Origin of the sequence: Paenibacillus phytohabitans, assembly GCF_013141775.1 — a bacterium.
GTDB lineage: Bacteria > Bacillota > Bacilli > Paenibacillales > Paenibacillaceae > Paenibacillus_AQ > Paenibacillus_AQ phytohabitans.
Genome location: NZ_WHOB01000012.1, coordinates 1 through 115,343, shown reverse-complemented (window position 1 = coordinate 115,343; position 115,343 = coordinate 1). Strand labels below are relative to the sequence as shown.

At 53.6% G+C, this 115,343-nt stretch carries 63 protein-coding genes (1 of these 63 running past the window's edge); 10 read left to right on the top strand and 53 right to left on the bottom strand.

Annotated features, from left to right (window positions below):
- The 4 genes from GC101_RS00995 to GC101_RS00980 all read left to right on the top strand — a co-directional run.
- Window positions 1-968, top strand: the 3' portion of a protein-coding gene (locus GC101_RS00995) for a hypothetical protein (protein ID WP_171715741.1). Its footprint begins 211 nt before the window's first position; the window shows 968 of its 1,179 coding nt (coding positions 212-1,179); its start codon lies beyond the left edge, outside the window; its stop codon occupies window positions 966-968.
- 1,154 nt (window positions 969-2,122) lie between these two features.
- Window positions 2,123-3,475: a M48 family metalloprotease gene (locus GC101_RS00990; protein ID WP_171715740.1), complete on the top strand. Its 1,353-nt coding sequence runs from the start codon at window positions 2,123-2,125 to the stop codon at window positions 3,473-3,475.
- A gap of 84 nt (window positions 3,476-3,559) precedes the next feature.
- On the top strand, window positions 3,560-5,122 hold the full coding sequence (locus GC101_RS00985; RefSeq protein ID WP_171715739.1) for a cysteine desulfurase family protein: 1,563 nt from the start codon (window positions 3,560-3,562) through the stop codon (window positions 5,120-5,122).
- A gap of 1,384 nt (window positions 5,123-6,506) precedes the next feature.
- Window positions 6,507-7,109: a hypothetical protein gene (locus tag GC101_RS00980; RefSeq protein ID WP_171715738.1), complete on the top strand. Its 603-nt coding sequence runs from the start codon at window positions 6,507-6,509 to the stop codon at window positions 7,107-7,109.
- Between the two features lie 204 nt (window positions 7,110-7,313).
- Here GC101_RS00980 and GC101_RS00975 read toward each other — a convergent pair whose 3' ends face one another.
- The 42 genes from GC101_RS00975 to GC101_RS00770 all read right to left on the bottom strand — a co-directional run bounded on the left by GC101_RS00975 (window position 7,314) and on the right by GC101_RS00770 (window position 102,887).
- Window positions 7,314-8,285 carry an aldo/keto reductase gene (locus tag GC101_RS00975; protein WP_171715737.1) on the bottom strand — a complete coding sequence of 324 codons (972 nt, stop codon included), beginning with the start codon at window positions 8,283-8,285 and terminating at the stop codon, window positions 7,314-7,316.
- 16 nt (window positions 8,286-8,301) lie between these two features.
- Complete coding sequence (locus tag GC101_RS00970) at window positions 8,302-8,724, bottom strand: MerR family transcriptional regulator (protein ID WP_042137599.1); 423 nt, start codon at window positions 8,722-8,724, stop codon at window positions 8,302-8,304.
- A gap of 129 nt (window positions 8,725-8,853) precedes the next feature.
- Window positions 8,854-9,417 (bottom strand): GNAT family N-acetyltransferase, encoded by a 564-nt coding sequence (locus GC101_RS00965; protein ID WP_171715736.1) that lies wholly within the window; start codon window positions 9,415-9,417, stop codon window positions 8,854-8,856.
- A 65-nt stretch (window positions 9,418-9,482) separates the two neighbouring features.
- Entirely contained in the window at window positions 9,483-9,935 is a 453-nt protein-coding gene (locus GC101_RS00960; protein WP_171715735.1) for a hypothetical protein, read from the bottom strand.
- Between the two features lie 173 nt (window positions 9,936-10,108).
- Window positions 10,109-12,067 (bottom strand): ABC transporter permease, encoded by a 1,959-nt coding sequence (locus GC101_RS00955; protein ID WP_171715734.1) that lies wholly within the window; start codon window positions 12,065-12,067, stop codon window positions 10,109-10,111.
- Window positions 12,057-12,824: an ABC transporter ATP-binding protein gene (locus GC101_RS00950; protein ID WP_039291976.1), complete on the bottom strand. Its 768-nt coding sequence runs from the start codon at window positions 12,822-12,824 to the stop codon at window positions 12,057-12,059. The genes GC101_RS00955 and GC101_RS00950 overlap by 11 nt, the downstream gene beginning before the upstream one ends.
- Window positions 12,825-12,911: 87 nt before the next feature.
- Entirely contained in the window at window positions 12,912-13,943 is a 1,032-nt protein-coding gene (locus GC101_RS36685; RefSeq protein ID WP_171715733.1) for an ATP-binding protein, read from the bottom strand.
- Window positions 13,940-14,644, bottom strand: coding sequence for a response regulator transcription factor (locus GC101_RS00940; RefSeq protein WP_171715732.1), 705 nt, complete (start codon window positions 14,642-14,644; stop codon window positions 13,940-13,942). The genes GC101_RS36685 and GC101_RS00940 overlap by 4 nt, the downstream gene beginning before the upstream one ends.
- Before the next feature lie 45 nt (window positions 14,645-14,689).
- The gene (locus GC101_RS00935) at window positions 14,690-14,938 is read right to left on the bottom strand and encodes a phosphopantetheine-binding protein (protein ID WP_171715731.1); all 249 of its coding nucleotides are present in this window, start codon (window positions 14,936-14,938) and stop codon (window positions 14,690-14,692) included.
- Window positions 14,935-16,305, bottom strand: coding sequence for an oxygen-independent coproporphyrinogen III oxidase (gene hemN / locus GC101_RS00930; protein WP_171715730.1), 1,371 nt, complete (start codon window positions 16,303-16,305; stop codon window positions 14,935-14,937). Before hemN ends, GC101_RS00935 begins: the two co-directional genes overlap by 4 nt.
- Window positions 16,302-19,232, bottom strand: coding sequence for a non-ribosomal peptide synthetase (locus tag GC101_RS00925; protein ID WP_171715729.1), 2,931 nt, complete (start codon window positions 19,230-19,232; stop codon window positions 16,302-16,304). Before GC101_RS00925 ends, hemN begins: the two co-directional genes overlap by 4 nt.
- 5 nt (window positions 19,233-19,237) lie before the next feature.
- Window positions 19,238-19,501 (bottom strand): acyl carrier protein, encoded by a 264-nt coding sequence (locus GC101_RS00920; RefSeq protein WP_246354117.1) that lies wholly within the window; start codon window positions 19,499-19,501, stop codon window positions 19,238-19,240.
- Between the two features lie 30 nt (window positions 19,502-19,531).
- Complete coding sequence (locus GC101_RS00915) at window positions 19,532-21,139, bottom strand: amino acid adenylation domain-containing protein (RefSeq protein ID WP_171715727.1); 1,608 nt, start codon at window positions 21,137-21,139, stop codon at window positions 19,532-19,534.
- Window positions 21,132-22,286, bottom strand: a complete 1,155-nt coding sequence (locus GC101_RS36680; protein WP_171715726.1) for an acyl-CoA dehydrogenase family protein — start codon at window positions 22,284-22,286, stop codon at window positions 21,132-21,134. The genes GC101_RS00915 and GC101_RS36680 overlap by 8 nt, the downstream gene beginning before the upstream one ends.
- Window positions 22,287-22,360: 74 nt before the next feature.
- Window positions 22,361-23,989, bottom strand: a complete 1,629-nt coding sequence (locus tag GC101_RS00905; RefSeq protein WP_171715725.1) for a class I adenylate-forming enzyme family protein — start codon at window positions 23,987-23,989, stop codon at window positions 22,361-22,363.
- 22 nt (window positions 23,990-24,011) lie between these two features.
- Window positions 24,012-25,046: a hypothetical protein gene (locus GC101_RS00900; protein ID WP_171715724.1), complete on the bottom strand. Its 1,035-nt coding sequence runs from the start codon at window positions 25,044-25,046 to the stop codon at window positions 24,012-24,014.
- Window positions 25,047-25,062: 16 nt separating this feature from the next.
- Window positions 25,063-26,136: a 3-oxoacyl-ACP synthase III family protein gene (locus GC101_RS00895; protein WP_171715723.1), complete on the bottom strand. Its 1,074-nt coding sequence runs from the start codon at window positions 26,134-26,136 to the stop codon at window positions 25,063-25,065.
- A gap of 26 nt (window positions 26,137-26,162) precedes the next feature.
- Window positions 26,163-26,432, bottom strand: coding sequence for an acyl carrier protein (locus tag GC101_RS00890; RefSeq protein ID WP_076243108.1), 270 nt, complete (start codon window positions 26,430-26,432; stop codon window positions 26,163-26,165).
- A gap of 4 nt (window positions 26,433-26,436) precedes the next feature.
- Entirely contained in the window at window positions 26,437-27,459 is a 1,023-nt protein-coding gene (locus GC101_RS00885; protein WP_171715722.1) for an electron transfer flavoprotein subunit alpha/FixB family protein, read from the bottom strand.
- 139 nt (window positions 27,460-27,598) lie between these two features.
- The gene (locus GC101_RS00880; protein ID WP_171715721.1) at window positions 27,599-28,351 is read right to left on the bottom strand and encodes an electron transfer flavoprotein subunit beta/FixA family protein; all 753 of its coding nucleotides are present in this window, start codon (window positions 28,349-28,351) and stop codon (window positions 27,599-27,601) included.
- Window positions 28,352-28,382: 31 nt separating this feature from the next.
- Complete coding sequence (locus GC101_RS00875; RefSeq protein WP_042137623.1) at window positions 28,383-28,895, bottom strand: flavodoxin domain-containing protein; 513 nt, start codon at window positions 28,893-28,895, stop codon at window positions 28,383-28,385.
- A 33-nt stretch (window positions 28,896-28,928) separates the two neighbouring features.
- The gene (locus GC101_RS00870) at window positions 28,929-29,702 is read right to left on the bottom strand and encodes a 4'-phosphopantetheinyl transferase family protein (protein ID WP_171715720.1); all 774 of its coding nucleotides are present in this window, start codon (window positions 29,700-29,702) and stop codon (window positions 28,929-28,931) included.
- Between the two features lie 10 nt (window positions 29,703-29,712).
- On the bottom strand, window positions 29,713-30,495 hold the full coding sequence (locus GC101_RS00865; protein WP_246354114.1) for an enoyl-CoA hydratase-related protein: 783 nt from the start codon (window positions 30,493-30,495) through the stop codon (window positions 29,713-29,715).
- A 12-nt stretch (window positions 30,496-30,507) separates the two neighbouring features.
- On the bottom strand, window positions 30,508-31,740 hold the full coding sequence (locus tag GC101_RS00860) for a hydroxymethylglutaryl-CoA synthase family protein (protein ID WP_171715718.1): 1,233 nt from the start codon (window positions 31,738-31,740) through the stop codon (window positions 30,508-30,510).
- Window positions 31,741-33,045, bottom strand: a complete 1,305-nt coding sequence (locus GC101_RS00855) for a beta-ketoacyl synthase N-terminal-like domain-containing protein (protein WP_171715717.1) — start codon at window positions 33,043-33,045, stop codon at window positions 31,741-31,743.
- On the bottom strand, window positions 33,032-33,271 hold the full coding sequence (locus GC101_RS00850) for an acyl carrier protein (RefSeq protein ID WP_039291935.1): 240 nt from the start codon (window positions 33,269-33,271) through the stop codon (window positions 33,032-33,034). Before GC101_RS00850 ends, GC101_RS00855 begins: the two co-directional genes overlap by 14 nt.
- The gene (fabD, locus tag GC101_RS00845) at window positions 33,268-36,882 is read right to left on the bottom strand and encodes an ACP S-malonyltransferase (protein ID WP_171715716.1); all 3,615 of its coding nucleotides are present in this window, start codon (window positions 36,880-36,882) and stop codon (window positions 33,268-33,270) included. Before fabD ends, GC101_RS00850 begins: the two co-directional genes overlap by 4 nt.
- 26 nt (window positions 36,883-36,908) lie before the next feature.
- Window positions 36,909-37,586: an MBL fold metallo-hydrolase gene (locus GC101_RS00840; RefSeq protein WP_039291928.1), complete on the bottom strand. Its 678-nt coding sequence runs from the start codon at window positions 37,584-37,586 to the stop codon at window positions 36,909-36,911.
- Between the two features lie 141 nt (window positions 37,587-37,727).
- Window positions 37,728-40,286 (bottom strand): alpha/beta fold hydrolase, encoded by a 2,559-nt coding sequence (locus GC101_RS00835; protein ID WP_171715715.1) that lies wholly within the window; start codon window positions 40,284-40,286, stop codon window positions 37,728-37,730.
- Complete coding sequence (locus GC101_RS00830; protein WP_171715714.1) at window positions 40,283-49,288, bottom strand: SDR family NAD(P)-dependent oxidoreductase; 9,006 nt, start codon at window positions 49,286-49,288, stop codon at window positions 40,283-40,285. Before GC101_RS00830 ends, GC101_RS00835 begins: the two co-directional genes overlap by 4 nt.
- A gap of 53 nt (window positions 49,289-49,341) precedes the next feature.
- A complete protein-coding gene (locus tag GC101_RS00825) occupies window positions 49,342-58,584 on the bottom strand; it encodes an SDR family NAD(P)-dependent oxidoreductase (RefSeq protein WP_171715713.1) in 9,243 nt (3,080 codons plus the stop codon).
- Window positions 58,585-62,394 carry a beta-ketoacyl synthase N-terminal-like domain-containing protein gene (locus GC101_RS00820; protein ID WP_171715712.1) on the bottom strand — a complete coding sequence of 1,270 codons (3,810 nt, stop codon included), beginning with the start codon at window positions 62,392-62,394 and terminating at the stop codon, window positions 58,585-58,587.
- Entirely contained in the window at window positions 62,391-74,804 is a 12,414-nt protein-coding gene (locus GC101_RS00815; RefSeq protein WP_171715711.1) for an SDR family NAD(P)-dependent oxidoreductase, read from the bottom strand. Before GC101_RS00815 ends, GC101_RS00820 begins: the two co-directional genes overlap by 4 nt.
- Before the next feature lie 60 nt (window positions 74,805-74,864).
- The gene (locus GC101_RS00810) at window positions 74,865-77,060 is read right to left on the bottom strand and encodes a type I polyketide synthase (RefSeq protein ID WP_171715710.1); all 2,196 of its coding nucleotides are present in this window, start codon (window positions 77,058-77,060) and stop codon (window positions 74,865-74,867) included.
- Window positions 77,053-83,490, bottom strand: coding sequence for an SDR family NAD(P)-dependent oxidoreductase (locus GC101_RS00805; protein WP_171715709.1), 6,438 nt, complete (start codon window positions 83,488-83,490; stop codon window positions 77,053-77,055). The genes GC101_RS00810 and GC101_RS00805 overlap by 8 nt, the downstream gene beginning before the upstream one ends.
- A gap of 34 nt (window positions 83,491-83,524) precedes the next feature.
- A complete protein-coding gene (locus GC101_RS00800; protein ID WP_171715708.1) occupies window positions 83,525-89,836 on the bottom strand; it encodes a beta-ketoacyl synthase N-terminal-like domain-containing protein in 6,312 nt (2,103 codons plus the stop codon).
- The gene (locus GC101_RS00795; protein ID WP_171715707.1) at window positions 89,836-98,295 is read right to left on the bottom strand and encodes an SDR family NAD(P)-dependent oxidoreductase; all 8,460 of its coding nucleotides are present in this window, start codon (window positions 98,293-98,295) and stop codon (window positions 89,836-89,838) included. The genes GC101_RS00800 and GC101_RS00795 overlap by 1 nt, the downstream gene beginning before the upstream one ends.
- Window positions 98,285-98,875: an indolepyruvate oxidoreductase subunit beta gene (locus GC101_RS00790; RefSeq protein WP_042137642.1), complete on the bottom strand. Its 591-nt coding sequence runs from the start codon at window positions 98,873-98,875 to the stop codon at window positions 98,285-98,287. The genes GC101_RS00795 and GC101_RS00790 overlap by 11 nt, the downstream gene beginning before the upstream one ends.
- Window positions 98,876-98,882: 7 nt before the next feature.
- Entirely contained in the window at window positions 98,883-100,631 is a 1,749-nt protein-coding gene (iorA, locus tag GC101_RS00785; RefSeq protein WP_171715706.1) for an indolepyruvate ferredoxin oxidoreductase subunit alpha, read from the bottom strand.
- A 517-nt stretch (window positions 100,632-101,148) separates the two neighbouring features.
- Window positions 101,149-102,129, bottom strand: coding sequence for a patatin-like phospholipase family protein (locus GC101_RS00780; RefSeq protein WP_171715705.1), 981 nt, complete (start codon window positions 102,127-102,129; stop codon window positions 101,149-101,151).
- Window positions 102,130-102,273: 144 nt separating this feature from the next.
- Window positions 102,274-102,465 carry a hypothetical protein gene (locus tag GC101_RS00775; protein ID WP_171715704.1) on the bottom strand — a complete coding sequence of 64 codons (192 nt, stop codon included), beginning with the start codon at window positions 102,463-102,465 and terminating at the stop codon, window positions 102,274-102,276.
- 77 nt (window positions 102,466-102,542) lie between these two features.
- Window positions 102,543-102,887, bottom strand: a complete 345-nt coding sequence (locus tag GC101_RS00770) for a hypothetical protein (RefSeq protein ID WP_039291910.1) — start codon at window positions 102,885-102,887, stop codon at window positions 102,543-102,545.
- 243 nt (window positions 102,888-103,130) lie between these two features.
- On the opposite strand from GC101_RS00770, the gene GC101_RS00765 reads away from it, so the two are divergent.
- On the top strand, window positions 103,131-103,478 hold the full coding sequence (locus tag GC101_RS00765) for a ribosomal protein L7/L12 (RefSeq protein ID WP_042137651.1): 348 nt from the start codon (window positions 103,131-103,133) through the stop codon (window positions 103,476-103,478).
- Between the two features lie 98 nt (window positions 103,479-103,576).
- Here the strand turns inward: GC101_RS00765 and GC101_RS00760 are convergent, their stop codons facing one another.
- The 3 genes from GC101_RS00760 to GC101_RS00750 are packed head-to-tail and all read right to left on the bottom strand — an operon-like array spanning window position 103,577 to window position 105,454.
- Complete coding sequence (locus tag GC101_RS00760) at window positions 103,577-104,215, bottom strand: ABC-2 transporter permease (protein ID WP_171715703.1); 639 nt, start codon at window positions 104,213-104,215, stop codon at window positions 103,577-103,579.
- Window positions 104,208-105,077: an ABC transporter ATP-binding protein gene (locus tag GC101_RS00755; protein ID WP_171715702.1), complete on the bottom strand. Its 870-nt coding sequence runs from the start codon at window positions 105,075-105,077 to the stop codon at window positions 104,208-104,210. Before GC101_RS00755 ends, GC101_RS00760 begins: the two co-directional genes overlap by 8 nt.
- The gene (locus tag GC101_RS00750; RefSeq protein WP_042137658.1) at window positions 105,074-105,454 is read right to left on the bottom strand and encodes a GntR family transcriptional regulator; all 381 of its coding nucleotides are present in this window, start codon (window positions 105,452-105,454) and stop codon (window positions 105,074-105,076) included. The genes GC101_RS00755 and GC101_RS00750 overlap by 4 nt, the downstream gene beginning before the upstream one ends.
- A 221-nt stretch (window positions 105,455-105,675) precedes the next feature.
- Here GC101_RS00750 and GC101_RS00745 point away from each other — a divergent pair, with 221 nt between their 5' ends.
- The gene (locus GC101_RS00745; protein WP_171715701.1) at window positions 105,676-107,160 is read left to right on the top strand and encodes a hypothetical protein; all 1,485 of its coding nucleotides are present in this window, start codon (window positions 105,676-105,678) and stop codon (window positions 107,158-107,160) included.
- Between the two features lie 11 nt (window positions 107,161-107,171).
- Here GC101_RS00745 and GC101_RS00740 read toward each other — a convergent pair whose 3' ends face one another.
- Both GC101_RS00740 and GC101_RS00735 read right to left on the bottom strand, forming a co-directional pair.
- On the bottom strand, window positions 107,172-107,852 hold the full coding sequence (locus GC101_RS00740; RefSeq protein WP_171715700.1) for a M14 family metallopeptidase: 681 nt from the start codon (window positions 107,850-107,852) through the stop codon (window positions 107,172-107,174).
- Between the two features lie 157 nt (window positions 107,853-108,009).
- Complete coding sequence (locus GC101_RS00735) at window positions 108,010-110,556, bottom strand: diguanylate cyclase domain-containing protein (protein WP_171715699.1); 2,547 nt, start codon at window positions 110,554-110,556, stop codon at window positions 108,010-108,012.
- A 276-nt stretch (window positions 110,557-110,832) separates the two neighbouring features.
- Here GC101_RS00735 and GC101_RS00730 point away from each other — a divergent pair, with 276 nt between their 5' ends.
- From GC101_RS00730 to GC101_RS00725, 3 genes are all read left to right on the top strand, one after another.
- Window positions 110,833-111,054: a hypothetical protein gene (locus tag GC101_RS00730; protein ID WP_171715698.1), complete on the top strand. Its 222-nt coding sequence runs from the start codon at window positions 110,833-110,835 to the stop codon at window positions 111,052-111,054.
- 59 nt (window positions 111,055-111,113) lie between these two features.
- Window positions 111,114-111,236 carry a hypothetical protein gene (locus GC101_RS36455; protein WP_281365764.1) on the top strand — a complete coding sequence of 41 codons (123 nt, stop codon included), beginning with the start codon at window positions 111,114-111,116 and terminating at the stop codon, window positions 111,234-111,236.
- 92 nt (window positions 111,237-111,328) lie between these two features.
- Window positions 111,329-111,526, top strand: coding sequence for a hypothetical protein (locus tag GC101_RS00725; RefSeq protein ID WP_171715697.1), 198 nt, complete (start codon window positions 111,329-111,331; stop codon window positions 111,524-111,526).
- Between the two features lie 172 nt (window positions 111,527-111,698).
- Here the strand turns inward: GC101_RS00725 and GC101_RS00720 are convergent, their stop codons facing one another.
- The 3 genes from GC101_RS00720 to GC101_RS00710 form a co-directional block, all read right to left on the bottom strand.
- Entirely contained in the window at window positions 111,699-111,881 is a 183-nt protein-coding gene (locus GC101_RS00720) for a DUF7667 family protein (protein ID WP_171715696.1), read from the bottom strand.
- A 232-nt stretch (window positions 111,882-112,113) separates the two neighbouring features.
- On the bottom strand, window positions 112,114-112,992 hold the full coding sequence (locus GC101_RS00715; protein WP_171715695.1) for a DUF5677 domain-containing protein: 879 nt from the start codon (window positions 112,990-112,992) through the stop codon (window positions 112,114-112,116).
- Between the two features lie 38 nt (window positions 112,993-113,030).
- Window positions 113,031-113,495: an ArpU family phage packaging/lysis transcriptional regulator gene (locus GC101_RS00710; protein WP_171715694.1), complete on the bottom strand. Its 465-nt coding sequence runs from the start codon at window positions 113,493-113,495 to the stop codon at window positions 113,031-113,033.
- Window positions 113,496-113,604: 109 nt separating this feature from the next.
- On the opposite strand from GC101_RS00710, the gene GC101_RS00705 reads away from it, so the two are divergent.
- Window positions 113,605-114,018, top strand: a complete 414-nt coding sequence (locus tag GC101_RS00705) for a hypothetical protein (RefSeq protein WP_171715693.1) — start codon at window positions 113,605-113,607, stop codon at window positions 114,016-114,018.
- Window positions 114,019-114,106: 88 nt separating this feature from the next.
- Here the strand turns inward: GC101_RS00705 and GC101_RS00700 are convergent, their stop codons facing one another.
- The 3 genes from GC101_RS00700 to GC101_RS00690 all read right to left on the bottom strand — a co-directional run.
- Complete coding sequence (locus tag GC101_RS00700) at window positions 114,107-114,406, bottom strand: hypothetical protein (RefSeq protein ID WP_343049544.1); 300 nt, start codon at window positions 114,404-114,406, stop codon at window positions 114,107-114,109.
- 97 nt (window positions 114,407-114,503) lie between these two features.
- A complete protein-coding gene (locus GC101_RS00695; protein WP_171715692.1) occupies window positions 114,504-114,803 on the bottom strand; it encodes a hypothetical protein in 300 nt (99 codons plus the stop codon).
- Between the two features lie 275 nt (window positions 114,804-115,078).
- On the bottom strand, window positions 115,079-115,343 hold a 265-nt coding region (locus GC101_RS00690), incomplete at its 5' end, for an aminopeptidase (RefSeq protein ID WP_216626412.1).

Genomic DNA, 115,343 nt, shown 5'->3' with positions numbered 1-115,343 from the left:
CAAAAGTTTGGTCACCCGATACACTTCGAGCCGTAGATCCCAAAACAGGAAAGGTTAAATGGGTATTCTCGTTTGCAAAGGCAGGATACGGATGGCCAAGTACAGAATATCCTTTTGCTTATGCACCAGACGGTACGGTATACGCCTATTTCTCGTTTCCAGGAGTTCTTTATTCTGTGAGCCCTGCAGGGAAGGAAAATTGGAGTAAGCTCGTAGGACAAGATTTAGGGGCATTTGACGGCAAGTTATATCGCATGAGTGACGGAAATTTAATTATTGCAGGTCAGAAATCGAATAAAATCGGTGCAGAAACGGTACAACTACTATCTTTCGATAAAAATGGTAAGCAGAAAGCAAGTAAGGTGGTATCCGGAAAGTTAACTACTGTGTCGAAGAACCAAATCGCCATAGAGATGTTAACAAAGCAGGGCAATGCTCAAAAAGTTGAAGTGTACAACTCTTCCTTACAGCGCTCATTCCAATACACATTCCCAAAGGGAGCAGGAGTCAACTTTTATACTGCTTTTGCACTCGATGATGGTACTTTTGTGTTTTCAGTACATCAAGCAAACACGTCTAAACTTATAGCTTTATCTCCAAAAGGTTCCGCTATCTGGGGAAGAACAATCGATCAACTTGGGTTTGCTTTCCAAGCTGGGGATGATTATATGGTGTTTAATCCCAAAACCAAAAAATTAAGTTTGTTCAATCAGAAGGGTTTAGTAAAGGATAGAGTACTATCGAATTTTAATATGCCTGAGGGAGACGGTCTGCCAACAGCAAAGAAAACGGTAGAAGGAAACCTATATGTAGATTTGCTTACCACCCAGTATATTTTAGATGTAAAAACTTTGGCCTCTATTCACGAATTTAATCGAATAAAAGGGTCTATATTGGACTACCGTGAGGATAGTGTCTTAGTATACGACTGGAATGAGAATAGGATCTCAAAGCATTTATTGAAATAAGGCTTTGACAAATTGGACATAATTTTTAAGCTGCTTTCAGAATATTTATCTGTTTTTTGTTTTTAAGCCAGGGGTTAATTCAGACATAAAACCCGACGAAAATAGTTCGTCGGATAGCAATAAAGCATTAAGCTAACGGAAAACGTTAGTTCAACAACAATAGCGGCAGTCTATGTTCTTGTCCACCGACATACATGTCCGTAGACAAGAACATAGTCCCATAAGAGCCTGCGCCCAGCGCGGGTTTTCTGTTTTAAGGGACTAAGTTTTTGTCCTTTGCTCAGGACGAGAACTTGGTCCCATTGCCGAAAATGGACAAGAACATGGTACTATTGCCGATTAGATAATCATCTAAATCAAGCCAAGTGTTCAAAGAAAATAAAGTATTAGACTGAAAAAATAAAGTATTAGACTATGAAAATATAGTTGTAGACTGGTGCGACAGCGGCGGCTGGCCGTGAACAGCTGCAGCTCACGTTTTTGGTGTTTCCGGATGAAGCCCGCCTTTGCGTGCGGCGCGCCGACGACGGCACGGCAGCAGCCCCGAGCAGCAGCTGCAACTCATGTTCCGAGTACTTACGGATGAAGCCGGCTTCGCGTGCGGCGCGCCGGCGACGGCACGGCGGCCAGCCCCGAGCAGCTGCAACTCATGTTCCGGGTGCTTACGGATAAAACCCGGCTTCGCGTGCGGCGCGCCGGTAACGGCGGCCAGCCGCGAGTTGTCTAATACTTTATTTTCTGATTTTGTTTCTTAATACATCATAATCGCAGGGCAGTCTAAAACTTATTTTTCTATAGCTGACGATTTTCCCAATACAAAAACCGTGTTAATTCAACATATCGAGTCTAATACTTTATTTTCTTCTAACACCAAGTGCGTAGAAGAGCTGATCAAAGGAGTTAGTGAGCTAGGGTAACCTTTTCAAAATCAAAGGAACTAGAATCTGAGCCATCTTCGCCACTGTTTCTGATGTCAACATTATAAATTCGTATTCACAAATTGCTCAACGTCAGCAAAGGAGAGAACACATCTGCCCGGACCGGGCATAATACGTTGGAGAATTGTTTTGTTTGTTTCATTGTATTTAAAGTATAGAGAAGCTAAAAAAAGCAAATAAATATAAATGTTAAATATAAACAAAGGTGGTATATTGATGGCAGTCAGGGAGTGTGCAGCCGCACATTGCAGCATTGCGGACAGTGAGATTAACGACATTTGTAAATCTGAGGGATGGCCAATTGGACATCCGGTGTTAACTAGAGACGATAAAGGACCATGTACTTGCCAATGCTCTTGCTTTGCCTTGAATACACCTATACTGGTGTCGAAGGATCAATCCAAAGCCGTTCAGGAGATTAAAGTCGGTGATTATGTTTATGTAGCTGGTCTTGACCTTGTCTGGAAACAAAAAAAGGTAGGCTACAGCGGGGGGTCACAGTCAAGCAAAAATACCAGGCAGCCTGGAATCATCTTTATCAGCTACGGTCAGGAACAGTATTTAGTTGTGACTCCGGACAGTCTATTTCTGATGCCCGATCAAACGCTGAAGCGGGCAGATAAATTAACGATCCAAGACCATCTGCTCAACGAAAAAGGACAAAAAGTAGCGATTCATGGCGTGGACAGCGGAGTTTATAGAGGTGGATTCCATCATATTGCTACTGATACTCAGGAGCCGAATGAAAACCTCGACGGACACTTAGTTATTGCGAATGGGATTGTATGTGCCGACTATACCTTACAGATCAAATACCATGGCGATGAACACAAAAAAGAATTTGCTGAAATGCCTACCGTAGGATCCAAGGCTTATAATGACAAATACGGAGTTGTAAAAGACCAGGCCATCAGAAACAAAAATATCGACATTGATTTCACACCATCTTCTGAGATAGCAATACCAAAGCGTCCTGCCGACGCCCTTGCTTTTATATCTGAGGAGGATGCTCAAGCACATTTGGAGTATGGACAGTTTAGAGATCATTTAGACCCTGTATCGCGGTCGTGGATTGATTATCTCTTTACGCAATTCAAGCTCCACTATCCTGATATTAACTTCTCAGTCGACTGGAACAATGATGAAGTTAATGCCTACGCATGGATATCGAACGGAGAACGGCACGTTCAAATATTAGGCGGACTTGTACGGTCAACTACACTGGAACTTGAAGGACTCGCGCTTGTAGTCGCACATGAAATCGGCCACCATTACGGTGGTGAACCAACTTATCCGGGAAGCACTCTTTCCTGTGAAGGACAGGCAGACTTCTATGGGGCCAGAAATGTCATGAGAAAAGTCTGGTTCGGGGAGTTCTATATAAGTGTAACTGAAAAGGCAATCAGTCAACTGGCTGATTTCTTTGGAGTGGCTAGTACAGATATGGACAAACAAGCGGCGTTTATGGGAAAAAACACCAATGGATGTGAACATCCACCAGGAGATTGCCGGATTGAAACCTATAATGCAGCTGTAGATTTAAAGCCTAAACCGGCCTGCGCTGGATAAAAACGGCCTGGTAGAGCAAGCGTCTTATTGAGACGCTTTGCTCATTTTTTGGCAAAAACTTTTTTTGAGGAGGATCTTACTTCAATGCTGACCCATAGAGCGGTTGATTTGAATGATTATAGCACAAGGTTCGTTAAGATATTGCATTTTAAAACTGCTATCAATGAAGATGCTTTTCTCTCCTGCATTCTGGATCCCATCTACAGGCATAACTTGATTCTTTCTAAGAATACTCCTTATTATCTGGACGTATTGTTAAAGAATCCACCTGAGAAATGCAATGACTATCTTGACATGCTCCCAGAGCGATGGAATGAAATCCTTCATGCAGCCCAACAACTATTTACCGAAATGGAACAGCATGAATATCACCTTCAAGAAATGAAGAAATACAAAAAACAGTTTATGCGTTATTTTAATTACGGCAGCAGTACTAGTAAGAAACAGAAGTGTGGTACCTGTCTGGACATTGAACCGGTGGATTTCCGGAAAGTATATTTGGATTACAATGCCACGACTTACCTTAGACCCGAAGTGGCAAGAGTGATGAATAAATACAATAAGAACACGAATTTCGAAAATCCGAGCAGCAATACGGCACAAGGGGATTATTTGAGAGAGCTTATAGCTGAAGCCAAGAGACAAATTGCTGCGGATATTAATGTTAAGGCGGATAATATAATTTTCACAGGTTCCGGTTCAGAATCCAATAATTTAGCTATAAAAGGTATGGCTTTTTGTAGATTACAAGAAAAGGGCCATATTATAACGAGTAAAACAGAACATGCCTCCGTTTTGGAAACGATGCGTTTCCTATCAAGTATCGGATTTAAAATTACATATCTGGATGTTGATAGAGACGGTGCAGTTAGTCCGCAGGCAGTAAAGAAAGCCATAACGGATCGTACATTTATGGTGTGTACCATGGCTGTAAATAATGAAATCGGAACGATTAACCCGATAAGTGAAATAGGTGCCATATGTGCAGAAAACGACATTTGTTTTATGGTCGATGCTGTTCAAGGCTTTGGAAAGATGACATTGAATCCCGAGCAAATGGGAATATCCTTGTTAAGCTTTTCGGGACATAAGATATATGGCCCCAAAGGAATTGGCGGGCTCTTTGTACGAGAAGGATTGCATCTAATTCCGCAAATACATGGAGGCGGACAGGAGTATGGTCTCCGATCAGGCACTGAGAATGTTTCCTCCATACTTGCACTGGCAGCAGCTTCAAAATTAGCCCACAGTCAAATGGAACAAGAAAATAATCGGTTAAAGGAACTCAGCGATTATTTTTTGAGAATGGTAATTAACCTGGAACCAGACGTTATAGTGAATGGGTCATTGAAAAACAGAATCTCAAGTAACCTCAATATTGGCTTCCCTAAGATGGATAGCGGGGCTCTACTGAAGAACTTAAACAAGCTTGGAATCAATGTATCCAGCAGCTCTTCATGCAGTTCAAGAAAGAATGTGACCTCTCATGTGTTAGAGGCAATTGGTGCTGATACTATAAATTACGCACACATCCGGTTCAGTTTCGGATTGGGGACCACGAAGGAAGACTTAGATTATGTACTCCAACAGTTGCAGAATATTCTCACTTGGCTTAGACAAGGTGATGAGAAGGATCAAGTTATTTAGACGTGAACCGGGTTTTGAAAACGGAAAGTGATATTGAGTTTTCGGACAAGCCTGACGACTTATATGTACCGCGGCGATAATCCGGACCAAGTCAAGTGGAACGGCATGCTCCAGCATAGCTAGTTGCTGTAGCTTTGCACATCTTCTTGCTTCCGGAATAAGCCACGCGGAACGGCCCTCGTCGAAGCGACCAGCTGACAGGTGTAATAGGTATGGGATAACCATAGAGGGCGGTGGATCACCTGGGAACCAGCCAGGGACCCTACCGGAAAATTGCTTTTAAATACCAAGAGATTAAGGAAAGCGCGCTGAAGGTATAAACTTTAAAATGTTTTATGAGAATACTGCTAACACTAAAATACCTGAACATCTATGTCCAAATCATAGCTTAAGAAGAAAGAGAGCTATTTCAAAAATGAAATCTTATTTACCGGCACGAATATCCATGGAAAATTATGAATTGATTAATTACGTAAGTTCCTATATTAAGAAACATGATTATTAAAAACAACTCCCCTAAGGAGTTGTTTTTTTGTGGCCAATAGGGGGACCAATCGGCAATGGGACCATGTTCTTGTCCTACAAGGGACTATGTTCTTGTCATCCGACAACAGAAGTACGAATTAGGATATGATACTCGGAGACTGAGCTACATACATATGTACAAAATACGGGTTTTGTGAAGTAGTGCTAAGTAAATAAATAATACCAGCCTAATTCAAGCTGTTTCGATCCGTTTTTGCATCTGATTTGGCTCATTGTACTTATGTACTTTTAATGCTGATTTGATCCTCTTATCTTTACATAGATCGATTAATAAATTGTTTTTGTATTTCCTTTTATCGGCATAACACTTTTCATTTAGTTAGTACCGTCATTCAAATATTGATAATGTTTATGACGCTCTTAATTAGGTTGTGCTTGATGGTCTGTAACTCGACCGCCTGAATCATCCCGTGAATTCTAGGTTATTCATAATAGTCTTAACTATAATTCTGAATCTGAGTATCCTAATTCGGGCTGATTTATTTAACTCTTGTCATATAGTTCTAAGTTAGTCCTGTTGCTAACCACATCTTCAATAAAATTCCCACCCCCGCCCTCATACCAATTAATTAACATATTATGTAATTTATATATCTACACTATTTCAGAATTATTTATAGAATTCATTACTCCACCTACATTACAAGACCTCCCACTCATTGGAGAAAGCGTTGCCGTCTGATTTTCCAGAAAAATATTGTCAAATCCTTAATAATCATGTCATTATAAGTAGGTTCGTATTATAAATAACATTAAAGGGAGTGTGTATTTGAGTCGGTTTAATCTAGTTCTCATCTTTGTTTTATCCATCATGATAGCTTTTCTCCTGGGGATCTATGTGGCCCCTAGCATTGACCCGCGTCTGAGCGGGCAGACTGTGGCAAGCAGTCCCATTGCGGCAGAAGTCCCGCCGAGCCCTACTGAGATCCCCTCTACTGCTGCAGTAGACGTCGCACCTGCACCTTCTCCTTCTCTGGAACCCGTTGTCTTGGAAGATATGCCATCGGACAATGATACGGGTACCATCGGTGATGACTCTGCCGGCTATGACGCTGAGGAGCTACCGGCAGACGTCCCATCTGGAGAAGGCGTTGGAGAGCCCATTGATTTCAAGTACAGCATGAACTCAGCCGATGCTGTTAAGCTTACCTGGGAAGCCTACAATCTAACCGGAAAGACGATCAATTATTACACCGCACATATCAGCACGTATAATCCGGTAGGCGATCCTTCTTATGATCAGCTGAGCGGTGAAAGCAGCTTTCTCGTTAAATACGTGGGGCCGGTTGAGCCTGATGAAACTTTATTTATTTATAGTGACTTTACATACCAGAACACACTGGACCGGATTATCATTGACCAGCTTACTCTTCAATATGATGACGGTACTATAGAAACCTTCGACTATGGTTACGAAACCACCGAAGAACGCAGCTTTTAATCGGAAGACTCAATTGGCGCGCAACGTCAATGGGTTCTATCCGATTTCTGTCAGGCTCGTCCAGAAGTCCAGAAGCCTGAAGCAATTTTGATTCGATCTGTAAAACGAGAAAACGAGCGTTCCTGGCTGCCTACCTCCTAAAACAATATCCAATTGCAAAAGGTCCACGGAGCCCGTGGACCTTTTGCTTTTTCTGATTATCGTCTAGCCGTCGAGCAGCGTCATCTGATCTTTCATATAACGCGTGCCGTGAACGACATTCTTGGGGCTGACCTGATCGATTCGTTCGAGGTCCTCCTTCATGAGAAGGATATCAGCCGCGGCCGCATTTTCCTCCAGGTACTTGATACGCTTCGTACCCGGGATAGGCAGCGCCCCGTTGGCCATCGTCCAGGCAATGGCCAATTGGGATGGTGTACAGTTCTTCTCCATCGCGATTTCTTTAATCTTGTCGACAACCTCAATGTTCTTCCGGAAGTTGTCTCCTTGGAACCGCGGCATCCATCTGCGAAGATCGCCTGCGGCAAGATCCTCGAAAGTGCGAAGCTCTCCGGAGATAAAGCCCCTGCTCAGTGGACTGTAGGCCACATGGGTAATCCCCAGCTCTCTTACGGTAGGGAGTATCTCCTCTTCGATGTCACGGCTCCAGAGCGAATACTCACTCTCTAGCACAGAGATCGGATAGACGGCATGAGCGCGACGAATGGTTGAAGCGGAAGCCTCGGACAGGCCTAGCGCCCGAACTTTGCCTGCCTTGACCAAGTCTGCCATCGCTCCGACCGTCTCCTCTATCGGGATTTGCGGATCGACGCGGTGTTGGTAGTATAGATCAATGTAATCCGTATTCAAACGGCGAAGACTATCCTCCACTACCTTCTTAACGTAATCAGGATGGCCGCTGATGCTCTCGTAATTTGGGGTGTACGAGAACTTGGTGGCGATAATGGCTTGCTCGCGGCGCCCTTGAAGTGCACGGCCGAGCAGCTTTTCGTTATGCCCGTTCCCGTACACGTCCGCGGTATCGAACATCGTGACGCCAATGTCCAAAGCGCGATGGATCGTTTGGATCGACTGTTCATCGTTAGTCTCCCCGTATATGCCTGGAGACATTCCCATAATTCCCAGTCCGATCGAAGAGACGGGGATATTGCTATTGCCCAGAATTCTTTGCTGCATTTGTTAATCCCTCCTTCTATGTTTGTTGTCGCTCTGACTCTTCCATCTTGATTAACAGTTGGCTCTCGGAAGGGATTCTCCCTTTCTCGATGTCTTCGTATATCGACAGTTTGTTATTGACGGCGTCGAGCGCTTCGGCCAATTCGTTCTGGCGGCGAAATAAATCTTCCTTGTAATGGTTCAAGATCGCTTTGCGCTGTGGAATCGTGGAATCACCACCCAGTGCAAGATTCACCATCTCCTTCAGCAACGACAGCTTCATCCCAGTCGCCCGGAAACATGTCATCAACCGGATCCAATCTAGGTGATCTTGTTCGAACAGTCGATTCCCGTTCTTATCTCTCTTAATGTAAGGGAGCAATCCCTCCTTCTCATAAAAACGAATCGTATGAGCCGGGCAACCAAGCCGCTCTGAAGCTTCTTTGATCGTGAATGCCATGGGCCGGATCGCTCCTTATCGGTTATTTTCATACGGAATCGGCTGGTTCTTCCTCATCCTAAACCTTAAAGTACACTTTAAGGCAAGCGTTATTTTGGGAGAATAAACTGCCGATTGGTTGTTAGATTCTTATGTTTCCGGATTTTCCTTCACAGGATTAAGTATCCCGTAATAAACAAGATCCTCATAAGAATTATTCTTGTAAATATGATCTTTCAGCGTCCCTTCATAGCTCATTCCGCACTTTTGCATGATTTTACCTGATGCCGGATTAGATGCGAAATGACGTGCGTATACCCGGTGGTAATTCTTTTCGGTGAAAACAAATTCAATAACTGCCCGGGCTGCTTCGGTTCCATAACCTTGACCCCAATGGGCTTCCCCGATCCAATAAGCGATCTCACCGTTATGATATGGCTGATGGTTGGAAATACCGACTGCTCCATACAATTTGCCTGTGTTCCTATCTGTGATTGCGAATTCATACATCTTGTCCAGGTCAAAGTTCTGCTCATGATTGGCCATCCAGGACACAGCGCATTCTAGTGGATACGGATACGGCAAGGTCAATGTACTCCGGTAGATATTGTAATTGTTACAGTAGTCTCTAACTTCCTCCGCATCCGCTGGTTTGAATAGGCGCAGAAGTAATCTGTCCGTTTCAAGGGTCCGGTCTGTCCGGTTATTGTTCATCTGATTTCTCCTTCTCTCTATGTCATATAATGAACACCTATGTAATTCTTGGATCTTGGAACCCCTCAATCAACATAACTATTCTCAAAAATATCCATAAAGGCGGTCACCAGTTGCGATTGCGCTAATGTATCCGCATCTTCCGTCTCCGTCAGTTGCCATCCGTATGTACCATATTGCTGATAGTTCTCCATAGACAATGGACGCAGCTCAAACTCTTTGCGGATAGCTTCAATACCAGCAGCATAATCAATCTTCATCCGGGCGAACGCCTGTTCCGGGTCTTTAAAAACTGCATAACCTTTGCGATCTGCCCCAACGTGATATGCCGGATCATTTCCCCACTGCGTAATGTCTACAGAACCTTTGATTCCCTGAGCACCAATCACATACTCTCTAACATACGTATTCTTGTTACCGGACGGAGAATGGTTCGAATACACCCACAGTGCGGCCAATATCACGAATGACAGCAACGCCAAACAACCCATAACCTTAGATTTATTCATAGATTTCATGAGGCTCATCCTTTCCTTAGATGGATGCAACAAAAAAGCGGATGCACCAGGACCGGGAAACCAGCCATTGACTGCCGCTTTTGGGAGGAATAAATCAAAAGATCCACATCATTTAAACAGGCCAAGAATCAGAGACGATTCCCAGCCTGCCTTGTTGCCAGCTATACTAAACCTTATGCCGCACGGGTCAGCTTACGGACAACCTCCTGGCTGTACTTGCGCTTGGTGATGAAGTAAAAGCTGAGCTGGAATACGAAATAGATCGCGACCACAATCGTTGTGTTCTTCATGAATTCGCCAATGATGTCGGACCCGCTCATGACGTGGGTGATTAGATAGATGAAGCAGTAGCCGAAGATGCTGCCCAGCAGCAGCGGAACAAAGAAGGTAATGAGCAGCTCTGCCGATACTACCGACCTTATCTCCTTATCACTGATGCCAATCTTATACAGCTTGCGGAAAAAGACAGTGGCGTTCCCGATTTCGGTATATTGCTTGAAATACAGCACCATGCCGCCTGCTACAAAGAACAATACACCGATCAGCGAGGTGACGAACACGAAGAGTGAATAGTTCTTCTTCAGCTCCTTGAAGGCATCCACTTTGGAGGCTACCGCAAACATTTGCCCGCTTCCATCCTTATCCGTAGCATTCAGCGTATCCTTGAGCTTCTGGACAACCCCTTCTGTCCCTTTCCAGGCTGTAAAATCAATTCCGTAGTGGGTACCCATTGCATTCGGGCTTACCTTGGACTCCATATTCTTGTAATCCTCATTGCTCACTACGATCCCGGAGCTTGTCGGATAAGAGCTCGCTGTAGCAAACCAATCCCCGTGATAGGATGATTTCACCTTGTAATTGAAGGTTTGCGTGCCATCCGTGAATTGAATCGCCTCCCCTTCGCCAATGCCATGGGTGCCCGGCTCCCAGGCCGTAACAATATTAAGAACTTCACCGGCGCCAACCGTTACCTTCTCCCCGGTCAGAGAGTTGTACATGTCCTGCGACACAATCGGCTTCGTCTTCAGGACATCGTATTTATCTCCTTCCAGATTCATTTTGAGGTTCAGGAAGCTGGTTTCCTGGATCGACTTCAGCGGCTCGGAGGACTGCTTCAGCACCTGCTCCAATTGTCCGCTCTCCAGCACATGCACGCCGGCTACCGAGATATACTCGATATCATACTTATTTCGTTCCGCGATGCTCTCCGACAGCTGCAGCAGCGAGAATGGCGAAGCAACAAGAAAGATAGTCATCCCGCTGAGAATGCTCAGAATGAACATAATCCGCTTGTTCTGATTGAATTTATGATTGATTTCGGTGATGGACAGGATATGCCGGTAATAGAACTTCTTATTCTTCAGGAAGCTGATCAATGTGTTCCCAAGATGGGAGATGACCATGTAAATCCCGATGAAGCTAAGCAGGATATAGGTAATAATCATAAAAGGATTCGTATTCAGACTTTCGTGATTGGAGATAACCACCAGGAAAATAATCGAGGCTACAACCAGCCCCACACCGACCAGCCCAAGACGGGTGTCACTTTTCTTCGCCTGGTTATCCTGCTTGCGGGAATCCTTCATCAGGTCTGCGATGTCCAGCTTACCAACCTTGACACTTGAAATCAATTGTGAGGCGGCAAAAATCACGGTAAATACAACCGCAGTGACGATGAAGCTTGCCGTACTGAGTGAGTAGGATACCCCTTGCAGATCCAGCAGATCAATCGCCACATTCTGGAACAGCCGTGAAAAGATCGCGCCCGTGATAATCCCGGCAATGAGCGAGGAGACACTGATAATCAGATTCTCCAGCAGGATGATCTTCTGCAGATCGTTCTTGTGCATCCCGAGCGACATAAAGATGGCGAATTCCTTGCTTCTCGACTTGATGAACGAGGAATGTGCATAGTTGATGAAGAACACCGAGAACAGGGTCAGTGCAGCCAGACTCAGCATTAGCACAATCTGGATCACATCCTCTGTCGCCCCTTCCCGGATGCTGTTATTGAACAGCAAGGCGGCATAGAGGAAAAAGATCGTAATCGCAAAGGCGCTGCAAATGAAATAGGAGAAGAAATTCCGCACATTGCGTTTGAAGTTCTTAATCGTGACATCTCTAAAGGTCATTTCGTTCCCCTCCGATGATCGCCAGGCAGTCGAGGATTTGATCAAAAAACTCCTTGCGGACCCCGCTGCTGACAATCTCCATGCTGATGGCACCGTCCTTGATAAAGATGATCTTTTTGCAGAAGCTCGCGGCGAAGGCGTCATGAGTCACCATCAGGATGGTGCTCTCCCGTTCCTGGTTCATCTTCTCGATACATTTCATCACTGCATTGGAGGACTTGGAATCCAGGTTGCCTGTAGGCTCATCGGCGAAAATAATATCTGGATCATTCACAAGCGCCCGGCTGACCGCCACCCGCTGCTGCTGGCCGCCCGATATGTTGTAGGGATACTTGCCGGCGATTTCCTCAATGCCCAGCAGCTTCATAATCTCTTCACTTTTGGCTTCCATTTGCGCTTTGTCCCGCTTGTCAAGGATCATGGGCAGCATGACGTTCTCCTTCAGTGTCAGACTGTCCATCAGATTGAATTCCTGGAAGACAAAGCCGAGATGCTGTCTGCGGAAGAGCGCCATTTCATTCTTATCCAGGGAGGTGATATTCTTGCCCCCGATAAAAACCTCGCCGTAGCTCGGCTTACCGATGCCGCTCAGGATATTCAGCAATGTGGTTTTGCCGCTGCCCGAGGGGCCCATGATGCCGATAAACTCCCCCTTCTCTACGTTAAAGCTGACGGAATCCAGTGCCACTGTGGAATTCTCACCGTTCTGCACACCATAAACCTTCTTAACCTCTTTGACTTCCAGTACTACGCTCACAGTTTCATCTCCCGTTAGTCATATATTTATCCTCAATTACAGCTTATAGCTTCATTGTAGTAGACACTGGATTCCATATCCATCCATTTACCTTACGTTATCTTTCATTTTTGAAAGGTAAGAAATCTGCACCTCTGTGCCTTGATTGACTTCCGAGGTAATCGTGAGGCGGTGGCCCAGCTTCCGGGCTATTTCTGAGCAGACATAGAGGCCGATGCCTGTCGCCTGGTGATGGGTACGTCCGTTTTTTCCGGTGAAAAAGGGCTGGAAGACCCGCTGCAAATCCACCGGCTCAATGCCGATCCCCTCATCCCGGACGGACAATACCACCTTGTCGCCACACTGCTCAATGCGGAAGTGGATGGATTTCGCCGCTTCGCCCGAGTCAGAGTATTTAATTGCATTGGAGATGATCTGATCCAGCATCGCCGTATTCCATTTGCTGTCCGTCATGACCATGATACGCTCGTCCTCACATTCGATCACCGGGTAGACATTATTATAGATATATTGATTCCGCTTGCTGTTAATCAGGCTTCTGAGTGATTCCAGCAGGTTGATAGGCTCCGGATTATAGTCACGGGTGAAATACTCCAGGCGGAAGAACTTCAGCATCTGGTTCAGCATGCTAAGGATTTTATCCTTCTCTTCCTCAATATGCTGCAGGGCCAGGGCATGACCGGTGGGATTCATTTTGTAGTTCTGCAGAATGAGGTCGATGACTGACAAGGGCGTTTTGAGATTATGTATCCACTGCGAGATGAACTTATGGGTGTTGTCGGCCTGGGCTTTGACCTCATAGATCTGGTCCTGATAGCTATGGTGTATCCGGTGAATGAGCTGAATGACGGCTTGCTGCTCGTACGAATAGCCCTTCTCCTCAATCTCGATATTCTCGGATAACCGCTGTATTTCCCGGTGGGTGGAGACGTATTTGATCAAGCGGAAGCACATAAATATGATAAATACATAAAAATAGATGCTAAGCAGGTACATGAGCTGGATATTGCTGCTGATAAAGAAATTGCAGTATACGCTCACCAGGATATGACTTAAAAAATAGACAAGGGTGAACGACAGATGATCACGCATGAAACCCCGAAACAGCTTAATGCTCACTGGCGGGTCCCTCCGATCATAGCCGAATCAAAAATGTAACCCACGCCTCTTTTGACTTTGATTACATCCTGAAAGCCGAGACTGGCCAGCTTGCTTTTGACCCGGGTGACATTAACCGTCAGCGTATTATCCACGACGAAATGCACATCATCCCACAGTTCTCCCAGCAGTTCTTCCCTGGTGACAATGGTATCCTTATTCTCCATCAGCTTCTTCAGCAGCTTGTATTCATTCTTGCTGAGCTCCTCTACGGCTCCCTTGCAGGAAATGCTGAAATTGCGGTCATCCAGATGAATCGGCAACTGCTCTTTCTCCGGCTCCGGCTTACCCGCATATTCCCCGTAATTCCGGCGCATAATCGCCATAATCTTCGCCAGCAGCACTTGAATATTCAGCGGCTTCACGATATAATCGTCCGCCCCCAGCTCCATGCTGAGCACCTGGCTGGATTCCTCATCCCTTGCAGAGATCACAATAATCGGCACCGTAGTTTTCCTTCTGAATACCCGGCAATAGTAGAATCCGTCATAATAAGGCAAATTCAGGTCAAGCAGCACAAGCTGCGGCGCTTCCTGCTCGAAGATCTTCTCCACCTGCAGGAAATCCGCAACCTCCACCACTTCATAGCTGTATTTGCGCAGGATATCGGTCATCAGGGTTCTGATTTTGATATCATCCTCGACGATCATGATCTTGAACAATTGGCTCACCTCTTAGCAGCCCTGGCAGTCCTGAGACAATCGCTGTTATGAAGCCTCCGCCAGCTTGTTATCGATAAACCCGATAATTGTAGCAATGCTCGCGAAGTGTTCATGAATCAGTTCCTCGGGCAGAATAATAAGCTTGAATTCCTGCTCCAATCTGGCAACCAGATCCAGGAGACCCAGGGAGGTCAGCAATCTGGACTCGAAAATATCGGTGTCCAGGTGCAGCTCCCCTGCCGGAATACGGGTCAAACCCGCTACGATCATTGTAACTTGTTCTGTGATTTTCATATACTATTTTCTCCATTCCTGGTGGATTTGTAGTAGGGATCAAAAACATGGGCAATGGCCCGGATAAAGTACGTACCGGTAGGGGTTACTGTAATTCGCGGAGAGTCCACACCCAGCAGCAGGCCATCCTTCTCCATGCCTCTAAGCACGCTTAGCTCCTCCTGAAAGTAAGAGTCGAAATCGATACCAAAGCACTCCTGGAGCATTTGCTTGTCAATAGGGTTACCGCCCAGCAGCTGCTTCAGAATAACATCCTCACGAATGGCATCCTCCCCGGACAAAAGATGGGTCTTCCCGGTCTCAATAGGGAATCTGCCCGAATCAAGCGCGGAGCAATAACGATCCATCGCCGGGACATTCTTATAATAGAGTCTGCCAATCTTACTGACTGCCGACTTGCCCAGACCCAGCAGATGCTGGCTGCTTCTTTCGGAGGAGCCCATGAAATCACGAACCACATGCGTTCCGGGATGCTTCTCCCGCCCGTTGTTGCGGATAAAGGTATCACTGCCCATCTCGGTGTAGTCCGTGGATAAATACTGGCGGGCCAGCTCGAACAGGCGGGACACCATATAATTGTTGGGCAGGCTGAGATGCGGGATTTTGCGCTGCAGCGGGTAGATGGCCGGGTAATGGGCATAGGGAAAAGCCACGATTTTATCGGGGGCAATCCGTACGATCTCCTGCAAGGTACGCTCGAATTCCCCGAGTCCCTGAAAGGGCAGGCCATAGCATAAATCCACATTGACGGTGAAGCCCATGCTCCGGGCAAGTCCGATAATCTCCCGTGTATCCTCAAGATCGCATTCCCGGTGAATCGCATTCAGTACCCGGGCATCAAAGTCCTGAATGCCAAAGCTGATATAGTTAAACCCCAGTGTCTTCAGCAGCCGGAGCTTGCCTTCGGTAACAATCTGCTTGTCCGGGTAAGCCTCCAGCTTTATTCTGGCGTTGTCTTCAAAATCCACGTACCGGGCAATAATTCCGTACAGCCGTTCGATCTGCCGTTCATTCAAATATGCCGGGGTCCCGCCGCCCCAGTGCAGATTACCGGATTTCAGCTTCCGGGAACGGCCGGAGAGCTTGAGTGCCAGCTCCTGCTCCAGCGCATCGATATATTGATCCTTGTCTTCATCCTTGCCGCTCAGCACCCGGTCACAGCAGCAGTAATAGCAGATCGACTTGCAGAACGGAACATGCACATAAACCTGTGCTTCTTCGATTTCCTTAAGCTCCTGAGCTATAGCAGATTCATCCGCAGGCTGGCGCCAGTGGCTGTCCACCGGATAGCTTAAATACATGGGAAGGTTATATTCGTTGTACTTTTGCGATAAATAATGCAGCTGATTCTGAATGGTCTGATTCATTGCCAAGCTCCCTCCTTGCCCCGGCTTGCCGGGCGGTACATCATCTCCATGACTTCCTGCTCCTTGTGTACAATGTCTTCCAGTAAGCGGCCATGTACAGTTCTCCAAGTGTCCGGCAGCGCAATGCCTTTGCTGCACCTGATCAGGTCACTGCGGATGTCCATCCATGCACCGGTAATTTCTCCGAGCCTCGCTGCAGCTGCTTGCCGTTCGGTAAGAAGACGCTCCAGCCGGTACTTTTCAGCCCGCTTAGAATCAATGATGGCGTTCAGGCCAGCGATCTGGCGGTTGACGTGCTGCTCTGTATAACTCCAGTGCTGTGAAGTATAGTGATCTTTGAAGGCGGACAACGCCTGCAGGCTCTGCGTAATGTCGTCCCGCTGAGTGCGGTACAGGCAATTAAGTCTATTAACATCTGGCAGCAGTTCATAGGTGTACGGCTGCTGGAAGCGCGGGAATTCCATCAGGGTGTACGTCTGCGCAGATGACATTAGATGCTGGCGGTACCCCTGATAACTGTTCAGCAGATCCGCTGCTGCCAGGGTCCGTTCCCTGTAGTTCAGCGCATCCTTATGGCTGTGCTCCAGCACTATAAACTGATCCTGCGCCTCACTATAACCGTAGACCAGCAGTGTATGGGCAAGATGTTTCTTCATATAAGCGTCTCTACGGGCCGGTTCATAGAAGCTGTCCACCCATAGAATGAACAGGCTTTGCCGGGCCAGTCCAGCGGTAAGCCTCTCCTTCAGCCCGTTCCCGCCCTGCGGGGACTCATACCGGACCGTAAGGTGCAGCTGCTCCAGAATAGCTTCCGGGGGCGCGGATTCCATGCAGGCCGCAGAGAGGTACGGCTCTGCCTGTGCAGAATCAAGAGTATACACAAACATATCGCTGCTCAGAAACGTGTTGATATTCCGGCCAAAGACATTCACTACAGGAAATAGTGAGTTATATAGGCAGCTTTTGTAATAGAGATCGTTAAACGGCTGCGGCTGTGTGAAGGGCCGGGGTTCCACGGGTTCCGGGAAACTTCTTGCCGGGAGGCTGGAGGCAGCTGCGACTTCCCCGCAGTGAACCTGAACCGGCGGGATACAGGCTGCACTTACCCGCGGAGTAACTCCCGCTTCCACAAGCCCGGCCTGCGCCCTAATGGTAGAGGCGCTCAGCAGCTCTTCGTAAGAAAGGGGGATGCCCCTGCGGGCAAGCTCACTCTGCAGCGTAACCGCCTCAATCGAGCTTCCGCCAATTTCAAAGAAGTCATGGTCCAGTCCGATGGGTTCAAGCTCCAGGACAGCCCCCCATGCCTGGCAAATGGACTGCTGCAACGGAGTGGTGCAGGGAGTGAATTCACTATCCGTAAGCATGTTATGCAGAGAAACCTCAGGCAGCTGCTTTTTGTCCACCTTGCCGTTGGCATTCAGCGGGAAGTGCTCCAGAAGGACGAACACGGACGGGAGCATATAAGCAGGCAGGCGTGCAGCCAGGTACATCTTAAGTGCAGCGCCGGAGACGGCTTGCGCGGCAGTCAGATAGGCACAGAGGTATTTATCCCCTGAACTGTGGCTCCTGGCCATAACGGCAACATCCCGGATGCCCGGATATTCCAGCAGCATCTTCTCCACTTCCTTGGTCTCGATGCGGAAGCCGCGGATCTTGACCTGATCATCGCGGCGGCCGAGGAACTCGATGGTTCCGTCCTCCCGCATCCGGCCCAGGTCGCCTGTCCTGTACATCCGGTCTGCCTCAGATTCGCGGAAGGGGTCCGGCATGAAGGCTTGTGCCGTCTTCACCGGGTCCTTGATGTAGCCGCGCGCTACCCCGATACCGCCGATATACAGCTCACCTGTCTCTCCCGCCGCAACCGGCTGCAGGTCATCGTCAAGAATGTACCAATAATTCTGTTCAACCGGTATCCCGTAGGGAATGCTTGTCCAGTCCTCCCGGACCTCCGTAACCGGATAATAGATGGACCAGACCGCAGCCTCTGTAGCACCGCCGAGAGCGGTCAGCTTCGCCCGGGGGAAGTAACGCGAGTAGTTCCGCGCCAGCTCCAGGGGAACCCAGTCTCCGCTCAGGAAGATGTGCCTCAACTCCAATTGGGCGAAATCAGGGATATACTCCGCCAAGTGCCGGACCAGATAATGCAGCGTGGTCGGAACGGAATTCCAGAAGGTGATCCTCTGCTCCAGCAGCAGCTGTGTTAAGCTGTCCGGATCGGTGATCTGCGGCTCCGGACACAGGACGATAGTGCCTCCGGCGGCCAGCAGGCCGAAGATATCATACACAGATAGATCAAAACACACCGAGGTTACGAACAAGCCTCTATCACGACTGCCCATATCCAGCTCGCGGTTCACCCAGGAGATTAAATTCACGGCGGAACGGTGCTCGATCATTACGCCTTTGGGCGTGCCGGTAGAGCCGGAGGTGTACATGATATAGGCCAAAGCACTGCCGTCAATGGAGAGATCCGGGTTGTCTGACGGATAGCCTGCTGATGAGGAAGCAGCGGTTGCGCCAGCTTCAGCAGACCCCAGGCGGATCTGAACCGGCACATTGAGCGGTTCATCGTCTTCACAGATAGCAGCAGAAGCCCCGGAATGCTGCAGAATATAGTTTTTGCGGCTGGCCGGATAGCCGGGATCCACCGGGACGTAGGCAGCGCCGCTTTTTAACACGGCAAGCAGGGCCATGACCAGATTCATATTGCGCTTCACACTTACGCCTACATGATCATTCGGTCGAACGCCCCGGGCAATCAGCTCATGTGCCAGGCAATTGGCACGCCGGTTCAGCTCCTGGTAGCTTATTGACTCTCCGGCAAAAACGATGGCCGGATGCTCCGGCTGCAGCACTGCCCGGGCTTCGAACCCTTCGTGCAGCGTGGCAGCAGCAGATATGGACAGCTTGGAATGGGAGTCGGCCAAAGCTCTCACCTCCCGGGCAGGCTGCCCTGCGGATGTTCACTGCTCAGCTCAGCGGTCAGCGCAGTCAGCTCGCCCAGCGTCTCACAGCTGAGCAGCTCATCTACATGCTCTTCCAGGTTCACGCCAAGCCTGCTCTCCACCATCGCGATAATCTCCACAATCATCACCGAGGTAATGGCCAGATCATCCTCAACCGACAAGCCGGGATGCAGCTCCTCCTTGTCGAAGTAGCATACGCTGGCGATAATCTCATACAGCTTGTCCTGCATCTGCACAGTCTTCTCTCCCCTCATCTTCCTTCAGAGCCGCTTGCGGAATTCATGCTTCAATTGCTGCCGGTCAACCTTGCCGCTCCCCCCTGTAGGGAAGCTGTCAAAGACATGCACCATATCGGGAATCATATACCGGGGAAGCAGCTTGCCGACAGCCTGCTTCAGCCCAAGGACGGTGAAGCTGCCAGCTTCATGCACAACCACGGCAGCACAGATCAGTGGATGGCCTTCACCATCCTGGATATCCACGACCGCGGCATCCAGAATATTCTCCATGTCATGCAGCACGCGTTCAATCTCCGGCAGCTCAATACGAAAGCCGGAACGCTTAATCAAGGCGTCTTTGCGGCCAATCAGGACGAGCGCTCCGTTTTCATTAACCATAGCCATGTCCCCGGTGCAGTAGAGCTTGTCTCCAAGACCCCAATTCGGCGGTATGCTGCGGAAGCTCTGCTCTGTAAGCAGAGGGTTACGGTAATAGCCCTTCATGACTATTGAGCCTCTTACACAGAGTTCACCCTCTTCACCGGCACCGGCAAGACGTCCGTCAGCGGTTACCACGACAACTCCGGTATTTCCGCAGGGATACCCGATCGGTACGGGAGTGCCGTGTATACCGTCTTGTTCACTCAGCGGATAATAGGTACAGACGTTGGTTTCAATCAGCCCGTACAGATTGTAGAAATCCGCCTCTGGCAGCAACTCCATCACCTGGTGCAGCAGCTTCGGCTGCAGAACCTCTCCCGCAAACAGCACGCCCCTCAGCGAAGGCAGCCCACCTGCTGGCAACCGGCCGTATTGGACCACGGCAGCCCAGAGTGAAGGCACGGAATAGACCCAGCTAATTCCCCCCTGTTCGATGGCCTTGGTAAAACGCGCCGGATGCTGAATGACCTCAGCCGTCAGGAGGACGAGCGTTGCCCCTACGGCAACCGGCACGAAAATATCAAACACCGAAAGATCAAAATGAAAAGGTGCGATGGCCGCGAAGCGTTCATGTCCTTCCGGTTTGAAGTAACCGCAGCACCAGTCAATGAAGGTTCTGGCATTCAGGTGGGTAATCATCACGCCTTTGGGTACTCCTGTGGAGCCTGAAGTATACAGAATATAAGCCAGATCCTCGCTGATCGGCTGTCTTCTGCTCTTGTACAAATGGCGCAGGGGCTGCTCCGGCGCAGCTTGAACGATCATGCCGAAATCTGCGTCGTCCAGTTCGGCGCCCCCCTCCACCAGCAGGATATGAAGTAACCTCAGCCGCTCCAATTGCTCTGGATTCGCACCTTGCAGCAGCTTCAGCAGGTTCGCACCATCAGTAACCAGAAACCGCGTCCCGCTCTGCTCCAGAATGGTCAACATTCTGTGTACAGGAGAGTAGCTCGTGTCCAGCGGAATGTACGCCCCTGCGGTGAACAGTACGCCGAACATGGCGCATACTGCCTGCGGGGACTTGTCCAGACAGATTGCAGCGGTCTCCCCCGGCTCCATGCCGGTATCGATCAGTGCATCTGAGATTTGAATACTGCGCCGAAGCAGCCCGCCATAGCTTAGCTCCCTGCCTTCAAAGCGCAGCGCAGTCTGGTCGGGGCAGCGCTCAGCGCTGCGGAGCAGGTAATGCTGAAGCAGGAAATCACTCATACCCTTCCCCCAGACCTTCCAGCATGATTTTCTTCTGCATCTCACTCGTTCCCGAGTACAGCTTGGAAGCAAGGGAATCCCGCATCTGCTTCTCCGGCGGGCTCTCCTTCACATAGCCGTAAGCTCCCCAGATTTGTACCGCCGCAAGGCTGTTCTGCACCTTGGATTCGGAGGTATGCAGCTTCAGCATGGAGGCGCTGTGCATTCCGCAGCGGCCCTGGTCAAAGTCCTCGCACACCTTATACAGCATCAGCCTGCTTGTTTCCATCCGGATTCTCATCTGGACCAGCTTGTCATAGACACCCTCGAAGGAGCGGATGGCCTGCCCGAATTGCTTCCTCTGGCCCGCATACTGATAGGTCTGTTCATACTGCTGTTCCATGGCTCCGACATGATAAGCACTGACTATAATCCGCTCCCACAGCATCGCCTTGAAAAAAATACCCATCCCCTGCCGTTCCCGTCCCAGCAGCCTGTGCGCCGGAATACGGGTGTGGTTCAGCAGAACCTCACTCATCGGGCTGGTCCGCAGGCCCATCTTCCCGAAGACCTGTCCAATCTCGTATTCCTGCTGCCGAGCTTCCAGAATAAAGGCCGACACATCCAGCATGGGCAGTCCATTCGCATGCTTGCCGTACACCAGCAGGATGTCGGACTCCGGGGCGAGTGTGGCAAAGGTTTTGATGCCGTTCAGGATATAACCTTCCGGTTCCTTCTCGACAGAGGTGGTCATGGCGGAAGAATCAGAGCCCGCCCCAGGTTCCGTAATTACGCTGCTGCCGATGAATCTTCCATCCATGAGCGGTGCCAGATAACCGGCCTGCTGCTCCTTACTGCCGTATACCCATAGCGGCACTTGGGCCGCTGACATTTGAGCGCATACCGAGAAGACCAGGCCTTCATCCTGGCAGCGGCGCGCCAGCGAACGGATCGCCAGCGCCGTGGTCAGCATTCCCTGCTCCGCTCCTCCATACGCTGCCGGAAAGGGAAGCCCGAGCAAGCCGGTACCGGCTAATCTGGACCACTTATCCCTGCGGAAGGTGCCGCTCTCGTCATCCGCATACACTCCGTCATTCAAATACCGCTCACAACATTCCTCCATTAAGCCGCAGATCTGCCGCTGCTCCACGGTATAGCTGAAATCCACAATAAGCGCCCCTCGACCTGTGATTTATTGAAATATAAGAATTTGAAGCCAAAGCCTCACTTTGCGGGGTTATCCTATAGCTCCCCGGCCATGCCTCTGACGATCATGTCATTGAGCAAAAACTGGCTTTCCGCCGGAATACCCTCTACAGCCCATCTTCGGAGGATGTTCTTCTGCACCTTCCCTGATTCCAGTACCGGCAGCTGGGAGACGAGATGTACCCGGTCTGGAACCTTATAGTTCGCGATTTTGCCGCGGCAATAGGCTTTGACCTCACCTTCGGTAAGCAGAACTCCGGGCCTTGGGATCACAAAAGCAGCCAGGGCCTCACCCAGAATCTCGTCCGGCTCCCCGACAACCGATACATCCTCAACCTTGTCCATGTTCAGTACACATTCTTCAATATCTACCGGGTAGACATTGAAGCCGCCGCGGATGACCATATCCTTGATGCGGCCGGCAATGCAAATATTGACGCCGTCCTTGTAATAGCAGGCCAAATCGCCGGTGTACAGCCAGCCTTCCTCGTCAATTACCTCACGCGTCTTGGCTTCGTTGTTGTAGTAGCCCTTCATCAGATAGCCTCTGATTGCCAGCTCCCCGATCTCGCCCTTCGGCAGCTCCTTGCGGTCCCGGTCGACAATCTTGACCTCGAAGCCTTCAATCGGCCTGCCGACGGTGTTCAGCCGGACCTCCGGCGGATCATCCAGCCGGGTCATTGTGACCAGGCCCGTAGCCTCAATAATGCCGTAGGCGTTAATCAGCGTGCAGCGGGTCGTTTCCTCGATGGAGCGGGCTAAATACGGGGTACAGAGGGAACCGGAGACCACGACCTTGCGCAGCTCCCTGAACAGCCCGGGCTTGCAGTAAGGCATGGCCAGGATCAGGCTCCACATCGTCGGCTGGGTGTGAAAGAGGTTGATCCCGTTTTTGGCGACATGGGTCAGAATATCATTCGGATTGAAGTTGGAGATCCATTTCATTGTGATACAGGAGACAAAGTAGACGAGCACGGCATTGAAGCCCTGCGCAGCATAGAGAGGAGCAATCGAGAAGCCGATATCATCGTGTATATCCAGCAGCTGTCCGCCATAGTAGGAGGTGGCCACCAGATTGCGGTGCGTGATCATCACGCCTTTGGGGTGGCCGGTGGTTCCGGAGGTGTAGCCGAGAATCGCAATATCCTCTGGATCAATAGCTTCGAGCTGTCTGTCCTGAAAAGGGACTGTGAGCGGCTTCAGCAGCCTGGCAAAAGACATGCTGCCCGGTGCAGGCTCATCGCCAAGCACGATATAATTGCGGATCGCCGGCAGTTCGGGCCGAAGCCCGGTCAAGAGAATTTCCTCATAGTTAAAAATGCCCAGCCGGTCCTGGTAAATGATCGTCTCCGCATCGGAATTGTCCAGAATCCGCCGGATTTCATCCGGTTCATACCGTGTGCTGACGGGAACAATCCACGCGCCGATTTTGAACAGGGCGAAGTAGACGTACAGATATTCAAGACTGTTGGGCAGCAGTACGGCCACCTTGTCGTTCTTCTTGATCCCGAGGTCCAGCAAATTGCCGGCAATGGTGAGGGAATAGTCATACAGCTGCGCGAAGGTGACAGCCTCCTGCTCGAACACCACCGCAGGCTTGTCCGGGAAATCCCTTTGTAATGTATCCAGCACGCAGTCAATGGTCAAACGTTCATATTGGATCATCGGTGTGCCCTAGTCTCCTTTGTTAGCCCAAATAGGATAAATCAAAGCCTTCGAAATGCTGCGCTGCCTCTTCCTCATTCAGAATGGCGCCGATACAGCCCGGCAGCCTGCGGGGGCGCTGCATGGCCGTCATAATATACTGGATATAATTGAAGTTGTTCGAGAACGAACGGATGCCGATGGCCTGCATGATGATCCCGATGAACGCGCCGGGAGCCAGATTGGTGTTCATCATTTTGTCCGCAAAATCCGGAAACAGCACCGCCTTCAGCTTCTCCACGCATACGAACAGAAACTTCTGCATACGGATGAAGATATAATCCTTGTCCTTCTTGTAGATTTCGTCTGTATGGACCAGCTCCCCGTCCAGGTAGAACTCCGCCAGAATCGGAGATTTCAGCTTCATATAACCTTCCTGGTCGAAGGTAATATGATTGAACACATCGTACAGGACGACCGTATACTTGATGTCCTCCTTACCGCTGAACGCCTGGAGCCCGGTCAAATACAGATTGCCTTCAGCGGCGTAAATATCTACGATATCTTCCTCATAAAATAAAGCGCCGGGTCCAGTGTCCCCATGCTGCTTGTGCATGAAATAAGAACTGTAGATCCCGCTCATAATCTCAAAAATATGAAAACATTTAAACCGGTCAAAACGGAGCCGGGCAGCGAGTTTTTTGTCAAACCACTGACCCTCAAGCTCCTCCTTCAGCTTCTGCTCCAGGTAATCCCTCGAACAGAGTACACCCTTGCCGCCGTTAAAAAGATCATCCACCGCCGCTTCCAGAATCAGTCCGTCCGGGCTGATGGTGAGATGAACCATGAAGGACAGGGAGACATCCTGCTTGCGCATGCGGGTGATATCCCGCTGCCAGCCGATAATATGCAGATTCCCTTCATCATCCGTCTGCAGATTGGTGCCACGCGCCCTGATCATGGGCACGAGCTTGTCCGTGCAGGAATAGTTGCCGTAGGCGACCTTTTTGCGGATGATTGCTGTGTCGAGCGGTTCTCTTACGATCAGCTTGGGAACGGGAAAATTCGTGACCGTCATAGTCTGCCTTCCTCCCTTACCATATGAGGTATGCCGCCGCATAGGTTAAGCCGCAGGCACTGCCCAGCAGCAGGATCGAGTCTCCCTTACACAGCAGCCCCTGCTCCTCGGCGATCGCCAGACCGGCGGGAATATTGGCGCTCCCCATGTTGCCGTTCTCGGGGAAGGTATTAACGGGGAAGACTTTCTCCGTCCTGACCTCCAGCTTGTTCAGCAGTGAGTTGGTGATATTCCGGCCCAGCTGGTGGGAGAAGATGTAATCGATGTTGTCCTTGCGCAGCCCATGCTCGTCCAGGAATTCATAGACAAAACCGGGCATATCGCGGATGACATTGGCGGCAATCCCGCGCCCGTCCGCCCAGCTCATGAAATCCATTCCCTCGAACCTTGGAGCGGGCATATGGATTTTGGGCGATACATAGAGCGACAGCTCCCAATCCGCATGGTTCCTCTGCTCCCCGTAGTACTGGATGGACTTCTCGCCATTGTCAGCACTCAGCAGCATGGCGGCGGCTCCGGCCCCGGCGAACAGCAGATTCATTTTGTAATCGGCTTCTTCAAGACTGCCGACCTTGCCTGCATAGTTGGAAGCCTCCAGCAGCTCCAGCGGATTCTCACTGGTTACAACGAGGATATTGCGGTATTTGCCCGATTGAATATAGAGGCTGGACAGCTCCATGGCTTTTAGGAACCCGTTGCAGGTGTCGTTGATGTCGTAATAATTGCCCCGGGTCATTCCCAGCTCATGCGCCAGGATAATCGCATAAGACGGTTCACGGAAGGGATTACACACACCCACGAACAGCAGCAGGTCAATTTCGCTTGCTGTGATGCCCGCTTTGCCGATCGCTTCCTGCGAGACCTTAACGGCCATCTGCACAGAGCTCTCCTCCCGGTAGTCCGCTGAGCAGGAACGGGTCGTAATTTCCAGAAAATCGAGCTTGCGCTTACTGCCGTACACCAGTTGCTCCAGATCATCCTTCGGCAGATGCTGAAAGTACTTCTCCGCGAACAAATCTACGATCTCCCCGTTGGTCATCCGCCCCTTGGGGATGTAATAGGATAGGGCACGTATAGACAGATTCAACATGGTCATGCTCCTCTGCATCAAGATGATTAATTGCCGGTCTGCGCGTCCAGGACCAAACTTCTATAGTTGTCAAACAGCTCATAGGCTTCGCCCAGTGTCCGGGTCATTACCCGGTCTTCGGGATTGAACATGACCTGGTACTCTCTTTCGAGCCTAAGCATCACATTGACCAAAGATAAGGAATCAACCCCCAGCTCCAGCAGCAGATTGACCTCCGGGGTCAGTCTTGAAGCCTCAATCCCCAAATATTCGGCAAAGATTCCCTGGAACTGTGCAAAGCTTATCCGTTCTTCCATATGCTCACCTGCCTACTGTTATGTTTTGTCTAACCTGATCAATCAGGAGCGGCACCGCCTCGAACAGATCGGCAACAATACCGTGCGCAGCCAGTCCCAGAATAGGGGCTGTCCTGTCCCTGTTGATAGCAATCACGGTGTCCATTCTGCGGATGCCCACAGTATGCTGAACCGCTCCCGAGATGCCGACCGCGATATAGATTCTGCCGCTCACATTCCGGCCTGTTAAGCCAATCTGCCGGGAATAATCCAGCCAGCCCTGGTCAATCACGGGTCTTGTTGCACCCAGCTCTGCACCCAGGCATGCGGCAAGCTCTCGGACCAGCTCCATTCCTTCCTTGCTGCACACGCCCCGTCCTGCGGCGACGATAATACCGGAAGCGGCGGAGCCCGGCGCTTCTCTGCTCTTGATCACCTCAAGGATAGAGGTGCGTAGCACGGATGGAAGCTGGAGCTGCGGATGAATAATCCGTCCGGTCCGGTACGGATCGGGTTCGCAAGGGGACATGGCCCCGGGCCGGACTGTCGCCATTTGCGGTCTGGCCTCCGGGCAGCAGATGGTCGCCATTAACGCCCCTTCCCGGGCTGGCCGGATCTGCAGCAGCACCCGGCTAGGCAGATCAATGTCAAGCTCTGTGCAATCCGCAGTTAAGCCGGTGTTAAGCCTTGCAGCTAATCTAGCGGCGATGGATTTGCTATGTATAGTGGAGGGAAGCAGCAGGATTTCCGGTTTAGCCTCCAATACCAGCTGATGCAGCAGCTCCGTATGAACCTCTTCGCTCAGCGGACTGAGGCCGGGCTGATCGAGCACATAGACGGTGTCCGCGCCATGGCTGATGCAGGAAGCCGCATAGGCTGAGGTACCGCTTCCGATAAGCACGACGGCAATGTCCGTCTGCAGTTTCCGGTTCAGCTCACGGGCTGAGCCCAGCAGCTCATATACAGCCGGGCTAAGCTGTCCTTCCGCGTATTCACCGGCAATCATGAGACCTTCATATTCTCTAGCCCGCAGGCTCTGGTCCGGCATGGAAGCCTCCTTATCTGAATGAAAATAACAAGTGGAAACGGCTTTGCCGTCCTTTTGTAAGGACGGTACTGTTTCAGCGAGAAATAGAAGGATAAGTTATCATGTGAAACATATAAATTCTTATATTTTAGAAAAAGCATCATATACCCGGTGACATATTCTTATCTGTCAAAAGCTGCGCGATCTCCTCAATCTGCTCCCGCAGGCTCTTGCCGCTTACGGTGAAGGGCACCTGCCGGTCTGCGGCAGGACGGGTTGCCTGCACCCGGGTAGGCGATCCCGCAAGCCCGCAGGCTTGCTTGTCCAGGCTCAGGTCCTGGGCGGACAGCCTGGTGATTTCACAGCGGTTAGCCTTCAGAATTCCATTAATGGTAGCCATCCGCGGCTGATTAATGCCTTTATGCACCGTAATCAGGGCCGGGAGCATCAGCTGCACAATTTCAAAACCGGTCTCTGTCATCCGCCTGCAGGTGATGTGCCGCTCTTCCAGGGCGAGGATCTCCAGCACATGCGTGGTGTGCGCAGTGCCCAGCTTCTCCGCCAGGGCGGGACCGACCTGTGCGGTCTCCCCGTCTGTCGAATGGGTGCCGCAGAGAATCAGATCCGGCTTGCCTAACAGCTCAAGCCCACGGGAGAGCACAGTGGCCGTTGCGAGTGTGTCCCCACCCGCGAACAGCCTGTCAGTCAGCAGCACGCCTGCATCCGCACCCAGTGAGATGCAGCTCCGCAAGATTTGCGCTGCGGATTCTGCTCCCATGCTTACGGCGGTTACGCTCCCGCCCTGGCGCTCCCTGATCCGCAGCGCCTCTTCCAGGGCAAAGACATCCGCCGGGTTCATAACAGGCCCCATGTGAGCGGAGGGTACCTGCTTGACACATACAGCGATTTGCAATCCGCTCACTCCTTCCTGGACAAGGGTGTGCTCATGAGGTCTGACGCAGTTCCTGAAGAATCGGCGAAATGTTTTCTTTGCGCACATCGTCGCAGTTTCTGACCATTTCTTCTGCCATTTCCTTGCCCATGAACAGCCGGGTCATTTTCTGTCCGACCTTCATCATGGTTTTATCCTTGTCGGCCAGCTGTTCAAAGTTAAACCGGCCTTCCAGCGGGAAATATTTCAGCCCGGCACGGATTTTTTCGGGAATGCTTTTGTTGTAGTTCTTGATGGAGGCTTCGCTTTGCACAGGCGTTTTGGAGACGGAAAAGAGGATGACCTTCTTATGCTGCAGCTGGTCCCATACCTTCTTGAGATAATCGGCGATGACCAGCTTCTGTACCCGCACATAGGTACCTATAATTACGGTGTCATACTGGCCTGCCTGCTTAATGTCAAACGTGTCGATGTCCGCGAGATCGGCTCCAAGCTCCTCCGCGATCCATTCCGCATACTGCTTCGTACTTCCATAGACGCTTGTGTAAAGGACGAGACTTTTCATAAAGCACCTCCTGAAATGGTTGATACTCTTACGTTATAATGGCAGCATCTCTTGCAGACATTGCAATAACCGGGCTTCCGAGCCGTTAGTCATGGCCTTGGCCGGAAGCACAATGGTAAAAACATATTCACGGCGCAGAACGGATATGGCCTTGAATTGCGGGAAATTCTTGAACTGGCTGATCACTCCCTGCTCACCGCGGGTGCATGCTTTGATTTCGAACAGGTCGGTGGGAACGGTGAAGCCGGTCTGAAGCACTTTGGACATCGCTTCCTTGGCCGTCCAGAGCAGGGTCAGGAAGTGCGTCGGCGCAAGCTCAGGTCCAAGGTCCTTCATCAGGCCCTCTTCCTCCTTGGAGGTAATCCTTCTTAACGCGTCCATCGCCTTCTCATCCACAAGCTCCATGTCAACGCCCAGCAGAAGACGCGGGTCATAATCAACCGCCGCTCCCAGGGTGTCGCAATGGGTAATCGTAATCTTCCGGTCGCTTCCGGCCACCAGCGGCTGGCACAGAATTCCGTGATCAACCTGAATTTCGGACAGATCATCCTGCTCCTCAGCCACAGCCATCTTGGCGGCCAGCTTGCCGAGCAGGTAGCTGTTGCGGCGTCTGGGATATTTGAAGCCGAAGTATTGCTCCTTCTCCGCCGCACTCAGATAATCCAGTGGCCCGTCCTCCGGCGGCAGGGAGACCACACTCAGCTTCAGCCCATAACGATCCTCCGGGCCTTCCAGCTCAAAGCTGATCCTTCTTACCGTGTGGGAGAGGAACTGTTCGTATTGCTTTGCGAAGGTTGTATATAGCATCACTGTGCCCCTATTCTTTTTCCCAGGGAAATCTTTTGTAACGCACATAATTCTGAATGTTCTCTCTGACTTCTGCAGAAGCGGTCAGCTTGTCAATCTCGGCTACGGCGGCATGTTCCATCGTTTCGTTGATAATCCACATTTGCCGGAAATAGCCTTTGATCTCCCTTACTGTCTGCGGCGTGATCCGGCTGATTCTCCGGTATAGCCGCAGAATGCTGGCATCCGGGTCAGCAGTTACTTCATCGGCCAATCTGCACCCTAGCGCTTCTTCCGAGGACAAGGGCAGCGTGGTCAAGGTCATCTTGTATGCCTGCCAATAGCCGGTCCGCCGGATAAGATAAGGACTGACGAGAGCGGGCACGAGGCCCCAGATCGCTTCAGGCAGGGAAAAGGTGGAACGCGGCGAAGCGACCACATAATCACAGGCAGCCATCAGCCCCACACCACCGGCAAGCACCTGCCCGTCTACCTTGGCGATCACCATCTTGGACAGTTCGCCGATCCTTTTCATCGTCTGCAAAAAATCTACGGATGGCGGGGCGGCTGAATCACCGGGTGCGTCGTCCTCCCCGTCCGTAAACGCATGAAAATTCATCCCGGTACAGAAATACCCGCCCGTACCTTCAAGGACAATCACCCGGCAGGCGCTCAGCTCCTCCAGCATCCCTAAGGCATGCTGCAGCTCTGATACCAGGGTGGCAGTGATACTGTTCTTGTGCTCCGGACGGTTCAGCCGGATGCTGTAGAGCCCTTCGTCCAGGTGACTTACGGCAATAGAATGATACTCCATGGCAGTCACTTGTCAGCTCCACGCATATTTGCGGTGAAAGTCATCGACTTCGGTCAGAACCAGATAACCTTTGCCCTTGAAAAAGTGATCATAGACACGGCTGAATGCGGAGAAATCCACCTTCTTGTCCCGGATTCCGAACAGCCACTCGACGTTCTGGTCCAGGATGTCGTCATATTCCTCAAAGCTGAGCTCATAACGGCTGTCCAGCCCCGCCTGAATATTCATCGTACTTAGCTTCCTTACGGATTCCGGCGTAATCACCCCGCTGTAAAATTCGGAAGAGCAGCCTGAGCCGTAGGAGAATAACCCGACTCTGCGGTAATCCGCAATGTCTGCCTGATCAATCAAACTGCATAAACTAAGGTATAAAGCTGCGGAATAGACATTGCCCACCTGCATGCCGTAGGTCAGGGACGGGGCGACTCTTTTGTCAAAGTCCTGCTGGACTACTGCGCCTCTCAGTTTCAGCTCCTCATGGATCAGCTTGCGGTGAGCGCCTTTGACCATGCCGCCGAAGGGCGTATGGAAGGCCAGAAAATCAAAGGTCTCCTGAAAATGGACGCCGTCCACCTTCTCCTTATAATTCTTATAGGCATTCTCCAGGCAGTCCAGATAAGACAGCAGCGACAAATCCGGGTTCCCGGTCTCGATCTCCGGCAGCGGCCGGCAGGTATCCATCACCTCATAGCTGTAATGTCCGGTTGCGCCGAAGTCCAGCTCCAGAATCTCCGGATTGGCACTGATGAGCATGGCCACGGCTCCAACAGCCTGAGTCGGCTCACCGTAGGTGCTTTTGGCTGCTGCTCTCGCTACATCCGTGGCGATGACCAGCGCCTTGGCTCCGGGGGAAGCACCCGAGGCGATGAAGCAGGCAGCCATGTGCAGCCCGGCCGTTCCGCCGTAACAGGCCTGCTTCAGCTCGAACAACCGGCAATGGCGGCTCAGCCCCAGATAGTCATGGATATAGGTACTGAGCGATTTGCCAAAATCCACACCGGACTCGCTGGCTGTAATCACCAGCTCGATCCGGTTCTTGTCCTCCTCGCTTAAGGCATCGATGATCGGCTTCGCCGCATTGACTCCGCCTGTTACAGCATCTTCGCAGGCTACACCCACCGATTTCCGGTCCATCATCAGATTATCGAACCGGCTGAGGTCAAGGCCTCTGCCTTCAAAGATACTGCGGGCTGAGATCACCGCCGGTCCCCCGTAAAAGTTGATACTCTCAATTCCTACTCGCATTCAGCTTGCTCCTTTTCTGATGATAATGCTGGTATTGATTCCTCCGAAGCCGTAGGAATTGCTAAGCCCATAAGTAAATTCCGCCGGTTCCGCCAGGCTGGAAGCGAAATAGTGCTCCCGGCTGATCGGGTCCTCCAGAGAGGGCAGCGGGTGAAGGAAATCCCCCTGCAGCTGGAGGATCGTCGCCACGGCTTCCACCACTCCGGCCGCATACAGGCAATGTCCGGTCAGCGCTTTGGTCGAATTCAACCGGATGTGACTTAGCTGGCCGCCAAACACCCGTGAGATTGATTTCAGCTCCGTCACATCCCCCAGCGGTGTAGAAGTGCCATGCGCATTGATGTAATCAATGACAGAGGGGGCGATTCCGGCAGTGCGGAGCGCCTGCTCCATCGTCCGCACCTGTCCATCTTCGCTCGGATCAGACAGGCTGTGTCCGTCCAGAGCAGCCGCCCCGCCGGCTATAGTCGCCAGTACCTCCACTTGCCGGGCTTGGGCACTGTCCGCCCCCTCCAGGATCAGGCAGGCGGAAGCCTGCCCGAAGATGAAGCCTTCATGCCTGCTGTCGAACGGCCGGCACGCTGCGGCGGGTGCATCATGGAAGCTGCGGCCTCCGTACGCCCCAATATTGAGGAAGCCCTGCAGCTCCAGCGGGGACAGATCGGCCAAAGGTCCGATAACCATACAGACATCGACAATCCCGAGCTGGATTAATTGCGCTGCCCTCAGCACCGCCGCATTGCCGCTGGCTGAGGCGCCGCCAATCGTCGCCCCCTCTCCCTGAATGCCGAACATTTCACTAAGTACCCCAAGCTGATGGGTATCCATGTAATTCAGCGCATATCTGGGATGGAGCAGCTCCAGCTGGTGTCCGCATTCCATCATTGCTGCATAGCTGACCGCCGGAGAAATATTGCTTCCGGCAATGATCAGGCCGATCCGCTCTGCCTCCGGCCTGCTTACATTCAGCTTCGCCTGCTGCCATGCCTCGGCTCCGGCCAGTGCGGAAGCCTTAACCGATTTGCCGGAGATTCTGAACAACCGGCCGGCATTCCGCGATAAATCCCCTTCATAGCGGCGGAAGGATTCCTGCAGCCCTTCCTCGCGCAGCTCAGCGCCGATCAGCGGCTGTCCGTCCGGATAGGTTAATCCCTGAAGATAGCCAATTCCGCTGCGGCCTTCTTTCAGGGATCGCCCGAAGGCTTCTATACCGCTTGCCGCCGCGCTGAGGACCCCCATCCCGGTGACCGTCACCGGGCGGAAATCCTCAAACCGCCAGCCTGTTGCACCGTTATAGATTTTCATGCAGGAAATCTACGACCTCCCCGATATTCTTCAGGCTCCCGAACTGCAGCAGCGGGATTTTAATGTTCAGCTCATCCATGGTGTCGGAAATAATATCAAAGCGGTCAATGGAGTTCGCGCCGAGGTCCTTCATGCTTGCTTCCCTGTGAATCTGCTCTGCTGTCAAATCCGGCAGGATATCGATCATTTTACTCTTCATAATCTCCAGTACCTGGTCTTTGTTCATACAAGAACCTCTCCTTTTATGATCTGGGCAGCCCCGTTCATCATCTTGACAGCAATCTCGCCAGCCCGGCGGTGTCTCCAGGCTTCCAGCGGTGTACCCTTCACCCACTGGTTGAAGGCTCCCATGGCCGGACCGCACATAATGCTGTAATTGACCTTATTGCCGGATTCGCCGGCGATGGCGGAGGCTTTGCCTCTGGCGATATACCATTTGAAGACGGCCGCCAGCTGCTGCTTCGAATCTCCCTGGACAGCAGCCCTCTCCTCCGCAGACATTCCGCGCTTGCATATCTCCAGAACGTCCGTCATCGGCTGGCCGAAATATTTATCTTCGAGCTGAGACTTCGTCTTGCTGTCCAGCTGCGCGATAGAGCCGGTATTACGGTACAGCTCATACAATTTGTTGGCTCTTGCCGAGAAGAACAGCCCCTTCTTGAGCACCTGGGCCTTGCCGCCCAGCTCGAACAGCTCCAGAGAAGGAACATAGGCCATGTCGTAGACATTCACCTGCTCCAGCAGCTCCTTCACCTCCGGGCTTGCCCCGCTCTCCACCGTGCATTGATTAATCGATCCGGTCAAAATAAAGTCCGCGCCCATCAGGAATACACCAGCTGCAGCTTCCGGGGTTCCAATCCCTCCGGCGGCACCGATGTGCATCTCCTGCACCGGAGCGAAGGTACGGGACAATTCCTTCTTCAGACGCAATAGCGTCGGCAACAGGCTGATGAGATTGGCCTGATCGGTCGGACCTGCCGAATCTCCTGCTGCGCAAAGATCATCCGCCACCGGAACAAGCCGGGCCAGCTCTGCCTGCTCTGCCGTGATCTGCCGGTCAGCCAGCAGCTTGTCCACGATACGGGCCGGAGCCGGCAGCATGAACAGTGTAGCGATATCCGGCCGGGATACCTTGGCAATGATCCGGTTGGCGCGGTGCACACTTCCATCCTCAGATCTCGTAAGTCCCAGCAAACGGTACTTTACAAGCGCCGGTGTCAGGGTGAGGTACGAGGAGGCTTCAACCAGCTGAATCTTTTCTCTCAACAGGAGGTCTAACAGTTCCTCCTCCCGGTTCGGATAGATCGGATGATAGGTTACGGCAACTCCAATAGATTTGCTGTCCCCCAGCTCCCGGCGGATATGGCGGATGGCATCTGCAAGCTCTGCCGGCTTCATCCCGCCTGCGCCCAGAAAAGCGAGACAGCCTGTCTTGCCAGCCTGTACAACCAGTTCTGAGGAGGAGATTCCGTCATTCATCCCTCCCAGCAAATACGCATAATCCAGTCCGTAGCGCTGCTTGAATGCCGCGCTTCCGAGCCGGGTTCCGGTGAAGGCAGTCTGTACCAGCGCCTCTTCCTGCGACTGGACAGGCTCCGGCTCCACTGTGAAATCTTCGGCCGGAGCTTCCGCAGCTGCGATCGGTTCAATTTCCTTAGAGACCTCTGGGATTTCTGAGACCTCAACCGCATTTACTGCATTTATCGCATCTACTTCATTTGTGGCATTTGCAGCGTGAACGATTACAGTATTCTCGGAAGCATCCTCCTGTTCCGCGGCTTCAGCCGTGTTCTGTACCTCAACTGCTGCAACAGCTTCAGCTGTGACAGGGGCTTCAAATGCTACAGCGGGCTGAGCCGTGACCTGAGCTTCAACTGCTGCGGTAGGCTCAGCCGCTTCCGCTACTGTATCGGCTTCGGCAGTTGATGCCGATTCGGCAAATAACAGCCGTGCCTCGGCGGCATCATCCACGATCAGCGGCTCCGCTTCCCGTTTGATTTTGCTGACCAAGCCTGCGATGACGTGACCCGGGCCGATCTGGGTCAGCTCCATTTCGGGATGCCTGCCCATGAGGTAACGGACCGATTCGGACCATTTCACGCTGCTGACCATCTGCTCTGTCATATAATGTACGGCATCGCCTACGGAATAAGGCCGCGCCGTCAAGTTGGCGATAACCGGAATAGTGGGCGGAGCGAACTCGAACTGGCTGAGGAACTCCTGAAATTGCAGCGCCGAGCTGCGCATATACCGGGAGTGGAAGGCGCCGCTGACATTCAGCACGACATAAGCGGAAGCTCCATTCTGTTCAAAAATCTCTTTGGCAGCCTGCACATCCTCCATCAGCCCCGAAAGGGCAATCTGCGTAGGCGTATTCAGGTTGGCCACATCCAGCTTATCGAGGCGGTGGTCGGCGAGAATCCGGTGAATGGCTTCCTCGGTCAGGCCGATGACGGCGGCCATACCGCCGCCGGTCGCCGTGTTCATCAGCGCGCCTCTCTTTTGCACAATCTTAAGTCCAGTCTCGAAATCGAACACGCCTGCCGCATACAGCGCACTGTACTCGCCTAAGCTGTGTCCGGCTACGAAATCGGGGGCCTCCCCGGAATCCCGCAGCTCCTTAAGATAGGACAGGACATTAACGACATAGAGCGCGGGCTGTGTATAAGCGGTAGTATCCAGCAGCCTGCTGCTCTTCTTCAGACACAGCTCTTCAATGGAGTAGCCCAGCACCCGGTCGGCAATCGCGGTATATTCGGGGAACTCCTTGAACAACGTGCCTCCCATACCCATGAACTGCGCGCCTTGCCCCGGGAATAAATATGACTTCATCTTCATCTTCATCTTCGGCTCCCACGCCTCCTTCGTAAGGTTCATTTGCCCATACTCGGCCACGATCTCATTGAGCTTCTTCAGCTCGCTGCCCATTGGCGTAATCACAGACCGTACCTGCCGGGCCTGTGGCTGCTCCAGAATGTATTTGCTGAAATTCTCCAGCGTACCCGACGGCCCCAGATCGAGGAACAGCAGCTCCCCGCCGGAGGACAGACTCTCCAGTGCACCGCGGAAATTCATCGGTTTCCTCAGTACATCCCACAAAAAGGACTCTCCCACAGCCTTCACGCTTCCCCCGGCCATAGCCGATACCAGACTGACTCCCCGGGCTGGAGTCTTGTAGTCAATCTTCTGCAAATATGTACGGTAAGGCTCCTCCAGTTCATCGATGGATGCGGAATGAAAGGCATAGTTCACAGGCAGCTTAAGACTGGCGATGTTACGTTCCTTGATAAACTGCTGGATTTCTTTGACATGCTCGCGTTTGCAGGCGATTGTAAAATGCTTCTCAAAGTTCACGGCAATCAGCTCCGAGCGGGTGTTCAGCTCCGCATTTCCGTGATACAGCTGTTCATTGTCCAGAATGGCAATCATCGCACCGGTTTTGCAGGTCTTTTTGAGCAGCTCGACTTGCTTCACGATAAGCTCCAGCGCCTGTTCAGCCGTCAGCACCCCAGCCACCGCCAGCGCCACATATTCCCCCAGGCTAACACCCAGCGTATAGCGGGGAGTCATTCCCTCAGCCTTCAAAGTCTCCGCCAGCGCATACTGAACCATGAAGATCGCGGGATGGGTATACAGGATATCCTCGAATCTGGAACCCTTGCGCTTGGTGTTGAGATATAGCTCTTCTATTACGCTTTTGCCGGTCAGATCATGAAAAACACGGTCCAGCTGTTCCATGGATTGACGAAACACAGGCTGATTCTCGTACAATTCAAGACCCATTTTGTTGTATTGCGAGCCTTGCCCGGAGAACATAAACACCATTTCGCTGTGCATTACGGTACCTCCTGAATTTGAGCAGCTTATTTGAAATCAAAAACTCTGGCATTGTTCTTTCTGTTCCTGTATTTCACAAAATGATTGATGTCATCGATTTGGAAATACAGATTTCTTTTATAGAGGTAGCTCATCTCTTTGCCCGGCGGATCGCCGAAGGAATGTCCCGGGAAAACCCGCACATGTGCCGGAATCAGCCGGATCAGCCGGTGGATGCTGTAATACATATCCTCTGCCGAGCCCCCCTCGCTGTCGCATAAGCCGCAGCCTTCGATAAATACCGTATCCCCGGAGAAAAGGTTGTCTTCACCCCAGTAGCAGACACTTCCCTGCGTATGCCCTGGAGTCACCAGACAAGTAATCTGGGTGTCCCCGATACGTATCCGGTCCATGTCTTCAACGGTTCTGAGCCGGGTGCAGCGGTATCTGTAGTAGTCCGCCTCTGTTCTGGAAATATAGACCGACGGATGATAGAGCATTTCCAGTTTTTTGACCATATTGGTGTGATCGAAATGAGAATGCGTCAGCAGTACAGCCTCCAGGGAAGCGCCCTGCTTCTCCAAAATCTGAATCATCTGCGATACATCCCAGGACGGATCAACAACAAAAGCTTTACGGGAGGTCTTGTCAATTCCGAGATAAGCGTAGTTAGAAAAAGTCATACACTGCGTTTTGATGGTAAACAGATCATACGTTGCTTCCATGTCCGCCTCCTCGAAAATCTGGTTTGTCATATTTCCACAATTTTCTTTATGAATCTACTAAATTATCATCTACGATTTCCTTCAATGTCAATGAATGTTTATGCTGTATAATGTTAAAATTAGTATCATATTTTTGAATTTTTACCTTTTGTGCGCTGCGATAAGAACACAGTCGGCCATAAAGCGCCGTTCATCGTCGCCAGGGAAGACCTGAATGTCCTGGTAACCGGCGTCCACGAATACTTTTTCCCAGGCATACGGGTCAATAATCGGAGATTTATCACGCAAGCTCCGGTCCTCGAACATCCACCAGCCTTCGGCCAGCCCCCAGACCATATCCACCCAGCGCAGGCGTTTGCAGGCCTCGATCAGCATCATCATGCCGCCCGGTACAAGCAGCTGCCGCAGATTGGTCAGCGTTCCGCCGATATCCTTAGTGGCATGGACCACGTTCAGCCCGAGCACAACATCAAAGCTGTGCAGTGCCAGGCCCTGCTCTGCCGGATTTTTGCTGATATCAAAAGTCTTAAAGCGCAGGGAAGTGAATTCGGGATCATCCTTCGCCTTGTTAACAAAATATTCGCCGATATCGGTAAAATAGTAGTTCACATTCGGGAGTTCTGCCAGATCCAGCAGCTGCCGGGTCAAGAGTCCGGTTCCGCCGCCGACCTCAAGAATATTGAGCGGTCCGCCGCCTCCGCCCCTGGAGATCAGCATGGAGAGAATATCATGCACCACCCGGGCATAGACCCGTTCCCTGCCATGCTCCACGGTATCCCGGTTGCTCCGCTCCAGGGCGTCCGAGCTGCCCTTAGGGAACAGCACGCTGACCGGAGGGATCCGTCCGCTGAGCGCATCCTTATAATTGCCGGTGCAATAATCCAGGAACTGGAGCATCCCCCGGAACTCAGGGAAATCGTGCAGACAGGCCTCATACAGCTCCTGCGGCTGCGGAATCTCCGCTTCGGCCTTGATGAATTTGACGCGGCTGTTCAGCAGCTTCACCACGCCGTCTTCCGCCAGCATGTCGATCATGCAGTCCAGCAGCTTGGTATACCCGGGGAGGATCTTCAGCCGCTTCACCCACTCTGTCCGGTCATGAATCGTGCCGGGAGTGGTGTCGAGACCGCACTGCCTGATATAACGGTAGGCATAGCTCATGCACAGCTCATTCAGACGCTCTTCCAGTCCCTCGTAGCCTTCGATTCCCCGTATGTCCAGCTCTGCTCTGCGCGATTGCTCAGCATCCAGAATTTGCGCGTAGCTGTCCCGCAGGCTGAAGGGTTCAGCCTCCGGCAGGAAGATGAACTCTTCCATCGCCCGGTGCAGCTGCTCATGATGCGTCATGAACAGGAAGTGGGCGGCGTCCTCCATTTCAACGCAGCGGGCCCCCGGAATTGCAACTGCCATTTCTTTGGATTGCCGGGTATTGATGATAGTGTCGTTCTTGCCATATACGATCAGTACCGGCACCTGAATGCGGCCGATCAGCTGGATGGTCGAGTAGCTTTTGTGATTGCCGGGCAGATAATATTCCATGTACTTCGTGAAAATCTGCTTGTTGATGCTTTTCCCGTATTCCATCAGCTCCAGAGAATCGTCCCCGCGCGGGACCGCTTCAAGATCCTTCCTCATCGCCGCATCGGCATTCATTTGCGGATTTTCATTGACGATTTCATAGATGGAGCTGACCAGGATCAGGCTGGAAACCCGCTCCGGATACTCCACGCTGAACGTTTGCCCGACGAGCCCCCCCCAGGAAATGCCGACAAAATCCACCGGCCCGTTCACTCCCAGATTGTCCAGCACCTCCGCAATCACCTTGACCCTGTGCTCCAGCGAGTAATTGTCGATATCCTCGCTGAGTCCGCAGCCCGGATTATGGATACTGATGACCCGGCAGCGGCTTGAGAAATAATCGAGCTGATGCAGAATCATCGGCGAAGCCATACCCACACCTCCGACAATGACCAGCGGCTTGCCCTGACCGGAGATTATTACCTCCATCTTCTGACCGGCCGAGGTATTCACCAGTAGCTGGATGTATTTGTGCGGGACACTATCCAGCTCAGCTGTGGACAGCGGAGGATAACCCGTCCCGGGAGCGTTGATGGAGGAGTCAGCAAGCTTGCTCCAGAAGTCGAGGAAAAAGGTATCCGCACTGTTGACCAGCCACAGGGAATCCTGCCGGGCAGGGGTGAACTTTCCAGTCTCAGCGGGGCTTTGAGAAAGCAGGTGACCCGTAGGCTGTACTGCAGGCTCCCCGCTGAAGCTGACCTCTGCACCGGAGGATTGGGTCAGCAGAAACCCGGTTAAGGTGTGGATTGTGCTGTATTCAAAGAAGACATCCAGGGGAAAGCTGAATTCCAGCTTCTCCGTCAGATAGCTGTGAAAGGCTGTGAAGCTGATGGAATCAAACCCAAAGCTTTTCCAGTCGGCATCCGGGTGGATTTTGCCCGCCGGTACCTTAAGCAGTGTGGCTACTCCCTCCACCAGGAGCTTGTTCAATTGCGAGCCCAAATCCTGCCGTTCCGCAGGAGCCGCGTTAAGCGGCTCCTCTTGGATCGGCGGCTGCGGCTGATGCTGTGGCTGGCCTGCAGGACGCTGACTGTTCTCCCTGATGATCTTCAATGCTTCCTCCGGAGACATTTGCTGGTTCTCCACCAGCTTTAACAACTGCATTCTCGAATAGGTGCTCATTCCAAGAGATCCCCCACTAACAGATTTAAGTTCTCGGCGCTTATTTCCCCTTTGTGTACCTTGTTCAGCCACAACAGCAGCTGATCGTCATCCAGAACAACCGGCTCTTCTTCCGTGTGTGCTTCTGCTTCCGGAGCATGAGCCGGGCTTAGGGCAGATTCTTGCGCACTTATGCGGTCCGGTCCGGGCAGCCAGTATCTTTCCTCATCAAAGGCATACTCGGGAAGCGGCGTCTTGCGCAGCGGCTGCGGGTACCAGGCCGTCCAGTCGATGGCAACGCCCTGCACCCATAGCTGGGCAATCTTGTCCAGCTTCTCTCCCAGCAGCAGCTCATTCATGAACAAGCGGCTCTCTTCGCCGTCGAATAGCTTGCTGAGCGCCGAGCGCTGGCTGCTCTGTCCTTCATGTATGCCCGCCTGACCCTGCTGCCCGGACAGGTACATTCCCAGCTTCCCGTGAAGCATGCTCAGGCTGTCGGCCACAATGGCCAGCCGTTCCGTCATTTCAGCGCGTCCGGTCTGCAGACTGTAAGCCAGCTGCTCCAGGGTGAGGCTATCCGGCAGAGCAGTTCCTTCCAGGTGCACTCTACTGCGTCCCGCCGCGTAGTAACTGCTGATCCCCTCGGGATCGTGCTGCAACAGGAACATCACCAGACTATTCAGCGAAGAGAAGCCGTACACGGCGTCCTTGAATTCGAGAGTGAATTTGTCCTTCAGTAATTCCAGCAGCTGCACGTTCTTGACTGCGTCCAGTCCGTATTCCTCGAGCTCCGCCGCAGGATCAATGTCCTCACCGTCAAGAACCATCACCTGTCTGAACAAGGCAATGACATCGCGCCGCAGGCTTGTTTCCAGGCTGTGGGCGTTGTCCTCCGCAGGAAGGGCCGCCTCTCCCGCAAGGCTGCGGGCGACAAAGGCCTGGAGTCTGCGGCTGTTCTCCTTTAGACTGCTTTGACTTTTGGCAGACAGGATAATGATGTGCCGGGAGCGGCTGTTTGCAGGCAGCTCAACCGGCGGATTGCGGTATTCTTCCAGAATAATATGCGCATTGCTTCCGCCTACACCGAAAGCGCTGATGCCCGCCCGGCGCGGAATCTCGCTGCCCCGGCTGCCGGTGAGCGGCTTCCATGTGGCAGTTTGCCCTGCAATGCTAAGACCGCTGCCTTCCAGCTTGATATAGGGATTCAGCTCCTTGAAGTGAATATTGCCCGGAATCTTCCCGTGCTTCATGGACAGCAGCACTTTGCTTACACCCGCTATGCCTGCCGCCGATTCCAGGTGGCCGATTGCTGTTTTGACCGAGCCGATTACGCATTGCGGCAGCTCTGATTCCGGCTTGCCCCACTCTTGATACAGAGCCTTGAATGCCTTTTTCAGTCCCTCTACTTCAATCGGATCGCCCAGGCTGGTGCCTGTTCCGTGCGTCTCAATATAAGTGACCGTGGAAGGGTCTATGCCTGCCCGCTCATGTGCGCGGATAATGACTTCCGCCTGGGATTTGGCATTCGGGGAAGTAATCGAATTCGATTTCCCGCCGTGGTTGACCGCTGTTCCCCGGATCACGCCATGAATATAATCCTTGTCCCTAAGCGCGGCAGACAGCGGCTTCAGCAGCAGAGCCCCAGCCCCTTCACCTCTCACGTATCCGTCGGCGTCCTTGTCGAAGGTCTTGCATTTCCCGTCCTTGCTCAGCATCCCCAGGCTGCTGCCGGCAATGAACAGGTTCGGGCTGGCAATCAGATTGATTCCGCCTGCGACTGCATATGGACAGCCTTCATGCCAGATCGATTCCACCGCCCGGTGGATGGCTACCAGCGAGCTGGAGCAGGCCGTGTCAATCGGCTCGCTCGGTCCGCTCCAGTTGAAGAAATAAGAAATCCGGTTCGTCAGCATCGTGCGGGTCAGCGTGGTGGCAATCTCATCCTTCAGCAGCAGCTCCTGATAATCCCCGTTCGATACCCCGATGAATACCGAGGTCCGGGTTCCCGACAGTTCCTCCGGCTTGTAGCCCGCATTCTCAAGCGTATGCCATACGGTCTGGAGCATATGTCTTTCCTGCGGGTCCATCTTCTCCGCTTCCACCGGCGAAATGCCGAAGAAGAGCGGATCAAAGGTGTCGATGCGCTTAAGGAAGGCACCGTATTTCACATCGGTTCTGCCCGTCTCCCGGCGCGGGTCGCCGTAGCGGTTCTGCCAGCTCCAGCGGTCTTCAGGAATGGTCGTGACCATGTCCTTCTGTGCTTCCAGATTGGACCAGAACTGCTCCAGATTGTCCGCTCCGGGCATCATCCCGCTCATGCCCACGATAGCGATAGGCTCCCTGGTGTCCGGCAGGGCACCGGTGTTCCGCCCTGATCGATCCGCCAGGTCCGGGAACAAGGAGGTATCCGGTTTGCGGTGCAGCAGCCTGAATGCAGTCTCCGGCTGAAGGTAGGGTTGCCGTGCTTCCGCTTGCAGGGCCTGAACCGGGAGGCGTTCGCCGCCTCGTTCCGGCGGTGCAAAATGAAGGTCAATCACCGTCCGGTATTCACCGTATATCGCTTCCGCAATGGCCGCCGGAGTAGACTGCTCGAAGAACAGCGTTGGTGTAATCTCCACTCCTAAGGCCCGGTTGATGGCATTCGACAGCTCAGTAAACGAGATCGAATCAAAGCCAAGCTCACTGAGATCAGAATCCCGGCTGACCTCACTCCGGCTGCTCTTGAGAATATCCGCCATGATGCCGATGAGCGCTTCCTCCAGCTGATGGCTTCGTCCGTTATCCCCAGACGCAGCGGCCGCAGCGGCGAAACTGCCTTCCGGCTGCCGGCTTTGCCGGCTGGCCTGGCGAAATTGGCCGGTGAAGGTACGGATGAGCTTCTCCCTGTCTCCCGATACCGCCATCACCTGGCCCTCCCGGAAGGACAGGCTGTCTTCCAGGGCCCGCAGTCCCTGTTCATCGGACAGCGGGTTCATCCCAAACTTTGACCAGAGCAATTCCCTGGTAGCGCCGTCTACCTGCATGCCGCCATTTTCCCACAAGGACCAGTTCACTGCGGTATCGCTTCTGCCCCGCTTCTCATTCATCAGCGCCACATAATGATCCAAAAAGCTGTTGGCATAGGCATAATCGCTCTGGCCGATATTTCCGACTAAGGCGGTTGAGGAGGAGAAGGGCACGAACAGCAGCTCCGGATTTTCCCGTGACAACGCCCGGTACAGATATACGGTTCCGTATACCTTGGGACTGAGCACATCGGCAATATCCGCCATGTTCTTCTTAACCAGCAGCGAATCCTTGATTACTCCGGCGCAATGAATAACTCCATCCAGCTGGTTAAACAAATTCTTAATCTCCGCTACCGTAAGCTCCACCGCTTTCGCATCGGCCAAATCCATCGAAAGATAGACCGCCTCTGCACCCAGCGACTTCAGCCGCTCAAGCTTGGCCGGGTCACCTTCCGGGCTTCTGCCGCACAGCACCAGGCGCGCCTGGTAATTCTCTGCGAGATGCTCGGCAACCCTATAGCCCAGTCCGCCGAGTCCGCCGACGATCATATAGACACCGCGGGCCTTCAGCCTGCGCGTATGCTCCCGGGGCGGCTGTGCAGGGATTAACTGGCGGGTATATCTGCAGCCCGCTTCATATTTCACCTCATGCTCAGGCTGGCTGCCTGAAAACTCCTGTTCCAGCACATGATTCAACCTGCTGTGATCCTTAATATGGATCAGACTGCCCTGCAATTTGGGACTCTCCAGCACGGCTGAGCGGAAGAACCCGGACAATGCGCTATAGGCGGCCACCGTTTTCTCATCGCGGTATATGCAGAACAAGCGGACCGGGCTTCGGAACCCGAAGGAAGCCAGCCATTTGGACAGATGGAACACGGGATAGACGTCCTGAGCCACACACTCTCTGACCGTCCGGGCGCCTGTGCCGCTAAGCAGATAAACAATCTGCAGCTTCGTATCCTCAGCAATGCCGCAGGCTTCGGCCAGTCTCGTATAACTCTCCGGATCGGCTGGATCAATCTGAAACTGATTAACGGCTAGTGCCTTGTACACTGAGCCAAAGCTCACCCGAATGGCTGTGTCCCCAAGTGTGTTTGTCAGACTCGCCTCCTTCTCCGCCAGAGCGCCGCCCATGAGCAGTAGTCTGGTTCCCGGTGCGGACGGCAGCGCAATTGGCTCTAGGGGACTCTCCACCCAGCCCGGGGCCAAATAGACCAGCTCACCTCCGGGGGAATTCGGCTGCGGCAATGCTGTGGTGACCCCTGCCAGCGGGTTCACCTGAAACGGACGGATGGCAAGCTCCTTCATTCTTGAAACCACTTGTCCTGCTTCTGCCACAAAAGCGATATCGAATTTCAGTCCCTGACCCGGCGAACGCTGAACATAGGCGTAGGCGGGCTGTACTGAAGCATCCAGAATTTCGAGCTGTCCCAGCACGAACGGTACAAACAGCACCTGCCGGTCAATCAGCCCGGTCTGGTAGGCAAAAGCCACCGCAGACTGCAGGCCTCCATCGGTCAGGGTCGGGTGCAGCTGATAAGTGTCCAGTGTAGACAGAAGACTATCCGGAACAGCCAGTCTGGAGACGGCTTCGGACGGATTGCAGTACAAAGCCTGAATCCCCGAGAACCGGCTGCCCAGCTCAGCGCCCAGGCTGCCCAGCAGCTCATAATAGGCACGAGCTTCCTGCTCCCCTCCGCTGCTTCTGCCAATTATGGCGTTGATATCCAGGCTCTCCTGCCGGAAGCCCCCGGAAGAACCCAGCTCCAGCTTGCCCTGGGCATGCTCCACCCGCTGCCCGCCTTGCTCGGAGTAAATCCTGAAGTCAATCCCTTGGGGTCCGGGCTGCACAGCTGTTCTGACCAGTAACGCTTCCTTGTCCACAAGCACCGGACTCGACCAGACCACATTGCGGATTCCGGTTACAGCATGCTTAGGATCGGCCAAGGTTCCGGCTGCCCGGACCATCTCCAGATAGACAACGCCTGGCAGAACATGCCCATGATCCGCCAGATAGAACTCGTCGCCCTGAAAGGTCTTTCCGAACTCCTGTTCATACAGCGTCGACAGGTTGCGGTCGATCAGGGCGTGCAAGGCTGGCTCCGAGACCACAGTCTTGACGGAAGCGGGGTCTGCCTTCTTCAGCGGCATCCAATACCGGGTCTGTGCAAACGGATAGCTCGGTAAGGAAACTCTCGCCGGACGCGCATTCCCGTATAGCTCGGTCCAGGAAATACGGGCTCCGGCTGTCCATGCCTTGGCGAGGGTAACGTGATCCGCAGCCGCCAAGGCATGGGCGATAACCGCTTGTGAATAGTCCTCAGCTCCTGTCTCTGGACGGGATTTCTTAACGCTGCCCGTGTACAGGCCGGATGCTTCATATCCGCCGCAATAGGCGGCCAGCCTGTCCCGCAGCTCCTCCGCAGTAGCTGCGAAGATAGCCAGCCGTTCCTCCAGCTCTTCGCGTCCCACCTGGAGCGTGTAGGCGATCCCTCGCATATCTACAGCCTCGGCTAGAGCGCCGCGGAAGAGTGCAGCGTATTCGCGCAGCCGGTCATGGTTCTTGGCCGACAGGAGGAATACTATAGGTTCATCCGCAGTTTGCGCAGGAGCCGCAGACGGCACATACTCCTCGATGACGGCATGGGCGTTCGTGCCGCCGAAGCCGAAGGAGCTGACACCCGCGCAGCGTGGTAAGAACTGGCCAGACGCGTCCACCTTGGCCTCCCAGGTCTTCGTGCGTTCCAGCACGTAGAACGGGGAGCCTTCCAGTTGAATGTAAGGATTCAGCTCCTTGAAATTCAGGTTACCCGGCAGCTTGCCCCTGGAGAGGGATAGCAGAACCTTAATCACTCCGGCAATACCGGAAGCCGGCTCCAGATGTCCAATGTTCGTCTTAAGCGCGCCGAGACCGATCTGCGGACCGGGGGCCGGAGCCTGTCCCCGGCTCTGGTACAGCTCGGAGAAGGCTTTTTTCAGCCCGTTGATTTCCACCGGGTCGCCCAGCTCCGTTCCCGTTCCATGCGTTTCGATATACGATACCGCAGCCGGATCTACACCCGCTTCGGTGAAGGCGTGAACCACCAGCTCAGCCTGCGCATCCGAATTGGGAGCGGTAAGGGAATGACCCCGGCCGCCGTGATTCTCGGCTGTGCCTTTGATCACGCCGTAAATGTGATCGCCATCTGCTACGGCCTGATCCAGCGGCTTCAGCACTACGACGCCGACGCCTTCTCCTTTGACATAGCCGTTCGCACTGCGGTCAAAGGTTTTGCACTGTCCCTCCGGTGAGAATACCCCCATGACTCCCGCACCTACATAGGTATTGGGATCAAGCATCAGGCTCACCCCGCCTGCCAGCGCAAGGCAGCTCTCGCCGTGCTGAATGGATTTCACCGCCCGGTGCAAGGCTACGAGACTGCTGGAGCAGGCGGTATCAATTGATTCACTGGGCCCTTTGAAATTGAACAGGTAAGAGATGCGGTTGCTGAGCAAGGCCGTTGCGTTGCCGATGCTGGACTGGGCCTGAATCTTCTCCATATTCGCGGACAATAACTGCTGGTAATCGGTAAATTGTACCCCGGAGAATACGCCCACCGGCTTCCCGGAAAGTGTAGACATTTTATATCCGCTGTCCTCCACCGCTTTCCAGACCGCCTGAATATATAATCTGTGCTGCGGGTCCATCAGCTCCGCTTCGCGGGGCGACAGCTGGAAGAACTTTGCGTCAAAGGTATCATGGCCGCCGATAAACCCGCCCCAGCGTGAATTGGTGCGGTTCTCAGCCTGCGGGTCGGTACTGTAATAGGCCTTCCAGTCCCAGCGGTCTGCAGGAATCTCCCGGATCTGATTCTCCTGGTGCTCGAGGAAATTCCACAGCTCCTCCGCCGTGTCTGCGCCCGGCAGCTTGAAGCTCACGCCAATCACCGCCACATCCCGCCGCAGCGCAGCTTCCGGCACGGCCTTTATGCGGCTGGTCTTGCTGCGGCCGGAGAATTTCTGTGCCAGCGGCAGCAGCACGGGCGGCTGTGCCTCCCTTATACCTGCACCTGCTCCATTGGAGCGGGGCAGACCGGCAGGATCTTCCTGCGGAACGGATTGTGCCGCCGGAACAGATAGTGCAGCAGGATCAATCTGCGGATTAGGCTGGATTGCCTCCTGTGCCGCCAGCGGTGCAATACGTATCTGCTGCTCAAGTGAATCAGTCACAGGAGTCGCCGCAGCATAATGAGCCTGAACCTCCCGGCTGAATTCCTCCAGCAGGAACGGGGTCAGCTCGCTCAGTGTGGTTTTGGCGAAAAAGACAGCCGGGGACAGCTCAATGTCATACAGCTCGCTTAACCCGTCGGCAAATTCCTTCAGTGAAATCGAATCAAAGCCGAAATCGCCCATGTTCTCCTCCGGGTTCAGCCTGCCGGGCTGTGTCTGCAAAATTTGCGCCGCCAGGTGCAGCACATCGCGCATTACCTGTTCCTCTATGGACTCCGTTGTATTCCCCGTATGCTCCTCCACCTTCGCTATTCCTCCTCTGGCCTGCTCGGCCTCCTTCGGCTCCAGCCTCAGCTGCGTTTCCAGCCTTGTTCGTTCCCCGTATACTACTGCAGCTTGCTGCTCCCGGCCCGCCAGGATGGCTTCAAAAGCGCTGATGCCCAGCGCCTCTGTTAAATACCCCATTCCGGAAGTCTGCAGATAGAGCTGTTCCCCCTGATTGTCCAGATGCATTCCGCCCGCTTCCCATAGCGGCCAATTCAGGCAGAGGCTTCTGCCCTGCCGTTCGCCCTTCTCGGCCTTTTGCTGCCTGCGGCGGCAAAACCGGTCCAAAAACCGGTTCGCCACGGCATAATCACATTGTCCGAAATCCCCAAGCAGGGATGAAGTCGAGGAGAAGGCGGCAAAGAAATCCAGCGGCTCCTGCTGCGTGGCTTCATCCAGAGCAGCAATACCCGCGATTTTCGGCTGAAGAATCTCTGTGAAGGAGGCCGTGCTTTTCTGAAAAATAAGCTGATGGCTCGCTTGGCCCGCCGCATGAATCACACCGTTAAGGACTCCGTAATGCTGCTTGGCCAGACGGACTGCCGAATGTACTTCAGCGGGCTTCGCAATATCGCAGGTCAGATACAGCGCTTCTCCACCGGAGTCACGCAAGGCCGCCAGTTTATCCTCCACTGAGGCTGTAAGCGGACTTCTGCCCAGCAGAACCAGCTTCGCCCCGTAATTCTCCGCAAGATGAGTACTCAGGATCATGCCCAGCGCACCGGCTCCGCCGGAAATCATGTACACGCCGCCTTGCTTCAGCAGAGCAGGCCCGTCTGTCCCCAGGTTAAGCTCGCTGAATCGCTGCTCCAATCGGCAGCCACCCGTATATCTCACTTCATGTGCAAAAGCAAAGCGGGTCAGCAGGCTTTCCTCCCGGATGAGTTCCGCCAGATTCGCTTCTCCATCCTGCAGCCCGATATGAGTGAAGCGAAGACGCGGATATACCCGCTGCAGCGAGCTGCCATAGGCTCCCAAAGCTTCGATTGCAGGCTGCTCTCCGCCGCCGCTCCGGGAGACGGACAGCCAGCGGATATTCAGCCGCAGCTTAAGGGCATGAAAGGCCTGAACCCAATGAAAAATAGTGAAAATAGCACCGGTATCCGGCGGTGTCAGTGGATCATCCAGCGGCGCGGTATTCTTCCAGAGCATCGCCATATAGGCGATTTGCAGGTTGTCCCTGGCAGCTTCAGCCAGCACAGCGGTATAATCCTGTTCCACCGCAGGATTGATCGTGTAAGTATGACCGTCCTGTTTGTGGAAGGTGCTTGCCGCCAGTACGGTAATTACAGTGAAATCCCGGCTGAGTTCCCTCACTGCCGCCTGTCCTTCCCTGTCCCCTGCCTCCATAAACAGCAGCATTGCCTTAGCCTCTTCCTTAGAGAGGATCGCCGGGGCTTGCGGAACGAGGGCGGATTCCGCCCACAGCTCCTGGAAATAGATTAATTCCTTACGGTCTTCCGGTTTGTCCATGCTCATTGTGCTGACCACCAACCTATGTTTGATATGCTATATTCTGGCGCTTGACCTGTTCAGACGGTTGCGGGTACTCCCGGCCGTTCTGCGTCTAAGACTGGGGCTCCTGTGAGCTTCAGGGTCAGCTCTTCCATGGTCATCAGAACCCGCGCTTGCGGATCAAGGATCGAGATGTCAACTGCTGTCAGCCCGTCACTCATCGTCCGCCACCGGGCGAGTATCTGAACATCCTGGGTCAGCGGACCGAGCACCGTACATCTCAGCAGCTTGCGGTATTCCACCCGGTCTGCCTGTGCAGCCAGCCGCACCAGGCAACCCAGCAGTTCTTCAACAGCCGAATAGTGAAGCAGCTCCCGGTTCTGCGCCGAGTCCAGAGTTTCTTTAAGGCGAACGCTGATTGCCGCCTGATGTGCACCGGTCCGCAGCTCATGAATAGTCTCAATATGCTGAAAGGCGGTGGTATTAGGCTCAGGCCACGCAGCGGACGCGCCCAGTTCAGCCATACGGAATGGCGTTACTGCGGCTGCAGGTCTGTATGGTGCTGCTGCGACTTTACCCTGGGCACAAATAACATAGTCACCTTGCTCGTTGTCATAGCCTGTCTCACATTCAATGTGCGCTCCAGCTTCATACAGGGAGGTCATAAGGCTGTCCGCCGCCCCAGGCTGCGGCTGCACTCCCCAAATCACATCCTCAATCACATGGCAGGGCGACTCCAGTGACAGCTCTGCGGTGATGCGGAACAGCTCGATAAAGGCTGTATTCGCCAGTCCGCTGTTCCTATCAGACGCCTGAAGGACCGTCTCGTACCGCTGCTTGCTGAAGCTGGACAGATTGCGGTCCACCAGCGGATGCAGCTTGCGTTCTTCCCCGCCCTTTGCGGAAGCCGGCGATTCGGTCCGGGTGATCCAGTAACGCTCTCTTTCAAAAGCATAGGTCGGCAGCGGTATAATCCGCACTTCCTCGCCCGAATGCAGCTTCGGCCACTCAACCTCGGCCCCCTGCACCCATTCAGCTGCTACTTCTGCAGCAACTCCGGCCGTGAGCACTGTCCCTTTCGTCCGCTTGGATACCTTGCCGGAATAGATGTCTTCCAGGTTCTCACCGGCCAGATAGCTGTCCAGCTTCGCCTGTAATTCCGCGATGCTGGAGCAGGCAAAGGCCAGGCGGCAGGTCATTTCTTCCCGTCCGGTCTGTAAGGTGTATGCGGCATCCGCAAGCGCGGTATCCGGATTGCCTTCCAGGAATGAGCGCAGCTTCACGGCCATTTGCTTCAGGGAATACGGTGTCTTGGCTGACAGCACGATGACCTGAGCATCGCTGCTGTGTCCATTGCCGGAACCAGGCTGTGCCGAAGGCACACCCGTCTGGACTTCAGCGGTGTATTCCTCAATAAGCACATAGGCATTGGTTCCACCGGCCCCGAAGGAACTGACACCGGCCCGCCTTACGGCTGAGCCGTCCGGTCCGGCAACCGTCCAAGGTGCCTGCTCATGCTGTACTCGGAAATAAGAATTGGCAAAATCAATATTGGCATTGGTCTGCTCCGCATGGATGGAAGGGGCAAGCTTCCGGTGTTTCATCTGCAGAAGTACCTTCGTAATGGAGGCAATGCCTGCTGCCGCTTCCAGGTGGCCGATATTGGATTTGACCGAACCGATGGCACAGGACTGCTTGGGCGGATTTGCTTCAGCAAATACCTGATTGAGCGCATTAATCTCGATGGGATCTCCCAGCTTGGTCCCTGTGCCGTGCGCCTCGACATAAGAGAGACTGCTTGCATCCACTCCCGCCTGCTTCAGCCCCTTGGAGATCAGGCTGACCTGGGCATTCGGATTCGGAACGGTATAACCGCTGACCTTGCCGCCATGGTTGATTCCGGTCGCCTTAATCACGCCATAGATATGATCTTTATCCTTAATCGCTTCGCTCAGAGGCTTTAAGAGAACGGCCCCCACCCCTTCGCCGGGGACAAAGCCGTCAGCGGCATCGCCGAAGCTGTGGCATTTCCCCGTCGGAGACAGCATTTTGGTCTGGCACATCAGCACATATTTATAAGGATGCAGATATAAGTTCACTCCGCCCGCTACCGCAAGGCGGCATTCTTTGTTCTTCAGGCTCTCGCACGCCGCATGAATGGCGGCAAGTGACGACGAGCAGGCGGTGTCTATCGCCAGACTGGGACCGCTGAAGTTGAACATATAGGAAATCCGGTTGGCGATGGACCATGGCGACACGTTCGGCATGGCCGAAAGATTGCCCCTTTCCCATTCCTCAGGTCCCCACAGCTGGTACGAATAGGTGGTCGCTCCGGCAAAAACGCCGATATTCGCGCCGTGTTCCTCCCCGTCCCGCTGCAGCTTCTTCTTGGTGTAGCCTGCATCCTCCAGAGCCGACCAGACCGTCTCGGCAAACATCCGTTCCTGCGGGTCCATGATCACTGCTTCCCGCGGCGCAATATTAAAGAATGCCGGATCGAATTTGTCCACATCATCGAGGAACCCGCCCCACTTGCTGTACATTTTGCCTTCCTGCACCTTCTCGAAGCTTCCGCCCAGATATTTCTTATAATCCCAGCGGTCTGCGGGAATCTCGCGGATACAGTCTCTTCCGCCAGCGATATTATCCCAGAATTCGTAAATATCTCCGGCCAGCGGATATTTCCCGCTTAGACCGATAATTGCGATCTCCTCGCTCTTCCCGGCCGCCGCATGGGCTGTACCCCTTTGCCCGCCTTGTCCCGCGAAGGAGGTCAGTTCTTTCCATACCAGCGGCTGGGCGGCAGAGATTACCGGCTGGCCTGCCAAATCAGCGGTTGAAGAAGAAACAGCCTGCTCCGGGAGCTCCCGGCCTGAACCGTGAGAGCGGAACAGCTTGTTCAAAGCACCGGTGTAGCGGCTGACCATATGTGCAGCGAGGCTCTTAAGGGTCTGGTATTCAAACAGCAGGGTCTTGGAAATCTCGCCGAGATCCTCTTCCAGCTTGCCGTTGAAATAGCCGACCATCACCGATTCAATACCGTATTCCTCAAATTCGGCGGTAATATCAATCTCTTCCGGCTGAAGCTTAAGCAGTCCGCTGAACAGCTCCGTCAGATAGTGCAGCGTCCGGTCCAGCAAGTCAGTGCCAGAGAGGCTGCTATCTTCAAGCTCCTCCGGGTGAATCTCCGCTTCCGCCGGATCAACGCGGTTAATCCGCTCCAGCAGCCTGCTTACGCGCTCCGGCTGACCGTATCCGACAATCAGCGGATTGATATTGCCCTGCTGGAGCAAGTATTCAAAAGCTGCGATGCCCTGCTGCACAGGGAGCGGCGTCAGGCCGGTCTGCAGCTCCAGCATCCTCCGCTGTTCCGTGGTCAGCTGCATGCCGTCCGCTTCCCACAGCGGCCAGGCCACGGAGAAGGTGCGCCCGGACCGGGCGCCTGCTTCAGCCAGCCGTTCACGGTAGACCGCGAATTCATTCATGAAGCTGTTCGCATAGGCGTAATCCGCCTGCCCGGGATTGCCTGTCTCTCCGGTAATGGAGGAGAATAGCAGGATGAAATCCAGCTTCTCCTCCTGTGCAGCCTGATCCAGATTCAGTGTGCTGAGGATCTTGGAGGAGATGACCTGGTCAAAGTCTGCCTGGTCTTTGTTCAGAATAAAAGCATCCCGGTGAATCCCCGCACAGTGCAGAATGCCGTCAATCCGGCCGTATTTCTGCTTCACATAGCCGACAAGCTCCCCTGCTTCCTGCCCGTCTGCGGCGTCCGAAACGAGGTATTCGGCAGAACCCCCGTGCGCCCGGAGCGCCGCGAGCTTCTCCTCCTTCTCCCGGTCCAGCGGCGAACGGCCGGTCAGGACAAGCTGCGCCTGCGCCGTTTCGGCCAAATAAGCGGCGAACACGCGCCCCAGCCCGCCAAGCCCACCCGTAATGATGTACACACCGTTTGCTCTGACGGTCACCGGAGTGCCGGGCTTTGCTTCACTTCCGGCTTGAACGAGCCGCTTGACGAACCGGCCCGCGCTGCTGTATTGAACCTCTTGCTCCCCAGGGTCCAGCAGCAGCTCTTGTTCCAGAATGGAATGAAGCTCCTCCTGCGGCAGCGAAGCTGCCAGGGAGACGGTCTTGAAGTTGTAATTCGGGCTCTCCAGGTGCAGCGTCTTGATGAATCCGCCCATTGAGGCATCCAGCAGACTGCCTGCATCCCCTGTCTCCCTGAAGGCATACAGCAGCCGGATGCCGGCCGCAGCCTTACTCTCCATCAGCGCCTGGGTCAGGAACAGCAGCGGGTATACGCTGTGATTCAGCTTGTCGCGCGGCTTCATTGCAGCCGAAGCTGCCAAATATATAATCTGCGTCAGGCTTACACGCCGCGCCTGCAGAGATTCCAGCAGCGTATGAATATGCTGCTTGTCGTCAAAGCGCAAGCTGTAGAGATTGTCACCAAGCTGGGCATATTGCTCCCCGGCGGTGACGAAGATCAGCCTTGCGCCCGCTGCGAAGCTGCGCTTGAAGTGCGGCAGCTCCTGTATATCATCCAGGAACAGCACCACATCACCGGTCAGATTTCCGGCCGTCTCCTGCGGACTTGGGGTCCACGCGGTGGTGTAATACTGGACGGTTTCCCGTTCCTGTACCTCCTGTGCCTGAAGAGCGGCAAGACGAACGCCTTGCATTATCCAGACCACTGCCCCATCTCCGGTTAATACAGCCAGTGTGTATTCATCCCCGGCAATGTGCTCGGCACGAATCACGAATTGCTGCAACGGCTTGTGCCGGAATGACATTTGGCGGATGGAATGTAGCACCGCCGGATGCTGCGGATGCTCCAGCGCAGCGAGGGCTAGCAGAGTGTGGCAGGCTGAATTCACGGCTGCGGCGGAGAATGAATCAGCCGGGGCGTCACCGAGATCAACAAAGGCCAGCAAGCTGTTCTTGTCTTGCCGCAAGCCGGTGACATGCTTCAGTCCGGACTCCATGCCATAGAGTAAGCGTAGTGCCTTCCGGGCCTGCTTCAGGACCGGCTCCCCTTGTCCTGCTTCCGGAATATCTTTCTTTGCATAGACTGCATCTACGATCTGGTTGACCTCTTCAACTGCCTCACATTGAAAGACGACCTGCTCCCCGATCCGGATCTCGGCCGCTCCGGTTCCCCTGTCCGGGAAAATGTGAACGTCCAGTGCCGGCGGAAGCTGCTGCCGGTCCATCAGACCTGACCACACCATATTCTTCAGCAGCAGCCCTTCCTGCTTATAGCCGGCCAGCTCCAGTGCCTCCCGTGCAAACGCCAGCAGACCGAAGCCGTTCATGTATTCTTGTCCCTGCCAGGTGTAGGGCTCATAGCAGCTGCTGATCACCGCAGACCGGGAAGAGAAACGGTAGCCGTCGATGGTGGACAGATTATGCTCGACCAGCTCTCCCATACCGGCAGCCTCCGGGAGCAGAGCCGGGACGCGGATTTCCCGCCGCTTCACCTCGCTGACCCAATAACGGTTCCGGGCAAAGGGGTAGGTCGGCAGCGGAACTCTTGTGCAGCTGTCCCCTTCATACAGCTTTCGCCAGTCCACATCCAGTCCCAGGGACCAGAGCTGGGCTATTTTACCGGTATTGCCGCCGTCCAGCAGCAGGTCTACATAAGAGATTCCCGCCTGACCCGCGTTGAACAGCTCGATATAATCCTTGAAGCCTTTGACATTGCCACGGTATACCTTGCCGCCCGGTAATCGGCCCTGATTGAATTCATCCAGCAGCGCTTTGAGCTCAGAGACCGAACCGGCAATGATCGCCAGCCTCTCTGCAAAAGACTCCCGTCCCACCTGCAGCGTATAGGCAATGTCCTTAAGACTGGCCGCTTCCGCTTCTGGCAACTCCAGATACTGTGCCAGCTTCAGCGCGTAAGCCTTCAGCCGGTCCTCTGCTCTGGCGGATAAGACAATGATGTACGGCTCTCCGCTGCCTTTGTTGTCTTGACTGCTGCTCTGCGGGGCCGGGATATATTCCTCCAGAATAATATGCGCATTGGCTCCGCCTGCCCCAAAGGAGCTGACCCCTGCCCGGCGCGGATATTCCTTCTGACCTCCGCCTTCCGGCAGCGACACACGATCCCACGGACCCGTCTGCCGCTGCACATAAAAAGGCGTTTCCTCAAAGTTAATGTGGCCGTTCAGCTCCTCGGAATGAAGCGAGGGAACAAGCACGCCGTACTTCATTTGCAGCAGCACCTTGGTGATGGCCGCGATCCCGGCTGCAGATTCGCAGTGTCCGATGTTGGACTTCACTGAGCCGATGGCACAAAACTGCTTGTCGCCTGTCCCCTCCTTGAAGGCCTTGACCAATCCGCTGACCTCAATCGGATCACCGAGCGAGGTTCCTGTGCCATGGGCTTCAATATAATTGACCGTACGCGGATGAATCCCCGCAGCCTGCAAGGTCTCCTGAATCACCGCACCCTGCATGGACGGATTCGGCACGGTATAGCCTGTGGTTTTGCCGCCATGGTTGATGGAGCTGGCTTTGATTACGGCGTAGATATGATCGCCATCCTGTACTGCCCGGTCCACCGTTTTCAGTAGAACAGCGCCAACGCCTTCCCCGGGAACATATCCGTCTCCGCCTTCACCGAAGCTTCTGCACCGCCCATCACTGGCCGCGAACTTCTGCTGGCTTAGGAATATGTATTTATCGGGATGAATCGAGACATTCACACCCCCCGCGATGGCAAAATCGCTCTCGCCCCGGCGGATGCTGTCACAGGCCAGATGGATCGAAGTGAGCGACGAGGAACACATCGTATCCAGTGCGATGCTCGGTCCATTCAGGTTGAGATGATAGGACACCCGGTTGGCAATCGACGCATAGACGGAGGATAAGGCGATTTTATTGCCGTCAATCTCGGCATCCAGGAGCTGATACTGGCCATACATCACACCGGCAAAAACACCGACCTTGCGGCTGCCCAGCGTATCACGCGTATATCCGGCGTCCTCAATGGCGCTGTAGGCGCACTCCAGGAACAGCCGCTCCTGCGGGTCCATAATCTCCGCTTCCCGGGGCGATATATTGAAGAACAAAGCATCAAAGCGGTCCACATCGTCAAGGAATCCGCCCCATTTGCAGTACATTTTGCCGAGCTGGTTCTTATCCGTAGTGTAATATTCGTCAATGCTCCAGCGGTCTGCGGGAATTTCGGTAATGCAGTCCTGCGCCTGAAGCAGGTTATTCCAGAAGGCCTGCAGATCCGGGGACATCGGGAATTTTCCGCTGACGCCGACGATCGCAATATCCTCATTCCCCCGGCTGCGGTCCCGCTGCCTGGCAGCTTGCCCGGCGTTTGCGGAAGGCTGAATCCGCTTAGGCGGAATAGGCGTTTTGCCTGGGAGCTGCGGACGCACATCTGAACGAAGTCCTTGCGGCGGCACGGCAGCCTTCTTGGCGGCAGGAGGCTCAATCAGACCGGCGAGTACCTCCCTGTGCTGCTCAGTGAAATATTCGCTCAATTCCCGCAGCGTCTGGTATTCGAACAACAGCGTTTTGGACAGCTCGCCGAAGCTGGCCTCCAGCTCCTCGTTGATGCTCATCGCCATAATGGAATCAAAGCCGATCTTCTCGAACGAATCATCCAGGCCCAGCGCATGCGGCGGAATTTTGGTGACTTTGATGAAAATACTCTTCAAATATTGCTCCGCGCCTTGCTTCAGCGCCTCCGTATCTATAGATATAGCGGGTGATGCTTCAGGCAATAATACAGCTCCGCCACCGGCAACCGCCGTGTCAGCCCTTGGCTTGTCCCCCTGCTGCGGACAATTGATTGCCTCTACCGCTTGCTCTATCCGTGCAGCATCACCATAGAGTACTAAGGCATTCTCCGCCATTTGGCGGCTGAGCTTATCGAATGCATCCAGTCCCTCGGCGGTAGGCAGGACCGATATCCCCAGGTTCCTCCGCATAATGTCCAGGCTGTCCGCTGTTGTCATCATCCCGCCCTCCTGCCACAGCGGCCAGTTGACGGAGAGGATGTTTACACCGGCAGCGGCTCTTTTTTCATTGGCAAAATGGTCCATGAAGCTGTTGGCGTAAGCATAATCGCATTGCCCCACATTGCCGGTCACGGCGGAGATGGAGGAGAACAGCAGCATGAACTCCAGCGGCTCTTGCCCAAATGCCTCATACAGGTTCTGCGTACCGGCAACTTTCGCGTCCAGCACCCGTTCAAGCTCTTCCCGCTCCTTATGCAGGATGAAGGAATCGCTGGTCATTCCGGCACAGTGCAGGATGCCATGAAGCCGGGGGAAGCCGGCTTTGACTTCGGAGAGCAGCGCCAGGGTATCGGCTGGACTTGCCACGTCGGCACGGACATACCTCACCTGATTGCCGTTTCTGTGCAGCGCCTGCAGCTTCTCTTCCAGCGCACGGTTCAGCGGCGTTCTTCCGGTTAGAATAAGGCTTGCCGCACGGGTATCTGCCAAATGCCGGGCCAGCGTGTAGCCGAGCGCACCCAGCCCGCCTGTGATGAGGTAGACCGGATGAGCTGCGGGACTTTGCTGCCGTACAGGGAGGTGATCTGCCGGAGCAGTATACCGTTCAAGAACCGGCACATACCGCCGGGAACCCCGGTAATAAATTTCCCGGTGGCCGTTCTGCATGGAGCCAAGCTCCAGCAGCAGCTGCTCCAGCAGTTGCGGGTCAAAAGCTTCGCGGCCGAGATCGGTGGATACCGTCTTGTACAGCAGGCCTGGGTTCTCGATCATGACACTTTTCACAAAACCGTCCAGTGCAGCATGCACCGCATGATTCTCCGCTTGTTTATATTGGAACAGGATATTAACCTTTGCGCGTTTTTTGAAGGACAGAAGGGCTTTGGTCAGCGCAAACATTGAATATACGCCGCTCTCCATGGCAGCATCCGCCTCTCCATCGGCCACTTCCTCCTGGGACAGGAGATGAAGAATGCTGCCGGGAAAACGTCCCTGCCGCTCCAGGCCGGACAGCAGCCGTGTATAATCCTCCTGATCCTGCAAAGGAAGCCTGTCCAGCCCTGTTTCCGCGCCGGTGCCGGCTTCATCCGCCGTTACAAACGTAAGAGACTGGAACAAGGAGGAAAATTGGCCGCGCAGCTTGGGCTCAAGACCCCTATCGGCTGCCAGAACGAGCACATGTCCGAGAGAATCCCCTTTAAGGTCTGTAAGCGGCTGTTCCGCCAAAGTCTTGGTGAAGGTTAGGCGCACTTGCTTATCCGAGCGCTTAAGCGCCGCAATCTGCCGGAGGCCTTCCTCCTTGGAGATGGCTCCGCTGGCGATCCTTTCAATAATTGATCTCACTTAGATTCCCCCCAGCATTCTCTCAACTTCGTCTACCCCGGCTTCTCCGTTCAGCAGCTTGGTCAGCATCTCATCCAGCAGCGCAGTCCCCGCCAAAGCGGCCGACTCTGCATCCGCCGCCCTCGTGTTCTGCGCCGAAGACGTCAAATCTCTTCCTGAAAGACAGGAGAAACGCACAGCAGGCAGGCCTGAGCTGTCAAGCAGCAGCAAATCGAACTGCATATCCTGCTCCTTCGCATAAGCGGCAGGCGCAACCAGACAATAGCTCACAGGTGTCAACGGTCTGTAGACCTCTACAGTCTGCAGGGCAAACGGGACAAAGGTTCCATTCTGCCGCTGGCCGCTGAGCACCGAATACAATGCTGTCTGCATCGCTCCGTCGGCAAATCCGGGATGCAGGATATATTCCTGAAGCGGCATTTGCGTGTGTACAGGCAGTGTCAGCTTGGACAAGGTGCCGTGATCCCCGGTATATACCGCTTCAATGGTCCGCAGATTCGGGCCGTATTTCATTCCGTGAGCCGAGAACAGCTCATAACAGTCTTCGCGGTAAAGGGTGTGGCTGGCTGTTTGGAGGATGTGCGGAATATCCACAGCATCCGCATCCGCGGCTTCGGCTTCACCGTCTGCATAATTCACCGTACAGGTGCAGTGCAGTACTCTTTGACCGTTCCCGTTCAGGGAATAGATGCTGGCTCCGATCCCGTCTTCCTGGGCAACCAGCCCCACAAAGATGTCCTGGACATCCTTGTCTGCCGGCAGCTCCAGCGTTCTGCGCCATTTCACATCGGTAACCGACTGCACCTTCCACTCCCGGCTGGAGAGCACCCCTGCCCGCCAGGCCATTTCGAGATAGACCACTCCCGGCAGCACCATCCGGCCTTGGACCACATGATCGCGCAGGTAGGCATCGGCTGCACTTAAGCTTTTTTTGTAGCATTGCTCCTCAAATACAGATTCATTGGAATCGATGACCGCCGCCAGGGCTGCGGGTTTGCTGCTGTATACTGCTGCAGCGGCTTCCGTAGAGTTATACCAGTAGCGTGTCCGGTCGAACGGATAAGTCGGTAAGGAGATTCTGCCCGGCTTGCTCTGCGCATACAGCAGCTGCCAGTTGAAGCTCACCCCGCTAACCCACAATCTGCAGAGCTGGCTCAGCTTGCCGGACTGCACCAGGGACAGCAGGAAGGCTTCCCCTTCCTCACTTTCCGTGAAAACATCGCGGATCTCGCTGCCGGAGCTGATATTTCCCGCATAGACCTCGGAGACTTTGCGGCTGCCGGCCAGAAACTGGCTCAGCTTCTCCCTCAGCTCCTGCGTACCGGATACCACGATCGCCAGTCTTTCTTCCATGGGCTCCCGGCCAACCTGAAGCGTATAGATCAGCTCTTCCAGGCGGAAATCATAGGTGGCCGTTCGGTTCGTATCTATTGAGCTTTCCACATCTTCCGTTGATTCTGCCGTTCCCGCTCCAAGTCCATGTCTGGCCGCAATGGCTGCTGAACCCAGCTGCTCCAGCAGATGACCGGCAATGCCTTCAATCGTGGCACTGCCCGTCAGGAGGCCCATAGGCAGCCGGACCGGATAGGCTTCATAAAGAGCGTCCGCAGCACCCATCAGCTCTTCTTTGGACAGGCCGTATTCCTCAATGGCCTCCTGGGCGCTGATGTATGCAGGCAGGAGGGCCGATTGGAGGAAGCAGGCGGTGATGTCGGCGATCACATATTTTCTAAGTGCAGTGCTGCTGATCTCTTCCGGCGCATTTCCCTGCCACACCGTGTGCAGATCAATGTAATCAAGGACATGCTTGGCATAAGCGTTCAGCCGTTCCTTGTTTTTGGCGGATAAAATAAAGATGTACGGCCCACGGCCGTGGTCAATGTGCGGTGCGGACAAGACACTTTCCGGCTTCCCCATGTATTCCTCCAGGATGACATGCACGTTCGTGCCGCCTGCGCCGAATGAGCTTACCGCCGCATAACGCGGGCGTTCCCTGGACACGCCTCCCTCTTCAATAACGGCAGGCTTCCACTCTTCCAGGCGGCGCTGAACATAGAAAGGGGTCTCCGCAAAGTTAATATTCGGATTCAGCACCTCGGAATGGAGCGAGGGTACAAGCTGCCTATGCTTCATTTGCAGCAGCACCTTAATGATGGAGACCACCCCGGCCGCCGATTCCAGATGACCAACATTGCTTTTGACCGAGCCGATCGCGCAGTACTGGTTATCTGCCGTCCGGGTTCTGAAGGCTTTGGTCAAGCCGCTGATCTCTATCGGATCGCCGAGCGCGGTTCCCGTTCCATGTGCCTCCATATAGCTGATATGCCGTGGATGGACGCCCGATTTGCGCAGCGCCTCCGCGATAATATTCGACTGCGCATTCGGATTGGGAACGGTGTAGCCGTTCGTCTTGCCGCCATGGTTAATCGAGGTTCCCCGGATCACCCCATAGATGTTGTCTCCGTCCTCCATTGCTTTGGCGAGCGGCTTCAGCAGCAGTGCACCCACCCCTTCGCCGGGAACATACCCATCTCCGCCGCTGCCGAAGGCGCGGCATTTGCCTTCACTCGACGCGAACCGCTGATTGCAGAGGAACAGATACTTATCCGGGTGAATGGTGACATTCACTCCCCCCGCGATCGCAATCTCGCTGTCTCCCCGGTAAATGCTCTCGCAGGCGAGATGCAGCGCAGTAAGCGACGAGGAACACATCGTATCCAGCGCAATGCTGGGCCCGTTCCAATTAAAGAAATAGGACACCCGGTTGGCGATGGAGGCATACGACGAGCTGAGTGTCAGGGTATTTCCCTTGGCGGTCTCCTCCGCTCCGTACAATTGGTAGTGGCCGTACATGACGCCGACGAACACACCTGTCTTACTGTTCCACAGGGATTGCCGGGTATAGCCGCCATCCTCAATAGCGCTGTGTGCACTCTCCAGGAATAGGCGCTCCTGCGGGTCTAGCTGCTCCGCATCCCTTGGCGTCAGCTGAAAAAACAGCGGATCAAAGCAGTTATATTCGTCGATAAAACCGCCCCACTTGCTGTACACTTTGCCTTTCTTGCCTTTCTCCGGATCGTAGAATCGGCTGTGATCCCACCGCTGCGGCGGAATCTCGGAAATGCAGTCAACACCGTTCTTCAGATTATTCCAGAATTCATCCAGATTGCGGGCACCCGGAAAAGCGCCGCTGATGCCAATGATCGCAATCCCCTCGTCCTTTGCCGGATGAGCCTGCTCCACTGCCTGGTCCCGGCTCTTGCCAGGCGTTACGAAGGTCCTGTATTTCTTCGAAGGTTCTTCACTCTTCTTCTGAACCGGTGCAAGGTCTGCCGCCGGTACGGCGGGCTTAGCCGCCTGATGATTCTCGCGGGTCTGCCGGTACCCGGCCTGCCCTTCGAGTAGCGCCCGCTGATTCTGAACAAAATACCCGGCAAGCTCAGCCAAGTTACCGTATTCGAACATCAGCGTCTTCGGAAGATTCGGAAAATCCTTGTCCAGCAGCGAGTTGATCTCCATAATCGCCACCGAATCCACCCCGTACTCCTCCAGGCTCTGCCCCGCATTGATCCGGTCTGTCTCCAGACCGATGACCTGCGAGAGCAGCCCCTTCAAATACTGGACAGCATAATCATGCAGCCCTTGGCCTCCCTGTGCGTCTGCTTTTGATCCGGTTGTCCGCTTGGTGTCTGCTTGCACTGCGGGCTGGCTTTTCAGCTGCCGGATCAGTGTATAGCCCTGCTCAGGATCTATCTCTCCCCGCTTGATCTGCTCCAGAATTCTGCCCATTTCCAGGTTTGCGTCACTCATCGTAGGCCCCCCATCCACTGTTCCACTTCCGCTTCGCTCATCTCTCCGGCCTGCAGCCGGGTCAGCAGGTCAACAATGGCCTCCTTGTCCTCTAGCGGAACTTCTTGCACCGGTGTGTTTTTTTCCAGCTTGAACGCATGATCAATCTTGGGCTTGTTCCCTGCAGCAACTATGATATTGCCGCTGCCCGCCTGGCAGATGGCTTCAAAAGCCCGGATGCCCGTATCCTCATCCATCATGCTCATGCCCAGGTAGCTGGAATAGAACGCCGACTCACTCTCGGGAATTTCAAATCCCCCGTCCTTCCACAGCGGCCAATTGACCGAAATCGTCCGGCCCTTGCGCTTCCCTTGTGACACTGATTCATTTCTAAGCTGTGCATAACGGTCCATGAAGCTGTTGGCCATGGCATAATAACCAACGCCCAGATCACCCAGCTCCACCGAAATGGAGGAAAAGAGGATCAGAAAACCGAGATCAAAATCCGTACTGAACAGGTCCAGGTGGATCAAGCCTTGTACCTTGGAATTCATGATCTCCCGGCCTGCCGCGCGGTCCGTTCCCGTTACTGGTACTGATCCGCCCTGGCCTGCACAGTGGATGATACCGTCAAGCACGCCGAACTCGTTCTTGATGCTGCCCATGATCTTCTTCACATCCCCGGCGCTTGCGATATCGCCCTGAAGATAACGGCCCTCTCCTCCAAGCCGCCCCAGCTCCGCCATGAAGACATCCGTCCGCTCACTTGCCGGCTGTCTGCCGGTGCAAATAACGGTGGCCTGGTAAGTGCGGGCAAGATATCTGGCAAAAATCATGCCCAGCGCGCCTGTACCGCCCGGAATCAGATACACACCGTTCTCTTTAAAAGTTACGGGGGATGCATCAGCCGTCTTCCTGCCGCCATGCTCCAGCGGTCTGATCTTCCGCACCTGCCGCTGTCCTCCGGTATAACGGATATCCGCATGACCTGTGTTCTCTGAAGAGAACAGCTCCTGATAAAGTCTTTCCTGGAAGCCCGCACCGCTGATTGTATGGTCATCCGCCGATACGCTGGCAATCTGGAACTTATGGTGCAGCGTTACAATCGACTTCGCGAAGCTGGCAAGCAGTTCATGAGGAGCCGAGAAAGCTCCCTGGTCTGTCCGGTAGATGAACAGCAGCTTCAGCGGCCGCTGTCCGTATACCCGGACGAAGGCTTTGAACAGTGAGACGACGGAAAATACGCCGTTCTCCAGCATCTGTGTCAGCACAGGCTGGAACGTGTCAGCACTTAGCGCAGTCAGCGGCAGCGGCGCTGCCGCTCCTGCCCATTGATGCAGGACATGGGTGGCGTCAAAGCCGCTCTCCCGCAGCTCCTGCAGCAGTCTCACATAATCCGCTTCCCTCTGAGGGTTAATCGCTATATGATTTCCCTGACGTGCCCGGTATTCCGTATGTGGTGTAATCCAGACGCAGCCGTCTGCTCCGCTTGGCAACATATGGAGCGGAGGATAAGTGGCATCCTTATCACCGTTGCCGCCGCCTGCCGGTTCGCCAAAGATCAGAACATTCCGCCGCTCTGCGCCCATTACCGGGACAAGCGCCTCATTCTCATAGACCGGAGTATAGTAGAATATCTCTTCCTCCGGGCGACGGCCTTCCGGCTTACCGGCAAACGGCCGGACGATGAAATCCTCGATTCTGACCACTTCATGGCCGTCCAGGTCGAGAATGGCAATATCAAAAATGTTCAATCCCTGATTGTTCTCTCCCGGCTGCTCCTTCACCCGGGTGTACACATAGCAGTCGGCAGGAATCGGTGCGAATATCCCGATGTTCCCCATCGAGAACGGAATGTGCGTGGCTCTGCCTGCTTCATCCCTACCTGCGGCCACCGAGCGTACCGCCCCGTCGAATAACGCCGGGTGAAGTACAAATTCAGGCAATGCGGCTCTGTAGGCCTCGTTCAGGGACAAGCGGGCCAGCGTCTCTTCCTTCCCGCTCAGCACCTCTTCTGTCACCTGGAAGGAAGGACCGTAATCGAAGCCAATTCCTTTGAATACATGCTGGTAGCATTCGTATTTATCCTTGCGGCCCGGGCAGCGGCCCTTGATTCCATCCAGGTCCAGACTCCGGCTTCTCCGGGATGCAGGCACCTCAGCGAATTCCAGAACGCCTCTGGAATGAACAACCTTGCCGCTCCGGGCATTACTGAAGATTTCATAATGCACGGCCTCCCCTTCAGGCTCCAGAACGATATCCAGGTCCATGGCATCCTCTGTCATCACCACCGGCTTCAGCCAGACAATGTCCCGGACCGCGCTGACCGTGGCTTCGGCGGCGATTTCACCTGCAGCTCTGGCCATCTCAATGTAAGCGACACCGGGCAACAGCATCTGCTCCGCAACGATATGATCCCGCAGGTAGAACTGCTCGACAGAGAGCCGCTTGCGGAACCGCTGCTCGCGCAGTGTGGAGATATTGACATCCACCAGAGGATGCAGCGGGTGCAGTGCGAGCAGCCCTTCAGGCATTAGCCCGTTCCCTGCTTGTCCGTTCGCTGCTGTTACAGCTGTTCCCGTGCTGCCGCTTCCCGTGTTCTCCAGCCAATATCGTTCTCTGGCAAAAGGATACAGCGGCAGGGAAACCTTCTGCGGCTTATAGCCTGCAAAGAGCAGACTCCAGTCAATCGGCGTGCCGAGGACCCATAGCTTCGCGATCCGTTCCAGCTGATTCCTGCGGGCCAGCGCGGCGATATAAGCAATGTCCTCGGGGTCATTCCCGAGAATGGCGGCTCCGTTCGTTAGCGCCGCCGCCGAATTGCCTTGGTGTACCCCTTCGTGGACAATACCTGCCGCAATAGCTTGCAGGGCTGACTTCAGTTCATCCATTGTCGAGGCGGCAAAGGCCAGTCGTTCCTCCATTTCCTCCCGGCCTGTGCTCAGCGTGTAGGCGATATTTGCCAGTGTGTATTCTCCCGGAAGCGGTGCTTCCAGGAAACGGTGCAGCTCATGAATCTTCTCCATGAGACGTTCCCGGTTCTTGGCGGACAATACGATCAGCGTGCTTCCGGCGATTTCTGCAGCAGCCTGTGCCGGTACGTATTCTTCGGCAATCAGGTGCACGTTCGCTCCGCCTGCCCCGAAGGAGCTGATGCCGGCTCTGCGTATCTCTCCGCTGCCCGGAGCTTGCTCCCAGCGGTCCAGGCTACGCTGCACATAGAATGGCGTATCCTCAAAATGGATGCCGCTGTTCAGTTCCTCCGTATGAATCGACGGTGCGAGCATCCGGTGCTTCATCTGCAGCATAACCTTGGCTACTGAGGCAATCCCGGCGGCAGATTCCAGGTGTCCGATATTCGATTTGACCGAGCTGATCGAGCAGAACTGCTTCTCGTCCGTGTACTGGCCGAAGGCCTTGGACAGTCCGGCAATTTCAATCGGGTCGCCCAGGGAGGTCCCGGTGCCATGCGCTTCGAGACTGGTGATTGTTCTGGGATGCACGCCCGACTTGCGGAGGGCCTCGGCAATAGCCGCAGCCTGGGCACCCGGATTCGGCACGGTGTAGCCGCTGGTTTTGCCGCCGGAATTCACTGCCGTGCCCTTGATGACTCCGTAGATATGATCCCCGTCTTCTATGGCCTTGCTGAGCGGCTTGAGCAGAACTGCCCCCACGCCTTCACTGGCTACATAACCGTCTCCGCCTTCGCCGAAGGCCCGGCATTTGCCTTCGCTGGAGGCGAAGCGCTGGCTGCACAGGAACACGTATTTGTTGCGGTGGATCGTCACATTGACGCCTCCGGCAAGCGCAGCCTCGCTCTCACCGCTGCGGATACTCTCGCAGGCCAGATGAATCGCGGTCAGCGACGAGGAGCACATGGTATCAACCGCCATGCTCGGCCCCTGGAAGTTGAACAAATATGACACCCTATTAGCGATGGACGCGAAGGACGAGTTAGGCGCCACCAGATTGCCTGAGGCGTAGCCTTCCGTGCCGATAAGCTGATAATGTCCATACATGACGCCGACAAAAACACCGACCTTGGAGCGGGCGAGCTTCTCACGGGTGTATCCGGCATCCTCAACGGTGTGGTAGGCGCATTCCAGAAACAACCGTTCCTGCGGGTCCGTCAACTGGGCATCCCGCGGTGTCATCTGGAAGAATAACGGATCGAATTTGTCCACATCGTCGATAAAACCGCCGTATTTGGTGTAAATTTTGCCCTTCTTGCCTTTCTCCACATCGTAGTCCCGCGTGTAATCCCAGCGGTCAGCGGGAATTTCGGTAATGCAGTCCCGGCCTTCCCTCAGGTTATCCCACAGCTCGGAGATATTGCCCGCCATCGGGAATCTGCCATCCATGCCGATGACCGCGATATCCATACCGCCGTTGTTCACCGCGTTTCTTACCGGCGGTACAGCTTCCCCTGCCTTCGGCAGGAAGCGTCCGCCCTGCGGTGCTGTATAGGCCGCAGCCTGCGGGTCTAACGACAATTGTACCGGCGTCTTCAACGCCTCCGGGTTCTGCAGCTGCTCAAGCTTCAATAGGGAAGCAAGCTGGGCTCCGTAATGCCCGGTGAAGTAACCGGCAAGCGATTCTACCGTGTTATATTCGTAAAATAATGTGGTCGGCAGGCCGCTGAACTCGCGCTGGAGCGACTCATTCAGCTCCAGAATCATGATCGAATCCAGACCAAAGGCATCCAGCGGCGAAGCCTGGCCGATCCGGTCCCTGGAGATGCCCAGAGTCTTGGCAAGCAGGCTGACAAGATAAGCCTGCGTCCGTACCAGCAGTTCCCCGCTGTCAACGCTGCTGCTTGCTGGCTGCGCCGCTGTCGCCGCCTGACCAGCTTGACTAGCTTGACCAGTTTGACCTGCTCCGCTTATACCGAGCGCCCGGGCGATTTTGTGCGGATCGCCGTAGCCGACGAAGGCCTGCACGGCACCCTCTTTTAGCACAGCCTCCAGAATATCCAGGCCTGTTCTGCTGTCCAGCATGTGCATGCCATAATAATCGGCCAGCACCTGCTGCTGGGCTGCGGCAACCTGATATCTTCCATCCTGCCAGAGCGGCCAGTTGATGGATACGCTCTTGCCCTGCCGCTGATGCTGTGCGGCAAGACGGTCACGATAGACGGCAAAGCGGTCCAAGAAGCTATTGGCAGCCGCATAGCTGCCCGCTCCCATATCCCCGATCTGTGCAGAGGTGGACGAGAACAGGATGAACAAATCCAGCGCTTCATCCTTGCTGGCCAGATCCAGATTCAGGGTCCCGCTGACTTTGGGGCCGAGAATACGGGCAAAGCCGGCTTTGCTGCTCTCCGCTGCCTTCACCGTCTCGCCGATTCCGGCACAATGAAGGATGCCGTTAATCCCGCCGAAGCGAGCTTTGGCTTGTCCGATTAACCGGACTGAGCTATCCATGTCGGCAACATCTGCCTGAAGGTAGACCGCTTCTGCGCCAAGACCCGCCAAATGTTCCAGCTTCGCCTGAATGGCCGCATCCACCGGCTGCCTTCCGGCCAGCACCAGCCTGGCTTGAACCGTAGCGGCCAGTTCAGCCGCCACCAGCATGCCGAGTGCTCCGGTGCCGCCGGTAATAATATAGACACCGCCTCTGATGAACCTGGATTCTCCGGCCTGGTGAAGCATGGGCTGCGGAAGGAGCTTCCGCAGATAACGTGCTCCGCCGTCGTATCTGATTTCTGTCCCGCCAGCAAGCTGCGGCGGCAGTAATTCTTGGACCAACCGCTCTGCGGCTTCTGCCGGGGCCTCTGCATTTAGCTGAACAAGACTCAATTGGAACAACGGATGATCGGCAGAGATTGAATGGGCCAATCCGGCAGCCATTTCATTCAGCGGCGTCAGCACATGTTCTGCACTGTCATAGGCATATAAGCATCTGATTCTGGACTTCGGCTTCGATGCTGCCGCCGCCTGCAAGAGATGCAGCAGTGAATACAGCCCTTGATCCATTTGCGCCTCCAGATATTCAGCCAGCCCTTCTTGCAGACTATCCGTATCTTCCAGCGCATCCCCAGCCCCAGCCCCGGCACCGCCATTCACATTCCAGCCATGCACAATATGCTGTAGCTCCACGCCCTGAGTGTTCAAAGCTTCCAGTAACCGGAGGTAATCCGCTGCCTGTCCCGGGTTGATCACATACTCTGTGCTGCTCAGCCGGGCATATCCGGCCCCTGCCTGAACCTGAATGCAGCGGTCTGGCGCCAAGCCTTGCTGCGTAGCCTGCTCACGGATAGAAACGGCCAAAGCCGCTGAGCCGAACACTATAATAGAGGACAGCGCAGCGGATTCCTGCGGCAGACCAGCTTCTATCCATTCCGACGCATACAGCGATAAACCGGCAGCTTGCACGGGTGCGGCTCCTTTGGCTGATGCGTACTGCTTAATCGAGAAACCGAACAGCCGCACAACCTCTTGGCCTTCCATGTCGGTAATCCGGATATCATACTTCCGCGTTCCCTCATCATCCGTGCCGGTTGCCCCCTCTGCAGGCTTCGCATAGGCGTAGCACTGCCGGGGAACCTCACCGACCAGCTCCATACGGTCCAGGGCGAACGGCACCCGGAGCGTCAAGTCCTCATCGCTGCGTCTTCCTGCCCATGAGAGCGACCGCACCGCACCGTCGATGATCGACGGATGCAGCACATAGTCGGCGTAATCCGCCTCAAGATGCTGTGGCAGAGAAATTTCGGACAAGCCTTCCTGTACAGAGCAGTAAGCAGTCTTCGTCACCCGGAAAGCAGGGCCATAATCGAAGCCGACGCCCTTGAAGATATGGTCATAACACTGTGCATGATCGAAGGTGGATGTACTTCTCTCCTTGATCTTCGCAATCTCCAGCGTTTGGGCGGAAGCCGGTGTCTCCTGCAAAATAATCCCCGAGGAATGCAGAACGCGCTGATCCCCGGCTTCACTGAACACCCGGTATTCCAGCTCTCCTGATTCAACAAGCCAGAAAGAGGTGTAAATTTCCTTCCGGTCTTCCTCCAGCTCCACAGCCTTAATCCATCTGACATCCTTCAGCCCCGTTACCGGGGTGATTCCCGCCAAATCGGCAGCGGCTCTTACCATCTCCAGATAGGCTACACCAGGCAGCAGAACCTTGCCGCCGACCACGTGATCCTTCACAAAAAACTGGTCCAGCCGCAGCACCGTTCGGAATTTCTCCTCTTCCATAGTGGAGACATTGCTATCAACCATCGGATGGAGTACGGCGGCAACCGCTTCTGCGGACGACAGCTTGGGAGCGATGCGGCGCGTATTTTTACGGACCCAGCAGACTTCTCTGGCAAAAGGGTACACCGGCAGCGGAATGCGTCTGCCCTTCCGGTTCACATACAGGCGGCTCCAGTCCACCGCCTCTCCGGAGGTCCATTGTTCCGCCAGCTCCGAAAGCTCCAGGGATGTAACTGGCTGCACCGATAACCGGTCTCCCGCTTTGGCGGACAGCGATGGTGTAGCCGCAGGCTGTGCGGATACCTGACCGTAGCACACTGCATGGGCTTGTTCCTGCCCGGCGAGGCAGCTGCGCAGAATGTTCACCAGTTCCTCCTTGCCGGAGGCGGCAAAAGCCATCCGCTCCGCCATTTCCTCTCTTCCTGTCTGCAGCGTGAAGGCGATGTTATGCAGTGTAAGCTCTTCCTTATCGCCATGAAGCGTCAGGTAGCTGAGAAGCTGTTGCATTTTTTGCTGAAGCTGGGGCTTGGTCTTGGCAGACAGGATAATCACGTTACCCTGCCCCGACTCCCCGGATTGCCCGGAACCAGAACCGGAATAATCGCTGGCGGCTGCAGGCGTATAATCCTCCAATACCACATGGGCGTTCACTCCGCCGAAGCCGAAGGAGCTGACCCCTGCCCGTCTTGGCGCATCTTCAAGCGTTGTCCATTCCTGCGTCTTCTCCACGATATAAAAAGGCGAATGCTCAAGCTCGATATACGGATTCAGCTGGTTAAAGTGAACGTTGCCCGGTAAGGTCTTATGCTTCATCGCCAGCACAACCTTCAGGATTCCGGCAATGCCTGCGGCAGCCTCCAGGTGGCCGATATTGGTCTTGACCGCACCCAGTCCGCAGTACTGCTCCCGGCTCACCGGGATTCCGTGTCTGTGATACAGCTCCTTAAAAGCGCTTTTCAGCGCATTAATCTCCACCGGGTCACCCAGGCTGGTGCCGGTGCCATGAGCTTCGATATAACTGATGGTATCCGGGGAAATTCCGGCTTTATCGTAGGCTTCCACCAGCACCTCAGCCTGCGCCTTCGGATTCGGCACCGTCAGCGAGCTGACCTTGCCACCATGATTGATCGCCGTTCCTTTGATAACCGCATAAATATAATCCCCGTCTGCTTCGGCCTGGCTTAACGGCTTCAGAAGAACGGCTCCTGTACCTTCTCCGCGCACATAGCCGTTTGCGCTTTGATCGAAGGTTTTGCAGCGTCCGTCCGGTGACAGCATGCCTGCCCGGCTGAAGGAGATGTGCAGGGTTGGGGCGGCAATCACGTTCACACCGCCGGCAATCGCCTGTTCGCAGTCGCCGTTCTGAATACTCTCCACCGCCCGGTGCACGGCCACCAGGGAACTCGAGCAGGCCGTATCAATCGGCTCGCTTGGGCCGCGGAAATTGAGCAGGTAAGAAATCCGGTTGGCGAGTACGCAGTGAGAGCTGCCTGTGGAAGAATAAGCTTCAATCTCGATGTCGTTGTCCTGCAGTAGAGTGCTGTAATCATTCGTAGAAACCCCGACGAACAGCCCCACCTTCTTGCCTGACAGCGCCGAAGCCTTATATCCGGCATCCTCAAGGGTAGACCACACGGTTTCCAGGAATATCCGCTGCTGCGGGTCCATCAGATCGGCTTCACGCGGGTTAATGCCGAAGAAGCCCGAGTCAAACTTGTCGATGTCCTTCATGAAGCCGCCCCAGCCGGAGATCGGCTTGTCCGGGCCGCGGCCCTTCAGCCGGTTCAGTTCCTGAATATCCCAGCGGTCGCCGGGAATCTCCGAGATCAGATCCTTCTGCTGCCGCAGCTGCTCCCAGAATGTCTCTAGATCCCTCGACTCAGGCATAGCTCCACTGATCCCGATAATGGCAACCGGTTCGCGTTTGACGGCTCCGGCTGACTCCGGCTGAGGCACCTTCCACCCTTGTCTGGCCTTCGTACCGGAGATCCCCGCCTTAACCGGCCCATAATCAACAGAGGCTACAGCTGCCTGCGCGGCTCCGTGACTGAAATATTCAGCCAATTCGTCCGGATAGCTCTCCGCCAGATGGGCAGATAACGCGCGGACCGTCGGATATTCAAAAAAGACCGCCGGTGTCATCCGCACCTGGAACGTATCATTGACCGCACCCGCCGCATCCGTGAACGTAATGGAACTCATTCCGTATTCGCCCAAATCCTGATCGGGATGGATCACAGCTTCATCCAGCTTCATCAAGCGGCTGATGACTCCGGTGATGGCTTGCTGTGTCTGCTCCAGTAAGTCGGCTGCCAGATTCGCCCGGTGACCGGCTCCTTCTCCGGTTATAGCTGTACCGGAAACCGCTGATTCAAGGCCCAGAATCCCGCTGATTTTCTTGCGGTTTGCCTGAAGCGGCAATATTTGTGGTACATTCCCGTTCAGGATTGCCTCGAAATAGCCCAGTCCTGCCGCAGTCTCCAGCGGTTTCAGACCCACGGTATTCCGGAAGAACAAGAGCGTCTGTTCCTCTACCTGCATCCCCCCTTCTTTCCAGAGCGGCCAGTTGATGGAGAGGGACTTTCCGTATCTGTGACCCGATCGCACCAAGGCATGTCGGGATAGCATATATTCGTCCATAAAAGCATTGGCATACGCGTAATCGCTCTGCCCGGTATTTCCCGTCACTGCAGCTATTGAGGAGAATGCCGCTATGAAATCCAGCTTATCCTCCTGCGTTGCCTGGTCGAGATAGATCAGCCCCTGGACCTTTGCCTCAAGCACTTCGCCGGCCTGCTCCGCGTCCTTCACCTGGATAAGTGCATCGCGGGTGACTCCCGCCGCATGAATGATGCCATGCAGGCTGCCGAACCGGTTCCTTGCTTCGGCAACAGCCGCTGCTGCTGCCTGTTCCTGCGAAATATCCGCCTGCACGTACAGCACTTCTGCCCCGAGCTTCTGCAGACGGGCGATTTGCTGTTCCTGCCCCGGCTGAAGTGCGGATCTGCCAATCAGCACAAGCTTGGCCTGAACCTGCCCGGCAAGATGCTCCGCCACAATCAGCCCCAGCCTGCCCAGTCCGCCTGTAATGAGGTAAACGCCCTGCGGCCGGAGGATATCACTCGCGGCTTCCTTCTCGGGCAGAGCAATCTCCTTGAGTGTATGAACATATCTTCTGCCCTGCTGGTACAGCACTTCATCGTCAACTGATTGGACCTCGGCGGCAACCATCCGGTACAGCTCCTCCGTGCTGGCCTGTCCGGTGAACAACGTGCTGAAATGCAGCTTGGAATGCTCCAGCTTGAGCGTTTTGTTGAATCCTCTCAGTGCTCCAAGCTCCGGTGGTACAGCCTCTTTCTCCCCGCCCCGGCATAACTGGATCACCCGGGTATGCCGGTTTTCCTTGTCAGCCATCAGCGCCTGGGCCAGATAAAGCTGGTGCAGATATGCCCCCGCAGCAGCAGCTCCTGCAGAAGCAGCAGCGACCTCCGGCTGTTCATACACGATGGTCTCCAGCGTACAGCCTCTGTTCTTTAATTCACGAATCAAGCGGGTATAATCGGCCGGCTGCTCCGGGTTAATCCGGTAATGTGTTTCTCCGTCCTGATGGTACTCTGCACCGGCTTCCACAATAATTAACTGGCCCTGACCGGCCTGGCTTTTGGCCTTGGCAAATTCCTTGTATAGCTCAGACTGCCCGGTGAATAAGAGCACATCACCTTGAATAGTTTCCTGCTGCGGAAGGGACGTACCGCTCTCCTTCCACTCGTAGGCAAAGCTCATCTCCTCGGTGCTCTGCTGTCTTCCCTGATGGAAGACCTTCAGTACAAAGCGGGTGAACTTCAACAGGACCCGGCCCTGCCCGTCGGCCAGCACGACATCGAACTCCTGGTCACCGCCGCTATTGGCGGACTCCAGCTTTTTCACATAGGATACACAGCTCGCCGGCAGGCTCCCGAAGATTTCCAGCTTGTCAAAAGAATACGGCAGTGCCACCGCATCCTCCATTTCTTCCTGAGAGCTGACCAGCCCGATGACCGCTTCCAGTACTCCGTCAACCACGGTGGGATGCAGCGTATATTCCTTGAAGCCTTCGCGCAAATGTGCAGGCAGTTCGATGAAAGCTAACGCTTCTGTCTCCCCGGCAAACATTTCAGTTATCGACTGAAAGGACGGGCCGAGCAGCAGCTGATGTTGTCTGAACTTGTCATAGATTTGGGTTCCGCTGACGCGCGTCTTCCCTTGGCTTAGCGCGGTAATATCCAAGGTGTCCAGCAGATTACCAGACGGTTCTTCCGCTGTGTAACTGATACTGCCCTGGCTATGAACGACCGGATTTCCTTCGGACAGGCTTGTAATCTCATAATCTAGTTCAGCTTCCGCTTCCCCCGGATACAGGCGCACCTGCACAGTCTTAGCGGCTTCGCCGTCTTCCAGTTGAATCGGGTAAGCCCAGACAACACCGGTTATCCCGCGGACCGTTGTACCCGGCAGGGAAGCGGCCGCAGCGGACAAGGCCATCTCCAGCTGGACCACACCCGGAAGCAGCTTATGGCCGGATACGATATGATCGTTCAGGTAGAACTCTGCGCCGGTTAGCTTTTTCGCAAAACACTGCTCATGCACCGTAGACTGGTTGCTATCCAGTACCGGGCCTATCGCTTGTACCGCAGTGCCTCCTGTTGCAGCTAAAGGCGCTGCGGTGTTCAGCTCCAGCCAATACTTGTGTTTCTGAAACGGATAAGTTGGCAGCGGTGTTTTGTTATATTGGCGATCGCTGTACAAGACGTTCCAGCTGCAAATGCAGCCTTCCATATACAGTCCTGCGGCCTCATCCAGCGCTTGCCGGGAGACTGGAGCCCCGTTTGCCCCGCCAGCTGATCCTTTCCCCACAATGTCATCAAGCCTGCGCTGATCCTCACGCCCGTTCTGGTTTCGCCGCATAACGCGGGAGGTACTGCCCGTATCCGCAGCAAGCGCCTCCAGGGTGCGCAGCAGCTCCGTTTCCAGCTCCTGCAGATCACCGGCAATCACGGCCGCCCGCTCGGGAAAGTGGCTTCTGCCGACGGATAACGTGTAGGCGATATTTCCGACATCCGTACTGGCGTCCGCCTCTTCCTTGATCCACTCTTTTAGATCCGCAAGTCTCCGAATCAGGCCCTCCCGGGTCTTGGCTGAAAAGAGAAACAGATAAAAAGGGCGTTCGCCGCTATGTATGCCATTATTGCTCATCTGTTTAGCCTCCACTTCTCTTCCTAATGAATGTATGAATTTCGGCCGCTCTTACAGCTTCTAGCTTCCCCTGCGGTATTCTTCGATGACGATATGGCAGTTCGTGCCACTGAAGCCAAACCCGCTGATTGCAGCCATTCTGGAGCCCCTTTTGTTCTCCGGCCAATCTACCAGCTCAGTGTTGATGTAGAAGGGGCTTCCGTCCAGCCTGATCTTCTCATTAAGCCGGTTATAGTGGATCAGCGGCGGGATTTGTCTGTTTTTCAGAGACAGCAGGATTTTGATCATTCCGGCGACACCGGCGGCCATTGTGGCATGTCCGATATTGGCTTTGACTGACCCAAGCGCGCAATACTGGCTGTCCTGCGTAAATTCGCGGAACGCTTCGGTCAGGGCCTTTACTTCGATCGGATCCCCCAAAGCGGTGCCCGTTCCATGCGCTTCGACATAGTTGATCTCGGCCGGATCGATGCGGAACTTCTCGTATACCCGTTTCTCCAATTGAATCTGCGAGTTCACACTTGGTGCGGTAATGCCATTGGTCCGGCCGTCCTGATTCACACCTGAGCCGCGGATTACACCATAGATATGATCCCTGTTCTCCAGCGCCTGCTTCAGCGGCTTCAGCACCACGACCCCTACGCCCTCGCTCAGCAGGGTCCCGTCTGCTTCCTGATCGAAGGGCCTGCATACACCCTGCGCTGACAGAATCTCCATCTGGCTGCTCTGCACCATGCTGTCCGGGGTAATCATCAGCCGGATACCTCCGGCCAGCGCCATGTCGCATTCCTCATTCCAGAGGCTGACACATGCCTGGTGTACGGCAACCAGCGACGAGGAACAGGCGGTATCTATTGAAATGCTCGGACCTTTCAAATTGAGAAAATACGAGATTCGCGCAGCCAGGATCGACGAAGAAGTTCCGGTAAAAGCATCTGCGGTATTGCTTAGACGGTTCGCTTCCAGATGCTTGGTATAATCGCTTGGTGCACAGCCGACAAATACGCCGCAGCGGGTATCCTGCACCACCTGGTCGGAATATCCGGCATCCTCCAGCGCCTTCCAGGCCTCCTCCAGAAAAATCCGCTGCTGCGGGTCCATAATCTCCGCTTCCTTAGGAGAAATATTGAAGAATAACGGATCGAATTCATCCACATGGTCAAGCAGTCCGGCAACCGTGCAATAGGTCTTCTGATCCGCTTTCCGGTCTTCGTCATACCATGCCTGAATATCGAACCGGCTGGCGGGAACTTCACCCGTGCTGGATACGCCGTCACGGAGATTGCGCCACAGCTCTCTCGCCGAAGCAGCGCCGGGAAATCTGCCAGATAACCCGACAATCGCAATGCCTTCTGCCGCGGCGGCTAGGACTTGGTCAACGGAAACTCCTAGTGGAGCTTCCGGCATGATCTTTACCGGTTCTTCCGCAGGGCGGGAGGCGGCAAAGCCCAGTTTGATTTTACCTGTAGCCTCTGTACTTGAAGCTGCGGGTGCTATGGGGGCTGCGCCGGTTTTCAGTGTCAGCTTGGGCGCTCCAGAGGCCGGTTGTCCAGCGGATAAGGCAGCCTGCACCGCAGATGCTTGTTCCTCCTTGGCCTGACGCCCGGCTAGAGGATTCAGGGATCGGGCGGCGGGCGGCGAGACTGCGGCTGGTTCAGAAGCTTTTACCGGCTCCTTAAAGTCGTTCACTGGCTCCTTCATTGGCGCTTTCGGTTTGGACGGCGCTGCTGCCGGTTTGTTTGTCGAGAATTGATCGATTAGATCATTCATATATTCATATCTGTGGTTCAAACGCTGGGACTGGACAGGTTCGTGTGTCTGCTCTTGCGGGTTCGCATTCGCAGCACTGGCATTGATTCCCTTCACCGGCATTGCGCCGCTGTTCTTCTGAATCTCATCTACCATATACCGGGCCAGCTCGGGAATGGTCGGATAATCATAGAGCACGATGCCGTCAAGCTGGATATGCAGCGCTTCATTCAAATCGCGGACAATTTCCACACTGCTGATCGAATCAATGCCCATTTCCTTAAAAGAAAGCTCATGGCTCAGCTCCTCCGGCTGAAGCTTCACTACCCGGCACAGCACATCCTTGACCTGCTGCTCCACGGCTTCCGGAGAGAGGGTCTGCTCTGCACCGGAAACCGCATCTCCCCGCTGCTTCAGCTCATGGATACGTCTCAGACCTTCGCGGGCCTCCAGCTTATGGTCCTTGATCTGCTGCAATATGTCCTTGATCGTCTCGCCGTTACTCATAGTACACCTCCAAAAACTGGGCTACTTCGTCCACATCCAGCTCATCCTCGTTCAGCCTGGACAACAGCTCCAGCAGATCACGGTCCTCCTGGTTAACCGATGAGGCAGAAGAGCTGGCGGATATCTCTGATACTCCTGATCCGGCAAGCCCTCCTGAGATCCCGGCTGCTGCTTCCCCTTTTATACCTGATGATGTTCCCGAGACTGCGGATACTGCCTTTAATCCCGGTATTCCCGATACTTCCGCTTCCTTAACCTGTAAAAACGACCCCAGCTTGCGCCCGATATGCGCGGCAAGAAGATTAATAGAGTAGTAGTCATAGATATCGATGGTGTCGAGCTGCAGGCTGAAGCTCTCATTGAGATCGCGCACAATTTCAACGCCGCTGATGGAATCCACACCCATATCCTTGAAATTCATATCCTCGTCCAGTTCCGCTTCATCCAGTTGTATCCGGTTAGCGATGATCCGGGTCAGTTTGTCCTTGACGCTCCGTTCGGCTCCTGCAGCGTGTATGGAAGGACTGGAGCCAGCAGAATCTGTTGAACTGTCAAAACCTGTTGAACCGGCATGATCCGTTAAACCGGAATGTATCCCCCCGGTCGGCAGGCTTGCCTTGTTTCCTTTATCTTCAGGTGCAGACAGGGTTGCTGCCGTTACAGCTTCCCGCTCATTCCCCCCTGTTTCCGCGGCCCGGTATAAGTGGCGGATCTTTGCTTTGACCTCTGAGGTGGTGAAGGTAATCCGGTGCATTTCATTCTCACGTTCCACGCATTGCAGCAATGAATCCAGCACCCGGCTGGACAGCTCCTGCTTCAGCACACTGACCGTGGTCCTCGGCTTCTCGGCTATCAGCCGGGCAATCGACACCGCCTCCTGCAGCACCTTGTCCTTTGCCCGGAAGATGACGGAGGCTGATCTGCTTTTGAGCTGTTCGCCGGAATACATTTTGGCCGTGAACATCATCTCAACCGCGAGATTCTTGCCCAGTTTGTCCTCCAGAATGAAGGTTGCGCCCATCCCCGGAGTGAAGCCGTATTTGGCAAAAGCAGCGGAATACAAGCTCTCCTCAGCCATAACCACAATATCCGCATACAGTCCGAACAGCAGGCCGCCACCGGAAGCGTGGCCTTCCATCGCAGAGATCACAGGAATAGGGCACTCCAGCATCCCCCTGTACAAAATCGGCGCATCTGTGAAGCTCAGCTTGGAGTCAGAAATATCCAGCAGCTGCTCCTGGGTTCCGCCCATGGAGAAGATCCGTTCATTCCCGGCAACCACAATCGCCTTGACCTGCTCATCCTGCTGCGCGGCATGGAAGCAATGGGTAAGCCCCTGTATAACCTCATGGGTAAAAGTATTGTTATGCTTGGCATCCTGAATCCGGATAATAGCGACGCCGCCCTCCACATGCTCCAGCAAAACTTCATTTCCCGCATACGCCGGAAATGCTTCAGGCGCTGCGAATCCGGCAGTTGGAGCGGGTTCTGCATACTCTTGTATAGTTGTAATTAGTTGTGAAGGGTTAATCGGCTCGATCCAATAGCTTTTTCGGGCAAACGGATAATGCGGCAGCGAAAGAAGCTCAGGTACGTCATTCCCGTATAATGTCCGCCAGTCTATAGCTGCGCCTTCCGCCCATGCCTGGGCCAGGCGTTCAGCATCGCCCGGCGTATACGGATTAGCCTGGATTTGTACATGGCTCTGCATTTGCGCCTTGCTTGCCTGCCCTTGTGCAGCCGTGCCTGCCTCTGACGTGAACAGTTGAGCGGATGCCCGCTGCTCCAAATAATCCCCGATCGTCACCAGCAGCTCACTAAGTGTACGGTACACGACAGCCAGCCGGTGCTTCATGGGTTCCCGGGCCACCTGAAGTGTATAGCTGAGCCCCGGCAACGACAGTTTCTGCACCGCCCCGGCCCTGACTTCAGCAGCCTCATAACCTTCCATACCTGCAACTCCGTGTACAAGCTGACTGCTGAGCTCTTCCACTGTTAAGTCACCGCTAACGGCAGAAGCATTTGCCTGGATGCCAAAGCTCGCCAGGAGCCTGTCACACAGCTGGATGAATTCAACAGGCCCGAGGCCCAGCTCCTCCAGAGAGTGATCCTGTCCAATCCCGGTGACCGGAAGGTCCAGCATTTGAGCAATGACCTCCTGCAGGGCAGCTGTCATGTCCTTATGACTACCGTGGCCCTCTGTTGTTCTTTGTTCCATAAAAGCTTTCATCCGCCGGGCATAAGCCTGCAGCCGTTCAGGGGTCTGCGCGGATAATATGAAGATATACGGATCATTATCAACATTCTGCTGATCCTGATTCCCGCTGCTTCTGCTGCCGGTATATTGCTCTAGAATGACATGGGCGTTAGAACCTCCCGCACCAAAAGCACTGATGCCGGCGCGTCTCGGGTACACCGTTGTCCGCCCGTTTGCGTTACGGGTGACCGGCTTCCACGGCTCCAGCTTCTGCTGAATGTAAAAGCCCGAATCGCCAAGCCGGATATGCGGGTTAATTCGTTCAGAATGAATTGATGGTACAAGCTGCCCGTGCTGCATCTGCAGAAGCACCTTGGCGATGGAGGATATGCCTGCAGCCGCTTCGGCATGGCCGATATTGGACTTGACTGAACCGATGGCACAGCTGAAGGCTTCGTCCTTATGGGGAGCAAAAGCATTCATCAGCGCCTTGATCTCAATCGGATCGCCGAGCGAGGTCCCCGTGCCGTGCGCTTCGATATAATTTATGGTGCCGGCATCGATGCCGCTTCTGCGAATCGCTTCGGACACGGCCTCCTCCTGTGCACGCTGATTGGGAACCGTGAACCCGCTGGCCTCCCCGCCATGATTAATGGCGCTGCCCTTGATAACTGCATAGATCCGGTCATGATCCCGCTCTGCCTGCCTTAGAGGCTTGATCAGAATGGCGCCCGCTGCCTCCGCAGGCACGTAACCATCGCCGCCTTCGCCGAAGCTGCGGCACCGGCCATCCGAGGAAGCGAAATTCCCTTGGGACAACAGAAGATACTTATCCGGGTGCACGGAGAGATTCACCCCTCCAACCAGGGCCATGGCACAATCCTGATTTTTCACACTTTGACAGGCCATGTGCAGTGCCGTCATCGACGAGGAACACATGGTATCAATGCCCAGCGAAGGTCCGGTCAGTCCAAAATAATATGAGACCCGGTTGGCAATCGACGAGAGGGTGGAAGTGGAGACCTGCCGGCTGGTGTTGTAGAGCTGGTACTGCATCCACATGGCTCCGGCGAATACGCCTACCTTTTGACCTTTGAGCGCAGACCGGATATACCCGCCATCCTCGAATGCTTCCCAGGCCAGCTCCAGAAACACCCGCTCATGCGGGTCCATCAGCACGGCTTGATAAGGGGCCACATTGAACAGCAGTGAATCGAACTTGTCCACATCGCGGAGGAAGCCGCCCCACCGGGAGCTGTCCTTGCCCCAGCTCTCCCGGGCAATCTGCTGCTGCTCCTCATGACTCCACCTCAGCGGATCGATCTCCGATACGGCGTCCCGTCCTGCCTTGAGCAGCTCCCAATACTCCGGCAGATTGTCCGCACCCGGAAATCTCCCGCTGATTCCGATAATCGCTAGGTCATCCTCTTCTGTACCTCCGGCAGAACGGGTAATCGGATTCGGAGCCATCTCAGGCTGTGTAGCCGCCGTTTCCTTATGTAACTCCTCATTCCACTCCCCGTCCCGGACCAAGACAGCGTTAATCCTGCTTTCTTCCCCCGGAACCATGAGCAATAGGGTTTCTTCCCGCTGCAGCGCCCATTCCAGCGCCTCTATCCCTGCGGAAGTCTCCAGGAGCGAGATGCCAAATCTGTGTTTTAGCGCAAACTCCGTATGTTCGTCGCCTTTCATGCCGCCTTCGCGCCAGAGTGGCCAGTTGACGGACAGGGATTTGCCGCTTCTCAGCCCCTGCGCTCTCCAGAGTTCTCTTTGCTGTATATAGCCATCCATATATAAATTGGCATACGCATAATCACTTTGGCTTGGATTGCCCAGAATTCCCGCCACGGAGGAAAAAGCGGCAAAAAACGTGAGCGGCTCCCCCTTGAACACTTCATCGAGATTGGCCGTCCCCTCCGCCTTCACCCGCAGCACCTGACGCAGCACATCACTGTCCTTATGTACCAGTAACGAATCGCGTGTAAGTCCCGCACAGTGAAAGATTCCGTCCAATTCCCCATACTTCTCTTTCACAAAAGCATGCAGGCGCTCCACCGATGTCCGGTCCGTTACATCACAAGCCACATAATCCAGACGCTGATGCGCGCCTAACCCTGCTGCAGCCTCTTCCGGCAGCTTGACAGCTCTGCCGCAGAGAATGGCTGTCCCGCCTTGCTGCAGAACATGGGCTGCCAGCTTCAGTCCGATGCCTCCGGCTCCGCCTGTAATCAAGTAGACCTGATTGCTGCGAATGGCCGTTTTACCTCCGCCAGCTACGTGTCCTGCCTTACGGTAGGTCTGTATTCTCCGTATGTCCTGCTCATACACCACACGGCGCCCGCTGTCCCAGCCCCTGTAGAGTTCATCTTGGAAAATTGTCCGGAGCTGCCTGCGGTTCTCCGCATCCAGGCCGATACATTTATAAGACACCTTATCCGTTTCGGATTGGATGCAGTGCAGGAATCCCTCCATCGCTGCATCGCCCGGATGAGCGGCAGAACCTTCTTGATCGAAGAAATACAGCACCTTTACTGCCGATTTAATTTTGCTTCTCAGCAGCTCCCGCAGGATGTAGAACATGGGGATTACCTGCTGCTCGGACTCCGGCAGACCGCCCTGCTTCCGCCCGCCGCAATTCAGGCTGTTGACCAGAACTGTGGGCATGCGGTCTGCTGCCTGTAATTCATCTGCCAATTGCCTGTAATCATCCTCGCAGTTAAAGTTCATGCGGTAAATGCCGGCTTGTGCTGCGGTAAATTGCTCTCCCGGAAGCACAAAGGTGTAGCGATTGCCTGCCTCTATTCCCGCCAGAGACAGCAGTTCATCCTGCTGCCCGCACAAGACCAGTACCTGCTCCTGCTGTCCCGGGTATCCTGACTCGCTAAGCTGTGTTAGCGGGCCGTTGATCCAAGCGGAGGTATAGGCGTGAATGGCCGCAGCGGACGGTTCCGGCTTGACTGATTGGTGCACATCGCCAGCCACTGTATCGGAGCTGAAAAACGAATTGCTATGCTCCCGGAGAATATACTGGCTTAACTCCTCCATCGTGGCGTATTCAAACAGCAGCGTTGGGTAAAGGGGGCATCCCAGCTTCTCTTCCAGCCGCTTGACGATGTCCAGCAAATGCTGTGAGTTCAGCCCTTGATTGTAAAAACCCTCATCGGTCCGCAGCTCAGCTTCATCCCTTCCGGACAGACCGCTTACCAGCCGCTTCAGATAAGCGGTAACGGCAGCCTTGCGCATACCTTCTTCCGCCGGATCTCCTATACGGGCCAGCGGAGCTTGGGCTTTGACTTGGACCGGCTCCAGCTTAGCAGGTGCGGACGAAACCAGTGGGGAAGCTGCTGGAGATTGAACCTTCTGAGGCCCGCTGATCAGTTCCCTGGAGCGGATCTTCTTCAGGCCCCAGCGTCTGAAGCTGGCAATCTCCTGTCCTTGCCCGTTATACACCTCGATATCGAAATACATCAGGTCCTTGATGTCTCCATCCGGATAACCCTCATCCTTGATATAGACATAGATCTGCTCCTTCATCGGTTCATAGGAACGGAAGGATTCGATGAACATCGGAATGGAAGCCTGAATGTCCCTGGAGAAATCCAGCTCCTGCAATACGACGAATCCCTGAACCAGCGTTGCCGCATCCAGATAACAAGGGTGCATGTAGAACTGGTCCATATATTCCTTCGCCAGCTCGCCCAGGGTAATCTCAGCCAGGATACGCTGATCGCCGTAATACAGCTTCCCCAGACCCTTCATAAATTCCAGATGGCGGATATCAATTCTCCGTACATAGCTGTAGGCATGGTCCATATCTTCCACGCGATGGCTCAGACTTTTAATCTGCTGAATGTCGATTGATTTCCGCTCGCCGGTGCGCGCAGGGGACAAATGCAGCTCACAGCGCAGGTTTTCATCCCAGGTACTGTCCAGGAGCTCATGCTCCTTAATCTTCCGGCTCTGCGCCACGACCTCGTATCCGTCCGCTTTCTTGGTGAACGAGATTTGGATTTTTTTATCATATTGTCCGCTGGTGGAGACCGGCTCGCTGAACAGAACCTTGCGCAGCTCGATATCCCGCAGGTTGATGCCCTTGGTCTGCAGGAACCGGTAGATCATGTCAAGCAGCGTCACACCCGGCATGATCCGTACACCGTGAACCCGATGATCTCTGACGATATAATTGCTGTTTTTAATTACTGTACTGAACTTCACACCGTTTAAAGCGTCCATGCGTGCACACCTCTCCGCTCTCCCGTATTCATGCCTACTCTTCCACGAATTGCAGAAAGGACAGCTGATCCTGCTCATCCTGTGTCTGCCTGCCCTCTTCCTTCCCGCGGTTTACCCAGGCCTGCTGCCTGTTATACAGCGGTGCAGGCAACGGATATCTGCGCCGGGTATAACCGCTGAGTGCATCCTCCCCGCACTCCCCGATGATCATATGAACATTGGTGCCGCCGAATCCGAAGGAGCTGACGGCTGCCCGCCGGGCCTCCCCGTGGCTGTCCCAGGCTGCGGCCTCAAGCACCGGATAAAAAGGCGAGTGCCCGAAGTCGAAGCGCGGATTGGGCCGGCTGCAATTCAGCGTGGGAACAAGCATCTTGTGGTGGATGCACAGCGCCGCTTTAATGAAGCTGGCAATACCTGCCGCGCTGAGGCAATGGCCGATATTGGTCTTCACGCTGCCCACACCGCAAAAGCCTGTGGCACCGGTATATCTTTTGTAAACCGAGGTCAGGGCCTTCAGCTCAATGGGATCACCGATCATCGTACCTGTGCCGTGCGTCTCCACGTAACCAATCGTCTCCGGGTTAATACCGGAACGGCGGATCGCTTCAGCGATAACCTCTTCCTGGGCCTGCATGCTTGGGGTGGTAACCCCCATCGTACGGCCGTCATTGTTGGTTGCCGAGGCTTCAATGACCGTGTAGATTCTGTCTCCGTCGGCGAGGGCCTTGGCCAGCGGCTTGAGCAGCACCGCCCCGCAGCCTTCTCCCGGGACGATACCGTTCGCCTCCTCATCAAAGGTATGGCATTTGCCGTCCGGCGACATGGCTTTGGAGGCGCTGAATACGAGATGGGGACGCTCATCCAGAAGCAGATCCACCCCTCCCGCTATAGCCATTTCCGACTCGCCGGAGCGGATGCTCTGGCAGGCCAGGTGCAGACTGAGGAGCGAGGAAGAACAGGCGCTGTCCACCGTTAGGCTGGGACCCTTGAGATTGAAGAAATGGGAGGCATAAGCCGCGATGAAATTTTGCCCGATGCCGATAATCGTATTCTTATTGATATCCTGCACCCAGCCCGGATAAGAGCCTGGATGGGCGCCGATGAATACACCGACCTTCTTCCCGCTGATGTCCTCCATTTCATAGCCCGCATCCAGAATGGTCTCCGCAGTAACCTCAAGGGACTGCCGCATGAGCGGACTGATCTGCTCCACATTCTCCTTAAGGCCGAAATACCCGCCGTCGAAGCGCTCGATATCGTCCAGGAACCCGCCCCATTTGCTGATGCTTTTGCCTTCTGCATAGACAGGAGCGTACCATTCATCCTTATCCCAGCGGCTGGCCGGAACCTCCGTAATACTGTCCAGTCCCTGCCGCAGATTGTTCCAGAAGGCGTCCTTGTCTCCAGCCCCCGGAAAATGGCAGCCCATGCCGATAACGGCAATCCGTCCATCATGCCTGCCTTCAGGGCTAGGCGTTTCGTCCTGTACGTTGTGTACCGCTTGCATTCTTGCTTCCCTGCCACGGCCGTAATGAAATTCCGGCACCCGGTTATACGGTTCAGCGAATCTGATTCTATTGCCTGTCAGCAAAGGCGGGTCATCCTGCACCAGCTCCGGCTGACTCTTATATTCTGCGCCGGTTGAGCAGAGATGCTCTGCCAGCGCGCGCATGTCTCTAAGCTCGAAGAACAACGCCGGATCTATGCGTGTCTGAAAAGCGGTGTCCAGCTTCTTAATGACCTCGATCAGCAGAATGGAATCCACGCCGATTTCGGCAAACGGAACATCCTCACGTACACGGTCCCCCGGCAGCTTCAGCTCTGCACAGAAGATATCCAGAATCAGGGCGGACGCTTCTTGCAGGTCACTTGGGGTACTCAGTGTATTCTGTACATTCCCCCCGGCTACCGCAGCGTCAGGACTGCCTTGACTCTTCACAACGGCCTTCGCCCCAGGTAAACCCTTCCCCCGTTCAGCTCTTGCCTTGATCAATAATTCCGGGCGGTAAAGATCCATGTCCAGAATAGCCGGAATCACACTTGGCGAATCCCTGCCAATGATGATGTCCTCCAGCATGAATAGGCCATCGGCAAGGCTGTGTGCGGTAAGTCCGGACTGTGTATAGAGCGGGCTAAGCTGAAATCCGGAATCCGCCAGCATCCCGACCTCTGACCAGCTCGGCCAGATGATCGACTGATAATAACTGTTTCCGAGGGTGTGCTGATGCTGTGCATACAGGTCCAGATAATAGTTGGCTGCGCTGTAATCGCTAAGCCCGGCAGACAACAGCGGCGCCAGAGCTGAAATGGAGGAGAATAGAACAAAGAATTCCAGCTTATCCTGGGCAAAAATGTGCTGGAGTGCCGCCACCCCTTCAACCTTAGGTTCAAAGACCTGCCGGATATCGGCGATTTTTTTGTTCACAAAGGCCGGGTGCTGATTCAGATTGGAGCCTGCGCAGTGCACAACACCGCCAATTCCGCCCCACTGCTGCCGGATGCTCTCAACAAAAGGCATAAGCTGCCCGGCATCGGTCAGCGAACCGGAATACACCTCAACCTGGGCACCGGAGGCTTCCAGCTCCACTACCCGCTTGATTCGTGCCAGACTTCCCGGATCATGGACAGTGCCGGACAAGATGTCCGGCCAATCCTCCCGGGCAGGAAAAGCCTGAACCCCCATCAGCACCAGCTTCCGTGCGCCTCTTCGGACCAGCAGACGGGCCATCTCGGCCCCGATCCCCCGCGTGCCTCCGGTAATGACATAGACCTTCTTGGGGTCTACCTTCAACCGGTTATGCAACTCGCGGCCGATCCATTTATTCTGCTGCTTCAGCGTGGTGATAACCGGCTCATACCGCAATCCGTCCGCATAGCACGCTTCAGCGGTATCTGAGTCCAGACTTAATTCGTCTAAGACAATCCGGAGCTGCCGGTTAATATCCGAAGCATCCAGGCCGATATCCACGGTGCGGGCGGTGACTTGTCTATATTCTGCGCCAAGCGTGCGGATGATCCCGGCGATATCCGCTCCGGCCAGAGTAGCCGTGCGGTTCTCCGGATTCTGAACCCCGCCGGTCAAATGAACAATCCGAAAATCCTTGCCCGCCTGCTTAACCAGCGCTTGCAGAAGCATGATTTTACCGTAGCTCTGCTTGGACATGGGCTTCGGCTGTGCATGGAGATCGGAGAAATCAACGATTCCCTTGAGTTTCAGCTTCATCCCGAGTACGGCTTCAATCGTCTGTTCACTATCTTCTGTAAGCGTGAAGTCAACAGGTAACACGGAGTCACGGGCTTGCTGCGCCTTTCCGTCACACAGGATCAGCGGCGCTTCAAAGCTTGCTCTGACCGCTGCAACTGCGTCATCATCCATCTCTTCATTTACGATGATGAGATACTGCCCTTCAACCCGTTTGCGCTCACGAGGCTGCTCCGACTTCATCCATTCCTTCTTAAGCAGAGCGTATTGCTCCCCGGTAACAATCTCACGGGTGCTGACGGGAACCATCTGGATGTTCTTAAAGGACAGCACCGCTTCACCCGACTCATTCAGCACATGAACGTCATAATGAAGCTCACTGCCGGCAGTCTCCAGACCGCCCGACTGAAAATGAACATATTTCGCCGTTGAGGCTTGGCGAATTAGCTGTATTTCGCCGATCTCATAAGCTGCAGACGCCGTGCCGCCATTGCCGATAATATCCATGTTCAGCCCCTGCAGGACAGCTTCAGTTAACATAGCTGCCATGACATCGTCCGCCGAATGGAATGGGCCTGGTGAAATTACCGCCAAGTGGTCTGTCAGGCTGCTGTACAAGCCTGTTATGATCTGTGCCTGTGCTTCATAAGCTATACCTTGATTCTCCAGTACCCGGTAGACTTCATCCCCAGTCCGAACCTGCGCTGCTTCCTGCTTGAGCTTGCCTATATCCACCGCTGCCGGTTCGTGAGACGGATAAGCCAGGCCTGTTCTGGCCGTACCTGCCGCCAGGATATCCTGCTGCGATCCTTCGCGCAGGACAGCGAACCGGAGGGAATCCCCCTCACCCTCACCTTGAAGTTGAATATTCAGTTTCACTTGCTGCTTGTCAGAAGCAGGATGGCCGAACTGAATCTGCTCCAGTGAGGCAATACCCGGAGCACCACTTCCCAGCAGTGCAGCCTGCGCGCCTATAGCCAGCAGAATAGCTTCACTGAATACCGCTGCCCCATAGATAGACTTGCCGAACACGGCCTTTCCGGCAGCCTCCGGTTCACTTATGAAGCCGATTCCCTGCACCGTTGACACATTGCGGTGAACCAGCGGATGTAGCTGCCCCTCTGCCGCTGCTCCAGCACTTCCGGCAGCCCGGGCAGCTGAGCTGCTTCTGGATACTTGGTCAGCTCCTGTGGCAGCTCCGCCACTTCCGGATACTCCGCGAGCCCCTCCGGCAGCTGCGGTACTTCCGGCAGCTCCGCTATTCTCCGCGCTTCCCTTCTCATCCGCTGCCTCGATCCAGCAGCGCATATAATCGAAGGGATAGCCTGGAAGCGGCACTCTGCGGAAGCTCCCGGCAGCGGACAGGCTTTTGAAATCGGCTGCATAGCCTTTGATGTAATAATTGGCAATCAACTGCGCCGCCTTTGCCCGTTCCTGCGGAGTAAGCCGGTCCTGATGAAACTGGACCAGCAATTGCTCCATCTTGGCCTTCAACGCAGGGTTCACCCGCCCACTTCCGCCCGATCCGCCGCTGCTATACCAGCCTGAGCTTGGCTGCTTATGAAGAAATGCCTCCAGCTCCCGGACCAGCTCTTCCTTGCTTGCGGCAATGAACATGCTGCGGTAGGCGTAATGATCTCTTCCGGCCAGCAGTGTATACGATATATTGGCCAGTCTGCCCAAGCTTCTGTGCTCCTGCAGATAATCCCGCAGATGCTGTACCTTGGCCTCAAGTGCCATATCGCTTTTTGCTGACAAAGCGAACAGCAGCACTTTCCCGTCATTGTCCCCGGCTGTGCCGGTGACAGCTTCTTCTTCCCGCTCTATATGCTCCGCAACCACCACATGGCAGTTGGTTCCGCTCATTCCAAACGAGCTGACCGCCGCCATTCTTGGCCGCCCGGCTTCCCTGCGCCATTCCTCGGTCTCTTTTCCCACATAGAATGGGCTGTTCTTAAAATCAATCAGCTTGTTCCCCTCACCAGAGTGAAGCGTAGCGGGAATTCTGCCGTGCTGCAGGCTAAGGAGAACCTTGATCAGACCCGCCATGCCCGAGGCGGACAGGGTGTGTCCTATGTTGCCTTTGACTGAGCCGAGATGGCAATAATGCTTCTTGTCCGTGAATGCGCCGAAGGTCTCCGTAAGGGCAGCGACCTCGATCGGATCGCCCAGCCGGGTGCCCGTGCCATGCGCCTCCACATAGCTGATATGTTCAGGGTTAATCCCGGATTTCTCATAGACTTCACGTTCCAGCGCTGCCTGTGAGAGACCATTTGGGGCGGTAATGCCATTGGTTTTACCATCCTGATTGACCCCGATGCCCTTGATGACTCCGTAGATATGGTCTCCGTCCCGCTTCGCGGCAGCATACTTCTTGAGGAGCACAGCACCCACGCCTTCACCCAGGCCTATGCCATCCGCCTCCTCGGCGAACGGCTTGCAGATTCCGTCGGTGTTCAACATCCCCAGCTTGCCCAGCGACATATAAATCCATGGCGTGAGCATAAGCTGGACACCTCCGGCGATCGCCATCTCGCTGCTGCCATTATGCAGGCTGTCACAAGCGAGTGACAAAGCTACCAGTGACGAGGAGCAGGCCGTATCCAGGGCGATGCTCGGCCCCTTTAAATTCAGCAGATAGGAAATTCTCGCCGGAATGACCGACAAGCTGTTCCCCGTAGGGACATGCTCGTTCGTCTCACCCAGGAAACGCTCCAGGTACTCCCCTTGCTGAAGGCCCACGAATATGCCGCATTTGCTGCCTGACATATCCTGCAGCGAATATCCCGCATCTTCTATGGCCTTCCAGGATTCTTCCAGAAACAGCCGTTGTCTGGGGTCCATATGCTCCGCTTCTTTGGGAGAGATGTGGAAGAACAAAGGATCGAATTGATCCGCGCCCGGGAGAAAGCCCCCATAACGGATATGTGCCCTCTGCGCCGGGGTCAGCTTGTTCAGCTCCGTGCGTTCAGCAGGCGCTTCCTGAAGACTGCTCACTTCCTGCACAAGGTTGTCCCAATACTGCTGCACATTGCGGGCGCCGGAGAATCTGCCGGAGAGGCCGATAATGGCGATATCATCGCTGCGCACATTCCCATTATTTTGCGTAAAGTCCGGTGTATGTGTTCTGCCCTGCATCGGCATTAGCTCCCCTCCAGTAAGAGTTCAAGTTCATTCAGATCTATAGGGCTATCCACCGCCAGCCCGGAGTTCCCGGAGGCCGCAAATCCCGTTCCTGCTGTCTCCAGAATATGGACAGTCAGCAGCCGTACCGTGTTGTAATTGAACAAATCATTAGAATGCAGTGCAAGGCCGAGCCGGTCGTTCAGCTTGTCAACCAGTTCCAGCGTCAAGACTGAATTTACACCCAGTTCCGAGAAGGGAAGATCGGCGTTAACCTCTCCGGCCTCCAAATAAATGACCTCCTCCAGCGTGTGGTTCAGACATTGCTCCACCGAGTCTGCAGACGTTTCTACACATCCGATCGCTTCTGCCGGAGTCACGGTTTGCGGAGTCTGTGAAGTTTGTGGCTGAAGGCTCTTGTTCTGCTCATCACAGGCCGGTTCCGATTCCCAATCCGGCTCCGCTTCAATCGTGTAGCGATTGCCCTCAGCGGCAGCTGCCGAGAAGCCATTGCCGATCCAATATCTCTTCTTGTCAAAAATATAATTCGGCAGCGGGATCACCCGTGCACCGCTGCGTTCATCATGCAGCAGCTTCCAGTCTATCTTCGCCTTCAGCAGCCAGAGCTGGGCAATCTGCGGCCATTGTCTGTTGCGAACCGCGCTGGCGATAAACTGATGCCCGGATTCGTTCTGGAACAGAATGGCGGCAATATCACGCTGCGGGTCCAGGCTGCCTGTGTAGACATCCGGCAAATTCGGTTCTCCGGCAGCAAAGCGGATTAACACTTCCCTAAGCTCCCCGATATCCCGGCTGACAATGGCCACTCTCTCGGCAAAAGCTTCCCGCCCAACCTGCAGCGTATAAGCGACATCCTCTAGTCGCAGTGTATATTCTTCTGTATCGGCGGCATCCATCTCCGCCGCACTAGCCGCAGCAGTCTCGGCGTAAGCCTGGGTATCAAATCCGATCCCGGCATTCCTCCGGTTAAGCTCAGCCGCTTCCAGATGATTCATCAGCTCACGCAGCGACCGGTTAGCCCCTAATGTGCTGTCGGCAGCATGTTCCTGAACCAGCTCATTGATGGCATCGGCCAGCCTAACCTGGTGTACAGCATCCGCGCACAGCTCAGTCAGAATTTCGTCGTAGTCGATCTGCCCGGGGTTCACGCCTAGCACTTCCGCGACAACGTCCAGACAGCGGTTCCGGACAGCCTGTAATCGGGCGGTTATTAGCTCACTTGTGTCCACAGCCCGTCCACCCGTCCGGTGGCGGGCGATAAATGCCGCGAGCTGCCGGGCCTGCGCCTGCAGCTTGTCCCTGCTCTTGGCGGACAGCAATATGAGCTGCTCCTCACTCTGCCTTGCAGGAGGTACGTCCGGCTCATATTGCTCAATTACGATATGGGCGTTGGTGCCGCCTGCCCCGAAGGAGCTGATGCCCGCCCTGAGCGGCTGAACCTTCAGCCCATCCGGCGTCTCCTCCGTAAGCGGCTTCCACGGCTGGAGCGAACGCTGTACATAGAACGGCGTTTTGGCAAAATCTATATTCTCGTTGAGCTGCTCTGCTAGAATTGAAGGCACCAGCTGCTTGTGCTTCATTTGCAGCAGCACCTTGGTCAAGGAGGCCATACCGGCTGCCGATTCGAGATGTCCGATATTGCTCTTGACTGAGCCAATGGCACAAAACTGCGTTTTGGCGGTGAATTTCTTGAACGCCTTCGTTAACCCGGCCACCTCGATCGGGTCTCCCAGCGCGGTTCCGGTACCATGGGCCTCAATATAACTGATCTGCTCGGGATGCACGCCAGACCTCCGCAGCGCCTCCTCAATCAGCTCGGACTGGGCATTCGGATTAGGCACAGTATAAGAACTGACCTTGCCGCCGTGATTGACCGCCGTTCCTTTGATTAAGCCATAGACAGGGTCCCCGTCACGGAGCGCCGCCTCCAGCGGCTTCAGCAGAACCGCGCCAACGCCTTCACCGGGAACATAGCCGTCCCCGCCCTGGCCGAAGGCCCGGCACTTGCCTTCTGTGGAGCCGAATCGCTGATCGGTCAGGAAGATATATTTTGCCGGATGCACTAGGGTATTGACACTACCGGCCACCGCCATTTCACTCTCGCCATGCCGGATGCTCTCGCAGGCCATATGGATAGCCACCAGCGCAGAAGAGCACATCGTATCAATGGCCAGGCTCGGTCCCTTGAAGTTGAAATGATATGAAATCCGGTTGGCGATGGACGCAAATGAAGAACGGACATCCATGAGCCGGCCGTTATTGTATTGCTCGGCACCTAGCAGCTGATAATGGGAATTCATAACGCCGATGAATACGCCAACCTTCTTGCCGGAGAGGGTATCCGCGGCAGCTCCCGCATCCTCCAGCGTATGGTAGGTGGTCTGGAGCATGAGCCGCTCCTGCGGGTCCATCAGCTCCGCTTCCCGCGGGGAGACATGGAAGAATCCGGCATCGAACTTCTCGACATCCTTCATGAACGCTCCCCACTTGGTGTACACTTTGCCCGGCTTGCCTTTCTCAGGATGGTAATCCTTGCGGTAATCCCAGCGCTCCGGCGGAATCTCTGTAACGCAGTCCTGCCCCCCGCTTAGCACATCCCAGAATTCCTCCAGCGTATCCGCCATCGGGTACTGTCCGCTCAAGCCAATAATCGCAATATCCCCGCTTACTGCTTCTGCACCCTGATGCCGGGACATGGCGGGGGCAGCTTCCTCTTTTACAGCCGCTTCCTGGAGAGTTCCCGTTTCTGCTGACACCGTTTCTGGCATCACTTGTTCCGCCGCTTCATCCACTACTGCTTCTTGTTGCTCCGTTTCCCTACTCTGCCCTGACTCAACGGCGGACTGCTGAAAGAATTCCGCATGATTATCCATAAAGAATGCCGCCAGAAGGGCAATCGTGCTGTATTCAAAGAAAAGTGTGCTTGGCAAATCGGAGAAGTCTTTGCCCAGGATCCCATTCAGCTCCATGATCATGATGGAATCGATGCCGTATTTGGAGAAGTCGGCTGAGGCTTCAAGCTGCACTGCCGGAACCCCGGTCGCCTGCGACACGACTCCCTTCAAGTACTGCTGAATAGCTTCCTCCACCTTAACGTTGGGGACAAGACCACTATGAAGCGGCTGCTGCTGCTGGATTGGCGGAACCGGAAGCTTCAGTGGAGCTGTTGCCCCGCCCGTTACCGTTACCGCTGCTGCCCGCTGCCGCTCATGAACACTCTGCGCGGAAGCATTCAGCACCCTCTCCTGCTGCGGCTTCTCTTCTGTAACTGCCGCAAGTACCATGCTCAGCTGCTGCCGTTCTCCGCAGGCTACAATGATACGGGACTCGCCCGTGCGGATCAGCTGCTCCAGCAGTTCAAGACCGGCCTGTGTATCCAGCTGCTCCATCCCGGCCTGCTGGCGGTATTGTACGGCTTCCTCTCCGGACAACTGCATCGCGCCGTCATTCCACACCGGCCAGTTGATCGACAGCGAGGCACCTGAACGCATACCCTCCTTAACCTGCTCAGCCCGGAGTAAGGCAAAGCGGTCGAGATAGCTGTTCGCCGCCGCATAAGTACCTCTGGCGAAATCTCCAATGATTGCGGAAATGGACGAGAAAAACACGAAGAAATCCAGCTTCTCCAGCTGCGTAGCTTCATCCAGGTTGATCGCACCCCGGATTTTGGGCAGCAGCACTTCTGCCATCTGTTCAGGACTGGCTTCCATCAGCGGCTGCTCACCGAGCACTCCGGCACAATGAATAACGCCGTGAATGGAATGAAAAGCCTGTTGGGCCTGCGCCACGATCTCTGCGGCAGTCTGCTGCTCCGCGATATCACCAGGCAAGTAAATAACCTGCCCGGGATAACTCTGCAGCCGCTCAAGCTCACGGCTTCTCGGTTCATCCAGTGCGGATCTTCCGGTCAGCACCACATTGGCTTCATAATTCCGCAGGGCAAATTCGGCCACGGCAAGTCCCAGCTTACCCATTCCGCCGGTAATCAGGTAGGTACCCTGTTTGCGGAAACCGCTGAACTCTGCTTCCGGTAATGACTCCAGCGGAAGGATCACACGGCCGGCTCTCGCTCCGCCTGAATAACTAATTTCCACAAAAGACGCCTGCTTGCGGTACAGCAGCTCTTGCGCCGCGTAGAACGGAATTTCTTCAGCATGGTCGCAATAGATTACGGACGGGATGAAGCTGCGGTTGGTGGCCTGAAAGGCCTTGGACAGCCCCCGCAGCATTCCCGCTCCCGGCTGGCTGCCGCTGCGGACTGCGCCAAGCAAGAAGCGGACCTGTTCCTGGGAATAGAGCTGAGTAACCGCCTTGAACAGATACAGAACCGGATAAAAAGCGTTCAGGATCTCTGCCTGTTCCCCATCCCACTCATACAGAATAGCGTCAATCCTTATCCCCTTAGCCAGCAGCTCCGTGAGCAGCCTGCCATAATCCGCTTCCTGTTCAGGCCGGATGCTGTATTCCAGACTTCCTGCAGCTGCGCTGTACTCCGCTCCCGGATTCACAATAATGATGTTGTCCGGCACCGTATGCTCCCGGGCGAATGCTTCTGCCAGCCGGTGAGCCTTTGCTTTGTCCCGGACCAAATACAGCATATTCTTCACTTCAGCCTTGCTGATCCCTTCACTATGGCCGCCAAGACCCCCGGCTTCCGGAAGCTGTGCTTCCTGCCAGCGCTCGGTGTACAGGTGAATGCGGCTTGCCGCACTAACCGCATTGGTCGGCTGAATGGCCCGGATCGTGAAGTCTCTGGCTTCCACCAGCACTTCCCCCTGCTCATTCAGAATATAGACATTGAAACGCTTCATCCCCGCTGCCTTGCCTGCGGTCTCCGGTACAATCTCCGCATATGAATAGCAGCTTGGCGTCAGCCAGCCGTAGATGCGGACTTCGCCGAGTGCGAACGGAATATGCAATCTTAGCTGCTTGTATGCTTCGGCTCCGCCGATCCAGGTCACTGCCCGCAGCGCAGCATCGACAAGGGACGGGTGCAGCATATATTGGCTAAATGCAGGCAGCAGGTCCGGAGGAAGGTCGAGCTTCTCCAGCGATTCTCCGCTTCCGCACAGTGCTTCTGTTGTAGCCTGGAAGCTTGGTCCATATTGAAAACCGATAGAGCTGCCAAACACCTCGTTGTAGCAGAAATCCTTGGCAATTCTGACTCCGCCCCGGGCCTGAATAGCGTCAAGATTGAAGCTGCGCCGCTCCGCCTGCTGTCCAGTCCCGGTATAGAGCTTGCCCGTGCAATGAATAAGCCGGGTGCCGTTCTCCGCGGTATATACCTGGAACTTCATATGCCCTGATTCGGGAGTGAGCTGAATATAGGCATCCCGTGTATCGGCCACTTCCAGCCGGTTCACCCATAGCACATCCTTAATGGAATGCACCTGCGTCCTGGCCGCGAATTCGCCTGCCGCCCTGACCATCTCCAGATAAGCGACTCCCGGCAAAATCACCCGTTCATCCACAACATGCTCGCCAACATAGAAATCGCTCACCTTAAGCGTCTTCACGAAGAGCAGCCGCTCCGGGCTGGACTTCGCCAGATCAATCATCGGATGGCTCTGAGCCGGAGCAGCCTGAGGGGCCGCCATCCAATGCGAAGAACGGTTGAAGGCATAGCCGGGCAATGGCTGCTTCTTGAAGCTTCCGCCGGGATACAGCCTGCTCCAATCTAAATCTGCCCCAGCCAGCCATAGCTTCAGCAGAACCTCATGGAACCCGAAGACTCCGTCACTCTGAGGCGATAATGCTGCCGTTTCCTTATCCCCTGCACACAGCCGGATCACCTCAGACTGCAGGACGCTCTGCGCGGCACATTGCTCCTGAAGCTGCTCTCTCCAGCTTGCGGGCCCGGAAATTTCGTCCATATGCTGATTGGCTTCATGCAGACAGGTATAGGGGACATTTAAATTCAGCTGATCCTGCCGTTCATTGAGCTGATTCCGGACAGCTTCGAGTACTCCAGCTTCTTCCTCATCAGAGGAAGTTAACAGCCGGACGGCCATTTCCTTGGATATGACCTCATCCAGAACAAGCTGGACCCATTCACTCAGCCGCGCATCACTTAAAGTGATGCGTTCCGACAAATCCCATTTCTGATTCAGCTTCAGCAGCGAACCGTAGGCGATCAACAGCAGAAGAACACGCTGCCGCTCCATTGCCTCGCCGCCCTCACCGGCAGCTAACAACCGCTCCTGATGCAGCAGCGAGTCTGTGGACAGCTTCGCTGCCTGCAGTGCCGGGGATTGATCCCAATCCCGCAAATATTTCTTAAAGGTAAATTGGGTCCGGCTGAGTATTCTGGCTTTCTCCACATAATGCCTGAACGCCGCAGCGTCAGCACCGGTGATACATACATTGCGCAAGCCGGCAATATACGCCGGGCCAATGTTAATACGGTGAATCTTCACTTGATGAACAGGGTCTATGAAGGTCAGCTCCGGTCTTTGCAGCACCGTTTCCGCAAGAGTAGCCCTGCCGGTCAGAATGTCATACGCCTGAACAGGCGTAATCATTCCGCTGACCGCCATTGCGAGCAGCGTCCCTTGCTGCTCACCGCTCACGGTCTCAACCTCAACTCCCAGGCTCATCAGGACTTTAGCCAGCGTATAATTAATCAGGAAAGAGTAGGCGGCAAGCTTATCCTTGTTCCATTTGGCAATTGTAAGGCCACTCCGGATAGCGGCCGGCCCGCCGCGCAGCTCAGTTTCGGCAATAACCTCTTCAAGAACTTCGCGGATATACGGCTCTTCCATTACGCTCTTAATCTCCGTGTATCCTGTATAGATGACATTGGTGAAATGTACCGACCAGCGCTTGCGGCCCGGCTCCAGCCGCTCAACAGCGGAGGCAGCGGATTGCAGATACTCGGCTAGCTCCTGCCTGCTCCGGATGACAGCGCCGATTCTGTATTCCCGGCAATGGCGTCTGCCTGCAAGCAGCGTTTTGCATAACTCTCCGATGGATACGTCCGCCATCTCCGGCGAATTCACATGAGACTTCCAGACGGCTATACTCTCGTTCAAACTGTCGCTGTTCAGGGCAGAGAGAGTGAAGAGCTGCGCACCAGGTACGGGTTTGTTACTGGCTCTGGCCGGTTTCGGCGGCTCGTACGCCTCAAGAATCACATGGGCATTGACTCCGCCGAAGCCAAAGCCGCTTACACCCGCCCGCAACGGTGTATCTTCATTGACCGGCACCCACTCCGTGTTGGCCGTGGCTACCTTAAACGGGGTATGCTCCCAGTCCAGCAGCGGGTTCAGACCGTTAAGGTTGAGCAGCTTGGGAATAGTCTTATGCTTCATCATCATCAGCACCCGGATGATCCCGGCAACGCCGGAGGCACTTGCCAAATGTCCGATATTGGTCTTGACCGAGCCAATGGTGCAGAACTGTTCCTGATCGGTGTACTGCCTGAACACCTGGGTCAGCGCTTCGACTTCAATCGGATCGCCAAGAGCGGTTCCGGTGCCATGCGCCTCAATATAATTGACGGTCGAAGCATCTACCCGGGCTTGCCGCAAAGCGGCTTCAACCAATTCCTTCTGCGCTTTCATGCTCGGTGCAGCGATGGTCTGTGAAGCGCCGCAGTGGTTCACTGCCGTTCCCCGGATAATGCCGTAGACATGGTTGCCGTCCCGCACCGCATCCTCCAGCTTCTGCAGCAGCAGGACGCCAACGCCCTCTCCCTGCACAAATCCGTCCGCATTCTCGTCAAAAGCCTTGCATTGTCCGTCCCGGCTCATCATATTCGACTTGGAGAAGGTCACGTACCGCCAAGGATGATAGGCCAGGCACACGCCTGCCGCTATGGCATACTTCGCTTCTCCGGCCTGGAGATTCTGTCTTGCTTTGTGAACAGCAACCAGTGAGGAGGAGCAAGCGGTATCCAGAGAGAGGCTCTCTCCGGTCAAGCCCAAAGTATGCGAGATGCGGTTCGCCGCAATACACTCGAAGTTACCAAGGCCAGCATAATGATCGACCTTATCACCACCGGTCAATGCAATCAGACCGTAGTCATTGCCGGTAACCCCGACATACACAGAAGTCCGTTCCTTCTGGAGTTCGGCCAGCGGAATCCCTGAATCCTCAAGACAATGCCATGTTTCTTCTAGCAGAATCCGCTGCTGGGGGTCCATGCTCGCCACCTCTCTGGGTGACAAGTTAAAGAAGGTATTGTCGAACTTGTCGATGCCGGATAATGAAGCGCAGTATTTCACAAACTGCTCATTGTCCCACCCGAGGTCGGCCTCGTTCTTCAGTCCGTATCTTCCGTTCTGCCAGCGGTCATAACTGATAGGCTTGACGGAATTCACATGATTGATCATGTTGTTCCAGTAGCTGCTGTAATTCTCTGCCTCTGGGAATCTGCACCCGATGCCCACAATCGCCACATCCTGCCCGGCTGCAGCCCTCCGCGGCTTAAGCTTGCTTGCCGAAGCCTTAGAGCTCATATACCGTCTCCTTTTCTCTGGCGACCCGTTGTTCCCTCATCCCTCTAAGCAGAGAGAGAATGCTGTCCTCCTGATACTGCTTCTTGATATACTTCTCCATCGTGCTCTTCCAGACATCGAATTCAAATCCAAGCGCCTGCAGCAGCGCGCCCAGCATGACGAAATTCTCATTCCGCACATTTCCCGTTTCCTTGGCAATGGCAGTTCCTTCGACATAAGTGACATGCTTGTACCGGCTGAAGTTGTCCTCGTACTTTCCTTTGTATGTATCTTCATTCAGCTCTGCCAGATTGACGAGCATCCGCCCCTCCTGTTTCAGGAAGCTTCCCCAGCGCAGCGCTTCGATCTGATCGAAGCCGACAATATAGTCCGCTGTGCCCATTTCAATCAGGGGAGAGTAGATTTTGTCGCCAAAACGAACCTGTGCATGCACGCTTCCGCCTCTTTGCGACATACCGTGCACCTCGGAGACCTTCACGTCATACCCGAGCGCAACCAGTCCCTGGGATAACACATTGGTTACAGTAATGACACCTTTTCCGCCCACACCGGCTAAAATAATGCTTGTAGCTGCTGTCATAGGTCGCTTAAGCCTCCTTAATGCTGTCATAGGGACAAACCTGCTGGCAGATGCTGCAGCCCTTGCAGTCCAGCGGATCAATCATGATTTGGCGGTCCACAATTTTGATTGCCGAGCAGCCTAGCATAGTGCATTTTTTGCAATTCACACAGGTAACATTGTCAATGATGTATTTTTTTGTGGGTTCCGCTTTGCTTTTGAGAAGTTCACAAGGATGTCTGGAGATGATTACGAACGGTTCAGTGCTGTGCTTGGCTGTGTCCACACACTGCTGCGTTTCTTGGAGGTTGGTGGGGTCTAGTATTCTGAGGTTGTCCGGTTTAATGCCTAGCGCGAGCACGATATCTTCAATCCGTATGACTTCCGACGTGCTGCCCTGCAGTGTGCGCCCGGTGCCCGGGTTCTCCTGATTGCCGGTCATAGATGTGGAGCGATTGTCCAGGATACAGATGACAATCGGGGTCTTGTTGTAAACTGCGTTCAGCAGTCCGGTCATACCTGAGTGAAAAAAGGTGGAGTCACCGATGAAGGCGAATACCTTCTTGCCCATCGGTTTGAAATCCTGAGTCCGCTGCATGCCCGTTGCCATAGAGATGGAAGCGCCCATGCAGAGCACGGTGTCGAGCGCCTTGATCGGCTCGGTGCCGCCCAGCGTATAACAGCCGATATCTCCGGCGGCAATAATGTCCCTGTGCTGCTTGACTGCGCTGTACAGTCCGAGATAACCGCAGCCTGCACACAGCCTTGGCGGCCTTGGCGGTACTTGGACACCCTCGTAGCAGTCGAATTCTTCACGGGTGATCGCTTTTCTGATAATTTCCGGGTTCAGCTCGCCGCAGACGGGAATGATCTCCTTACCAGTACAGGCAATGCCCATCGCTTTAAGTGAGGTTTCGATGAAGGGCTCGCCCTCCTCGACGACATAGATTGTTTTGGCCCATGCAGCGAATTCTTTGGCCTTCTCGTCCGGAAAAGGATAACTCATACCCAGCTTCAGCACGGATACCGTATCTCCGAACACTTCCTTAACATATTGATAGGATATTCCGCTCGTCACTATGCCGATCTCCGGGGAGCTGTACTCTATTACATTAAGAGGGTAGGAATTGGAGTACGCCTGAATATCCAGAAGATTCGCTTCGATTTCCAGATGCCGCTTTCTGGAGATGGCCGGAAGGAGCAGCCTGTCCAGCTTGTTTTTCTTATAGGTTCTGAATTTCTCCTCTACCGCCAGGTCTTCCTGAAAGTGAACAATCCCCTTCGAATGGGACACCCGGGTTGTGGTTCTGAACAGGACAGGCGTGTTGAAGCGCTCGCTGATCTCATAGGCTTCGACAATCATATCCTTGCATTCCTGAGAGCTGGTCGGCTCGAGTAGCGGCATCTTGGCATGACTGGCATAAATGCGGTTGTCCTGTTCGTTCTGCGAGGAATGAATCCCGGGATCATCTGCCGAAACAATGACCAGACCGGCATTTACACCTTCGTAGGTCATATTGAACAACGGATCTGCCGCCACATTCACCCCTACGTGCTTCATGGTGGTCAGGCTGCGGATACCGGCGATACAGGCGCCTGCTGCTACTTCCAGCGCTACCTTTTCGTTAGGTGCCCACTCGGCATATACGCCCTCATAGACACTGATGCTCTCGACTATTTCCGTACTCGGTGTTCCGGGATAGGATGAAATGATTTTACAATTTGCTTCATAAGCGCCTCTGGCAATTGCCTCATTACCCATCATTAGAGCTTTCATCGGATCGTCCTCTCGTTCATCTCATTTAACAGAACCACGCGGCTGAATTTCTCCCAAATCATAGATTACATATTTAACATTAATAGGCTTTTACTACTTATATATAGGCTATAATCAATATTATAGTGTTACTATTAACTTTGTTACTTTTTTTTAATAAATTCCAGCCTTTCAGTTCCTTAATCTGCTAATTTTCACAAAATTGAAATAATTAAAAAGCCTGCAACCTTTTAATGCAGACTTTTCAAATAAAAACGTATATTTATCTTTTATAGAATTTATTGTCGTTTCCCCTCAAAAGGCCAAATGGACCAGACCGTCCTTTATAGATAACGGATTGTGGGTACAGAGAAGCATTCCAAATCCGTTTGCAGTGCCATTGTCCTCTAGGTCCTTCAACAGGATTCATTTATCTTTCAGGAGAAACCTTCCCATTCCCGGAAGTGCTATTGGCAAATTTGTGAGTCCCCAGACAAAAGGCTACTGCTCCTCAATGTGGAAGTAGTAGCCTTGGGTTTCAGTGATAAATACCGGACTCCTGCTGCGATTCACCGGAAAAGGGCTGAACCGGCAATGCTGCATGATTTTCTCTGAATTTATGCTTATAGTCTTCGAAGTCCCATGTCTCCAGGAATTTATCTGCCGCAGCGTGGCCGGATGAGAGCAAGAAATGCTTATCTTCTTCCGTCAATTCGAATTTTGTCGTCGTTACTTTACCGGTGGGAATAAATATTGTGCGCTCCTCCGCATGTTTGTCTACATGTCTTTGATCATGAGCCTGCAGCATGGTTTTGAACATTCCTTTGAGTAACGAGACCGGACCATTGATCTCTATCGATTGGGCATAGGTTCGCCTTTCCGACAGTCTGAATCCGAAGGTTGGCCACCGCGGGACTCCATCTACGTCAAACAGCCAGATCGGATAATTGCTAAGCATTCCTCCGTCCAGCATATAATAGGGTTTCTTCTGCAGGGGCGTATGCCAGACATAGGGTTGAAAAAAGAAAGGCAGCGTGGTGCTCATCCGTACTGCTGCAGCTATGGGGAATTCGGACGCTTTCAGACCATAGTGAGGCAAATCATTAGGAAAAACTGCAATCCGCCCATTGCTTATATTCGAGACTATTATCGAAAGCTTGCCTTCGGGAATATCTCCAAACGTTACAACTTTCTTACGCTTCAGCCATTCCGTCATTACCTGTTCTAAAATGTGGTTGCTGTAAATGCCTGACTTCATCATTAACGGAAGCGTTTTGTTCAAGATCGGCAGGCTGTTCATTCTGGTACGCCCGAGCAGCTTCATATAGTCCAGCGAGCTCATCAGCTCTCTGATTTCAGCACTATTGTAACCGCAGGCCAACAAAGCTGCGACGATCGCGCCGGCAGAAGTCCCCGCAAGCTTGTTCCAGGTATATCCTCTGGATTCCATCACTTCAATGGCTCCTACAAAAGCAATTCCCTTTACGCCACCGCCTTCAAAGACTGCATCTGCCTCCACCTGAGTACCCCTCTTGTTACAAATAAAAGATGTATCTGTAAGTATGTGTTGGATACTCTGATTTATTCACCTGTAAAACAACAAAAAGCGGATGCACCAGGACCATGAAACCAGTCTTGGACAGCCGCTTGTTGGGGAGACAGATCAAAAGATCCACATGATCACAAAAATGAAAAAGGCAATGACAGCTATGGCAATAACCAGATCGGATATTTGCCTCCATAAGCCTGGAGGGCCTTCGGTGTGATACTTCTGCGCATTCACGTCATGGTTGGCTTTATGCCCGCCGGGATCAGTCGAATTCGCATGTGGTCCCGGATTAAAGAAGTCACCCATGAAATCACCTCCCTTTCCATGATTATACACCATTTAATCTCACTTTTGATTCATTTGTCCTGAAACAGCACTTATTGTTAAAAAGCGATTTGCACCGATCCGTCCTCGTAAATATCGACCCGCTGGGTGCATAGGAGCATGCCGAGTCCGGAAGCGGTGCCTTTGGTCTTCAAATCCTGCTGTCTGCGCTCCCATAGCTCGCGGTCGTGGATGATGTCATACAAGTAATAGCTCTCAGCGTTAGCCGCTTCCATCTCCTCCACAAAAATGAACCCGCCCGGGAACATGCTGCGGAACCACTGGGCCGCTTCCAGGTGAGAATGGAATGCCGGAAGCTCCTGCTCGAAGCGCTCTGACAAATAACGCTGCTTCAGCCGGCCGATCCTTACATAATACTCTTCAAGATTGTACGGAGTTATCACCGGTAAGCCCCCCATCTCCATAAATATTTGAAATTTCGCATAAAAATATCATACTTTTGGAGGGATGAATATGACATTCTGCATGAAACGGGATGAAGTCTGTTCAACCGGACCCGCTGAACTATGTATGAACTGTTCCTAAATTCAGGAGTGAAGTGTTCATTCTTCTGCTCAGCGGGTAGTAGAATATGATAGGTCTAGTTACAGCGATCGATGCTATAAGGGCAGAAAGGAGCCGCTCCCATGGACAATACGGATATTATCGCAATTCTGGCTTTGGTTCTTGTGTTACTGCTTATGTTAAGTGTGTTCCGTCTGAAAAAGCGCGTAACAGAGCTGGAGTCTCAGTTGGCGCAGAGGGACGCTTATGGGGGACCTGCAGGAGCTGGAGGCAGGATGGCCGGCATTCCGACCCCGCTGTTCGTGCAGAACCCGGAGATTGCTCCTGATCTGGAGCGGAGGCTGCATCTGCTGCTGGCGGAGGGCAAGAAGATTCAGGCGATTAAGGTAATGCGGGAAGCACGGAATTTATCCCTGAAGGATGCCAAGGACTTCATCGACAATCTGGAACAGGGCGGTACCTTCCGCTGACCTGCCCCTGCAGAACCAAAAACGACCCCGTCCTCCACTTTATAGTGGAAGCTGAGGTCGTTTTTTATGGTGCCGGATTGCAGGCAGCCCGGCTGGGGTTATACGTCCTTTTTAACAAAAATCCGCAAAGAGAGCAGATAAGAGCCGTAGATAATAACAAGATAGGCCAGAACACTGATGATAGTAAGCAGAACATTGTCCATTCTGCCGGTCAGGACCCATTCCGCAAGTGCTGGATATCGTTCAGTCAAACTGGTTAATGCCGTGAAGTTAAGCATAATCAGCATAATAAAGACGATATTCACCACCTGCATGCCTTTTTGTCCCAGCCAATAGTACAGCGGTAGATAGAAAGAAGCAATCAACGGAAAAGCAGCGGTTGCGAGTCCCAGCTCTCTCCAGCGCAAAGGAGCATCCAGTCGGCCCATTGCAAACGCCAGGAGATACAGCAGCAGCGTACAAATGAAGCTGAACATTGAGAAAGGAATTAGTGTTAAATACTTGGCCAGAATCAGCCGCTGCCTGGGTACCGGAAGACTGACCAGAAATTTCTGATTGTTATGCTGCATATCAATGGCGCAGGAGTTGACCAGCAGCAGCACCGCCGGAAACAGGGAGAATGCTGTATAGGCTTCGGGATTCGTATACCCCATAAGCACATAATACGGGATCAGCAGCAGCATGAACTTGCGGGTAAGGATGAAGTCTTTGCGGATCAGATGCAGGGAGCTATACATGCGCTTCACTTCCTTTTACCGTAAAATACATGATTTCTTCCAGAGTAGGCGTCTCGCAGATAGCCGTATCCCTGAAATACTGTTCGCCCTCCGCACGGTTGCTGATCAGACCCTCGAACCCCAGTCCGCTCTCGCGGATGCCGACGAACCAGCGCCGGACATCACGGTCGAGCAGCTCCTTCCCGCCTTTGACCAGGAGGTAACGCTCGCTGATACTCTCTTTCATCTCATTGAAAACAATCCGCCCCTCGTTGATGAATACAATATAGTCGGCAATCCGGTCCAGATCCATCGTGTTATGGGTGGAGAACAGAATCGATTTCTTCTCGTCCTGAATATGCTCACTGAGCAGCTCCAGCATCTCTCTGCGGAAAATCGGATCAAGCCCCGAGGTAGGCTCATCCATAATCAGCAGATCGGCACCATGGGATAAGGCGATGGCGAGCGAGAATTTGATTTTCATCCCCTTGGACAGATCCTTAATCTTCTTGCCGGGCGGAAGCTTGAACAGCTCCTGAAACTTCACATATGTATCTTCATTCCAGCGGGTGTAGAACGGCGCGATAACTCTCTTCATCTGCTTGACGGTGAGATTCTCATAATAGATATTCTCATCCGAGACGTACCCAATCCGCTCCTTGACCGCTGCTTGATATAGCTGGTTATTCTGACCCAACATCGTGATATTGCCTTGATCCGGGTAGATCATACCCATCATCATTTTGATCAGCGAGGTTTTGCCTGCACCGTTCGGGCCGATCAGGCCTGTAATAAAACCTTCCTTGATGGATAATGAGATATCCCTCAGCTCAAACCGGTCGTAGCTTTTGGTTAAATGGTCTAACCGGATTACATCGCTCATTCCTGTTCCTCCTCATAGAGCAGTTTCAGCATCTCCGCCAGTTCGGCATACTCCATGCCCAGCAGTCTGCTCTCATCAATGATTTCTTTCAGCTTGCCCTCTACAATCCGCAGCCGCTGCTCCCGGATATATTCCTGATCTGCCCCGGAGACAAAAGAGCCCTTGCCGACAATAGAGTTAATCAGCCCTTCACGCTCCAGCTCCTCGTAAGCCCGCTTCGTGGTAATGACACTGATCTGTAGCTCCTTGGCCAATAAGCGGATCGATGGCAACGGCGTACCGGAGACCAGCTCCCCTTGCAGAATCATCTGGCGGACTTGTCCCACAATCTGAGCGTAGATCGGTTCACCGGATGTACTTGATATCAAAATATTCATGCAGCAGCACCAGCGTCCTTTGCGGTATTTGTATTTAATGTATATATATAATATATACACTATGTCCAGTGGTGTCAATCCTCTATTCGCAACGGTCGGGTTGCTGCTGCGCCGCATATTTGGACTACCGCTCTCTCGCAGGTATTGATCTAATCACTTATGGGAAGTGGTGATGCTATATAGAGGCGGAAGCCGAATGCTTACACGGAGGGGAAGTTCCTATGTCTAGAAAAACCGCCGTCTACCCGCTCAGCTGCGGGCTGCTGACGGCTGCCGTTATACTGCTCATGCAGCCTAAATATTCGTATAATGATCCGGATACGTTCTGGCATCTGGAGGTCGGACGCTTCATGCTTGAGCACGGGAAGGTGCCGCATCATGCGATACATACCTTTTATGGAGACAAGCTGCCGTATATCCCGCATGAAGCCGGGTTTCAGCTGCTGATTACACCACTGTACCAGTGGTTCGGCTGGCCGGGGATCTATCTGCTGACCGCCCTGTGCCTGTTTGGCTTACTGTTGGGACTTATTCGTCTTGGAGAAGTATCACGTAAAGAGCTGGGTCTGCGGGAGAATCATGTTCTGCTCCTGCCCTTTGTCCTGCTGATCTCCTGCTGGATCTACTATAACTACTTCAAGGGAAGACCGCAGATGGTCTCCTCTCCACTGATTGTCTGGTTCTTCATCTGCATGCGGGAGTATCAGCTGAAGCCCGGGGCCAGGTATGCGGCAGCGATGATGATCCTCTCCTGTGCCGTTGCCAATGTCCATACCGGAGTATGGCTGGTGATTGCCGTGTTTACCGGTATGGCTGTGCTGGAATCGCTGATTGCACGCAATCTCAGCTGGAAGCGGGCTGCCGTCTTCCTGCTGGTCCTGCTGGCCGGTCTGCCGAATCCGGGAGGACTTCAAGGACTGCTGTTCATCTTCACCGTCACACACAATAACTACAATCTGCTCATTAATGAATGGCAGCCTCTCTCCTTCAGCCGGCCGGGCCAGCTGCCGATTCTGCTTCTGCTGCTCTTTTTCGCGGTCACTCTGCCCTTCTCCCTGCAACGGAAGCCGTTCCGCTTCTTCCTGATGACCGGTATTCTCTATCTCGGAGTATCAAATTTCAAGCAGAATCTGTTCATGTGGCTGTTCATTCCTTATTTCGCGGCAGTCTTCTTCGAAGCGGTTCCGCTTCCGGGCAAGCTCAGGCTGCGGACAAGCGGAAGAGCGGTTGCCCTTGGAATTGTCACCGGGCTGCTGATCAACACTGTATATATCTTCACGGTCCCGCCAGTGGTGACTGCTGCAGATTACCCTGTCCTAGAGATGAGCTATGTACTGGAGCATACACCGGCAGGCAGGCGGCCTAAGGTGCTGTCCAGCTATGGGTCTTCAGGTTATGTGATGTTCCGCGGCGGGGATGTGCTCTGTGACGGGCGTCAGGACCCTTTTATCACCAAGGCTTCGATTGGAATCATGGGCTGGAATGCCTTCGAACGCTCGATGTACGGCTACTCCGAATACTTGCCTGATATCGTGAAATATGACCACCCGGATTATGTGATTGTGCGAAACGGCAGCTCCGGGAGGCTGTATCAGGACTGGGTAAAAGCACTCGGCACTCCTGTCTACAAAGGAAGCTACGGGAGTGTATTTGTTCCCGGCAACGGAAAGCAGCCCAAGGAAGATCCGGGGTTACAGAGCAGCTGAACTATACGGCATCAGCCGGTTAAACCCGCAGCCCTCAGGAAATGACTGACAATCTCACTTTGCAGCCGCACCCTTAAGGAGAAATCAAGACTCCAGCAGGTTTCCACTGTAACAGCTCTCGCTCCGAGCAGTCGCTGCATAGCCATCCGTGAAGTCCCGGCGCGCTCGCGGCGGCGGATATTGAAGCGGTAAGCTTTATTCGGAACCGACAAGTTCATCTTCTTCACAATTTGCTTCGCCACACCTGCCGCCCGGCTAGCCGGGCTGATAATCAGCGTCTGCCCTACGCGCCGCGGATTAAGCTGTGACAGCCCGTTCGCTTCATGCAGATCCAAATACCAGGATGGACGATAACGCGCAGCGAGTTGAAACACCGCTGCTGACAGCGGATGTCTAGCCTTAGCGCCTGTACCCACCGGGAAGGTACGGTTCAAATCAGGTTTGCCGCGGATGCCCTTCCGCCGTGCGGATACATTCACCAGCGGGACAATAATCAGCTTCCCTCTGCGCAGAACCCACTCTCCGCGTTTGAACCGGTTTACGATCCCCTGTGCCGCACGGGTACTAGCCGGTTCATTGCCATGAACGCCGGAGATGATCATAAATACAGGACCGGGCGCTGCACTGCTAACGACATAATAAGGTGTGGCATAGGGAGTTCCTGCTGCCAGCATATGCTTCTCGACAGACACCGCGTTTCACCTCCGTTTACGTATGCAGAAGTACATTCGCTTTATTCTGTAATGTATGCGGATCGCCAATGGTGGATTGGACACATAGACTGGCGCGGCAAAAAGCCGGGTATAGTCCAGACGGACCTTACCCGGCTTCTTTGTTCATAACGGTTATTCAATGAAATACAACCTGGTTTTTTCCGCTGGATTTCGCCTCATAGAGCGCCTTCTCCGACCCGGCAATGAACTCTGAAGTACGGTCCGTTGTAAGAGGGACTTTCAGCAGACCGCCAATACTTACGGTGACCACGCCTTCTTCTTCATAACGGTCGCGGGGAATTTGCAGATCATAGACACCCTTGCGCACAGCTTCGGCCAGCTGCTCCGCCTCTCCGGCGGTTGCCCCGGACAAGGTCAGGATGAAGGCTGCTCCGCTGAAGCGGGCGACGAAGGCGCCGTGCTGCTTGCTGATAAGGTTCAGTACATCGGCTACTGACTGAATACACAGATCTCCGCCTTTTAACCCGTGGACCGCATTATAAGAATGGAAATCATCGATGTCAATAGACAGTAATAGAAGCGGCTCCTGCGCGCGCAGGCAATTCTTCCATGTACTAGTGAGCTCGTTCTCGAACGCCAGCCGGTTCGGCAGATCCGTTAAGGAATCCGTTGTCAGGTAACTCTGCAATTGGGTAGTTACACTGGTGTAGGCTTCACCTTTCGCATCAGCGTTAGCCCCCTTACTCAGAACAGCCATGACGGAAGGTTTGCCGCCGTGGATTACAGAGGCCAGTGTCAGGTTCATGTCCAGCGTCAGTCCATCCGCATTCTGAAACTGTCCGCTGCCGGTTACGAACTGGCTCTTGTTCAGGGTGAGCTCCGAGAAATACTGACGCAATGCAGGACGGTATGATTCGTGCACATATTTCAGGAACGGCTGACCCGTTAGGGACTTGCCCTTCTCTATAGCCATCAGGTCCAGCGCACGGTTATTGCTATAGACGATAAGATCATCGGTAATCATAAAGAAAGCTACCGGTGACAGCTCCATCAGCTGGAGATAACGTTGTTCATTATGACGCAGACTTCGTGCATTCTGCAGTGCCTGTTCCTCGGCCTGACGCAGCTGATTCTCCGTCTGTCCGCGCAGGATAGATTTCAGCTGAGGCAGAATGTTGAGATGCTGCTCTTTCCAGGGAAGTGAAGTAGACTGAACGACCTGGCGCCATTTCTCAAAAGATTTCCGGGGAGACAGACGCATCCCGTCATTCTCCTGAATGACAGCCTTGGCCGGATCTCCTGCCCAGTCCACAATCTCTACAACTTCTGGTCTGAACCAGATCATATAGTTCTGCTGTCCGGGAGTCAGAGCCAGATACAGTACTCCGGAGGCCTTGTCCTTGTAAGCTTTGGCTGATTCATATTCCAGACTGAGCCTCGAAGTACAGTAAGTGTAGTCCCTGGCTTTACCGGCCAGCCAGCCCGCAAGCTCCCGTACCTGATCCTGGGAAGGCGTAACCCCGTACAGCATCAGCTTGTCCTGGTAACATACCGCTGCTCCTGAAGCATCCATTAGCGCAAGCAGCGTCTGCTCTTCCTCTCCCAGCTGCTCAATCACCCGGAAGGAGCTTGAATTTCCTGTGAATACATCGACAATCCGTGTCGCTTTGGTCCGCAGCTGCAGCTCTGTCTGATACGTATCCAGCTGCTGGCGCTGGTACAGCTCACTGGAGAAGAAGGAACCCAGGAAATTGCACAGATTGCGGATGCGATGCGGTACATACTTTGGCGAATGGTGATGGCAGGTGATCAGTCCCCAGAGCTTGTTATTATTAATTAACGAGATGGTTGTAGTAGCTCCAACTCCCATATTCTGCAAATATTCGATATGCAGCGGGGAGACACTGCGCAGGATCGACAGGCTGAGGTTCAGCGGCTTGCCGGTTAGGGGCTGAAGCACCGGGATAATCGGTACCGGCGTATAGTGAACATCCACGATGGTCCGCAGCCAGTTGCGCAAGTACAGCTCACGCGCCTGCTTGGGGATATCCGATGCCGGGTAGTGATGCCCGAGGAACGGTTCCAGACCTTCCTCCTTCGCTTCAGCTACAACTTTACCGTTCCACTCGTCATCGAATTCGTAGATCATCACGCGGTCATAACCGAGCATTTCCTTGACCTGTTCAGCCGCTGCCTGACTGGCTTCAATCCGGCCTGCAGTCTGCTTCATACGGCCGAAGAACGTGCGGATCCATTCAAAATCATTGGCTCCTGCACCCTCCTCTTCTGAGGCAGGCTCCAGCTCGACAATCATCAGCCCCTCACTTTCGTGAATAATGCTGAAGAAATCGGTCAACTCTCCTTCAACTTCAATCTTCAGGACAATATATTGTAAATCTGCGGTTTCCTTGGCGTTCACACTGCGCTCCAGTAAGGCCTGAAGCTGACTATCGCCTACCAGCTCAGCCATAGAAGTTCCGAGCAGCGTCTCTGCAGGAATTCCCAGCAGTACATCTGTGTTCCGGCTGGCCTGGACAATAAGATTGTCCTTGCCCTGCGTCACTGCCAGCAGCACGCCATGCGGCTGAATAAGCCCGGGAATATGGATCGGCTCCTTGTCGCAGTTCGTGAGGTCCAGCGATTCATTCAGTTCCAGACCGGCTTCGTTCAGCAATGTGCGGTTGAGCGGATCATTTTCGTTATGGGCTTTAGAGTCTGACATGGTGCAACGCCTCCAATGAAGTAAAAGATTTCTATGCATACATTATGCGTAGTTTCATATTATCTTATTTTCGGTAGCGTTAACAAATCGTGCGTACGTTAGGAGAAACTTCTATCTGGGAGGGCCGGGTTAATTCCGGGACAGATGTATACAAGAATCCCGCCAGTTCAGAACTGGCAGGAGAATACAATCAACGGCGCTTCTTCGCTATGCCTGGAATGGAATAATTATGTATAATATTTATGGTTAGAGGAAAGTCTTAGGAGGTTAAATCATATGGAAGAAGTACGGATACAGAAGCAGGACCGTTCCGTGAGCTTCAGAGTTGCAACAGATGCAGGGGAATTTATCGTCTTTGATATGTCACTTTCCAGCCCAACCCGTAACCGCACCCTCTACAGCGGAAAAGAGTTTAGTCTGGCTTGGGCAGCCGCAGAAGCGGTTCTGGGTGAAATCGCAGTCCCTGATGAACTCTTGAAATTCGCAACAACAGCCTAATGCCCCAGAGTTGACCCCTCAACAGGGGTCTTTATTATTCTTATACGAGGTGACCGTAAATGAGAAAATACAAACGTTCAGGCAGAGACATTGTTTCTTTCCTGCTGGGATTCGCTTCTGTGCTGATCATTGCCTTCTTCGTTATCCGGTATCTTCTTCAGAATGTTTCGTTTGGGCCTTAGGGGGTGGATGTCGAGTCACTAATTAGCTTTGAAATGTTGTACGTAATACAACTCGGACTCATAGATATAAGGGAATTTGTAAGGTTTGTTGTATGAAATACAACAATTTCCAAGCACAACAGCATGAATACGGGGAAATCCTGCATTTTGTACAACATTTTTCGTTTAAGCTCAATATTGAGAGAAGAATGTTGTATTTCGTGCAGGATTTTTGGGATTTCCCCTCCATTGAAAGTAAAGCTTCTCATTTCACGCAAAAAGGCATTGGGGGAGATTCTATAGTCAGCTAGATGTGGTGTATTCAGGTTAAATACTCACACATTATTACTTATTACTAACCCATTACAATGAGTTTTGTGAAACACAAAGAAATCATCTAAAGGATAGATGGAATATACATTATATTTTCGGCACCCTACCTGTTAACCTAAGCACCTCCAGTTTCCACTGAAGCTCTAATTGTCATTTGTGATCGTGCGTTGCTCCAGCCAGTATTGATTGATTTTGAATCATCAGACAGTCCCAGCAATACCTGGCGTTCTCCCGCAGGCAGTATTGCAGCTCCTTGGCTTCCTCCAGCGCTAGAGGTCCGGCCATATTAATATGAAAGATCTCGGCCAAACGTAAATGTACCGGTAACATCATAAATCACTCTCCTGTATTATCATCCTAATACATCATACCTGCTGCGCCGTCCCCGCTCCTGCATTTCATGCCTCAGCTGCTGCACGTGCTCTGGCAGCATGTCCGTTAATGCTGCATTGCTGCAGCCGTGCGTGTCACTCTCGCCTGATTTCCACATTACCAATATACTATGTCTAAAACCTAATGAACGGCCATTGTGCGGTCAAATATCGGCCAAAAGACGGTCAAGATATTAACGAAAACCTAAGTGATTTAATTGCTCTACAATATCTATTTTGAGCCTGTTAATTTGTATCAATTCATATGCAAAAATAAGTAAATAATTCGAGGTCATACTTATAGTACTATTTAATTCATCTCGTTCAGTTCCTATGCTTAACAAATTATTATTTTTATCTCGATAACTCGAAAACATAGAACTTTCACCATGAACCATTTGGCTATTAATTTTATAATTGACTATATACTCTTGCTCTAAGTAGAAGTCAGGCATTTCTTTCTGGAGTCTTCCAGTCATATCAACTTGTCTTGCTCTTTGATCTAGGGAAGGGTATTTAGCCCAATGATATTTATTTCCGTATTTATAAAACTGACTTTTAAAATTCTTAGCTCTATTTATTAAAGGTTCCGTTGGGCCATGAAAAAGTAACGTTTCGTTAAATTTATTACCTTTTTTGATCATATAATCTTTAAAATCGTTCCATCTATTAAACAATGACTCATTTGTAATTGCCTCATAATCCATCCAACTATCCCTTTCGTTCTGGGATTTATTTATTTCTTTACACAGCCATAAATAAGAAAAATCTATTAAATTCTCTAACATAGAACGCACTAAAATTGAACTTGAAACTCCGAACCCTTTTATAATCAGATGATAAATACTTTCACCTAAATGATACTCATGAGCAAGGAAATAACGACTTATATAAATCAATTTATCTGATTTATATTTTTTGTGATTTTCATTCACCTCATAGATCATTAGGTCATAGATAAAAAGAATATAAATCATTCTTTGTAATAGCTTTGCGTCCGCGTTCGCCACACCTTCTATTTTTTCAATTTCTTCTTTCCATGATTCTGAAAGGTCAACAGGATATTTAATCAATAAACTTCCCCCTAAAAAGCAGTTTCTCATTTCCTTATCTAATTATGATCGATTAACACTTCTAATCCAAGTGCGCACGCTAAAATATATATTTCTCTTGATTTTATCCTTCGGTACTTCCGATCGCTCATCCCCAGCTCCCCGCACAGTATCGAATCATACTCATCCTCATACTCCAGATATCGCAGTTGTATAATCTCCCGCTCCGACTTCTTAAGCCTTTCCATGGCCATGTCCAGTAATTTAGATTGCTGCTCCAACTCAGCCCCTCTGTCCGTGTTCCATATCGCTATATTTTCCGTCGTCCGGCTGATCGCATTCGTTGATCCGTGATACCGCGGTTCCGGACTCGCAGTTAATGCTGCCTGGCGCCGTACGAATCCAATCTGCCGATACAAACGGATCGTTTCTAGATGTTCTTCCACCCGGCGTCGGGTTTCCTTCTCGTCGATCGGGAGGATGTCCGAAGCCAGTTGGATTGCTAATTGGTCGCTTTTCCCCATGATAATCCCCTCACTCGTGGTATAATTCGAATGAAGGTACACGATTGGACCCCCGCCCCGGCCAAGGATATGGGGGTCTTTTGCTATTCATAAAAATGGAGGTAATTCGATGTTTAGTAACAACAGAAGGAGCATGCGTGCGTACATTATGCTAAATCCCAATATCACTGATGATCAATTAATGAGAATAAAGATTGATTACGAAGCAACGTTGGAAGAGTTGAAACTATCTGGTGTGTTGTTATCGGCGATAACAATAATTTTAACCATAGTGGGCATTATCGTTAATAAAACTTATACAGGCACAGGAAAATTTTTTTTTTTGTTTCTTCTATTCTTTGCCGCATGTATATATTTTCTCTTTACTAAAAAAAATAGAGTGGTGTCCAATCTAGTGAACGACATAAAGACTATTGAATATGAAATTCAAATGCGCAAAGAAAAACAGGCAATACATAAAAGTCATATGGAGCAAATTTCAATTATCAGAGATAGGAGATTAAGAGAAAAATATAAAAAATAATATTATCTACTATTGGATATCTTTGTCCAGATCCACAAGCTCTGCTACCCTTTGGTCGGGACCGACTCCGGCAGCTGCTTAACATGCGTCAGTTCCCAGCATAACGGCCATCATCATACCAGCCGAAAGCCTGTTCCTTTTTGCTGACCGGGTCCTCTCGCATCGCATTACCACCGTCTTTTTCAAGCACTACATCCCCGCGTATGCAGCGGCTGACCTCCCAGCACTCCTCAAGACTTGCGACAGCCACAACCGTCCCGGTCGGCAGATTGTCAGCAGTATATCCGTGCCGGACGAGTGCTGCACTGATCTCTGGCTCCTCGCACGCTTCCCGGTCTACATTTTCCCGGCGTGAATCGCCAACTCGCCGCGGTGCTTTGTTGCCCAACTGCGCGTTTCAAACCGTTTCTCTCTGAGGGCGATCAGTGTCGCCCACGGCTGTATGATGGTTATTGCCTTCATGCTCATACTGGTTATGCCTCCCCTTAATAGCCCGCGAATTCGGGCATTTCATCCAGTTTGTATTGCGGCATTGTTTCGATCCTAAGCTTATAATCTTCGAAGAACGTGTATTCTCTGTCATGCCAATCGTTTACGCCGAGTCCGTTTACAATTAACTGGTCGGCAGCCTGCAGTTCGTCCTCCGTTGGTTTGTTGTTGTCGGTCATTTGGTCGCGCAGATCCCACAGCATTTCTTGTATGGATTCCTCAGCGGTTGTAACCGTTGGCCCTTGGCCTGCGGGAATGACTATCGTAAACGTCTTAACCTTTGTCGTATTTGCCATGCTTATCAGCTCCTTTATAGGGGAGAGGGTGGCTAACCCTCTCCGTTATTCGCTAGAACCTACGAATTGCGGAAACTCCGTCTCCCATTCCAAAAATTCCTGCAGCGTCATCTTTCCGTCTTCTTCCCAATCCATTGCTTTGTCCATTGGTAAATCGACGACTTTGTAATCCTGCCACTCTTCATCGGGGATATTGACCTGAGATCGATACCAGACGGTCAATTCTTCGTTAGTGCCGTATCCTGCTACAATGTCCGCTCAGTCTGGCCCAATGGCTACAGCATGGAGATCACCATACTGAATCCGCTTTGCTTCCGGGTCAGACTCGCAAAAATCCCCAGGTTCCTCGCCGGCCTTCCGTGCATCATGTAACGAATCAAGGACTCTGAGCCGATGTATTCGTCCGATACGGTATGCAGCACCGGTTTTGCACCGCTCTCCAGCAACTTCTTGGCCTGCTCCAGTGTGATAACCTCGCCATTGTGATTAATGTACTGCCCTGGACGTAAATTGTTGATATGGACTGTTTCCATCGCTCGT

What these genes read in the sequence shown, in the direction of transcription:
- GC101_RS00970 (WP_042137599.1), bottom strand. Translation starts at nt 8,724, where the DNA reads ATGGCATTCACGATCAAAGAAGCTTCAGAGCGGCTTGGTTGCCCGGCT.
- GC101_RS00955 (WP_171715734.1), bottom strand. Translation starts at nt 12,067, where the DNA reads ATGACCTTTAGAGATGTCACGATTAAGAACTTCAAACGCAATGTGCGG.
- GC101_RS00745 (WP_171715701.1), top strand. Translation starts at nt 105,676, where the DNA reads ATGTCTAGAAAAACCGCCGTCTACCCGCTCAGCTGCGGGCTGCTGACG.
- GC101_RS00805 (WP_171715709.1), bottom strand. Translation starts at nt 83,490, where the DNA reads ATGGACGCTTTAAACGGTGTGAAGTTCAGTACAGTAATTAAAAACAGC.
- fabD (WP_171715716.1), bottom strand. Translation starts at nt 36,882, where the DNA reads ATGCACAGCGAAATGGTGTTTATGTTCTCCGGGCAAGGCTCGCAATAC.
- GC101_RS00915 (WP_171715727.1), bottom strand. Translation starts at nt 21,139, where the DNA reads ATGAGTGATTTCCTGCTTCAGCATTACCTGCTCCGCAGCGCTGAGCGC.
- GC101_RS00850 (WP_039291935.1), bottom strand. Translation starts at nt 33,271, where the DNA reads ATGAACAAAGACCAGGTACTGGAGATTATGAAGAGTAAAATGATCGAT.
- GC101_RS00800 (WP_171715708.1), bottom strand. Translation starts at nt 89,836, where the DNA reads ATGCCGATGCAGGGCAGAACACATACACCGGACTTTACGCAAAATAAT.
- GC101_RS00935 (WP_171715731.1), bottom strand. Translation starts at nt 14,938, where the DNA reads ATGAAAATCACAGAACAAGTTACAATGATCGTAGCGGGTTTGACCCGT.
- GC101_RS00885 (WP_171715722.1), bottom strand. Translation starts at nt 27,459, where the DNA reads ATGCCGGACCAGAGCCTGCGGGCTAGAGAATATGAAGGTCTCATGATT.
- GC101_RS00920 (WP_246354117.1), bottom strand. Translation starts at nt 19,501, where the DNA reads ATGCAGGACAAGCTGTATGAGATTATCGCCAGCGTATGCTACTTCGAC.
- GC101_RS00875 (WP_042137623.1), bottom strand. Translation starts at nt 28,895, where the DNA reads ATGAAAAGTCTCGTCCTTTACACAAGCGTCTATGGAAGTACGAAGCAG.
- hemN (WP_171715730.1), bottom strand. Translation starts at nt 16,305, where the DNA reads ATGAATCAGACCATTCAGAATCAGCTGCATTATTTATCGCAAAAGTAC.
- GC101_RS00840 (WP_039291928.1), bottom strand. Translation starts at nt 37,586, where the DNA reads ATGGAAGCAACGTATGATCTGTTTACCATCAAAACGCAGTGTATGACT.
- GC101_RS00975 (WP_171715737.1), bottom strand. Translation starts at nt 8,285, where the DNA reads ATGCAGCAAAGAATTCTGGGCAATAGCAATATCCCCGTCTCTTCGATC.
- GC101_RS00705 (WP_171715693.1), top strand. Translation starts at nt 113,605, where the DNA reads ATGTTTAGTAACAACAGAAGGAGCATGCGTGCGTACATTATGCTAAAT.
- GC101_RS00965 (WP_171715736.1), bottom strand. Translation starts at nt 9,417, where the DNA reads ATGAACAATAACCGGACAGACCGGACCCTTGAAACGGACAGATTACTT.
- GC101_RS00735 (WP_171715699.1), bottom strand. Translation starts at nt 110,556, where the DNA reads ATGTCAGACTCTAAAGCCCATAACGAAAATGATCCGCTCAACCGCACA.
- GC101_RS00750 (WP_042137658.1), bottom strand. Translation starts at nt 105,454, where the DNA reads ATGAATATTTTGATATCAAGTACATCCGGTGAACCGATCTACGCTCAG.
- GC101_RS00890 (WP_076243108.1), bottom strand. Translation starts at nt 26,432, where the DNA reads ATGGAAGAACGGATAAGCTTTGCACAGTTCCAGGGAATCTTTGCCGAA.
- GC101_RS00960 (WP_171715735.1), bottom strand. Translation starts at nt 9,935, where the DNA reads ATGAAATCTATGAATAAATCTAAGGTTATGGGTTGTTTGGCGTTGCTG.
- GC101_RS36455 (WP_281365764.1), top strand. Translation starts at nt 111,114, where the DNA reads ATGAGAAAATACAAACGTTCAGGCAGAGACATTGTTTCTTTCCTGCTG.
- GC101_RS00695 (WP_171715692.1), bottom strand. Translation starts at nt 114,803, where the DNA reads ATGGCAAATACGACAAAGGTTAAGACGTTTACGATAGTCATTCCCGCA.
- GC101_RS00815 (WP_171715711.1), bottom strand. Translation starts at nt 74,804, where the DNA reads ATGAGCAATAATGGCATACATAGCGGCGAACGCCCTTTTTATCTGTTT.
- GC101_RS00900 (WP_171715724.1), bottom strand. Translation starts at nt 25,046, where the DNA reads ATGACGGTCACGAATTTTCCCGTTCCCAAGCTGATCGTAAGAGAACCG.
- GC101_RS00730 (WP_171715698.1), top strand. Translation starts at nt 110,833, where the DNA reads ATGGAAGAAGTACGGATACAGAAGCAGGACCGTTCCGTGAGCTTCAGA.
- GC101_RS00905 (WP_171715725.1), bottom strand. Translation starts at nt 23,989, where the DNA reads ATGATCCAATATGAACGTTTGACCATTGACTGCGTGCTGGATACATTA.
- GC101_RS00765 (WP_042137651.1), top strand. Translation starts at nt 103,131, where the DNA reads ATGGACAATACGGATATTATCGCAATTCTGGCTTTGGTTCTTGTGTTA.
- GC101_RS00820 (WP_171715712.1), bottom strand. Translation starts at nt 62,394, where the DNA reads ATGAGTGACGCAAACCTGGAAATGGGCAGAATTCTGGAGCAGATCAAG.
- GC101_RS00790 (WP_042137642.1), bottom strand. Translation starts at nt 98,875, where the DNA reads ATGACAGCAGCTACAAGCATTATTTTAGCCGGTGTGGGCGGAAAAGGT.
- GC101_RS00710 (WP_171715694.1), bottom strand. Translation starts at nt 113,495, where the DNA reads ATGGGGAAAAGCGACCAATTAGCAATCCAACTGGCTTCGGACATCCTC.
- GC101_RS00725 (WP_171715697.1), top strand. Translation starts at nt 111,329, where the DNA reads ATGAAATACAACAATTTCCAAGCACAACAGCATGAATACGGGGAAATC.
- GC101_RS00830 (WP_171715714.1), bottom strand. Translation starts at nt 49,288, where the DNA reads ATGAGCATGGACAAACCGGAAGACCGTAAGGAATTAATCTATTTCCAG.
- GC101_RS00985 (WP_171715739.1), top strand. Translation starts at nt 3,560, where the DNA reads ATGCTGACCCATAGAGCGGTTGATTTGAATGATTATAGCACAAGGTTC.
- GC101_RS00755 (WP_171715702.1), bottom strand. Translation starts at nt 105,077, where the DNA reads ATGAGCGATGTAATCCGGTTAGACCATTTAACCAAAAGCTACGACCGG.
- GC101_RS00835 (WP_171715715.1), bottom strand. Translation starts at nt 40,286, where the DNA reads ATGAGCACCTATTCGAGAATGCAGTTGTTAAAGCTGGTGGAGAACCAG.
- GC101_RS00990 (WP_171715740.1), top strand. Translation starts at nt 2,123, where the DNA reads ATGGCAGTCAGGGAGTGTGCAGCCGCACATTGCAGCATTGCGGACAGT.
- GC101_RS00855 (WP_171715717.1), bottom strand. Translation starts at nt 33,045, where the DNA reads ATGAAAATCTATAACGGTGCAACAGGCTGGCGGTTTGAGGATTTCCGC.
- GC101_RS00895 (WP_171715723.1), bottom strand. Translation starts at nt 26,136, where the DNA reads ATGTTGAATCTGTCTATACGTGCCCTATCCTATTACATCCCCAAGGGG.
- GC101_RS00865 (WP_246354114.1), bottom strand. Translation starts at nt 30,495, where the DNA reads ATGGAGTATCATTCTATTGCCGTAAGTCACCTGGACGAAGGGCTCTAC.
- GC101_RS00775 (WP_171715704.1), bottom strand. Translation starts at nt 102,465, where the DNA reads ATGGGTGACTTCTTTAATCCGGGACCACATGCGAATTCGACTGATCCC.
- GC101_RS00860 (WP_171715718.1), bottom strand. Translation starts at nt 31,740, where the DNA reads ATGCGAGTAGGAATTGAGAGTATCAACTTTTACGGGGGACCGGCGGTG.
- GC101_RS00720 (WP_171715696.1), bottom strand. Translation starts at nt 111,881, where the DNA reads ATGATGTTACCGGTACATTTACGTTTGGCCGAGATCTTTCATATTAAT.
- iorA (WP_171715706.1), bottom strand. Translation starts at nt 100,631, where the DNA reads ATGAAAGCTCTAATGATGGGTAATGAGGCAATTGCCAGAGGCGCTTAT.
- GC101_RS00810 (WP_171715710.1), bottom strand. Translation starts at nt 77,060, where the DNA reads ATGAGTAACGGCGAGACGATCAAGGACATATTGCAGCAGATCAAGGAC.
- GC101_RS00870 (WP_171715720.1), bottom strand. Translation starts at nt 29,702, where the DNA reads ATGCTATATACAACCTTCGCAAAGCAATACGAACAGTTCCTCTCCCAC.
- GC101_RS00760 (WP_171715703.1), bottom strand. Translation starts at nt 104,215, where the DNA reads ATGTATAGCTCCCTGCATCTGATCCGCAAAGACTTCATCCTTACCCGC.
- GC101_RS00795 (WP_171715707.1), bottom strand. Translation starts at nt 98,295, where the DNA reads ATGAGCTCTAAGGCTTCGGCAAGCAAGCTTAAGCCGCGGAGGGCTGCA.